Origin of the sequence: Microbulbifer flavimaris, from assembly GCF_001641755.2 — a bacterium.
GTDB classification, from domain to species: Bacteria; Pseudomonadota; Gammaproteobacteria; order Pseudomonadales; family Cellvibrionaceae; genus Microbulbifer; species Microbulbifer flavimaris.
Window position 1 is genome coordinate 461,374 of record NZ_LRFG02000001.1, and the last position, 115,343, is coordinate 576,716.

A 115,343-nucleotide genomic window follows, 5' to 3' on the forward strand; every position below is an offset into this window, starting at 1 on the left:
TCGAAGATATTCAACGTGGATATTTCTCACATCGAAAGCGGAAATATCGCAGAAATAGCTCGATTTATAGCTGAGGCAAAAGATCGTTGAAGCCGGCAGAAATAGACAACTTATCAATGAATTGATCCAGGAAAAGATCATGCCAGTCAAAATGGTACTGAATGCGAAAGCATCCCCGGGCACTGTCCCGGTCAAAATTTACACGAAAGAAGTTGAACACGCTGCGCTAGAGCAGCTGAAGAATATTGCCCAGCTTCCGATTGTGCACTCCCATGTGGCGGCAATGCCGGATGTGCATCTGGGTAAAGGCGCCACGGTTGGTTCTGTCATTCCAACCGTTGGTGCAATCATTCCAGCGGCCGTTGGGGTCGATATCGGGTGCGGAATGAATGCGGTGCGGACATCACTACGTGCCAATCAGTTGCCCGATAGCCTCAAGTCAGTTCGGGCGGCCATCGAGGCCAGGGTGCCAGTGGGTTTTGCCCGGCACAAGATGGTCAATGCGAGGGAGTCAGCCTGCAAGGGCCTCGCTCCCGGAGCGGATCGATTATTCGAAAAGCACCCTGCGCTGCTAAAGATGTTGCGGGATCCCCAGCGCACCTGGGTTACCCAGGTGGGCACCCTTGGTGGAGGGAACCATTTCATCGAGATCTGTCTTGATGAGAGCGATCAGGTATGGGTCATGCTGCACTCTGGAAGTCGGGTATCGGCAATGCGATCGGGCAACATTTCATCAAGCTGGCCAGAAAGGATATGGCAGTACATATCCACAAGTTGCCGGACCGTGACCTGGCCTACTTCAGTGAGGGCAGTCAGCACTTCGATGACTACGTGGAGGCAGTTAACTGGGGGCAGGAATACGCCCGCGTAAACAGACAGGAGATGATGAAACTTGTCATCAGTTGTCTGCGTGAATACTTGCCGCCGTTTACGCTGACGTCCGAAGCCATCAACTGTCACCACAACTATGTGGTGCGGGAAGCACACTTTGGTCGCGATGTGTTTGTAACCCGCAAGGGCGCCATCAGTGCACAGCGAGACCAGCTGGGCATCATCCCCGGTTCGATGGGCACCCGGTCCTATATCGTACGGGGAAAGGGGAACCCGGAGTCGTTCTGCTCCTGTGCCCATGGCGCCGGACGGAAAATGAGCCGCAATGCAGCGCGCAAGCGTTTTACCCGGCGTGATCTTGAGGAACAGACAAAGGGGGTCGATTGTCGAAAGGACAGTGGGGTGCTCGATGAGATCCCGGCTGCCTATAAAGATATCGACCGTGCCATGGAAAATCAGTCAGACCTGGTGGACGTAGTTCACACGCTGCGACAGGTGATCTGTGTGAAGGGATGAGTGCCTGTTAGGGCACATAAAGCGGATATGGATATCGAGCTAGCAAAAGAGATCATGGCGTGCCTCCCCGAGGGGCGCACCCGGTTCTATTACTTCAAGGACAGGTACGCCCTGTTGCTGCTCCGTCAGGCCTGCAAGGAACAGCAGTCTATAAGGGCGCTGAGGCAGGGGCAGTATGCCAGGTTGCTGGATAAAGCGGCTGTGGGGGAGGTCATCCGTCGCTCTGGGAACGGCAGGCTCACCCCTGAGCAGCTGGTTAATTACTGGCCCGCTCAATTTCACTGCTACCGATTGAGTCTGGGGCTCTGGGGAAGTGATAGGAAGAGTCGTTATTACCAGACGTCGCGAACAGGCTACAACCTTGTGTTGCAGATGAACTTTTCTAATCAGCATGACCTGTGCTACCGGCGCTATAAAATTGCTGATGACGAGGGCTGCTTTGATTCCTACGAGCACCCAACAAGTGATACACGGAATACCATGGCATGGTCGCGGATTGATCTCGACCTGGAAACTGATACCGCGCTGATTGAAGAGGTCCAGACAGACTGGTTACGGTTTGCCAGGGAAGCTTATGATGATGCACAAAACATCCGTAAGGCAAAGTCGAAAGTAGACAGGGAAAAGCAAGAGCGCTATTGGTTTTACGATTTTACGCCTGAGCAGGCTACAGAATATTTTGAGATCGCGGTCAGGGAGCATCTTGCAATCTGGGATGAGGCTGTTCTCTCGGCCACTTTAGAGTTCCTCTTGCATGAGATCGGCATCCGGAAGGTCTATTTTCATAGCTGGGAAACTGGCCGGAGAGTAAAGCACTGTGCGCCGCCACGGTCGGTATACAGGAATTTGCCCAGAAGGTTCTGTTTCCAGTCCGTATCTGAAGGTCCAGGGTTTCTGATTGAGGACAAGTCCTCCAGGAGGAAAATGAAGAAGATCGACCGGCAATCCTGGTATCTATTGGATTTCTCTGGGGTTAGTGGTGGGGCAGGTATCAACCGTGACTGCCAGCTACTTACCGCCTGACAGTCGCTCTCTTGGCGGGGTTACCGGGTTATGCCCTGAGAGACCATTTTCCCAGGTATTTTCGGCTGAGCAATTTTCAGCGTGAGAGTATAGAAACCGGATTGTGTGGATTTTAAGTCAGGGATTTGTTGGAGAGTTTCATATGGATGTGGGAAACAACAAAAGTTCAATGCGGATGCGGGCGGACAGGATCAAGCCGTATCAGTGTAAGCAGCTGATCGCGGTCATCGAAGATCCGCACGATATCAAGAATATCGGCACGGTGATCCGTAATGTTAACGCCCTAGGGGTGGAGAAAGCGTATATCGTGGACCCGAAAAGGAGCCTTCCAGCGGACTGGCAAGCAATGCGGGAGCGCAAGTCCCTCTCAGGAACCTCAGTTTCAGCGATTAAATGGACATTCGTGAAGCGGTTTGACAGCACGGAACAATGTCTTGAGCACCTAGAGAGCAACAACTTCAGCTCAATCGTAACCTCACCCCATATAAAGGGGAGCCGCAACGTTGTCCTCCATGAGGGTGACTACACAATATTTCCCAAGCTGGCTGTGTGGTTTGGGAGTGAGTCCCGTGGCGTCACTGACCTGGCAGTGCGGCGCAGTGAGCTCTGCGTGAATATTCCGATGCTGGGCATGATCGAAAGCTTAAACCTGGGAACCACTTCCGGGATTGTGCTGTACGAGATTACGAAGCAAAGAAGAGCCTATCAAAGAATGTATAAGTACAAGAATAGGCGGGGAAGAAGGTTTCTAGCGTAGAGAAAATGTTCACTCCCTAGGGCTTGGCGCCGGGAGGTTCCGACAGGGCTTTCAGGTTTTCCAGTACTTTCTCGGCCCTGGCGATATTGGTCAGCAATTCGGCATTATCCGGATCCAGGGCTTTAGCTTCACGCCAGACTTCCACCGCTCGCTCGATTTTGCCTTCGCTGTAGAGATCATTGCCCCGCTTGATCGCGGCTTCGATTCGCGCATCCAGCTGGGATTGGAACTGTGATTGCAGGGGCGATAGCTGCGGATCTTGCGGCGACTGTTGCTGTAGCCTGTTCAGGTGTTGCCGTGCGCTGAGCAAGTCACCGGTATCCAGTGCTCGTTGTAATTCCTGGACAGGAGACTTTGGATCTTTCTTCGGGGCGCTGCTGGCCACCTGGCGCTTCGTCTTGGCAAGGTGGCGGTTGGCCACGGCCAGGTCCTGGTCGATCTGTTCGCGCTGATCAGGTTCTTGCAGCAGGTCGTTGCCATACAGGCGCCGTGCTACCCTCAGGCCGCGTGCGGCCAGGGTATAGTCCCCCCGTTGTAATGCCTCTTGCGCATGGTCCTGCAGTGCCTGTGCGGACCCACGGCATTTGCGGTGGAAGTTCTGAAGCTCCAGCCAGGTCAGCACGTCTGGGCCATTAAGCTGCCGCAGGCGCTGGTAGGCCTCCGCTTCCTTCAGCAATTGTTCGCCGCGCTGGATAGCCAGTTCCATACGCACGCGTTCTTCACGTAACTGGCGCCGCTCTGAAAACTTTTGCCGTGCAGTGTTCAGTTCCTGACTGTCTGGCAGTAGGTCTGTGCCAACCTGTAAAACCCGCTCGGCCTCGTGCCATTCGCTCTGTTTTTCCAGGCGGCTCGCGGTGCGGATTGCATCGCGTTCAAACTGCTGCAGCCTGTTCTTTAATTTCCGGATCTGTTGCTGCTGGGCCGCTGTGGCTGTGTCCAGTGCCTGCAGGCGTTCGAGTTCCTTGGACTGTTCGCGCAACTGTTGCAGCGTTTCGGACGGGAATCCCTCCAGCGCCTGCTGCTGGGTCGGCATCAGGCTGCAGGCCTGCAGCAGCGGTAATAGCAAAAAGCATAAAAGGACTAAATGGCGATTACACATGGGCGACTGCCTGCCGGCGCAGTTTGCGGGGCCGGTTGTCTAGTATTCTCTGCAGGTTAGCGCGCAGCTGTGCTTGATCGTTCTGATGGAGATCCCGCACAGAGTAGATTCCCACTGGCGTTGACTTGCCGCGAATTGTCAGGGTCCGCTCGGGCTGTGCGTTGATGCGCTGCTGCAGCATGGAGAACATTTTTCTCTGGATGATGATTTGATCCGCCTGGGCTTCGCTGCACAAACGAGATGCCAGGTTGACGGCATCGCCGACCACTGTGTATTCCATCCGCTCGTCGGAGCCCAGGTTGCCGGCCAGCATCGCGCCACAGTTGATGCCGATGCGAAAATGCACCTCGGGCCGGCCCTCGGCACGGCGCTGCTGGTTCAACTGCGTCGCCAGCTGCTGAATCAACACTGCGCAGCTGACCGCATTGAATGCGTGGTCGGTATCGTCTTCCAGCACACCAAACGCCAGCATGGCGCAGTCGCCGATAAACTTGTCGACCACGCCGCCGTACAAGGAGCAGGCTTGTGAAATATATGAGAAGTATTCGTTTAACAGCTCGGAAACCTGGCTCGGCTGCAGCTTCTCTGACATCGCGGTGAAGCCGGTAATATCGGCGAACAGTACTGTTGCCTCGATCGGTCGGTCGACCAACCGGACCTCGTCGAGGTTGGCCAGTACCTTGTCGGCAACGTTTTTTGACACATAGCGGGAGAAGACCTGCTCTACCTGCGACTTTCTCAGCAGCCCGGCCGCCATATTGTTGAACCCTTCGAAAAGGTAGCCGATTTCGTCATTGCGCTGCTGATCGATTCGGGTTGCAAAATCCCCGCGGTCGATGGCCTGGGTCGCTTTCATCAGATGGTGGATTGGCAGGGACAGGCGCCGGCTGAGCCAATAGGCCAGCAAGGACGCCAGCACAGTCATAGCCAGGGTGGCATAGACAATGGCATCGCGGGCGCTCGTTGCCGCCTGGTCCATCTGTGAAGCCGATAGGGTCACCACCACCGATCCAACCCGGACGTCCGAGTAGGTAGCCGGGGCGATAAAACTGATCAACCGTTCCTGTGACCCTTCAGCTGTATCCCGGAACCAGGGCCGTGATATGACCCCGGCAGCCTCGAAAGGAGAGTCGGTCAGGTCCGGCTGGATGCCGGTCGTGGACAAGGGTTCGCCGCTGCGCGCGTAGATCCCCGCACCGAGGATCTTCTCGTCCTGGCCGAGGTTGGTGGTCAGCATACGCAGGTTCAGGCTGTTCTCAGACAGGATCGGTTCACTGGCCAGTTTCGCCAGCTGCAACGCCATGGTGTTGCCGAAATCGTGCAGTTGCGTCTTGATCAGGCGATTCTGGTTATCGCTGATAAACAGCCCAAGGCTCGTCATACCCAGCACCAGCAGCAGGGTCATGACCAGCGCCAGTTTGAACGCAATCGGGATGCGGCGGGGTAACAGGTGGATCAGGCGCACCCGTAGACCGCGAGCGGTGCGCCGCAAAGTGCCTTTGGCCTTGGTGATCAACGGGTGGCTCTCCTTCTTATTGTCACCGGTACCCGGTTGGTGAGAGTGAGAACACTATACCAGTTCTTGGGCGGTTTTATGACCAGTGTTGACCCCTGACCGATTGGTCATGCTGGCGCAACGAGAAATGTAGTGGGCCATAAGCCGGGGGCTCGGGTCTGGAGCTCCTGCGGGGCAGGCAGAGCCACGGATCGTAGCGATTCAGGCCAATTAATGACCGCTTCCACGGTTGGGGGCATTTCTTGACCGGGTACTGATCTACAGATATCGAATTTGTTGAGTCATGACGGAGTAGGGCGGATCGACATAATTCGCGCCAGTGTATGCGCTACTCCCAGGGATGACTCATACCATCAATGGCGTCCGAAGTAGCTGGGGGTAATTTTTCATTCACCGCCGGAGCCGCAAATTAAAAAGGCCCCGTCCTTTCGGATGGGGCCTTCTTGATCTGGCGCGCTCGGGAGGATTCGAACCTCCGACCGCCTGGTTCGTAGCCAGGTACTCTATCCAGCTGAGCTACGAGCGCGTTGCGGAGCGCACAATAGTGATCTTCTCCCGTCCGGTCAAGCCAATGTTGGTGCTTTCTTTGCTGATCAGCGGGTATCAGGGTCAGATATTGGTTGCTCAAGGCCATGTTGGATTACATAGCAATATTTGATCGCTTTTTGAGCAATGCCGGTGGGGACGAGCTGCCCCGCTGTGCCGTAAGTACCGCTGTGTACGCTGCTGGCCTGGATTGATTGGTCATTGCTTGAGGGGAGCTGAGCCGGTTCAGGCGCGCAGGCCTGCATTGAGCTTTTGCTGCTGCCGCCTTAGCATCACGGCCCATCGAGAGAGCTGTGAGTGATTCAGGTATGGCGGTAACCGGCGGTGTGGCTTTAGTGAAGCTTTTACAGAATTACGGGATCGATACGGTATTCGGGATACCCGGTGTCCATACCCTGGAGCTGTATAGAGGCCTGCCGGAGACCGATATTCGGCATGTGCTCACTCGCCACGAGCAGGGTGCGGGATTTATGGCCGATGGCTATGCGCGGGTCAGCGGTAAACCGGGCGTCTGTTTTTTGATTACAGGGCCGGGCCTGACCAACGCTGCCACCGCCATTGGGCAGGCCTATGCCGATTCAATCCCAATGCTGGTGATCACCAGCGTCAACGAAAGCTGCACGCTGGGGAAGGGGCGGGGTCGTTTGCATGAGACCCAGGACCAGCGTGCCATCAGCGCTCCCCTGACGGCTTTCAGTGCCACCGCGCTCAGCCCGGAAGATATTCCCGATCTGTTAGCCCGGGCCTTCTCTGTATTCAACAGCCAGCGACCGCGACCGGTGCATATCGAGGTGCCGATGGATGTGCTCGCTGCACCGGTAGCCTATGACTGGACAAGCAACGTTGCAGTCTGCGCGAAGCGCCCGGCCCCCTGTGCCGCGGATGTCGAAGCGGCGGTGGAGTTACTGGAGGGTGCCAGAAAGCCGATGATTATTGCCGGTGGTGGTGCCATCAATGCTGCCACCGAACTGCAAGCACTGGCTGAGGCTGTGCAAGCGCCACTATTCACCACCGTTGCAGGCAAGGGCATCTTGCCTCCGGGACACCCGCTGGCCGGCGGCGCGACCCTGTGTACACCCGCTGTCTGGGAATTCGTGGCTGATGCGGACCTGGTTCTGGCGATCGGTACCGAGCTGGCGGACACCGATATGTGGAGGGATACGTTACCGATCAGGGGTTCTCTCATCCGTATCGATATCGATAGTGAGAAAATGAACGATCTCTATCCGCCGACTTTGCCCATAGTCGCTGACAGCCGCCAGTCGGCCAGCGCGATGCTGGCTGCCTGGGGGCAGCGCCAGTCTCAAACGGACAGTGCATGGCTGGAGCGGCTGCGACAGTTACCAGCTCTGGTAAAGCAGGGGCATGCCCCACTGCAGGAGCAGCATCAGCAGGTGCTGGATTGCATCGCGGGAGCCTTGCCGGAGGACGCTCTGGTGGCCACTGATATGACGCAAATTGCCTACACCGGTAATTACGTTTTTGAAAGCGCCGAGCCGCGCAAGTGGCTGCACCCCACTGGTTACGGAACTCTCGGGTATGGATTGCCGGCAGGCATCGGCGCGAAGATTGCGCGTCCCGATCAGCCGGCGCTGGTGATCGCAGGCGATGGTGGGTTTCTTTATACCCTGCAGGAACTGGCCACGGCGGTGGAGGAGATCGGTAGTGCCCTGGTGGTGTTGGTCTACAACAACTCGAGTCTCGGGCAGATTCGTGACGACATGCTGGAGCGCAAAATAAAGCCTGTGGGTGTGCTGCCCCGAAATCCGGATTTCGCGGGTCTGGCGCGGGCCTTCGGTTGTCAGGTTTACAAACCGGCCACACTGGACGGGCTGAGTGCGGATTTGCAGCGGGCTTTCGATTTCGCCGGAGTCAGTTTTATCGATGTCTATGCCGAGAAAATCAGTGCCTGAATACTGGCGACCAGTGTTGGTGCCGTCAGAGAGTCAAATAAAAAAGATCAGACAGTAACTATGAAGTACTCAGATTTGACCCGACGTATTGCCGGGGAGGGTTCCAGCGCCTGGGATATTCATTTCCGGGCCCAGGAACGATTGGCCCGTGGCGAGGACGTGGTCATTCTCTCGGTGGGAGATCCGGACTTCGATACACCGGCTGCCATCGTGGACACTGCCTGCACCGAGCTTAAAGCCGGTGCCACCCATTACGCGGATCATCGTGGAGAGCAGGAGCTGCAACAGGTTCTGGCAGCTCGTCATACTGCCCAGACCGGTGTTTCGACGGACCCCGAACAGGTGGTTGTGGTGGCGGGGGCACAGTGCGGGCTTTATGTGGCTGCCCAGTGCCTGCTCGACTCGGGCGACGAAGTCATCGTTCCTGAACCCATGTATGTCACCTACGAGGCTTTCCTGCAGGCCACCGGAGCCCGGGTAGTCAACGTGCCTCTGCTGCCCGAGCGGCACTTCAACGTCGACCCTGAAGCCATTGCGGCGAAAGTGACGGAGCGCACCCGAGCCATTTTCATCAATAGCCCGCACAACCCAACCGGGGCGGCAGTGGATGAGGCCTCCTGGCGGGCACTGGCCGAGCTTTGCGTTGAACACGAGTTGTGGTTGATTACCGATGAGGTCTACGCAGATCTGATGTTCGAGGGCGAGCATTTTCATCCCGGGCAACTACCCGGAATGAGTGAGCGCACAGTGACTGTATCCAGCCTTTCGAAATCCCATGCCATGACTGGCTGGCGGCTTGGCTGGGTTATAGGTCCGCAGGAATTCGCCAGGCATGCGGGTAACCTCACCCTATGCATGCTTTACGGCAGCCCCGCTTTCGTGCAGAGAGCGGCTGTCACTGCCCTTACCGCAGAGATGCCCGAGCTTGAGGAGATGCGCCAGGCTTACCGCAGGCGCCGCGACCTGATGGTTGCAAGGATTAAATCTATCCCCGGTATCCACTGCCATACGCCGGCAGGCGGAATGTTTATGATGTTGGACGTGCGTGAGTTGGGTGTGAACGCAGAGACCTTCGCAGAGCGGCTGCTGGACGATTTCGGTGTTTCGGTACTGGTCGGCGAAGCCTTTGGCCCCAGTGCGCGGGGGCATGTGCGGGCCAGCTTTTGTGTAAGCGAGTCCGACCTCGACAAGGCCTGTTCTAGAATCGCGGCATGTGCGCAGGCACTCTTGTCGGGGGCATGCGGGTAGGGCCTGCCTGCTCAATTCCCGGGGGCGGCCGGTGTTGTCAGTGCTCAGCTGGCAATGGCTGGCTTGCCCTCGCTCGACTCTCTGGTATCCCCGCCGCTCTGGCCCTCGAGCTGATTCATTTCCTCGCCGCTGATGCGGACGATACGAATATTCAGGAAGCCATAGGCAAGCGCTACGATCGGATTGATCAGGTTGAAAAAGCAGAAAGGCAGGTAGGCCAGAGTGGTCACTTGCAGAGTGTTCGCCATATAAACACCGCAGGCGTTCCAGGGTATCAGGGGGGAGGTGATGGTGCCGCCATCCTCGAGGCTTCGCGAAAGGTTTACGCTGGCCAGGCCGCGCTTCTTGTACTCCGCTTTCCACATTTGACCGGGCAGTACGATCGAAAGGTACTGGTCGCCGGTCAAGACGTTCACTCCGAGGCTGGTTCCCATCGTAGTTGCGATCAGCGAGCCGGTAGAGGAAATCAGTCGTGACAGTGCGCGCATCAGAAGGTTGATGAAGCCGATGCGTTCCAGTACGCCTGTCATCATCATCGATGCGAGCACCAGCCAAACCATGTTGACCATCGATATCATGCCGCCACGGGACAGCAAGCTGTCGACCTGTTCGTTCCCGGTCTGGATTGCGAAACCGTCGTAAAGCGTGATCCAGATTGCCTGGCCCAGGGCGGTAGCCCCCTCAAGTTCACGCAATCCGATAAACTGCTTGACCACCGGCATTTGGGTCAGCAATGCCAGTACCATCGCCACGATGGTCGCGCCGGTGATGGCCAGGTAGGCCGGTGCCTTCTTGATGGCAAGAGCCAGCAGGAGGACAACTGGGATGAGGTTATACCACGCGATTGTGTAGGAACCCTCCAGCGCCTGAAGGAATGCTGTGACATGATTGTGCTGGCTGTCGTCAGTGGAGCTGGTTACGCTTATGAGGAAAAAAACTACCAGCGCAAGGCCGAAGCTTGGCACTGAAACCCAGCTCATATTGCGTATGTGGGAAAAAAGGTTGCTTCCGGCAATAGCAGGCGCCAGATTGGTTGTTTCCGACAACGGAGACATCTTGTCACCGAAATAGGCTCCACTCACCACTGCCCCCGCAGTGATGGCTGGCGACAGTGAGAAACCGTAGGCCACACCAACCATCGCGACACCGATCGTGGCAGCTGTGGTCCATGAGCTGCCAATACAGATGGAAACGATGGCGCAGATGAGACAGCAGGTGGGATAAAACCACTGTGGAGACAGCAGTTTCATGCCAACAAACAGCAGCGTCGGCACTGCGCCAGAGAGCATCATGGCTCCGATCAGGGCGCCAATGGAAAGGAAGATAAGATTGGGGCCGGCTGTGCGGGCGGTAGATTTGACGATGGCTGCTTCGATCTCCTCCCAGCCAATACCATTCTTCAGGCCGACCAGGGCGGCGAGGAACCCGGTCATCATCATCGCTACTTGCGTAGCACCGGCCAGCGAATTGCTGCCAAACAATCCGATGGCGCCGCCCAACACAAGAAGTAACACAGCGCCAAGTAATACGGCATCTAGTGCGCTGAGTGGGTGCTCCTTCGGTTGATCCATTCTCAATTCCAGGGATTATTGTGCTTCGTTGTTCCAGAAAGCACCGTTGCTAGCTGGAAAAGAGGCGTACCAGCCTACCATGCCTCTGTGCCCTGATGTACCCGGGCGATCGAAGGGGAAGTCATCATCTCGCCGAACGGCAGACAGCGGCAGTGGGTAGGTGATGGGAGGCGGATGGGAAGGGGAATGGATTCCCCGGCCAGCGTGGGGTAAGCCAATGGCCGGGGGCTCGTGCTGAGAGCTCAGTACTCGATCAGCACCGGATATTTCAAGTAGGCCCCGTCGTAATACGGGCTGCGCTGGTAGAAAAACTCCAACCTGGCCCTGGGGTCGTTGGCAAACTCCTTGTCCTGAAGTTTTTTCTCAAATTCTCTCTTTAGTACGGAGTCTGCTTCGAGCATTTTTTCCGCCAGCGGTACCAGGGCGTAGGGCTCATAGTATTCCGTGCGCTGCAATATGCCGTTGAAGAACCCCCACTGGAAAAAGGAATCGGGGCCGCGCGGGTCCAGCAGCGCGACCGCGAGCTTGCCCAGGGACTGGTCGGTGCTGACTTTGACATAGTCCTCCAGGTCGCGGTCGACCTGATTTTCCGAAAATTTTGCGGAGACGCGGAAGTGGCCCTCGAAGGGTTTGGTCGCGAAGTTATGGTCGTCTACATTCAGTTGCGTCAGCGTCGCAGTTGCCCGTTCGGGCTCGGCACCTTCAATGCCATGCGCTTTCAGGCGCTCCAGCACCAGTGTTTCTGATTTGGGAATAAAAAATGCCTGCGGCACCCGTACTTCCACACTCTTCACGTTATCGATAAAAACGGGCAGGGCCGGGTAGTCTTTGGCCTTGCCGAGCCATACCACCTGCTCGTCGCCAGTGATGGGGTTCTTTTCTTTCTTATAAGCAATGCCTTTGAAGGGCGCCTTGGTATAGATGGAAGTGTCTGGTGTTTTGTTAGTGCTCCATGCCAGCACCTGGTTCTCGGGGCGGCGCTGCTGGTCGGCGGAGATGGCTTGCTGTAGCTGCTTGCCGTCTTCTGCCAATGCCTGGAGCGCAGCCTCGATCAAGATATAAGTACCGAGCACCCGCTGGCGGTAGGGTTTCAGCGAGTGGTTCTCCACCAGTACGGTAGGCAGGTGGCGGAGGTCACCCAGGCCATTGGAGAAGCGCGGGCTTGCGGTCCAGTGATTGATGCCGTCGGCAAAGTTCTTTGAATTCACGCTGAAGATCAGCGGCCCGGGAATATGGCCGGCTTTCTCCAGGTTGGTATCCAGCGTGTTCTGCAGTCGGGTTTCCAGCCACCTGGCAATGGCGGGGGAATCGCTGGCAAAGGAGCCATTGTAGCCGTAGGTGATATCGTACTGGTAATCCTCACCGTCGGTGACATGCAAATCCAGGTACAGTGTCGGCTCGTACTTGTTGATGACCTCCATCACCGCCCGCAATTCCGGTGTATCCAGCTTCGTGTAGTCGCGATTCAGGTTCAGGTTGTTGCTGTTGGTCCGCCAGCCGGCGTTATCGGGGCCACGCTGGTTCATGCGGGTGAAAGGGCCGGAGCGCTCATGACCATCCACGTTGAGGATGGGGATCAGCAGCAGGTTGACCTGCCGGATCAGTTGGCGCAACTCTTTGTCGCCACCGATATAGTCTCGCAACAGCATAAAGCTGGCATCTTTGCCGTCGATCTCGCCAGAGTGGATCCCGGCCTGTACCAGCAGGGTGGGCTTGCCGTTGGACTTCGGGTCGCTACCCCCCTCCGTGAGTGTCACCAGCTGGACTTTGCGGCCATTTGCGGAGGTGCCGATATCCGTGGCTTTGACATTGGGGCTCGCCGCGGTGAGGCGCTGGACAAAATCTCGCGTCTGCTGGTAATTCGGTGTGGAGGCAAAGCCGCTGGTCTCTGCCGGCGTCATCCACTCTCCTTTTTGCTTGACCAGCTTCTCGGAAGCGCCCTTCCAGGGTAATAGGTCGGGCAGGGGGGCTTCCAGTTCCTGACTTTGTACTGCCTGAGCCCATAGGGAGGCAGTGGCGAGCAGACAGCCTGCGAAAAGCATTGCGCGCTTACGAGAGATCGCTTTGTGCATGGGGATGAATTCCAACGGTCAGTGATGAAGTGAACTTGTATCTTCTTATGCGCAAGATGATAGAGCATGCCGGCGTTTGTCGCATGCTGAGATGGGCGCGAAAGCGAATTCAGTGGCGTCGGTGCATGACGGCGAGGGGATACCCCGTATCGCCACCCATCGATCTCTGGCAATGGCGTTTAACAACTGCTGTGTTCCTGGCTGTCGCCAGCCAAAGACACCGAACAGTGGCTAATTGAAGATTTTTCATCTGTGAAAAGTTTGAGTCGTGTAGCTTTCCTGATTCAGATCCTCGTGGTGTGCGTAAAATCAGGCTGAATGTTGGCACTGGATCGCGCAGATTTTGCCTCGACATTGCCGATAGCTAAGGCGGCGTCGATATCTGGCAAGGCAGGGAAATGACTAGTACGTCGTAACTAATTAGCGCGGCGCGTGAAATCATTCAGTGTATTTTTAATGGTTGAAAGCGCAGCCATTGGCTTCTCAATTTGCCTTGGCCGGGCAGTTCCTGCCGGGGAATGATCACCCAATGGGGTATCAGGTCAGTGATGTGTGTTTTTTTGTGATCTATTTCTCGATGGATGTATGGTCACGAACAGGTGTTTACAGGTTTTAATTTTGCTGCATACAATCCGCGGGCCTGTCTCGGTAATGAAACTGTAACTACCGGGCTGCGCATAAATAATCGTATAAAAATGAAATTTTCCGATAACAATAAAAGACAACACGCCAGTCACGAGAATTCCCGGAGCCGAAGCCGGGGTCCGAATCCAGCGATGAAGTAAAGTCAGTTTCCGGATACCGGGCTTGCCTGTACAGGTGCTTAGCCTCCCTCCTGCTGTCCGTTGACGTGTTGCCAAATCAAATTCCCGATGAGAATGAGGTTGGCGCATGATGAAGAGAAGTTCACTGATTTTTTCTGTAGTCACTTCACTGGCATTACTCCAGTTTTCTACCAATACCAACGCAGAGAATTTGCCACCTGACAGGTACACCCTGAAGCTCGCGCACAGCGGCAAGTGTGTCAATGTCCCCGGTGGCAGCACCTCCAGCAATGTCCAGTTGGATCAACTCGGCTGTTCAGGTTCAGCCGCCCAATACTTCGATATGAGTCCCGCTAGCGATGGTTACTATAAAATCATCAACGTGAACAGCGGCAAGGCGATGCGGGTGGCGTCTGGCTCGAAGTCGAATGGTGCGGCCATCGTACAGTACACATGGTACAACTACGGTTCGCAGCATTTCCTGCCACAGAAGAACGGCAGCGGTTATTTGCTTCGAAACCGACACTCTGGCAAGTGTGTGCAGCTTGCGGGAGGTTCTCAGGGTGACGGTGGCCGGCTGGAACAGATGCCCTGCACGGGGTCTGCCGAACAGACCTTTGCCATCGATCCCACGGTCGACGGCGAGCGCACCCTGGCGTCGGGAAGGTATACCGCCAGGGCTGTACACTCGGGCCTGTGCCTCGATGTGCCGTATTCCAGTACGTCCAATGGCAAGCAGCTACAGCAGTGGAGCTGCAACGGCACTGCCGCGCAGCAGTTCGACTTTATTTATGCCGGTGGTGGTGAATACGAAATCATCAATGCCAACAGCGGTAAGTGCGTGGATATTTACCGGAGTTACACCAGCAACGGTACCGATGTGCAGCAGTACAGCTGTAATCAGGGCACCAACCAGCGCTTCCTGATCGAGGGTACTGGAGAGGGGGATTTCTTGATCAAGACAGCCCTCTCCGGCAACAAGCCAGTCGATGTGTCAAATGTTTCCATGGACGAGGGGGCGAAGATCCACCTCTGGGACGAGCACGGTGGCGAGAACCAGCGCTGGGCGCTCGACCCGGTGATTCATGATGCGGTCGTTCCGAGTGGTATCTACAAACTGGTGGCAAAGCACAGTGGCAAGTGCCTGGATGTGCCGGGGTCAAGCACCTCGCCGGGTACCCAGATCCAGCAGTACTCCTGTAACGGTACCAGCGCCCAGACTTTTGAGGTGCTTCACCAGGCTGACGGTTACTATCGTATATCCAACACCAACAGCGGCCTTTCTCTGTCGGTGCGGCATTTTTCCGGTTCCTCCGGGGCGGCTATCGAGCAGCAGGAGAATTTCGGTGGCGACAATCAGCTGTTCCGGTTCGTACCCTTCTCTTCGGGCTATGTCATTCGACCGAAGTCCAGCTATCAATGCCTGGATGTGAACAACAGTCTGTTCAGCTCGGGCTACGAGGAGCTCGAACAGTACAGCTGTAATTACGACAGCAACCAGGTCTTCGAGCTGGAGCTTTTATCCACCCCCGCCAGTTTCAGCGCTGCCCAAGCCGTCAACAATGGCACCGTGGTGTTGTTGCATGGTTTCACGGGTTGGGGCCGCAACGAGCTGTTCGGCTTCAAGTACTGGGGTGGCGGCTGGAAGGGCAAGAAGGACCTGCAGGAGTACCTTAAATCCCAGGGACACGAAACCGTCACCCTGGCAGTGGGGCCGCTCAGTTCCAACTGGGACCGCGCGGTGGAGGCTTTTTACCAGCTGAAAGGGGGCTGCGTTAACTATGGCGCAATCCATGCCGCCACTCATGGTCATGAGCAGTACGGCCGCTGTTTCGAAGGCCTGTTGCCGGACTGGGATGAGACCAGCAAAATCCACATCATTGCCCACAGCCAGGGCGGCCAGACGGCGCGCGTGTTGCTGAAGCTGTTGCGCGACGGTTCTCCCGAGGAGAATTATGAGGCCGGGACGGTGTTCGAGGGGGGCAAGAACTGGATCAAAAGTGTCACCACGGTTTCCACACCCCACAATGGCACCACGCTGACCGAGCTTTTCAATCCGCTGGACATCACCGAGCAACTGGTAACTTCGATCTATCGGGTGGCCGGTCTGGCCAGTGGTGAGAACGTGGTCTACGACCTGAAACTGGACCAGTGGGCCCTGACCCGGCAGGCGGGCGAGAGCTGGGGTGACTACTATCAGCGTGTGAAGGACCACCAGCTGTGGGACGAGTCCCTGGATACGTCGCTCTACGACCTGAGCCCGGAAGGCGCACCCTATATCTACGGCGGCGCAATCACCTACCCGGACGTCTACTACTTCTCCTATTCGAACCAGTCGACGTTCGAGGGGCTGTTTACGGGCAAGCACTATCCCATCGCCTCCACCTTCCTGCCATTCATGCCGCAGTCCCTGTTCATGGGGCAGTACCAGAACAGTGACCTGGGGGTGGACCAGGACTGGTTCGCCAATGACAGTGTGGTCAACACCAACAGCATGGTGGCCCCGGGCGATGCGCCAGTCCAGCCCTACAATGGACTGCCAGTGCCCGGGGTCTGGCAGCATATGGGCAGCAAGTCCGGCTGGGACCATTTGGATGTAACGGGCATGTTTACCCTGAAGGACATCAACCCGATGTACCTGAATCACGTAGAAACCCTGAAATCCCTGGATTGACCTGCCCCGTTCTGCAGAGTGGGATCATGGAAAGTGAACCCCTGAAGTAATGAAGGGGGTCATCGAGGCCAGCTCGTATGTCGGGCTGGCCTTTTTTTGGTCCTCCGGTATCTGCAGCCGCGCCAACCAGCGGGCTCGCCTCTGGTTCCGGTCGCTTAATAACCGGAAATTCCGCTGCCGGCTGGACCGAATTTTCTTCAATTGAGGCGGCGACAAGCAGTTGGCACCTAATAATATTCGGAATAATATAGTTTTTGCCTAATCATAATCTGCAATAGGAATCAAATGGTAAGCTCTATTTCGTCTCTGGATCGTACGGATATCGCCATCCTGCGGGTGCTGCAGGCCGAGGGGCGTATCAGCAATGTGGAGCTGTCCGACCGGGTGCATCTGTCACCACCGGCCACCCTGGCACGGGTCAGGCGGCTGGAGGAAGAGGGCTATATCAGCGGCTATGCCGCAATGCTCAATCGGGAGAAGCTGGGGCACGACAACCTGGCCCTGATCGAGATCGCCCTGGAGCTGCATCAGTACGAGCGTATCACCGAAGTGCTTGATCAACTGGTGGCGATGCCAGAGGTGCTCGAGTGCTATCACGTGACCGGTGAATACGACTACATGATCAAGGTTTCCACCGTGAACAACCGGGCCCTCGACCACTTCATTGCCAAGAGACTGATCCCGCTCCCCGGGATAGCACGGATTCATACCAGCATCGTTTTGAAGGCCCTCAAGCAGACAACGGAGCTGGACTTACCGGAGCCCTAGGCGCGGTCGCATGTGTGGCCGCCGGATGAATAACGATAAGAGAGGCACACATGTGGGAATCAAAGAATATCGAGACCAACGTCATTCACGGCGGCAAGAAGTCACAGGGCGAGCACGGTCCGCTCTCCACACCGATTTACCAGACCTCGACGTTTGTTTTCGACAATGTGCAGCAGGGCGCCGACCGCTTTGCCGGTGAGGACCAGGGGCACATCTACTCCAGGCTGGGCAACCCCACGGTGGACGAGCTGGAAGCGCGCATGGCGGTGCTGGAAGAGACCGAAGCTGCAGCCGCTTTTGGCTCCGGCATGGGCGCCGTTTCTGCGGCCATTTTTGCGCTGCTCAAGGCCGGTGACCACCTGATTACCTCCCATCGCCTCTATGGCTGCACCTTCGCGCTGTTCAATCATCAATTGCCGGCGCTGGGTATCGAGGTGAGCTTTGTAGATCTGGCGGATGCGCAGGCGGTACGGGCGGCGATCAAGCCGAATACCAAAGTCATCTATGGCGAGACCCCGATTAATCCATGCCTGACGGTCATTGACCTGGACACGATCGGGAGTATCGGACGCGAGAGCGATATCACCACCGTAATCGACAATACCTTCATGTCCCCGGTTCTGCAGCGCCCAGCAAACCACGGTATTGACCTGGTACTGCATTCCGCCACCAAGTACCTCAATGGCCATGGCGATGTTGTGGCGGGGATCCTGTGCGGCGCAGCGGAGCTGATCAATCACATCAAGATGACCACCCGTAAGGATATGGGGGCGATTATGAGTCCCCACGATGCGTGGCTGGTGATGCGGGGTCTGAAAACCCTGCACTTGCGTGTTGAGCGCCACAGCGAGAATGCGCAGGTCGTTGCCGAATATCTGCAGAGCCACAGCAGCATCGAAAAAGTCTATTACCCCGGCCTGCCGGATCATCCGGGTTACCCACTACTGGGCAAGCAGATGAAGGGAGCCGGCGGTGTGATGGCGTTCGAGCTCAAATGCAGCTTTGAGCAGGCCGTGTCCTTTATCAACGGACTCAAGATGTGCAAGCGCGCAGTGAGCCTCGGTGATGCCGAAACACTGATTCAGCACCCGGCATCCATGACCCACTCCACTTACGAGCCGGAAGAACTGGCCGAGGCGGGCATTTCTCGTACGCTGATCCGTCTGGCGGTGGGCCTGGAAAATGCCGAGGATATCCTGGCGGACCTCCAGCAGGCCCTGGACAGCATACGCTAAACGCGGTTACTGAAGCCAGACGAGCCAAGAGAGCTTCACTGGAGAAGCTTCGATCCCGTGCTGATTTACCGGTTTGGGGCGCAGTTTCTCTGTGGAGGAAAGGTTTTTGCAGTCATCAGCCGGGACGTGCGCACCGTGAATATGCAGATCAATGCTCGGGAGTTATTTGAGGAAAAGGATCTGGAGCTCCAGGAGTGGTTGGAGTCACTGGAGGATATCCTTCGTCATCAAGGTGCCGCGCGGGCCAGGGAGATATTGCAGGCGCTGCAGGAGCGCCTTATCGGGCATGGTCTGCAACTGGATCAGGCTCCGCTGAATACCCCCTATCGAAATACGATTCCTTTATCGAAGCAGCCGGTATATCCGGGTGATCTGGTCATGGAGCAGCGGATAGAAAACCTGATCCGCTGGAATGCTATGGCCATGGTCTTGCAGGCTGCGGATAGCGGGGCTGGAGTCGGCGGCCACATTGCCACTTATGCTTCAGCCGCATCCATGCTCGAAGTGGGTTTCAATCATTTCTTCCGTTGCCGTGATGAACAATACGGTGGCGACCTGGTAAACGTGCAGGCCCATGCGGCACCTGGCGTATATGCCCGCGCCTACCTGGAAGGGCGCTTGACAGAGCAACAGCTCAGTAATTTTCGTCGGCAGTTGCAGCGGGGTGGCGGGCTCTCCTCCTATCCCCATCCTCGGCAGATGCCGGATTTCTGGCAGGCGCCTACCGCGTCTATGGGCCTTTCCACTCCCTCCGCTATCTATCAGGCCCGTTTCGCCAAGTATCTCGAAGCTCGGGGATTGAAACCGGAAAATGGCGGCAAGGTCTGGAATTTCATCGGTGACGGTGAGGCCGATGAACCGGAAGTGCTGGGCACGATCAATCTTGCCTCCCGGGAAAATCTCGACAACCTGGTGCTGGTTATCAACTGTAACCTGCAGCGCCTCGACGGCCCTGTGCGGGGCAATGGCAAGGTCATTCAGGAGCTGGAGCGCAGCTTCCGCGGTGCGGACTGGCAGGTGATCAAGGTGGTCTGGGGCAGTGGCTGGGACACCCTGTTGCAGAATGATCGCGACGGTGTGTTGCAGCGCAGAATGGACGAGACCCTGGATGGCGATTACCAGTTGTACTCGACCCGTCCAGGCGGCGCGCAGCGCGAGCAGTGGGTGGAAAATTCTCCGGAGCTGCGGGCGCTGATGAGCAGCCTGACGGATGATGAAGTCCGCCAGATCAAGCGTGGTGGCCAGGATCCAAAGAAAATCTATGCCGCCTTTGCCAGAGCTGCCGAAAGCCGCGGCAAGCCGACGGTAATTCTGGTCAAGACCGTGAAGGGTGACGGGCTCGGTGAGTCGACCCAGGGCAAGAACACGGCGCATCAGAAAAAGCAGTTTTCCGACGAAGAGCGAATCAGCATTGGCAGGAAGCTCGGTATTCCACTGGGCGATCAGGAGCTTGCCAGTGCCAGCTTTTACCGACCACCGGAAAACTCCGAGGAACTGCAGTATCTCTTGAGGAGGCGCGGTGCTCTCGGCGGCGGAATGCCCTCTCGTCGCGTTGATTGCCAGCGATTGCCGGCGCCTGATAGAGCCCGGTTCGAAGAATTCTTCCGTGGCAGCGGAGCGCGCCCGATCTCGACGACGATGGCAGTGGTCAAGATGATGGCCAAGCTGATCAAAGATCCCCAGATCGGCAAGTACATCGTGCCAATCGTTCCGGATGAGGCGCGAACCTTCGGTATGGAAGCCCTGTTCCGCGAAGCAGGTATTTATGCACCGGAAGGGCAAAAGTATCTGCCGGTCGATGCGGACAGCCTGCTGCCGTATCGCGAAGCCGCAGATGGGCAGATCCTGCAGGAGGGGATCTGTGAAACCGGCGCCATGGCTTCCTTTGTTGCAGCCGGTACTGCCTATGCCAACCACGGCGTGCCCACGATTCCTCTCTACATTTTCTACAGCATGTTCGGCTTTCAGCGTGTGGGCGACATGATCTGGGCGGCGGCAGACAGCATGTGCCGCGGTTTTCTGATTGGTGGAACCGCGGGGCGTACCACGCTGAATGGCGAGGGGCTGCAGCACCAGGATGGACACTCCCACATCCTCGCGTCCACTGTGCCGAATATGCGCAGCTATGATCCGGCCTTCGCCTTTGAGCTGGCAATACTGTTACGCGAGGGGATCGAGGCCATGTACGGGCGCGGGGAGGAGATCTTCTATTACCTGACCGTGTACAACGAGAACTACCCCATGCCGGCAATGCCCGAGGGAGACGGTGAGCGAATTGAAGAGGGCATCCGCAGGGGCCTGTATTTATTCAAGGCTGGCGAGGCTGTAGCTGCCGGCCAGCCCGTTGTGCAGCTGTTCGGGAGCGGCAGCATCATGCAGGAGGTACTGAGGGCCCAGGAGTTGCTGGCGGAGCGTGGAATTCGCGCGGATGTCTGGAGTGTCACCAGTTACACCGAGCTTGCGCGAGATGCTGAACGGGCAGAGCATCAAAACCGGAAGGAGCCCGGTGAAAGATGTCAGTCCTATCTCGAGAGGGTGCTCTCCGATATAAAAGGTCCGGTGGTCGCATGTACAGACTATATGCGCGCACTGCCCGCCAGCATCGCCCGCTGGGTGCCCGCGCCCTACATTACCCTCGGCACCGACGGCTTCGGGCTGAGTGAATCCCGCGAGTGTCTGCGCAGGTACTTCGAAGTGGACGCCGCAAGTATTGTCCACGCAGCCATGACTGCTCTGTGTGATGAGGGCGAGCTCCATGCGGATGACGTGGCCGCTCACCGCGAGTCTCTGGGCCTCGAAGGCAAGTTCCCGCGGGCGATGGATGGCCAGTTTCAGTAAGGAGCCGGTCCGGGAGCCAGGTTTGAAGGGCTTGGGGCAGGGGGCGTGGAGCGCCTCCCTCTGTCCCGGAGCTGTCCCCGGGCTAAGGGCATCCCGCTGCTGTTGCCTGGGATGCTTGTGCTGTCTTGTGGCTAATCGTTAGCCGCGTTTTTGTCCCTTCCCAGTTCATCGTCTCGCTGGTCATGAGAGCGCGCTCTCTCACGTCTCTCCGTCCGAAGTTAAAGTCACCGCATTATCCCTCCCGCCCACAGTCCTGTTGACCCACCTGAATGCGCTGCTATCATACCGTCCAGTTGGTTGGTTTTGACCGGTATCTCCTGGAGGGTCACATGTCCAAGGTCGACAAAGACACCATCATCCGTGCCGCCGAAGAGGTGGTGCGGGAGCGTGGCGCGCGCAAGTTAACGCTGGACGCGGTGGCCGCCCAGTGCGGGTTGAGCAAGGGTGGCTTGCTGCATCACTTCCGCACCAAGCAGGCCCTGTTGCAGGCCATGCTGGAGTCGTCCATCGGCTGTGAGGCTGAGCTGACCGCGGAGTATGCGGCCAGCGGTGGCGATACCAGTGGCCCGCTGGCGTCCCGAATCTGTTCCGCCTTCGCCATGATGGAAGACGACAAGGGGCTGCCCCGGGCTCTGATCGCAGCAGTGGCTGAAGACCCGGCATTGCTGGAGCCGATCAAGGCAAAGGAGGCCAGAGCCCGCGAAGACCTGGCGGCTAGCTGTAGCGACCCGGACCTCGCGCTGTTGTTGCTGCTGGCGACGCGCGGGCTCTTCCTCGGACGTGTGCTCGGTGTCCTGGAGCCTGATGACCCCATTTTCGAGCGCCTGCGCAAGCGGCTGCTCGCCCTGGCGGCTGACCTCGATTGACCCTCTGGTTGATCTCTCTGATTTCCCCATTCGAGTTTCTGGATACTGAATATGAAACTTCCCGGTAGTGCCCATTTGCCACTGGTCTTTCTGCTTGCGCTGACTGCGTTGATCACGGCTTGCTCCGATTCATCAGGCGGTGATGAGCCGGTGGAGCGCGTTTGGCCGGTAAAAATTGCCTCCGTGGCGAGCGCCGATGGCATGTCAGCACGTCAGTTTGCCGGGCGGGTGAAAGCGGTTCAGACCGTGGACCTGTCTTTCCAGGTGGGCGGCAAGCTGCAGGAGATGAAGTTCAGTGAAGGGGAGATCGTCCCCAAGGGCAGGCTGATTGCCGCATTGGATGATCGGGATTTTCGCCGTCGTGTCAAAGAAGCCACGGTCAACCTTCAGCTGCTGGAGAAGACGGTCGAGCGGCAACGTGCCTTGAAAGAGCGCAATGTTATTTCGGCACAACAGCTGGACGAGACAGAGACCAACTACGACCTGGCAAAAGTGGCGCTGGAAAATGCCGAGCAAGACCTCGCCTATACCCGCCTGATGGTGCCTTTCGATGCGCTGGTCACCCGCCAGTTGGTGGAGAATTACACCAATGTGCAGAGAGGGCAGGGCGTCGTGCGATTGCAAAACGTATCGGAAGTTCGCGTGCAGGTATCTGTTCCTGAAAAGCTGCTGGCGACAATCGATGCCGAGCGCGTGGAATCTATCACCGCAAGCTTTGAATTCCTGCCGGGTCAGGAATTTCCCCTGGAATACCGTGAGCACCAGGCTGAAGCCGACAGCGTGACCCAGACCTATATCGTTGAGCTGGGAATGCCCCGTCCGGAGAAGGTGCAGATACTGCCGGGAATGACTGCACGGGTGAAGTTGCGGCTCAAGCAGGACCAGGGCGAGCTGCGGGTGCCGCTCTCCGCGGTACAGACCAATGCCGACGGCACACCCTACGTCTGGCAAATCAACAGCGACCAGAGCGTTTCCCGTGTGGATGTTGAGCTTGGTGGCACCGATGGCGACTCTGTCCAGGTGACCGAGGGGCTGCAGCCCGGGAGCATGCTGGTGGCAGCTGGCGGCCAGCATCTCTATGAGGGGGCAAAGGTGCGGAACTATGCCGCAAAAGCCGCGGGTCAACCTGCTGCCGAGCCCGGGCAGTAAAGTGGTTTTGTTGGGGGAAATGCGGTGAAGATTTCAGAGGTGTTTATCCGGCAGCCCGTCTACAGCTGGCTGCTAATGCTCATATGTCTGTTCGGTGGTCTATGGGGAATAGCCGATATTGGACGCCTGGAAGATCCGGCATTCACGATCAAGGAAGCGCGGATATTTACCGCCTATCCGGGTGCCAGCGCCTTGCAGGTCGAGGAAGAGGTGACGGAGAAGCTCGAAGTCGCTATCCAGCAACTGGCACAGCTTAAGGACATTACTTCAACCTCGCGGCCTGGAATGTCTGAGATCCGCGTGGAGATCAAGGATCATTATGACTCGAGCCAGTTGACCCAGATCTGGGACGAGCTGCGCCGCAAGGTGCGAGACGTCCAGGGGCTGCTGCCCCGAGGTGCTCTGCCGCCGGTTGTGAACGACGATTTCGGGGAAGTCTTCGGGATTTATTACGCGGTTACCGGGGAGGGGTTCTCCCACAGTGAAATGCGTGAGATCAGCAAGGGCATTCGCCGGGAATTGCTTACCGTGGACGGTGTGACGAAGGTGTCCCGCTCCGGTGCAATCGATGAAGTTGCCTACCTGGATATCGACGAGTCACGCCTGGCCCAGCTGGGATTTTCCCTGGATGACCTCTCACAGGTGTTACAGGCAGAGAGCGCGATTCAGCAGGTGGGTGAGATCGAAGGAAAAGATCTGCGCACCCGTATTGTGGTGGATAACCAGGCCAATGACCTGGAAAGCATTCGCAATATCCTGATTGGCGTTCCCGGTTCCACGGCCATGCTGGCGGTTCGGGATATCGCCGATGTGTCTATCGGCTATGAACAGAGTCCGGACTTTATTGCGCGCCATGATGGCAAGCCAGCCATCCTCCTTGGCGTTGCCGGTGGGCAGGATACCAACATCGTTGACGTGGGCGCGGCCGTCGAGGAGAAGCTGGCGCAGCTGGCACAGGGCTTACCGCTGGGTGTGGAAATCTTCCCGATCTATGAGCAGCACCGGGTTGTCGAAGAGAGTGTAAACGGCTTTCTGTTCAACCTGGTTTCCTCGGTGGTCATCGTCATTCTGGTGCTGTGCCTGTTTATGGGCTGGCGCTCGGGTGTCGTGGTGGGCACGGTACTGGCACTCACGGTGCTGGGCACTGTGTTCATCATGAATCTGATGGGCCTCAACCTGCAGCGGATCTCGCTCGGCGCACTGATTATCGCCATGGGTATGCTGGTGGATAACGCCATCGTGGTGGCCGAGGGGATGCTGATGGGGGTGGAGAAAAAAGAGAAACCCCGCAACGCTGCCGCCCGGGTCGTACGCCAAACATTCTGGCCCCTTCTCGGTGCCACGATTATCGGCATCATGGCTTTCTCGGGTATCGGTTTGTCAGATGACGCCACCGGAGAGTTTCTGTTCTCGCTGTTCGCCGTTATCGGTATCTCCCTGCTGTTGAGCTGGATACTGGCCATTACCATCACCCCTTACCTGGGTTATCACCTGTTCAAACCGGCCAAAGACAGCGATTCCGATGACCCCTACCAGGGCCGGTTTTATCGGATGTATGCCAATGCGTTGTCGGGTGCCCTCCGCCGTCGCGGTACAACGATTGCCGCTTTGCTGGCGGTGACCGTCGTCAGTTATGCGGCCTTCGGCTTCGTCAAGCAGGGCTTTTTCCCCAACTCCAATTCGCCCCTGTTTTACGTCAACTATTTCATGCCGCAGGGTAGTGATATCAAACGGACGGATCGAGCCCTGAAGGAGGCGACGGATTTTTTCCAGTCTAAGGAGGGGGTGGTTTCTGTCACCGCAGTGGCTGGTCGTGGCGCCGATCGCTTTATGCTGACCTATGCGCCGGAACCGCCCAACCCGTCTTACGGCCAGTTGATTGTTCGCACTGAGACTCGCGAGCAGATCTCGCCCCTGATAGAGCAGGCGAAACAAGCGCTGCGCAATCAACAGCCGGATGCACTGATTACCTTCAAGCGCATTGTGTTCGGCCCCGGTGGCGGTGCGGACGTGGAAGTGCGTATCTCCGGGCCTGACTTCAATACGCTGCGAGCGTTGGCAGGCAATGTGGAAACGGTTTTCCGCAAAGAGGAGCTGGCGGATATTCGCCACAACTGGCGGGGACGTGAGCCGGTTATTCGCGCACACCTTGATGATGAGCGGGCGAGATTGGCGGGCGTCACCAATGCGGATATCAGTCGTACAGTGCAGTTCGCCACCCAGGGTTATCGGGTGGGGGACTTTGAGAGTGGCGATCGCATTATCCCCATTGTCGCGCGGCTGCCGCGGGATGATCGCAATCAGGTGGGGTCATTGACAGACCGGTTGGTGTGGAGCCCCAACGAGCGCGGATATATCCCCGCGGGGCAGCTGGTGGAAAAATTCGAAACCACCGCTGAAGAGGGCCTGATACAGCGTCGTAATCGTGTACCCACAATTACCATCAGCGGTGATGCCCCCGGGGGCGTTACGGCGATGGCGGCTTTCGGCAAGGTTCGCGAAAATGTTGATAGCATTCCACTGCCAGCAGGGTACACCCTGGAATACGGGGGTGAATACGAACGATCCAGCGACGCACAGAAATCACTGGGCAAGGGACTGCCAATCGGATTCCTGATCATGATTCTGGTGTCGGTGCTGCTGTTCGGCACCGTGCGCGAACCGGTGATCATCTGGCTGGTGGTGCCAATGTCGCTGGTAGGGGTTGTGATTGGACTGCTGTTGTCTGGCCTGCCTTTCGGCTTTATGTCCCTTCTGGGTGTGTTGAGCCTCTCGGGGATGCTTATCAAAAATGCTGTGGTACTGGTGGATGAAATCCAGGCCCAGAGCCATGCCGGCCTGCCGCGCCTGAGTGCTATTCAGCAGGCCAGCGTGAGCCGTTTGCGGCCCGTGTTCCTTGCCGCGGTCACCACCATCCTGGGCATGTCTCCACTGCTGTTTGATGCCTTCTTTGCCGACATGGCGGTCACCATTATGGGTGGCCTGGGCTTCGCCACGGTATTGACGCTGATTGCTGTGCCGGTGCTTTATGCGGTATTCCATCGGGTCAGGGCCGATGAGGTGGTCGAGCGGTAAGCCGGTAACTTCGTTGCCGAGGTGGTGCTTTTCTATAGCTGCCAGCCGAAGGTTTCCAGCAGCGTCAGAAACTCTCCGCGGGGCGCTTCACGCAGCACCAGTGTTTCACCGGTGACAGGGTGAGGCAGCTGTAGCTCGATGGCGTGGAGTAATAAGCGACTGCAGCCCAGGTGTTCCGCAAAAAAACGGTTGTGTGTTGATTTGCCGTATTTGGGGCAGCCGATAAGCGGGTGTGAAATATGCTTGAAGTGACGCCGGATCTGATGGCGGCGTCCTGTCTTCAACTGTACTTCGACCAGGGAATATCGGCTGGTGGGATAGCGGTCAACTTCGCACGGGAGCTCGATGGTTTCAAGCCGCCGGAACAGGGTGACGGCCTCCTGTCGCGGTTGATCGGCCCTCGGTCGTTTCCTCTGGTGCTTGAAATCATTCACCGGTGGCAACGGGTGATCGATGATCCCTTTTTCCGGACAGTAGCCCCGGCATACGGCGACATATTTCTTCACCGCCCTCTCACTTTCCAGTAGCGACTGCGCCTTTGCTGCCACTTCACCGCTCTTGGCAAACAGAATGACGCCGGACGTGGGTTTGTCCAGGCGATGGATGGGGTACAGGTAGGTGCCCGTTTGGTCGCGCAGGTACTGGAGCAGGAACCGGGTCTCGTGCCGATCGATGCTCGATCGGTGCACGAGCCAACCCTCTGGCTTGTAGGCCGCCACGAGATCTGCATCTTCATAAATCACTTCCGGGGGCCCGACAGCTTTCTTATCGGCTTGTGTCATGGGTAGTCACTGTTCCGGATCAGGGCCACTCTGAGAGCGGCTCGACGTAGACCCAACGTTTTTTGTGGAGCTTGAACAGGGAGATTTCATGCAGAGCCCGCTCACTGTCACCGTCACGGAACCAGGCCCGGAACTCCACCACTGAGCGTTTCAGGCCCTGCTTGCTGCGCACCACCTCAAGGCGGGTCCACTCGGTATTCAGATCCTCCGCGCTGAGTTCAGGGCGTGTGTCTGGGTGCCAGGTCTGCCGCAGGTAGGGCAGGTTGCCCATCACATAAGCCGTGTAGCGACTGCGCATCAGGGCTTCCGCCGACTGCGGGTAAGCCTTGCCGGAGAGGTAGAGGCCACAGCAGCGATCAAATGGCTTTCCGGTCCCGCAGGGGCAGGGGGAATCGGTCATGTGGTTACTCTCCATACTTGCTGCAAACGGCGATTGCAGGCTTGCCGTTGGGGCTCGGCCTGCGGGGCGCCATTTTGCGGCAGGGTGGTGGAAATCTCCAGATGCGGTACTGCCAGATCGGTTTGCCTGCAGCGGCCCATGGGATATCCTCCAGAGTGTTTGAATGACTCGTAGAGAAGAATAATCATGCCCAGAGCCATATACCGAACAGTTTTATCACTCGTTGCATTACCGTTGGCGATGCTCTGCTCCCCTGCCAGTGCCGATATCCCGGCGGACTCCGAACAGCTGATCATCACCCTGACACGTGACTGGGATGCGCCAACGGGCCACGCTTTCCGCTTCGAGCGCCGCGGCGACCGCTGGCATCAGGTGGGCATGGAGACACCGGTGAATGTGGGGCGCGCTGGCCTGGCCTGGGGCATCGGCCTGCATCCGCAGCAGCCCGGTCAGCAGAAGGTGGAGGGCGATGGTCGTGCGCCGGCGGGCATATTTCGCCTGGGTGACGCGTTTGGTTATGGTGCGGAGCTGGCCACTGGCCTGAACTATCAACCCATGTCCGCGGAACACTACTGCATCGACGTGAAGGGTTCCCCCTACTACAACCAGACTGTGGACGCCGGGGAAGTTGGTGCCGAGGCTGTTCGAGGCTCCAGTGAGGGAATGCGCCGGGATCTCCATTACGGCGACGACCAGTATAAAAAGGGGATTTTTGTCGCGCACAACCCCAAGAACGTGGATGGGGCGGGGAGCTGTATTTTTATTCATCTCTGGAGCGGACCGGGTGAGCCCACTGCCGGCTGCACGGCTTATGCAGAACCGGCACTGGACGACGTCCTGCTGTGGCTGCAGCGGGATGCAAACCCGCTCTATATCGCCTTGCCAAAAGCATCCTACAGGGCGTTGCAGGAAGACTGGCAGCTGCCCCAGGTACGATGGTCACAGTGATCCGATCAAGCCGCACTTTCAGGTTGTTGCCGGTACTGCTCGCTTTTCTCTCGGGAACTGTCGCCGCGGCCAGCAACCTCGAATGGCAAATTCAGAACTCCCTTTGGTCTCGTGCGAGCGCAGATACGCAGGTCACAGGGCATGATGGGACTCTCCTGGTATTGTTCCCGGGTTACTCCGTACAGCGGCGCTGGGCCGAGCAATGGGCTGAGGCTTTAGCGGTAAGCGCCGAGGCCAGGGACGTGGCGGAGATCTGGGTCTTTGCCGGGCCGGAGTCGGTATTTTATGAATCGCGGGCGTTGCCGGTTGCGGCCAGCCTCGATCGACTGCAGCGGGGAAGGAAGTTCGAGCGGGTTGTAGTGGTTGCGCATTCCAGTGGCAGCTTTCCTGCGCATCTATGGCTGAATCAATTGTCTCTCAGGGCGGCGCTGACGCAGCGTTACCGTGACCGTGTCGATTATGTCAATCTCGATGGCGGCAGCGGGGAAGGGCTTCCCGGTGGCGACCTCTCGCTCAGCAATGGCGCTCTCGCGATGGCTGGGCAATGGCTCGCTGTATCGGTGCGGGACAGTGCCACTGGCAGTTTTTCCGCCAATCATGAGGATATGGTTGCTTTGGCCTCAAGGCACCCTGAACAATTTACCCATCGCCTCCTCGAAGCTGAGCCCGGTTGCTCAGCTGGGGCTGGTTGGTGTCTGCACGATGTGCCGATCAATCGCCGGCCACACAATAGCGAGACTTTTGATCTCCAGCGCGACTACACGACATTCAACTCCGGGCATCCCGTCAACACGGACTGGTGGCCGACGGGTTCAGAAAAGTGATTGCGCATCGCCCGGCCCGATGGATCCCATCGGTGAAGCATTTTGCCCTCCGGGAAGTTCCCCTCTGAAGTCACCACGCATGACCAGAAAGTGGTGGCTCGCCGTTCACTGGCCGCTGTAAAAGGATCGAACAGCTCTCAACTCTCTTTTCTTTCTTTTCTTTTTTTCCTTTCTTTCCATTTACTCATTGCATCCCCTTCATGAGTTATGGAATATTTTATTCAGACAGTCTTTTGAAAAATCAATAACGAGAAGAGTGTGAAACATGGCCAGACGATTTTCCCTGTTGCTGGGTGTACTCCTGACCCTGTGCAGCGCCCAGCTGCTGGCAGCGGCTGGAGGCAAGACCTACCTGGACTACAAGGTTCCCGGCCTCGACAAGGCGGTAATCCGGCAGGGGGATATCTTGCCGCTGGTGCAGGAGCTGCGAAAATCACCGTTGCTGCGGGTTGAGGAAATCGCACATTCCTACGAAGGGCGTCCCATTGTCAGCATTGCTATCGGGCAGGGGGATACACGGGTAATGATGTGGTCCCAGATGCACGGTGATGAACCCACGGCTACGCCGGCGCTGTTCGATTTCCTCGCTTATATCACCGCACCAGAGCAGGCCAAATGGCGCGAGGGTTGGATGGATGATCTGACCCTGGTGATGGTTCCCATGCTCAACCCGGACGGTGCCGAGCGGAATACTCGCCACAATGCACAGAGCTTTGATGTAAATCGCGATGCCAAGGCGCTGCAGTCTCCTGAGGGGCGTGCGTTGATGAGCCTGGCCAAGTCCTTCGATCCGGACTTCGGTTTCAACCTGCACGATCAGAGCCGTCACTACGGCGTGGGGCAGACCGACAAAATGGCGACCATCTCTGTTCTGGCGCCCGCCTACAATGAGGCCCGCGAGGTAAACGCGAGCCGCGAGCGGGCGATGAAGCTGATCGGCCAGCTGGTGCAGGAGATTGAGCCATTTATCGGTGAGCACGTCGCCAAGTACGATGACACCTATGCCTGGCGGGCCTTCGGTGACACTTTTTCGGAAATGGGGATCAGCACTATCCTGATTGAGTCCGGTGCGCATCCGAATGACCCCAACCGCCAGGTTGCCCGCCATATGAACTTTGAAATGCTGGTGGCCGCCATCGACAGTATTGCCAGCGGCAGTTACGAGTCCGTCTCTGTCGATGTCTATGAAGCGATCCCCTTCAATGAGGAGGATGCTTTTGTGGATGTGAAAATTGACAATATCCGCGCTGGCGATGGGAGCGAGGCCTACCGTACCGATATCGCCATCAATCGCCGCTACGGGTCAGTGAGAGTGGTCGATGCGGGTGACCTGTCCAATCTGCACGGTGCCCTGAGTTTCGATGCCGAGGGTGCCCGTTATCAGGCACCCAAAGCCTACTCCCTCCAGGAGACATTGGAATTGACTGATCAGCGCTACCTGGAATTCCTGCGCCGCGGCTACGGTTACTTCGTCGGTGATAGCGAATTATTGGTCAAGGAAACACAGCTCCCGGTGGTTGTGAATCCGCCAAACCCTCAGGGTGAGCGCCCGGCTCGCCGCCACAGTGCCACTTTCCTGCTCAGCGATGAGTCCGGTGTGCGGCTGGCGGTGCTCAATGGCGAGTTGGTGGATGTGCGTGGCGGTAATCGCCTGCAGCTGGCTCTCGACTGATAGTCTTTTCCCGTTGCCGGAGCCCATGGGCTCCGGCTCTTCCCTGTCCCGTCTTCCTCCTCCACCCACGTCACTCACTGCCCTTTGATGCTCCCGGGACGGCATCTGTCAATGGGATTTGCAGCCATCGGCCGCGTCGATGGGTTCAAACTGTCCAACTCAGTCCCCCGCCATAAACTATCGGAATTCAATGATTTTGCCGTGGCGCGAGCTATGGCAGCACGGGAATGGTCGACACATGAATGACAGCAAACTCTGGCAAGCCGATAAGCGACACTGGATGCACCCCTGGACCCACTTCGATTCATTTCAGGAGGAAGGTTCCCTGATCCTGTCCAGGGCCAGGGGCAATCGGCTCTGGGATAGCAGTAGCAAGAGCTACTTCGATGCGGTGGGAGGGCTCTGGTGTACCAATATCGGCCTGGGGCGGGAAGAGATGGCGGAAACCATCGCCGAGCAGGTGCGACAACTGGCCTATGCAAACCCTTTCGTGGATATGGCCAACGAGCCGGCGATCACACTGGCTGCCAAGCTGGCTAAGCTGGCGCCCGGTGATATCAATCGCGTGTTTTTCAGTTGCGGGGGTTCCACCGCGGTGGATACGGCATTCCGGCTGGTGCATTTCTACCAGAACTGTCGGGGCAAGCGGGACAAGAAACATATTATCGCCCGTCGCGGTGGCTATCACGGCAGTACTTACGCGGCTATGTCGATCACCGGCAAATCCGGGGACAAGATTCCGGAGTTCGATTACATCAGCGATACCATTCACCACCTTTCGTGCCCGAATTTTTATCGCGCTCCGCAGGGGATGGATGAGCAGCAGTTCTGTGACTTCCTGGTGGAGGAATTCCAGCAGAAAGTCGATGAGCTGGGTGCGGACAAAATCGCCGCATTCTTCGCTGAGCCAATCCTGGGCTCCGGTGGCGTCATCGTGCCACCGGCGGATTATAACCGGCGCATCTGGGAGCTCTGCCGGGCCAATGACATTCTCTACGTCGCTGACGAGGTGGTTACCGCATTTGGCAGGGTGGGGCACTGGTTTGCGTCAGAGGACATGTTCGGTGTGCAGCCGGATATCATCACCTGTGCCAAGGGGCTGACTTCCGGCTATCTGCCATTGGGGGCAACGCTTTTCTCGGATCGTATTTATGAGGTCATTTCCACTGGCGATTCCGATCGCTATTTTGCCAGCGGGTACACCTATTCCGGGCACCCGGTTGCCTGTGCCGCGGCCCTGAAGAATATCGAGATCATCGAGCGTGAAAACCTCCTGCAGCGGGTTGTCGAGGTGGGTGCCTATTTTGAAGAACGCCTGCAGACCCTGCGGGACCTGCCCCTGGTCGGTGATGTGCGCGGCAAGCGTTTTATGATGTGCGTCGAGAATGTGCGTAACAAGGCAACGCGGGAAGTCTTTCCGGATAGTCTCAATATTGGCAAGTGGATTTCAGACCGGGCCGAGGAGAGGGGCCTGATCGTGCGACCCATTGTGCACCTGAATGTCATGTCCCCACCTCTCACCATGGATCACGAGGAGGTGGACTTCGTGGTGGAGAAACTCGGCCAGGCCATCGAGCAGACCCATCGGGACCTGGTTGCCGCCGGCCACCTGCCATCCTCGACCAGCGCGGTGGCAGGATAAAGTCTTCCCAGGATCAGGCGGGTTCGGCCTCGGCTGCAGCCAGCACGCAGGAGATCTCATCGATCAGGCTCTGTCCGGCCGGCCCCAGTGCCTTGCGGCGGGACCAGATCAGGTCCGTGCCGTAGGGGTAAGGGGTCAGCTGGAAGTCAGTGGGCAAAACCTTGATAGTGCCGGCGTCCAGATAGGGGCGCGCGATATGCAGTGGCACAAAAGCCCAGCCCAGCCCCGCGGTGAGCAACTTCATGAACAGGGAATAGCTCTCCAGGTACCAGATTCGGTCACTGAGGTCGTTCTCCGGCAGGGAGCCCTGGTCACCGGCGGCGCTGATTCGCAAGTGCAGGTGGTCGTGCAGGTCCTGGCTTGAGACCGATTCCTGCTCGGCTATGGCATGTTGAACCCCTGCGACCAGTACGAAGCTGCAGCTACCCACTCCGCGGAAGTCGAAGTCCTCCGGATAGTCGCCCTGGCTGAGGATAATTCCGATATCGGCCGCTCCCTCCCGCACCAGTTTTGCGGCGGAGTCGCCGGAGGCGTGCAGAAGATTGAGAGAGACGGTGGAGTAGCGCTGGTAGAATGGCGACAAGCCCCGCACCAGCCGATTCAGGTCGATAGCGGATTCATCAATTGCCACCGTGATGGACTCTTCCAGCCCGGCGCTCAGGCTGTGGCTCTTGGCTTCAAAGCGGGAGTAGGAGTTCAGCAGGGCGCGTACATCCTGCAGCAGGGCGCGGCCCTGGGCAGTCAGCTTCGGTTCCCGGCCGGATCGATCAAACAGCTGCAGTCCCGTGTCGATTTCCAGGTTGCTGATCAGTCCGGAGATCGTTGACTGGGCCTTGCCCAGGCTCCGGGCAGCGGCAGAAAACGAGCCACTGCGCGCGGCAGCCTCAAAGGCCTCGAGCTGCTCCGGGGCAATAAAGAAACGGGAATCCATCGGGTACTCCAGCGTATTGTTATTCTGCTCTCTACCATCCAGCTGAGTCTATAGCTGACATCGGCATTGCCGATAGTTGGGACTCTATCAGGCCCGGTTTCCGGTGAAAAGCCCGCATTTGAAGTGGATTGTAGAGCGAAAATTGAGCAGCGAGGGGTTGTCCTGTTGCGTTGTGCACTGGGATTTATGGAAAAGTGCCTTCGGCTCATTTTATTGAAATAACACTATTTTGATGTTCAAAACAGGTGCCCACGAGGTCTTTTCGGTTGATATGCGCACTGAGGCGGTGCACCCGTGTCTCCCCTGTTCACTTGTCAAACATCTATCGGTGGGGGCGATGGTTGATATTTTTTTATTGGAGGTTTTGTGAGTGATGCTCTGGGCATGGGTGGAGGAGTTCGAGCGCCCGGTCAAAACTCCAAGATATGAAAGGAATAGGGTATGTTGCCATATAATAAAAAACCGCTTGCGTTGTTTATCTCATCTCTTGCGCTTGCGTTGGCACCGGTCGCTTATGGCCAGGCAGACGCAGCGTCTCAGGAAACCAGTCCCTCCACGAGCTCAGCTCAGGCAGAAGAGCAGAGAGCGGCAAAGAAGAAAGCTGCTGAAGGATCTAAACTGGGTGATGCGGCCGTTGAGGAACTCGTCGTCACCGCAACCAAGCGTGCAGAAGCGGCTTCAGATGTGCCGATGAATATCACCGCCATATCCGGTGAAGCATTGCGCGAGCAGAACATTACCGATGTGAAGCGGCTGATCCAGGACAGTGTTGAACTCAGTGCGCCAGATAGTGGGGCGCGCTTTGCCGACTCGGTTACGGTACGCGGCCTGAATGTATCTCCGGTGAGTGCCAACAATCTGGAGCAGTTCGTCAAGAGTACGCTTGCTTACTACATTGACGATACGCCGCTGCCCAAACTGGGTTTTCGTATCAAGGACATCAATCGCGTCGAGAAGCTGCTCGGGCCTCAAGGGACGCTGTATGGTGCCGGAAGCCTCGGCGGCACTATTCGCTACATCACCAATGAGCCCAAGCTCGATGAATTCGAATTTACTGCCAATACAGCGGCTTATCAGGTAGATGGTGGTGGCATCAGCAGCGATACCGACTTTGTGGTGAACCTGCCGGTCTCTGATACCTTTGCGGTCCGTGCCTCTGCTGCCTACCTGGATGAAGCGGGCTACATTGACCGTGCGGCAAATCCGCCGTGGCGCACTGGTGATGATGCCTATCTCAGTGACCCGAACCCAAGTCAGGCTATTTACGAAGACGATAACTGGCAGGAAGTAACCACTGCTAAGATCGCCGCACTCTGGGCGCCGACGGACAACATTGACATCAAGCTGACGCACATGGAGCAGGATCAGCTGGCGCATGGCACTCGTGGCGCGAACCGCTTGCCGCTGTCAGAGGCGGACCCGCGATATGCAGAGGTGGACTTTGGCGATTTTAAGACTCCCTATGCGATCAACGACCGAACTATTATCTCGCCACACGAAGAGTATGCCGATAAGGATTTCTCTCTTGATGTGCTGGATGTGACCGTTGATCTAGGCTTTGCGACCCTGACTTCCAGCACTTCAAACTTTGAAGACACCAGTCAGGGAGAGGCCGATTATACTAGCCAGGGTTACGCATACTATGGATGGGCTGGTTTTGGGCCGGCCGACACCAACATCACGGCTTACATGACGTTTGACAATTCTTATGAAGGATTTAGTCACGAAACCCGTTTGGTCTCGGCTCCCAATGACAGCTATGAGTGGATTCTTGGTTTCTACACCACCGAGCAGGAAAGCTCGATTGCGTTCAGGGAAATCATCCCTACCATTGATCAGGAGCTCTCCTGGAAGCGTGTCGCGAGTGTAACGGACGTGGGCTATGAGGAAGATTATCGTGGCACCTATTCTGAGGATGCCGTGTTTGGTGAATTTTCTTACAACGTCACTGAAAAGTTGACGTTGACAGCGGGGGCGCGGCTTTTTAGCTACGAAGACAAGCGTCACACCATTCTGCTTGACCATACATTTGCCCTTCCAGACCAGGACCTCAGAACAGAGGGCGGCGATGACAACAAGAGCTTCTTCAAGCTGAATGCCTCTTATGATCTCAACGAGGATATCCTGGCCTACGCAACCTTATCCCAGGGATTCCGCCGGGGTGGGCGCAACAGCTTCCGTGATTTCGGTGGTTACGAGGTGGCGGACGACTCCAAGTTCTATGAGCCGGACTCCATTGACAACTTCGAGCTGGGCCTGAAGGGTTACTTTTTTGACCAGCAGTTGTACCTCCAGACCAATGTTTACCAGATGGTTTGGAATGATCCGCAGACCTACCGCTCGCAAGCAGTTGAGTTTGGTTTTCCGATCAATGGCACCGAAAATGGTCCTGATGCAGAGACCAAGGGTTGGGAATTTTCTTCACGCTACAGGCTGAATGATAATTGGTCCCTGACTTACTCTACTGCAACCACTGAAGGTCGCTTCACGGATACTCTGACTCACTGTATGTACAAGAACACCGGCGGTGATACCGGTGATGACTACGCTTGTCGGACTTGGGTCGAAGGGGATCTGCTCGGCGGCTCTCCGAAGTGGAAGCACAACGTGGGTGTGAATTTCAGTGGTGAGCTGGTCGGCTTCCCCGTATGGGCATCCCTGCGAGGCCGTTATGTCAGTGAGACAAACACCGATCGTGAGGACAGTGTCCTGATTACCGACCCTGTGACTGGTGAAGAGAGCAAATCCACCTGGACTCCATGGGTGCGTCCCGCCTACACCCTGGTCCACGCTAATGCTGGCATGCAATTCGACAAAGTGGCGGCAGGTCTATGGGTGAGCAACCTGCTGAATGACGATCCCATCGTTTCAAGCCAGTCCGGTGGCGTGCTCGGTCGTCGGATCTTCAATGCCACGCCGCGTACCATAGGTCTCAATCTCTCCTATGACTTCTAAACACGCCTGATATCCGTCCGGTGTGAAGTGGGCTCGATCCTTCCTGGGTAGGAGGTTTCTACTCAGGGAGGGTGCCCGGAAGTCTTGGCAGTTGAGCGGAACTCTCCTTGCAATGGGGCCGGTATGTCCGGCCCTTTTTTATATGGCCGGTGACTCACGACAAGTGTGAACCAGGTGCTTGCCCAGCGCTTGTGCGGACTTTACTTCTCCGGCAGAATAAAATATTCCTAGTTTTCCAAGAATGAATAATGGATTATCCGCAATGATGCCCACACGTATTCTCCGCTTTGTGCGCCGATCCGCAGCGCTTGTTTCGACTGCCGCACTGCTGACTTCCCTCAGTGCCTGCGGCACCGATGCAACCGAACAGCGCACCCAGGTCCTGCGGGACAAGATTGCCCAGAAGATCATGCTGGACCTCCGCTACTTCTGCCCTGACCAGCAACGCAATGAGGAGAACCGGGGCCGCTGTGGGGAGCCGGTGACCGAGCTGCCCGAAACGCTTGGGCAGATGATCAGTGACACCGGCATCGGCGGCATTATCCTGTTTGCGGATAACCTGGAATCTACGGAGCAGATCATTGCCCTGAATAGCGACCTGCAGTCTGCCGCCGCGGGATCCCACCACGGCAGTCCGCTCCTGATCGGTATCGACCAGGAGGGGGGCAGGGTGCACCGCCTGCCGCGGGCTGAGGCCACGGCCTTTGCCGGCAATATGGCCATCGGCGCCACTTATCCGCTGCACGGTGACCGCTTTGCCGGTGAAACCGCCGCGGCCATGGCGGAGCAACTGCGGGTGCTGGGCTTCAATGTGAATTTCGCCCCGACCCTCGATGTAAACAGCAACCCGGAAAACCCGGTGATCAACGTGCGCTCCTACTCTGAAAACCCGGAAGTGGTGGCGGAGCTGGGCGTTGCGGCAATCCGGGCTTTCCAGGAAAAGCAGGTAGCGGCCACGGTCAAGCACTTTCCCGGTCACGGTGATACTTCGGTCGACAGCCACACGGGCCTTCCGCGGGTAGACCGTTCCATCGAGCAGGCCCGGGCCATGGACCTGCTGCCGTTTACCCGTGCATTCGAGCAGGCTCAGCCGGCACTGACCATGACGGCACATATCCAGTACCCGGCCCTGGATGACACCACTCTGCCGGCGCAAGACGGTGAGGAGATCGTGGTGCCGGCGACGCTGTCGCGCCGCATCCTCACCGACCTGTTGCGCGGCGAGATGGGCTATGAAGGGGTGATTGTCACAGATTCCCTCGGCATGGCGGGCATCAGTGACTATTTCTCGGTGGAAGATGCGGTGGTGAAAACCTTTGCCGCCGGTGCCGATATTGCGCTGATGCCGCTGAAGATCCGCTTCCCCGGGGATATTGCACAGCTTGATGAAATTATTGATCGGGCGGTGCAGGCGGTGCAGCACGGGGAGCTGTCAGAAGCGGAAATTGACGCTTCTATCGCTCGCATCGATGCCCTGAAGCAGCGCTATATCGATACCAGCTGGATCGCCGCCAGCGCGGCCGAGAAGCTAGAAGCAGCAGCTGCCGTGCTTGCCGAACCCAAACACGCGCAACTGGCGGAAGAGCTTGCCAGCGCTGCTGTCAGCGCCATCTATCCGCCTGCTGACGGCGTTCTGCCGGTGCTGGATGCCGATGCCAAGCGAATTCAGGTCATCGCCCCGAGTCCTGCCGTGGGAGAGGCTTTCCGGCTGGCGCTGGCGGGAGTAACGGGAGCCACCGTCGAAGTGCTTGAGACCCACACCGCGCTGGATAAGCTGCAGGAGGCGACCGGGGATGTCCTGATTGTCGCCAGCATCGTGCCCGGTGAAAGTGCCGTGGAACTGGGGGGCATGGAGGACCTGGGTAGACTGCGGCGCCCGCCGCTGCCTCTGGACGAACTCTACGGCGTCTACGAGCGCAGTCTTGCGGTTGCCCGCGAGCGAGGCCAGAAGACTGTATTCGTGAGCATGCGTTCGCCCTATGAGGCGGCCCAGTTCCAGCGGCTGGCCGACTTGCATCTGGCCAGCTTCGACTACAAGGCCTACATCGGCGGCGACGATGTTTTCGAGGGTCCCATTTACCGTGCGCTGGCGCTGGCACTGGTCAGCGAAATGGTTCCCGCTGGCAGCTTGCCCGTGACAGTGCAACCGGCCGAGGGCACTGCCGTAATTGAGGCAACAAGCGAGGGCTGAGTCATTTTGGTAGCGCCAATATCGGGGAAGGTTGCGATGTTGGCGCGCGCCTATCGGTCGCGCCATTAGTTCGTCACTTAATCCGAACAAGTAGTTTGCGCAAACTGGACTGAACCTTAAAAGAAAAAACAGCAGGGTGCCCAATGTCCGAGGATTTGTGTTATCTCGAGGCCTGTGAAGCCATTCAGCTTTTCAGGAAAGGCGAAGTGTCGCCAGTGGATATCCTGCGGGCACAGGCAGAGCGCATCGAGTCCTGCGGGACTGAGATCAACGCTTTTACCGCGCTGCATTTTGAGCGGGCCCTGGAGCAGGCACGTAAGGCTGAAACTGCCTATTTGAGTGGCACGGCCCGGCCTCTTGAAGGGGTCAACAGTGTCATCAAGGATGAGACTTTCCTCGCCGGGGAAATCACTACCAACGGCTCCCGCTTGATGCGTGACCATCGCGCCGATGTCACCGACCCGGTACCCGAGCGCTTGATCGGTGGCGGTGCAGTCGTCAGTGGGCGTACGACGACGCCAGAGTTTTCGGTGGCGGCCTACACCTGGTCTGATTTGTGGGGCGTAACCCGCAACCCCTGGAACCAGGCGGTTACTCCCGGTGGTTCTTCCGGGGGCTCCGCGGCGGCGGTTGCGGCGGGCTTTTGCACAATCGCCAACGGAACCGACATGGGCGGCTCCGTGCGTATTCCCGCATCAATGTGTGGGCTGGTGGGCCTCAAGGCCTCATACGGACGTGTGCCGGAAATTCCCCCCTACAATATCGACCCGTATGTGCACCACAGCGTCCTGACACGCAGCGTCCGCGACACACTGCTACTCTACAACCTGATTGCAGGGCCTCACCCGGTGGACCTGATGTCACAACTGCCGAAGGAAGTCGTGGCTTCGGAGCCCCTGGACCTGCGCGGCATGCGCGTGGGCCTGTCCCTGGATCTGGGCTTCTACCCCGTGGAAGACGATGTGCGCGAGAACACCCTGCGGTTTACAGAACAGCTGCGGCATCTCGGGGCAGAAGTGGATACCGTCTCCCTGGATTGGGACGAGCGCTGTATCCGCACGGCGCAGATTCACCAGGGGGCGCAGATGGGGCATATGCTCCGGCAAAAATTCGACCGGCCGGAGTACCACGACCAGCTGACGTCCTATGCGCGCCATTACTTTTCCCTCTCCGAACAGGCGACGCCGGAAGAAATTCTCTGGGCTCACAGCTATGCCCAGAGCATGTGGGAGTCGCTGGAACGGGTTTTCAGGGATTGTGATTTCCTGCTGTGCCCGACGGTGTGTACGACAAAAGTACCCGCGGACTTTGACTACAGTCGCGATCTGATCAGCGTAAACGGCCAGGCGGTCGATCCGGTCAAGGGCTGGTTCATGACCTATCCCTTCAATACGCTCAGCCGCTGCCCGGTATTGTCATTGCCCAGTGGTATGGCGTCGAACGGTGTGCCCACAGGCGCACAGCTGGTTGGCAGGCCTTACACCGATGCTGCCGTGCTGCGCGCCGGTCTGGCGCTGGAGCAGGCGGGCGGGCCATTTATCAACAAAAAGCATTACCCGCAGCTCCATACTGACCAGCAGCTGGCGGAAAAGATTGTGCAGCGAGTGGAAGCATGAACCAGCGCAGTGCCAGCGAAATAAGATCAGCAATCCGGGCCGGGAAGTTTCAGGGGCCGACTTCCGGGCTCGCCCCGGGCCATGTGCAGGTCAATATCGCGATCGTGCCTGCGTCCGAGGCGGACGATTTTGAGGCTTTTTGTGATGCCAATGCCCGTGCATGTGCGCTGCTCTATCGCTCCCGCCCCGGCGAGTGCCTTCTACCGGCACTCGGTGCGGATATCGATATTCGCACTGATGTGCCGCGCTACCAGTTGCATTCCCCCGGTGGCGTGATCGAGGAAGTGACAGATATCCGCAAGCACTGGCGGGATGATTTTGTGACTTTTGCGCTCGGTTGTTCTTTCTCTTTTGAGGAGGCGCTGATCAGCCACGGACTTGAAGTGCGCAATGTGAGTGACGGCTGTAATGTGCCGATGTACAGAACCGTACGCCGCTGCCAGTCTGTGGGCCGCTTCGCCGCGCGCCTGGTCGTCAGCATGCGCCCGTTTCCCTCCGAAACCCTTGATCAGGCTTACAGTGTCTGTGCGCGATATCCACTGGTCCATGGCGCGCCGGTTTTTGCGGGAGATCCGGCGGAGCTGGGCATTGCGAATATCCGTCGGCCGGATTTCGGCGATGCGGTGCAGATTGGCAGGGGCGAGGAGCCTGCTTTCTGGGCCTGCGGGGTCACGGCCATCGAGGCGGTGCGCAACGCGGGGCTCGATTTCTGCATCACCCACAGTCCCGGCCATATGCTGATCACGGACAGACTCAATGAGTCCCTGGCTGGTATCACAGCTCGGGAGCAGCTGGGCTGGTAGGGAACAGGGCTGAATCCATGTGGCGTTTACAGGACTCGGGGGACGAGTCAGTCACCATTTATCTTGCGGCGCATCCCAGTGAGCAGGTACTGCAGCGTATCAGTCAGCTGGTGGTATTGCTGCGGCGGTCGCTCGGCGACTGGCTGACGGATGTGGTGCCTTCCTATTGCAGTGTAACCATCTATTACGATTTGCTGCGATGTGATGGCCCGACAGTGGCCGCACGCCTGTCGTCGTTGATGGAAACTTTTGAGGCTGAACTTTCCGCTGACACAACAGGTACCGTCGCATCATCCGAGCGGGAGGTGGAGCTGCCGGTCTATTATGGCCGCGAAGTGGCGCCGGACCTGGAGCGCGTAGCGGATTTTGCGGGCCTGAAAGTCGAGGACGTCATCCGCTTGCATGCGGACACAGAGTTTCGGGTTTACGCGCTGGGCTTCCGGCCGGGTTTTGCCTACATGGGTGAAACGCCGGAGCCGTTGCAAGTGCCGCGCCTGGAAACCCCCAGGCGGAGTGTCCCCAGGGGCGCCGTCGCCATAGCCGGGCCGCAGGCCGCGGTCTATCCCTGCGTTTCCCCCGGTGGCTGGAACCTGATCGGGCGCTGCCCGATCGCGCTGTTCGATCGTTCGGAAAACCCGCCGCGTGTCATTTTGCAGGTGGGGGACCGGGTGCGTTTCAAGCCCGTGGATAAGAAGACTTTCCTGAAACTCGGCGGGGTGATGGATGAGTGACATTGCCACGGTCGAAAAGGCTGGCCCGATGACGTTGATTCAGGATGTCGGCCGGCACGGGCAGCAGCATCTCGGTGTCAGTGTCGGTGGGGCCCTCGATCGACACGCCGCCGGTTGGGCCAACCACCTTTTAGGCAACGACCCCGCCGCGGCCGTGCTCGAGATTGTTCTCGGTCCTTTTGCGCTGCGCTTTGCGAGCGCTACCTGTATCGCCCTGAGTGGCGCGGACTGCGGCTGGCGACTCGATGGCGAACCGTTGCAGCTGTGGTCGTCGCACCGGGTGCCGGCGGGTGCTCTCCTGCAGGGAGGCATGGCCCGTAGTGGTCTGCGGGGATATCTGGCCGTCGCAGGTGGATTCCAGAGCACTCCGGTCTGGGGCAGTCGTGCCACGACCGTTGGCGAGGGGCTGGGGGGACTTTGTGGTGAGCCACTGCGGGTCGGCGATCAGTTGCCATATGTGGCGGATGACGACGGTTTGCTTCGGCAAACACCGTGTGAATTTCAGCGTGAATATGGCGAGCAGACCGAGCCGCTCAATCTCCGGTTGGTGCCATCGAATCAGTTTGAAAAATTCTCCCCATCTGCCCGGCAAAAACTGTTTTCGCAGAGTTACCAGATTGCACCGGATTCCGATCGTATGGGAGTCCGGTTGACGGGGGCTACCCTGGGGCAGGTGCCGGGCAATCTGGTATCGGAAGCGGTTTGTCCCGGGGCGGTTCAGGTACCCAGTAATGGTCAGCCCATCGTCTTGATGCGGGACTGCCAGACGATCGGTGGTTATCCGAAAATTGGCCATGTTTACAGCGTCGATCTGGATTGGCTGGCGCAGGCGCGACCGGGCTCCCGGGTACGCTTTGAGCTTGGTTCACTGGCTGAGTCGCAGGCGCTGCTCAGGGAGCAACGCCAGTTTTTCCTCGGGGCGCGCCATGCCGACTGAGTTTTTCCCAAGCGCGTCAACGCTCGTGCCTGCACTTGCCGTCGAAATTGAGGAGCGACTGGTTCGCCTGGATCAGCGCGGCATGGAGCGCGTGCGCAAAGAGTGGCGCGCAGGCTATCTCCTTGAGGCCGTGGATGCACTGTTACAGGAGCGGGCCCGGGTGTTGATTGTCAGTGGTTTTCCGATTGGCGAGACCTTCGAGACCGATGGTCCCGCAGGGGCGCTGGTACTGGCCTCGGCACTGCGAGAGCTCGGCTCCGAAGTGGCGCTGGCTGGCCTGCCGGCCTACCTTGCGCAATTGCGCGAGGGAGCGGCGTTACTGGGGTTGGAGAACAATTTGCTCTACCAGTCTTCCAGCCTGGAATCAGGTGCGGACGTGAGCGCCCCGCTGCACCGGGCAGTTGAGCAATTCCGTCCCACCCTGCTGGTGTTTGTGGAAGTACCGGGGTCGGCCTCCGATGGTAATTATTACAACATGCGCCGGCAAAATATCAGCGCGCGGACTTTCGACTGGGAGCCACTGTTGTCTGTTTGCAACTGCCCGAGCATTGCCTTTGCCGACGGCGGCAATGAGTTGGGGATGGGACGTGTCGGGTCTGCGTTGCGGCAACTGGATATCGAGCCGGCGGTGTCGGTCACCGATCATCTGGTGATTTCCGACGTGTCCAACTGGGGTGTTTATGGCGCGGTCGCCCTGGCCTCCGCTCGCGTACACCGAGACCTGTTCCCGAGCCTTCCCCTCGAGACGTTGCTGCAGGCACTGAACCTGTCGGGCATTGTGGATGGCGTCACCGGCAGCACCACGCCCACGGAAGATGGCCTGCCGGCGGCGCGAGGGCAGAGCCTGATCAGGGAGTTGCGCCAGTTGGCGGCGTCCGCCATCGCGGGTTCGGACTTCCCGGAGCATTCTATACCGGAGCATTCCTCGTCCACTGTGGCTGAGGGCCTTGCGGAGTCAATTTCATGAGCCGTCCACTTCAGGCGAGAGTCAATCTGGCTGCCATTCGCCACAACTACCGTTTTGCCCGCTCCCTGACGGAGGGCCGCACCGTCGCCGTGATCAAGGCCAATGCCTACGGGCACGGGCTGGCCGTGGTCGGTGAGACGCTGGCGGGTGCCGATGCGCTGGGCGTGGCCACCATTGAAGAGGCGCTGGTTTTGAGAAGCGCCGGCGTGCGCGACCGCCTGCTGGTGCTAGAGGGGGTCTTTGACCGGGATGCCCTGCGAGTGGCGATCGTGCAGCGGTTGGATATCGTCATTCACAGTGGCTATCAATTGGAGATGCTGGCGCAGGAGCCCGATGCCGCTGGACTTTCCCTCTGGCTGAAAATTGATACCGGTATGGGGCGTCTCGGATTCTCCTGGCGCGAGGCCCGGGCGGTTTACGAAAAGCTGCGGTCTCTGGCCCCGCACAGCGAAATCACCCTGATGACTCACATGGCCTGTGCCGATGAGCCGCAGCAGGAGTTCAATCGCACTCAGCTGGAGCGCTTTGATGCCGCCCTGGACGGGGAATCGCTGCCACACAGTATCGCCAATTCAGCCGCCCTGCTGGCGCTGCCTGCCGCCCGTCGCGACTGGAGCCGCGTCGGCATTATGCTGTGGGGAGTGAATCCGCGGCTCGATGGTGTTGCACATCCGCAGCTCCGAAGCAGTATGGAATTTGAGTCACGGTTGATTGCAGAGCGGCGTGTGGAGGCGGGGGAGAGTGTCGGCTACGGTTGCGATTACCATTTCCCAGGGGAAGGGCGCTTCGGTATCGTGGCCTGTGGCTACGGTGACGGATACCCGCGCCATGCGCCTACCGGTACCCCGGTTCTGGTGGGCGGGCGCAGAACCCGCCTGGTGGGGCGGGTGTCCATGGACATGCTGGCGGTGGACCTGACGGCACTGCCGGATGCCCGGGTAGGTACGCCGGTAACCCTCTGGGGTAGTGCGCTACCTGTCGCAGAGGTTGCCACGCACGCGGGTACCATCGCCTACGAATTGTTGACCGGGCTTACCGGGCGGGTACCGCGGATTTATGAGAACGATTAGGACGCACGGAGTAAAGGTGTGATAAAGCTCAACTGTGATCTCGGCGAGGGCTACGGCAACTGGCAGCTGGTGGACGAAGCGGAGGTCATGCCGCATATCGACATGGCCAATGTGGCCTGTGGCTTTCATGCCGGCGATCCGTTGACCGTGCACCGAACCGTGCAGCTGGCGAAGGCCCATGGTGTCGCCATCGGTGCTCACCCGTCCTACCCGGACCTGGTGGGTTTCGGTCGGCGCTCGATGGCCTGCCCGCCGGAAGAGGTGACCGCCATGGTGCTCTATCAGGCCGGTGCGCTACAGGGACTCTGCGCAGCGGAGGAAACCCGGCTTACCTACATCAAGCCTCACGGCGCCCTGTATCACGACATGATGGGTAAGGAGGAGGTTTACCGGGCCATTCTGGAAGCCGTCAGGCGGATGGAGCAGGATATTCCGCTGATGCTGATGGCCACACCGGAGCGGGGCAGGTTCGAGGAGGTTGCCGCGGAATACGCGGTGCCGTTGCTGTTTGAAGCCTTCGCCGACCGTCGCTACCGCCCTGATGGCTCCCTCACGCCCCGCACTGAGGCAGGAGCGGTATTGCAGAATGCGGAGGCCGTGGTGGCGCAGGTGAAAGATATCGCTGCCGGCCATATAGTGGCCAGTGATGGCAAGCGTTACCCGCTAGAAGCGGATACCATCTGCGTGCACGGGGACAATCCCCATGGGGTGGCAGTGATTCGGGAGATTCGCAAAGCGCTGAATAGTTGAAGGTCCCCGGCTCAGCCAGGTTTTGAGTGCGTCCTGGCTACCGAAAAATATGCAGCCACAAATCATCCCCAGTGCCGTTGTCATTAATGGCCAGCTCGAACGCGTCCTTCGGGTAGCGCAATTTTTCCCCTGAAACCGAAGTATCGTAGCCACCCCGTTTCTTCAGGTTCCAGCGACCGTTGGGATCGTTGACTGTGTAATGCTCGCCATCGAAGCCGGTCACCACAACGATGTGTCCGGACGGGGTAAACCAGCCGTGGACAATGGCCGGGTGACCCGCGGCCAGCGCCTGTTGCAGTTCTTGGATGGTGCCATCGGTTTTGCTGTAGGCGCGAAGTTCACTGCTGGCATGCTCTGCGATGGTATTGAAGCCTTCCTGCAGTGCCGGGACTGTCTGGCGCACACCGTCCAGTTGCTCGAACAAATAGTCCGGCGTGCGGCCGTGTTGGGCAGGATCTGTCAGCTGTAAATAATCGGTCACCATGGCCAGGGAGGTGAGGGAGCAGGTGCGTTCCGGTTCGTAGCGGTTTTCAGTCTGCTTCCAGTAGGGAAGCTCGAGGTGCGAGGCGCCTTCTGAGTCCGCCACTGACGCGCTGCTGAAGCTGAAGGCCGGCAGTAGCACAGTAGCAAAGGCGGAGGCCCGAAGGGCTGACAGAAAGGGCTTCATGTTTTGATTCCTTCAGGGAAGTGGACCGGCATGCAGCGCGCAGAGGCCGGTCCCGATATTCGGTTAACGTGAAAGATTCAGTCCTGCTCCTCCAGTTCTGCAATCAACGTGCCCTTGAGCTCCGGATAGCCACTCAACTTGTTCGGGAAATACTTCTCCAGCAGGGCCAGCATGATCGCGCGGGAGTGGTTGTCCACTTCACCGTCCACTTTCCAGGGGCGGAAGTGATACTGGAAGGCGCGTGTGTAAAGGGTGATGTCATCGTCGGTCGCCGTTTCCGGATTGATCCCGTAGCCGTAGTCGGCCAGCCACTGGGCGAAGCGCTGGCGAATACTCTCGCGGTCGCTGGTGGTATTGCCCTTCAGGTAGTCCATATGGCGTTTGACCGCTTCTTCTTCATACCAGGCGCCAATGCCTGCCTCAGCGAGCTTCTGCCAGGGGAAGCGGGGGCCCGGGTCGATTTTGTACTGGGGCACCACATCACCGTGACCGACCACGCGCGTGGGAGAGATGTCCGGGTAGCGCGCGAGAATATCCTTGGAGAGGGCGATGACCAGCTCGATCTGCTCCGGGTCGAACTCCGGGAAGAAGCAGATTTCCTCGCCGATTTCCCCGGTAGAGGTTTCCACCGGCGGGTGACAGTGGGCCTTGTTGACGATTTCGATACCGATTGACTGGTCGTTGATCTGGTAGCGGTCCTCCCAGCGCGCCGGGCCGGCGTGCCAGGCGCGCCGGGTTTCATCCACCAGCTGGTACACCCTCAGATCGTCGTGAGGGTAGGTGGGGTCGTTGTTTTCGGGTACCAGATAATGGGAGCTAACCGGCGACGAACTCGGCTGCGTCAGCACACGCAGGGAGTGATCGAAGTCGATAGTGGTGAAGTGCATGACGAGAAAGCGCACGCGCTCGCTGGCATTCTGTGATTCCACCCACTCGAGTTTGTAATCACCGCGTTGGGCTTTTGTGGCACTGGAGGTACATCCGGCGAGCGTGAGCACGCAGGAAGCAGCCAGCAGGGCCAGCTTGGCGAGCGAAGGGGTTATTCGGAATGACATAGTGACTCCTTCAGTCGGATGCCTGAATCAAAATCTGCGCTGGGTATTGGATCAACTTTCACGATGCCATCGTTGGAGGTCATGCGATGGATATAGGTGCCCTCACCGAGCGCTATACCCACGTGTGTCAGCACGCCATCCGCCCAGTTGCCATAGGTGTTTTTCAGGAATACCAGGTCACCGGGGCGCAAATCCTCGATCCTGGTAATTTTTTCACCAAACTCATCTGCTGCCAGAGAGTCCACGTGCTCCGGCAGTAACTTGTCGTCTGCTCCCAGCAGGTGGCCGTCCCAGGGGTTTTGGGTTTCGAGTGTTGCAAAATGCGATCCACAGGCAGCCACGAGTATTTCGCGTGTCCAGTTCATGCACTGCTCCGCCTTGCCTACGCGATATTCTCTGTCATCCCATTGCAGCGCTTTAGAGACTACTTTGCTGGCCATGCTCTGCATGGGCACTGGCGACTCCGCGCTGGCGCCGAGAGGCAGCAGCAGGGCGGTCAGGACGCCCAGGATTGGCCGCTTGAAATTTTTTTTGTCTTTCATGACTGCTTGATCTCAATACAATTGTTGCTTCGGTCGGTATCCGGTGTCAGCCAGAGTGGGTCGATACAGAGCCCGCTCAGGGCGTCCTCCTCCGGCAGGGGCAGTTGCAGCTCCAGTGTCCCCCGCTGTGCGCGCATCCAGGTCTGCGGCGGTATACGCAATTGATAGCTGAGGCCCTTTTCGGTGGTTACTTGCAGGGGCAGTGGTAACACACCGCTACCAAGATTTTTCAGGGTGATGCTATACCAGCTTGTTCGCTCTGACGGTACCGGTAGCGTGCCAGTGCTTTCTGTCGGTGTGGTCCCGGCCTGAAGGGGCTGTGTATAGGCGTCCGCCATCGCAGGCTGCCGGTCCACCACAAACTCCTGTATGCCGCCGGCGGTGTAGGCGATCGCCGGCGGTTCACGCTGTTCCGTCATGTGCAGTGTGTGGGAAATTCCTTTGTGCTTGATTGCAGCAACGGCGAAATCCACCGAGTGCGCCTCGAAAAACCAGCTGCGCCAGAACCAGCTCAGGTCTTCGCCCGCCGCTGCCTCCATGGCCCGGAAAAAGTCGCCAGGCATCGGGCGCTTGCCCTGCCAGTTGATGGCAAAACGCCTCAGTGCCAGGTCGAAGTCTTCAGGGGTAAGCACCAGGTGCCGCAGCATATTCAGTACACTGGCGGTCTTGTTGTAGGCGTTGCCGATCTTGCGGTGCAGGCTGTCGGCAGAGGTCATGATCGGTTGGTGCACCTCCGAAGCCGTGTAGTCGGCAACGGAGCGAGGCTCACCATAGATCACATCGAAATTCGCTTCCCAGGCATGCTCTGCGTGATACTCGATAAAACTGACCAGCCCCTCGTCCAGCCAGGCCCATTCCCTTTCATCAGTATTGATCGCCATCGGCAGGTAGTTGTGACCTACCTCGTGAATGATACTGCCGATGAAATCGTACTTGGTCAGGGCATCCCAGGGTGGTTGATTGGTTCCTGTCTCTTCGGCCATTGTCTCATCGCGCTCGGGTCGGGTTGCGATGGTGGCCAGCCCGGGATATTCCATGCCGATACCGGCGGCATTAACGACGCTGATGGTTTCAAGGGGCAGGGTAAAAGTGGCCTCGTCAAAGCTCTTCAGGGTGTGATCGATGGCCTCCAGGCCAAAGGTACGCCAGAGAGAGGCCGCTTCCTCAGGGAAGAAGAGCTGCAGTCGCCGGCCGGCGCTATCCCGTTTGACTTGCCACTGAAAACTTGGAGAAGCGGCAAAAGCAAAGTCCCTCAGGCTTTCTCCGGAAAATAACCACTGCTTCTGTTTCCGGGTGGTGCGACTCCTGTTGCGGTCTGCCTGCGATTCGTCGACGACCCAGCGGGGCCCGGGGGAGTCGCTCTGCCAGGCGCGCAGCTGTTGCCGATCCAGCACTTGCCGCGGGTTCTGCAGGTCACCGCTGGCCGCTACCACATAGTTTTCCGGGGCCGAGATCCGCACCCGGTAGCGACCGAATTCGGTGGAAAACTCCCCCTGTTGCAGGAAGGGTTTCAGTTGCCAGCCGGCATAATCTGTATAGGCGACCGCCCGGGGGAACCACTGAGCGGCGACAAAAATACGCTTGCCGTCGTCGAGCATTTCGTAGCCGCTGCGCACGGCGGTGGCACGCTTGTCGGTCAGCGGCAGTTGCCACTGCAGGGAGAGGTTGAGCTGTTCGCCGCTTTTCAGCGGATTTGACAGGCGGATTTGCAGCAGGGTGTCTTTGGTGCGCCATTCCAGCGCTTCACCGTTGGCCCGTTTCACGCTTTGAATGTTGAACCCGCTGGATGTGCCATTTCTGGCCGTTGCGATCTGTCGCGCTGTCTCGTCGCCGGTCAGTAAGCGGAACTCTGCGGCACTGCCATTTTTCAGGGCATCGTGATCGAGTGCGAAGTAGAGCGTGTCGAGGGTATCGGGGGAGCGGTTGTAGTAGCGCACAAGCGCGCTGGCTTCGAGTCGCTGTTCCCCGGGCTGCAGTGCCACTTCAATATCGTAATCCACCCGCTGTTGCCAGTAGTTTTCGGCTGGGGCGCCATTGGCGCTGCGAAACGCACCCAGTCCCAGCTCTGTCTGGGTCAGGCGTGCAAACGGGTCTCCCCCGGCAATGGTTTGCGCGCTGGCAGTGCTGGCGGAAAAGAGGATGGCAGCTGCGAAACCGAAGACTTTTCGTATCCGGCAAGAATCAATCACAGGCTCCCCGCTGCCGGCACTCCTGCCGGCTCTTCGGCGCGTGTCTCGGTCACCAGCGCCATGCCAAGGGCCAGAATCACACTGCCGATGCCCAGTGAAAGCACCCCGGCATAGCCGAAGGGCTGTATCAGGCTGGCGGCCAGTGGAGGACCGATGATCTCTCCCACCTTGAAGGCACTGGCGCAGAGCACGATAAAGCGGCCGGTGTCATCGACGCGATTGAACTGGTCCATCAACAGTGGAATTGTGAAGCTCCAGAAGAACTGGAAGACGATCGAAGTGACTGCGTACAGCAGGTAGGCATCTCCACTGTGCTGGCCGATGAGCAGGGACATGGTGCCGACCTGTATGGCAATGGAGATCACGAGGGAAAGTGCTCGCCCGAGATGGCGGGCAACCAGGGGCGTGGCCAGGGAGCCGAGACCACTGATGGCGAAGCCGATCCCCAGCAGATCGCCTACCTCGGCACCGGAGAGGCCCATGTCCACACCGATTCTCTCCAGGTAAGCCCAGACCGCGGAGACGCCGCAGTAGTACACAACGGTAGTGGCGAAAACCAGCAGTGACCTCCCGCCAAGCAGGCTGAGAATGCCGACGGCATCTGCTGCCTCACTGCCGCGCTGGGAGCGGGGGAAGGTGAGGGCGCAGAGTAGCAGTGTGACAGCCAGCCAACCGTTCAGATAGTGAAAGAAGCCGTTGACCTGCCACAACTCCATGATTCGGGGTACAGCAAAAAAACCGATCGTGCCGAAGGTTACCTGGGCGGTGACCATCATACCGAAAGCCAGCGGCGGTCGACGGTGGTCGCCGAGACCGGCGAGGGCGACGGCATAGGCGGCGCCACACCCCAACCCTGCCAGAATGCGCAGGCTCATTAATTGGATAAAGTCACTGGTGCCGAGGCTCAGCAGGTTGCCGATCAGGAAAACGGCCAGACCGGCGAGAGTGACCTGCTTCCAGGCAACGCGACGTACCCAGAAAATCGCCGAGGCGGAGCTGGCGAAAATCCCGATCACATCCGCTGCCGCCAGCCACCCGATCTGAGTTTCGGAGAAATTCCCCTGGTCGCTGAGACCGCCCACCCACAGAGGAAGGAGGGTAAGAACGGCGGCGCCCATCATGGAAACCATCAGTAGGCTGGCGAGGTTGGTCCAGCGATCGGGAGTCGGCTGCATGGTAATTTTCTTCATTATTGTCTGGTTCGGGCCAGTTTAAGCCTTTGCCGCGGGCATTCTAGATACCGCCAATCGGCCCTGGCGATAGATCCCAAAAGATGAACTGTGCGCCCCGTGGCGTGCGAGATCAACCGTCTTCTGGAATATTAAAACTAAAAAATTCTTGACGGTCTACGGATCCAGAAATAGTTTATTCCATGCGGTTGGCTGAAGAGTTCGCTGGCGAGGTTCGCCGATAGGTGTCCCGCGACTGAGATCGTGTGGCACCGGGTCCGTGCCGCAACAGGCCGAGTGGCCTGCTGTCAGGGCAAATCCAGTGTTGATCGAGTTCCCACCGAGCAGGCTGGGGTAGCGGTATACCCCGTCGTCTTCTCACCATTGTTGATGCCGGCACTTTGTGCCGGCTTTTTTTATGGCTTACAGTTTTATTCTTGGTTGTTAGGCGCTTGTGAATAATGTATTCTCGGAGACATAACCCTACCGGACCTATGGTTTCGGGGAGTTGCAGGGGCTGGCCGTGCGGCGGTCGCACCTTCCGGGAGGGCAATGGAGTAATTGCATGAGAATAACAACGATGTTGCGGGGGCTGCTGTTTGTCCTGTCGCTGCCCGTGCTTGCAAATGGGGTTGACCTGTCGGCGCCCGTTGGTGAGTCCACATTCATATCGGATGTGCCTGCTGTCCGGGAAGAAATGCTCTCTGCGGGCTTCTGGATCTCCCGACTGGAACAGGACTCCGTCCGGCTCAGCGCGGAAGAGATTCAGCAATTCAACGCGGCAAACCTGGCCCGAGACAAGCACCTGCACCGGCTGAGCCAGTTTCCTCAGACTCTCTCCAGATCGCGCGTTCTCGAGCTGATCGATGGCGTCAGTCGTCCGTCGTCATCACCGCGCTATCACGTCGATGGCCGCCTGGTTTCGGAGGCCGACTACGCTGAATGGCAGGCTGCCGTGCAGCGCCAGAAGTTGCCCGCCCAGGTTGACGTGCAGTGGGCCCTGGTGGTTCAGCGGGCCAGCATGCGCAGTTACCCGACCCATACCCGAATCTACAAGCACCCTGACGATACTGACCTCGACCGCCTGCAGGAAACCGGGGTTTTCCCCGGGCAGCGCCTGGCTCTGCTGCACGAGAGTGCTGACGGTAACTGGTGGTTTGCGGTCAATTACCACTACGCAGCCTGGTTGCCAAAATCTGCTGTTGCCCTGGGGGATCGGGAGGCGATCGAACGCTGGCATGGCAGTGGCCCGCGCCTGACAGTGACCGGTGCCCAGGTGCGCACCAACTACAACCCGGTGGATCCGCGCACATCTGAAGTGACTCTGGATATGGGGGTTTCACTTCCGCTGATGACGGCGCGGGAAGTGGGGCATAACGTCAACGGCCAGAACCCCTACGCCAGCTACGTGGTCAAGCTGCCGGTGCGCGATGCCGGTGGGGCGCTTGAGTTTGTCCCGACCCTGATCGCCCGCAGCCGGGACGTTACCGTCGGTCTGCTTGAATACCGCCCGGCCCTGGTGCTGGAGCAGGCCTTCAAGTTCCTTGGTGAGCGCTACGGCTGGGGCCACGATTACAACGGCCGCGACTGCACAGGCTTTGTCGGTGAGGTTTACAAATCTTTCGGCATCCTGATGCCGCGCAATTCCGGCCAGCAGGGGCGCAGCGCCTTTGCGCCGACGCGGAAACTCGATGATGCCAGTCGCGAGCAAAAGCTGCAGGCTCTGGAAGAGTTGAATGTGGGTGATCTCGTTTATATTCCCGGCCACGTGATGATGTTTATCGGCCACGTGGATGGTGAGCCTTACGTGATTCACGATGTGACCGGCCTGAGCTACGAGGATGGCGAGGGCGATTTCTATAAAGGGACACTGTCTGGGGTTTCCGTGACGCCACTGACGCCGCTCTGGCTCGGACGGAGCAAAGACTTCGTCGACAGTATCTACGCAATAAAAACCATTATCTGATCGGTACCGCCATGAAAATTGTTGATGTGAAGCTGGGCATGCTGAGAGTGCCGTTGATCACTCCATTCAAGACGGCGCTGCGCACTGTGGAGTGCGTGGAGGACGTAGTGGTGATGTTGGAGACGGATACCGGCCATATCGGTTACGGTAACGCGCCGGCCACGGCGGTTATTACCGGGGATACCCACGGCTCCGTGATCGAGGCGGTGCGCACCGTGTTCACCCCGTTGCTGTTGAACCGGCAAGTGGCAGACCTCAACCGCCTGACGCGGGAGATCAGTGGGGCGATGATCAATAACACCAGCGCCAAGGCGGCGGTGGAGATTGCCCTCTACGATCTTTTTGCCCAGAGCTATAAAACCCCTCTGTATCGCATCCTTGGTGGTGGCGAAAATTGCCTGACCACGGATATCACGATCAGTGTCGACTATATCGACAAGATGGTGGCCGACGCAGAGAGTGCTGTGGAGCGGGGTTTTGAAATCCTGAAGCTTAAGGTTGGTAAGGATATCCGTCTCGATATCGAGCGTATCAAGGCGGTTTACTCGGCGGTGAAGGGGCGGGCCCTGCTGCGACTGGATGCAAACCAGGGCTGGAGCCCCAAGCAGGCAGTCATGGCAATTCGCAGCCTGGAGGAGGCCGGTGTCATCCTCGAGCTGGTAGAGCAGCCGGTCAAGGCCAATAATCTGGAAGGGATGCGCTATATTTCCGAGCGCGTGAAGACGCCGATCATGGCCGATGAAAGTATCTTTGGCCCGCTGGAGGTGATGGATGTGATCCAGCGACACGCGGCCGAGATCATCAATATCAAACTGATGAAGACCGGTGGTATCTCCAGCGCACTCAAGATCGCTGATCTTGCGGGTCTCTATGATCTGGAGTGCATGGTGGGATGCATGCTGGAGACCAGTATCGGAGTTTCCGCCGCCGCACACATGGCTGCAGCCAAGTCCCCGGTAGTCTCCAAGCTGGATCTCGATGTGCCATCTCTGTGCCAGCATGATCCAGTGATCGGTGGCGCAACCTATACAGATGCGGATATCATTCTGAACGAAACCCCGGGACTGGGTATTGAAAAAATTGAAGGCCTGGAGCTGCTGGTTTAATAACTGCCAGTACAGCTTCAGGCGGAGCCCCAGAACATGACATGTTTGTTAAAGATGCGCGCAATGCGCGACCAGATGTCGGTCAACGAGCGCAAGCTCGCTGATTTCATTCTGGAAAACACCAAGCTCTTGCGTGACTACTCCTCGCAACAGCTGGCAGATGTTGTGGGTGTGAGCCAGTCGAGCGTGGTGAAATTCTCACAGAAACTCGGTTACAAGGGTTATCCGAGCCTCAAGCTGGCGGTTTACGAGACCTATGCCGAGGCTGCTCGCGCCCAGTCCGGGCAGAGCGAGGGTGAAGGGCATTTTTTCCGGCCGGATAACCCGCTGAGCCAGCTCGGGCAGAAAAAGTTGGAAGTTCTGGAGAATACTGCCGGAATCAACGAGGCAGAGCACATCGCCGCGGCGATTGCTGCCATCCGCGGGGCGCGCTGTATCCAGGTGTCCGCCTGCCCCGGCTCCATCGCCGTGGCCAAATACCTGACGTATCAGCTGCTGGAGCTTGGCTGCTGGGCTGTGTTTGTTGAGAGCGGGCAAGTGCAGCACCGCATGGCGAACTCGCTCCGGGAAGAAGACCTGCTCTGTATCATCTGCGACTTTGGTGGCGAAGAGACGCTGCTGGACGTGGCCAACAGTGCCCGGGAGCAGGGCGTGAAGGTGTTGAGCCTGACGCGCTACAACTACAATGCGGCCAGCATCCACTCGGATATTCGTCTTTTCGTCGTACCTGCCGACGAGGATGAGGGGATGCAGAAGCTGCTCTTCCGTTCTGGCCAGTTGCACCTGGTTGAAGGTCTGGTTAGCGGCCTGCTCGCGCAGGACTCATGATACGCTCGAGTTTTTCCATGGGTTAAGCCCACAAAAAAGGCCGAACACCAGCTGGCGTTCGGCCTTTTTCATTTGTAAGCTCAGGGCGCTCAGCCCTGATCCACCACTTCCCACTCGAGGCTGTAGTCCCACTGATCGAAATACAGGTTGCCCCCGCGCCACTCAACTTCGCCCCGTTGGGAGTCAACGGTTTCAGAGCGAAAATATTCCTTGGCGGGATGGAAGGGTTGGCTGAAATCGCTGTTGAAGATCAGGCGGTAGGCATCGATCCCGCCCAGGTAAAACCAGGTCTCGCTCTCGCTGGAGCCCGCCAGCTTTCCGTGGGTGACGTCCATGGGCATCCAGCCGTAGGGTGCCAGGTAAAGCTGTCCCCAGTCGTGCATGGTGTCGAAGGTGGACGGGGAAAATTCCCAGCCGGATTCCCAGCGAGCGGGAATACCGTTCATCCGCAGCAGGGTAATCAGCAGCAATGTCTGCTGCCCGCAGTCAGCATGGCCCGCTTCCGCTGCGTACTGGCTGATATTGCGAATGGTGGAGTACTCCCGCGCGCCTGCCCAGGGAATGCTGTCCACGTAGGCAAACAGCTTCCGTGCGATGCGGTAGGGGTTGGTCTCATCGCCGACAATGCGCTCCGACAACGCGCGCAGTGAAGGTGTGAACTGAATGTGAGGGGCGCGCTCCTGTAGATACGGTGCGAGCTTTTTGGTCGCTTTGACCGGGCTAACACGCTCGGGGTCAATGGGGATGTGCCGGGCAATGCTGTCGAATTCATAGCGCACCGCAAATTCTACCGGTTTGCCGGCCTCGGCCTGTTTCTCAAAGTAAATGGTGCGCTGTGGCTGTGCTTCAGGTGCCAGAACATGCCGGGCAGGTGAAGAGGCGAGCAGGGCTATATTCTCCTGGCGTCCCTGCACCGGCTTGGGGAACGGCAGCCATGCACGCACGGTTTCGCCGGCGGGCACCGCGTCCGGGTCGACGCTGAGGGAGTAACTGATGCGAATGCGGCGCCGCACCGGTTCTTCCGCGCTGATGATCTCCTGATGGTGTGGATGCAGCTCATACAGCGGTGCCCTGTCGGTAAAGCGGCGATAGTCCGGGGTTCGCGCCGCAGCCGCATCGGAGGTGTGAACCAGGTTATAGGCCGTTTTGCCAAAAAAGCGGCGTTCACCGTCGATCACCTTGGATTCCAGCAGTCCGGCCTTGTCCCAGCGCTCCACATCGGCCTCAGTGGCGTCGGGGATGTAGCGTTGGATCGAGGCCAGCAGCTCCCCCCTGCGCAGGGTAAATTCCATCTCGATACGGCGCATTCTTTCGACTTCAAACAGCAATTGCTGGCGCTCCGGCTTCTGCAGTGACTTCTCGAGCAGCTTGTCGATGTGCTGGCGTGCATCGCTGTAATGGCCGTTGTCGATCATTTTTTGTGCGTCCTGCAGTGTGTCAGCGGCACTGGCCCCCAACGACGAAAAGGTGAGCACGGCAGAAAACAGCAGGGGCAGTCTGCGGGATAGGTAGGGTGGGGACACTGTGCGCTCCATTATTATTGGCCTTCCTGGCTGCGAGCCGGAATAAATTATATTTACACGGTTTTTGTGAGTTGATAAATTATTCTACCGCAAGGGGGGCGTCAAGGATGGCTTTGGCCGGGCGTGAATCCCGCTGGCGGGCTCTCCGGCCCTGAACCTGGGTCGCGGCTCGCCCGCATGTTGCTTCAATGCTCTGGCCCTGTGGGGCTTTTCTGTAGGGGTACCATAATGACAACAAAAGCCTTCGGCCTGCTGACGGCTACAAGCTGTAGAAAGGCCATCACCGCCACCTTTGCCGCCGCACTTTTTTTAGGTGGGTGCTCTGACTCTCCCCTCTCTTCTGGTGATGTTGAAAAACTGGTCGAGCGAGTGCTCGAAGAAGAGCAGGTGCCTGGCGCTGCCGTTGGGGTCTGGCACCAAGGCGAGCCGGTACTGCTTCGCGGTTTCGGAGTCACCAATGTGGAAGATCCGCGGCCGGTGGACAGTGAAACCCTGTTCAAGCTCGCATCGACCACCAAGGCATTTACCACAGCAGGCCTGGCGCTTCTGGTAGAGGAGGGCAAGCTGGAATGGGATAGCCGGGTCGTCGACTATTTGCCCCAGTTCAAGCTCGCTGACCCCTGGATTACCTCTGAATTTCAGGTCGTGGATCTTTTGACACACCGCTCGGGTCTGGGCCCCGGTGCGGGTGATCTGATGCTCTGGCCGCAACCCAATTCTTTTGATCGTGCCGACGTCTTGTCCGGACTCGAATACCTGCCGATCAGTCGCAGTTTTCGTGCCGATTATGCCTATGACAACTTGCTCTACATCATTGCCGGAGAGCTGATCGCTGCAGTTTCCGGTCAGACCTATGAAGATTTTGTTCAAGAGCGCTTGCTGAAAAGCCTTGGGCTGGAACACTGTTACGCGGGGCCTGTGCCCGGCTCGGCGCGGGACAACCTGGCGGACCCCCATCGCCTGGAAGAGGCCGGGTTGGTGGTGGATACCCCCAACCTGGCCGGAGATGAACCCATTGTTCTCGCAGCCGCCGGGGGCATGCACTGTAGTGCCGGTGACATGATTACCTGGCTGCGCACTTTGCTGGACGGAGGTCTTTCCCCCGCTGGCGTTCGCCTGTTCAGTGAGCAAACCCGCGATCGCCTGTGGCGGCCAGTGACGCTGATGCCGCTCTCCAAATCGCGCTCTGAGCGGGATGCCGGGCACTTTTATGCTTACGCACTGGGCTGGCGGGTGCAGGATATGCACGGCAAGCGGGTGATCCACCACACCGGCTCACTCTCGGGTATGTATGCCTGGACGGCGCTGGTTCCAGAGGAAGAGCTGGCCATCGTCGTGCTGATGAACCGCAGCGCGGGTGTTGCCCGCCAGTCGCTGATTTATGGCCTCCTCAAGCCGTATCTGGGGGCGGAGGATCGGGACTGGCTGCAATATTTCCAGGAATTGTACGGGGGGGCGTCAGAGCCCTATGAGCCTGAACTTTTACCCGCGCCGGAAAGTTTGGTGGACATTTCCGATACCGATGTGATCGGCAGTTATCGCGATCCCTGGTTTGGTGCTGTCGAGATCCTTCAGGGTGATGACGGATTGCGCTGGCGGTCACTGAAGTCACCCCGCCTGACCGGTAGTATGCATACCGCAGCGCCGGGAGTCTGGAGTGTGAAGTGGGATGACCGCAGTCTCGATGCGGATGCGTGGATGCGCGCAGAGCGCGATCAGGCCGGCACTCTGGTACTGACCATGCAGCCGCAATCCCGTGGCGTGGATTTTAGTTACGATTTTCAGGACCTGCGCTTTGAACGCGTGAGTGAAGACGGTTGAGGACAGGTGTAAGGAGCGCCCAATGGAAAGAAGAACACTAATCAAATCCCTGGTGGCAGCACCGTTGATCGGGGGGCTCGCCGCTGCCGGCAGCGCCGGCGTCAGCGCGGCACCGTCCACGGGCGAATTATTGCGGCCGGCGCGGTTGCGCCGCGGCATGACCATCGGTCTGGTCACGCCGGCCAGTAATGCCTGGGAGGACGAGGATATCCGCTTTGCCATCGACGTGGTAAAGTCCCTCGGCTTCGAGGTGAAGGAGGGTGCAAACCTCTACCAGCGCACACAATACCTGGCGGGGCCTGACGCGGCCCGGGCCGAGGATTTCAACCGGATGTTCGCCGATCCTGAGGTGGACGCGGTTTTCTGTCTGCGCGGTGGATACGGCACCCCGCGCATTCTGCCAATGCTCGATTACGAGACCATTCGTCAGAACCCCAAAGTCCTGCTCGGTTACAGTGACATCACAGCACTGCTGAATGCGATTCATGAGCGTTGCGGGTTGATCACCTTCCACGGCCCTATTGCCGCGCAGAATTTTACTGATTACACCCTGGAGGAATTCTCCAAGGTGCTGGTGCGGGGGGAGTACCCGGCGCGTTTGGGTGAGGCACCGCCCTTCGAGAGCAGTCCGGGCCGGGTGGAGCGACGCAACCGGGTGACCCGCTTCCGTGGGGGGCGCGCACGCGGGCGACTGATCGGCGGCAACCTGACGTTGATGTGCAGTCTTCTGGGTACACCCTTCGAGCCCGACTTCCGCGACAAGATCCTGTTCCTGGAAGATATCGGGGAGGCGCCGTACCGGATTGATCGCATGCTGACTCAGCTTTGGCTGGCCGGGAAGCTGGATGAAGTGAACGGCATTGTGTTCGGAAAGTTCACCGACGCGGAAACCAGCGGCAACACCTTCAGTGTGGAGCATGTATTGCGGGAGCGCAGCGCGGGCCTGGAAGTGCCGGTAGTGCGCGGCTTGATGATCGGCCATGTAGACGACCAGACGGTAGTGCCGGTGGGAGCCATGGCAGAGCTTGACGGTGACACTGGCGCCCTGATTCTGCAGGAGCCGGTAGTGAGCTGAGGTTCACCCCGCGCTCGCCACGTTGGCCGAGAGCCGGAGTGAAGTTATCGGTCCCGGCGATAAAAGCTGTTTAGGCAGGCCCCCTGGGGCCTGTCAGCATATATAAAACAATAATGAAATGATGCTGTATGACTGAATTATCCTGGATTACCCTGCTGCCACCTTTTCTCGCCATCGGTCTGGCACTTCTCACCCGACAGGTTTACCTGGCACTGTTTGCCGGTATCTGGCTCGGTTATTTTCTGCTCAACCAGTCCGGTTTTCTCCCGTCGCTGGCCGAGGCCATCGATGCGGTTATCGCTGTACTGGGCAACCCGGGCGACGCGCGGGTGGTGGTGTTCACGCTGATTATCGGTGCTTTCATCATTACCCTGGAACGTTCCGGTGCCGTCAGCGGTTTTGTGCGCTTTCTGGAGCGTAGCCGCTGGGTCACCAACGGCAAGCGCGCCCAGTGGATGGCCTGGCTGATCGGTATCGTGATTTTTATCGAGTCGAATATCACTGTATTGGTGGCCGGTACGGTTTCCCGCCCGCTGTTTGATCGCTTTCGCGTGGCCCGGGAAAAGCTCGCCTATATCATTGACTCCACATCAGCGCCGATCTGCATGCTGATTCCGCTCAATGCGTGGGGCGCGTTCAACCTCGGCCTGCTGGATGGCCTTGGTGTCCAGGACCCGCTCAAGGTGCTGCTCGCCAGCATTCCCCTGAATCTCTATGCCATTACCGCTGTCGCGCTGACCGCGTACACCATTTCCCGCAACTACAACCCGGGACCGATGGCCAGTGCGCAGGTGCGCACCCACAGCGGTGATGTGGACGGTATCGATATCGCCGCCTCAACCGGGGAACGCAAGCATGTCAAACCGCGGCTGATCAACATGCTGCTGCCGGTATTCACCCTGATCCTGGCGATGCCGCTGGGCCTCTGGATCACCGGTGACGGTGAGATCTTTGCCGGCTCCGGGTCCACCTCTGTTCTGTGGGCCTCCTTTGCGGCTTTGACCGTCATCTCTTTGCTGGTCATCTTTCAGCGCAGCATGACCCTGGAGGAATTGAGCCATACCTGGATGGAAGGGGCAGGGCGTATGTTGCCGCTGGCGGTCATCCTGGTGCTGGCGCTGGCCCTGGGGGCGATTTCCAAGACGCTGGGCACCGGTGATTACGTGGCCGGAATGGTGGGGGATGCCATTCCCATGGCCTTTTTGCCCCTGGTTATTTTCCTGGTTGCCGGCGTGATCGCTTTCTCAGTGGGGTCGAGTTGGGGTACCTTCTCCATTATGCTGCCCATCGCCATCCCTGTGGCGTCGGCATTGGGCGCCGAACCGGCGCTGTTTGTGGCGGCAGTGCTCTCCGGGGGGATTTTCGGGGACCACGCTTCGCCGATCTCAGATACAACCATTGTCTCGTCGCTGGCGGCGGGGACAGAACATATTGATCACGTGCGAACCCAGTTGCCGTACGCGCTGATAGCTGGTGCCATCAGTGCAGTCGGGTTTGTCGGCCTGGGTCTGCTCTTGCTGTAGTTTGTGAGTGCGTTGATGACGGAATGTAAGATTGTACTGGTCACTGCTGAACCCAAGTTTGGTGCCCGCTGGGTGTCGGAATTGGGCCTGGTGGCAGAGAGTGACCACGACTCCCCGGTACGGCTGTCTTTTTCCCATACCGGGTTGGGGGAGCTGGAGGATTTTCTCGGTCGCGGTGAGACACAGATTGTCGCCCTGGACGATGGCAGCCTCGGGGCCGAGACCCTGACAGAGGCCTACGCCACCCTGCGTCGCTGGCGTGCGGAGATCGACTGTGTTTTGTTGACTGCTGATGGCAGTTCGGCCAGCGAAAGGGAATACGAAAGCGTTATTTCCCGCAGCGAATCCAACTACGGTGTGGTGTACCGCACCCTGCGGCGCATCTTGCTCGAGCGCGTCGCTACACCGTTTGCCGACGCCCTGCGGGAGTATGTCTACGCGGCGCGGGACTCCTGGCACACGCCGGGTCATTCCAGCGGTGACAGCCTCAGCTCCAGCCCCTGGGTGGTGGATTTTTACCGTTTTATGGGCGAGCACATTTTCAACACGGATCTGTCTGTGAGCGTGAAAATGCTTGACTCCCTGATGGACCCCATCAGTGTGATTCGGCAGTCCCAGCAACTGACAGCCAAAACCTTTGGTGCCGCACACAGTTATTTCGTCACCAACGGCACGTCTACCTCCAACAAGATCGTCCTGCAACACCTGCTGCGCAGTGGTGACCGGGTGATCGTGGATCGGAACTGCCACAAATCCGTTCACCATGCGATGATCATGAGCGGTGCGCTGCCGGTGTACCTGGAGTCCTCGGTCAACCAGCATTACGGCATCTACGGGCCTGTTTCCAAGGCGAAAATTTTCGATGCCATTGATCGCAATCCGTCGGCGCGCCTGCTGGTCCTCACTTCGTGCACATACGACGGCCTGCGCTACGACTTGAAGCCGATTATCGACTACGCCCACGACCACGGTGTCTACGTGCTGATCGATGAGGCCTGGTATGCCCACGGACGATTCCACCCGGAGCTACGCCCCACCGCCGTGGAATGCGGTGCTGACTTTGTTACCCAGTCCACCCACAAGATGCTGTCTGCTTTCTCCCAGGCGAGCATGATCCACGTGGGTGACAGCGTAAAAGATTTTGATGCGGCGGGTTTCCGCGAAGACATCAATATGCATACCTCCACCAGCCCGCAATACGGGATGATCGCGAGCCTCGATGTGGCCCGCAAGCAGATGAGTATCGAGGGCTTTGAGGTGATGAGCCGGACCCTTGCGTTTGCCGAGGACATCCGCCAGTTCGTGCGTGAATCCACCCGCTTTGGCAGTCTCGCTGTTGAGGATCTCTGCAGCGAGGAGGTTGCCGGCGATGGCATCCTGCTGGATCCCACCAAGGTAACCATCGACGTGGGTTGCGCCGGGGTTTCAGCTCCCCACGCCCAGCAGGTGCTGTTCAGCAAGTACGGGATTCAGGTGGAGAAGAACACCCACAATACCCTGTCTTTCCTGGTCACCATCGGTACCACCGAGAGCAAGGTACTGCGCCTCAAGGAAGCGCTGCGGCGGCTGTCGGAGGATTGCCTGGAGTCGGCGACGGCTGACAGCGGCCAGTCCCTGCCGGCGCTGAGCGCCATCCGCGTTCTGCCGCGGGCCGCCTATTACGCCCGGGGCGAAAAACTGGCTCTGGCTGGTGAAGACGCGGCCGCGCTACAAGGCCGTATCGCCTGTGACGAGATCGTGCCCTATCCTCCGGGCATTCCGCTGCTGGTGCCGGGGCAGGAGATCACCGGGGAGATCCTCGATGCGATTCGTTCCTACGTGGAGGATCGGGATGATCTGGAGATGCACGGCCTGCGTTCAGTGAATGGCGTCCCTGCGATTCGTGTGATGTGCACTGATGAGGTAGAAGCCGGGATTCGCGAACTGGAAGCCCTGTAAAGATTTTCTGACACCAGAATAAAAAAGCCCGGCGTTCAGTCGGGCGAACGAGCCGGGAGACATCGCAATGGATGCAAGACGAAGCTGGCTGGTGGCGCTGCTGATGCTCACTGCCTGTACCGCTGAAAACTCAGAGCCACCGGTGCGGATGGAAGCGGTAGCGGACCCGGCGATCCGTGTCGATATGAAGTATTTCAGCGGGGAAAACCTGGTCGGCGAGCCTCTTGACGGGTATGAATCCAATCGCTGCCTGTTGGCGCCGGAAGCTGCCAGCGCCCTGGAACTGGTGGCGAAAGATCTCTCTTCTCTAGGCCTCGGGCTGGTGGTGTTCGACTGCTACCGTCCACAGCGGGCCGTCAATCATTTCGTGCGCTGGGCGGGCGAACCCGAGGACTTTTCCACCAAAGCGGCATTTTATCCGCGGGAGGAGAAGTCGCAGATGTTCGAGCGTGGTTATATCGCCGAGCGCTCCGGGCATAGCCGCGGCGCCACTGTGGACCTGGGGCTCTACCGGCTCGACGACGGTGAGCTTCTCGATATGGGTACCGGCTTCGATTTCATGGACGAGCGTTCGGCTACCGAATTTCCGCTGGAAGATCACCGTGCGGTGCAAAACCGCCTCCTCCTTCGCGATGCAATGTCAGCTCATGGTTTCGTCAACTACGCCCAGGAGTGGTGGCATTACACCTTCAAGCCGGAACCCTGGCCCGAGCAATATTTCGATTTTCCTGTTCGCTAGGCGTTAGGCGTCGCGATCCAACCCATCAATTACACTAAAAAGACAGCGCTATCATGAACACTTTTACTCTTCGCGCCCTTTTTTCCCCCATCGTGGCGTTGCTATGCCTGCTGCCGCTGTCCGGCTGCAGTGAAGACCAACCCGCGGAGATTCTGAACGGCGCAGAGCAGTCGCAGCGCTATCTGCCCCTGCTCGACCAGCAGAAGGTAGGTCTGGTGGTCAATCAGACCTCGCGGGTGAAGCAACAGCATCTGGTGGATTTTCTCGGTGATGCCGGAGTGGATATCGTCAGGATTTTTGCCCTGGAACACGGTATTCGCGGGGATGTGGAGAATGGGGGAAAGGTGGCGGATGGGGTAGACGCGCCCACCGGCCTGCCGATCGTATCTCTTTACGGCGGGCAGTACGCGCCCTCACAGGAAAGTGTCGCCGATCTGGACTGGCTGCTGTTTGATATCCAGGACGTGGGTGTGCGCTTTTACACCTATATCAGTTCGCTCCATTACCTGATGCAGGCCTGCGCCGATTACGATGTACCACTGATGGTGTTGGATCGCCCCAATCCTAATGGCGACTACATCGATGGCCCGGTGCTGGAACCGGAATTTCGCAGTTTCGTTGGCATGCATCCAATTCCCCTGGTGCACGGCATGACGGTGGGCGAGCTGGCCCAGATGATCAATGGTGAGGGCTGGCTGGAAGAGGGTGCCCAGTGTGAGCTGACCGTGGTGCCAGTGGCCAATTACCGCAAGAGCGACCCCTACTCGCTGCCGGTGAAGCCGTCGCCAAACCTGCCCAATGACCTGTCCATTCGACTGTATCCGTCCCTGGCCCTGTTCGAGGGAACGACCGTGAGTATCGGCCGGGGAACGGCTTTCCCTTTCCAGGTGGTGGGACATCCGGCCGATGAAAAGGGCAGTTTTCAATTTACTCCGCAGCCCATTCCCGGTGCCAGCGAAAACCCGAAGCATCGCGGAACGCTGGTCAAAGGTGACGACCTGCGGGCGCTGGAAGCCCAGCCGCGCTTTTCCCTGCAGTACCTGCTGGATTGGTCTGAGCGGACTGGTGAACCGACAGAGGAGTTTTTCTCCCGTGCGGCATTCTTCGACAAGCTGGCCGGCACTGATCGCCTGCGCGAGGCAATAATGGCCGGGCAGGGCGAAGAGGAGATCCGCCGCGGTTGGCAGGCAGAGCACCAGGCGTTTTTGGAGCAGCGCCAACCCTACCTGCTCTATCCGGAGGGTTGAGTATGTTGCAGGGCCACAACGAGCATATCCTGTCTTTGAGCCCGCAGGGACGGTTGATGTCCGTCGACCTGCTGCGCGGCCTCGCCATCGCCGCCATGGTGCTGGTCAATAACCCCGGTAGCTGGTCTTATGTCTATGCGCCCATGGCGCACGCCGAGTGGCATGGCTGGACGCCCACGGACGTGATCTTCCCGCTGTTTTTGTTTGTCGTGGGTGTTTCGATGGTCCTGGCGAACGGTCGCCGTGAGCAGTTTCCCGCAGTGGGCTGGCAGCAGTGGTCCCGCGCCCTGAAATTATTTGGTCTGGGGTTGTTCCTTGCGATCTTTTTCTACAACTTTAGCGATCCTGCCTACGACTGGTTTGAAGACCGGCTCGCGGGCATCCGCTGGCTGGGCGTACTGCAGCGTATCGCACTGGTCTATATCTTCTGCTGCTATCTGGTTTCCTGGTTGTCCACCCGCGGTTTGATCGTGGCGGCGGTGCTCTGCACGCTGGTCCCGTGGTTGATGATGCTCTGGGTTCCCTACAGTGGTGACAGCGGCGAAGTTTTCCGCGGACAGTTGCTTTTTGGTAACCACTTTTCCGCCTGGCTGGATCACTGGCTGTTGGGCAGGGAGCACCTCTACTATCGCAGTGCCGAGCCTTTCCCGTTCGACCCGGAGGGTGTACTGACCACGCTGCTGGCGGTCTCTACCTGTTTGCTGGGTGTATTGGCGGGGCTGGCCTGGAAGGCCTGCGATGGCTCGACAGCCAGCAGGGTAAAGCTGTGCCAGGGTTGGCTTGCCGCCGGTGTCCTGCTGTTGGTGGTGGGGCAGCTCCTGCACCCCTGGGTACCGATCAACAAGGCACTGTGGTCGCCAAGCTTCGTCATGGTCACCGGTGGGGTTTCCCTGATCCTGCTGGCTACACTGTTCTATCTGGTGGATATTCGCGAGTTTCGCGGTCCGCTTGCGCCGCTGCTGGTCTTCGGCGTCAATGCCATTGCCTTGTTTATGCTGGCCGGTGTCGTTGGCCGGCTGCTGATCATGATTCCCGTCGGCGACACGACGTTGAAGGGATGGCTGTTCAGCAGTGTGTTCCAGCCGTTATTCGGCAGCTATGGGGGCTCGCTGGCATTCTCGATCAGCTGCCTGGCATTGTTCTATCTGGTGATGTGGCAGATGTACCGCCGCAGGATAATCTGGAAGGTGTGATCCGGTGTCTGCAGAAGCACTCTTGAGGGAGCTCCGCTCCCAACTTCCGTCGGAGCGCCTGCTGACCGAGCGGGAGCAGATCGCCCCTTTCGAGTGTGACGCCTTGCCGGTTTACTGCGCCCGCCCGGTGGCGGTGGTGCTGGCCCAGAGCGAGGCGGATGTGGTTGCTGTTGCTGGCGCCTGCCACCGTCACCGAGTGCCCCTGGTTACCCGTGGTGCCGGCACTGGACTCTCTGCCGGTGCCAAGCCGATTGAGGCCGGGGTGCTTCTGGTGACCGCCGCCATGAACCGGATTCTCGAGCTGAACCAACACGCCATGACTGCGAGAGTGGAGCCGGGGGCTGTGAACCTGCAGGTTTCACGGGCTGCCGCGCCGCTGGGGCTCTATTACGCCCCGGATCCCTCGTCCCAGATTGCCTGCTCCATCGGAGGCAACGTGGCGGAGAACGCCGGCGGCGTGCACTGTCTCAAATACGGAGTGACCGTGCAGAATGTCGCTGCGTTGAGAGTCGTGACCAGCGAGGGGGAGGTGCTCAGTATCGGTAGCCAGTGCCTCGCCCAGCCCGGCTACGACTTGCTGGCTCTGTTGCACGGCTCCGAAGGTTGCCTCGGCATCATTACCGAGGTGACCGTCAAGCTCACCCCCCTGCCGGCAACCACGCGAACCCTAATGGCTGACTTTGCCTGCGTGCGCGCGGCCTCCGACGCTGTGTCGGCCATCGTTCGTGCGGGGGTAATTCCCGCCGCTCTTGAAATGATGGACGCGCTGGCGATTTCGGCAACAGAGGCGTTTTGCCACGCGGGCTATGCGCTGGATGCGGCGGCGATACTGATCATCGACCTGGATGGTGATCCCCGCGAGGTGGAGGCGGAGCTCAAGCTGGTGGAGGGGGTTCTCGGAAGCTCAGGCGCAACCCGCGTGCAGCTTGCCGAGGATGATGCCCAGCGGGCACTCTGGTGGAAGGGGCGCAAGAGTGCCTTTCCCGCCATCGGTCGCCTGTCCCCGGACTATTACTGCATCGATGGTACTGTGCCGCGACACCGTATCGGCGATGTGCTTGAGGCGATCCAGTCCTTTGCTGTTGATTACCAGTTGCGGGTCGCCAATGTCTTTCATGCCGGCGACGGCAACCTGCATCCCATTATCATGTTCGATGGCCGCGAACCGGATGCTCTGGAGAGAGTGGAGGGGCTTGCGGCAGAGATTCTCGAGTACTGCATTGCCGTGGGCGGCAGTATTACCGGGGAGCACGGCGTCGGACTGGAAAAGATCAACCAGATGGCGGTGCAGTTCAGCGATGCAGAGATTGCCCAGTTTATTGCCGTCAAGGAGGCGCTGGATCCGGTCGGCCTGCTGAACCCCGATAAACAGATTCCCGAGTTGGCTCGCTGTCAGGAATACCGCGCATTGAGGCACGCCCATGAGTGATATCCCCGCTGAGCATGATCGCAGCGCCCGGCTGCAGGCGCAGGTGCAGGCAGCGCTGGCGGATCAAAGGCCGCTGGAGATTGTCGGCAGCGACAGCCGGTCTCTTCTCGGGCTGGCCCCTGACTCCGATGCAATCAGCGTTGGCGATCACCGCGGTGTCATCGACTACCAGTCGGACGAACTGGTGATTCGTGCCCGGGCCGGCACGCGGCTGGTCGACCTGGAGCATTTGCTCGCCAGTCACGGCCAGCGCTTCGCTGCCGAGATTCCTGCACCCAGCGCAGAAAGCACGCTGGGTGGGGCAATCGCCTGTGGCTGGGATGCGCCATCACGCTCGCTGGGCGTCTCTATACGCGACACCGTGCTCGGATGCCGGTTGATTAATGGTCGCGGTGAAATCGTCAATTTCGGCGGCCAGGTGATGAAGAATGTGGCCGGTTACGATCTCTCCAGGCTCCAGGTTGGCGCACTGGGGACGCTTGGTGTCATTCTCGATGTGGCACTGCGGCTGGCACCTTTGCCAGAAAGGCAGGTAAGCCGATCGTTTGCCGTTCCCGCCGATGCACTGGAAGACTGGTGGCTGCGTTGCAGGGAGCTGCGACCGTTGCTCAGTGCCAGCTGCTACCAGCAAGGCTACCTGCACTTACACCTGAGCGGTCGCGCCGCTGCACTGGACGAGCTTCTGCCGACGCTGGGGGGCGAGGCGCTGGATTTCGACTGGGCAGCACTCAGGGATCTTCGCAGTGATTTTTTCTGCGCGGATCAACTGGCCTGCCTGTATCTGCCTGCGCAAACACCCGTTGAGATCACGCAGGGAGAGGCCCTGCTGGAATGGGAGGGCGCCCGGGTCTGGGTGCGGGATGGCAATCACGACGCGCTGCAGCGCGAGGCACAAGCGGCGGGAGGCTTTCTCCGGGTCCTGCGTGGCGACCCGGTTGCGCCGGCCGTCGCTGCACCACAGTGGCACCAGCGGCTTAAAGACGCCTTTGATCCCGAGGGCATTTTCAATTCCGCCATTTTCGGCAGCCACTTTGAAGGTGGGGGAGGGCGCTGATGCAGGTCAGGATTATTGACGACTTGTTGCATCCGGGAGAGGCGAAGCGGGCCGAGGAAGTACTGAACGCCTGCGTTCACTGCGGCTTCTGTACCGCCACCTGTCCGACGTATTTACAGGCGGGCAATGAGCTCGATAGTCCCCGGGGGCGGATATACCTGATCAAGGAAATGCTGGAAACCGGCGAGGCCTCGCCGGTGACCCGCACCCACCTGGACCGCTGCCTGACGTGCCTCAGTTGTGAAACGACCTGTCCGTCCGGAGTGGAGTATCACAAGCTGGTTTCAGTGGGGCGTGCAACCAGCGAAAAGCTGGCACCGCGTGGCCCGCTGCAAAAAGGCCTGCGCTTTATCCTGCGCAGCCTGATGGTGACACCGGGGTTATTCCGGGGGCTGATTGCCATGGGACGGCCGTTTGCCCCATTACTTCCCGACGCGCTGCGGCGAGTGTACTTTCCACCCCGGGCCAAGCTTAACCCGTCGGCGAAGACGATACCGCTCGCGGCAATATCCTCGGAAGCTGGTTCCGGCCGGGGCAAGGTATTACTGGTGCGGGGCTGCGTGCAGCCGGTGCTGCGACCGGAAACGGATGCGGCATTCGTGAGAATTCTGAATGCCCTGGGGGTGCCGGTGGAGGAGTCCACGGCGGCGCAATGTTGCGGGGCGGCCAGTTTCCATACCAGCGGCGAAGACCAGGCCAGGTCACTGGCCCGGAAACAGGTGGATTTCTGGTGGAAACGCCTCAGTGATGAACCGATTCGAGCAATCGTATCCACGGCCAGCGGTTGTGGTGTGCACCTCAAAGACTACGCCACAGTGCTGGCGGATGATCCGGATTATTGCCACAAGGCTGAGCAGATCGCATCCCTGATCAGGGACCCGGTTGAAATACTCGAGGAGGCGTTTGCGGAGCAATCGCTCCATATCCCCGGCAAAGCGCGCCAGAGTGACTTCGTATTTCACTGCCCCTGTACCCTTCAGCACGGTCAGGGGCTGACCGGGCGCGTGGAGAGGCTCCTGACGAAGCTGGGGTTTGCCCTGCCCGCGATAGAAGACGCCCACCTCTGTTGCGGTTCCGCCGGCACCTATTCGGTACTGCAGCCCGCCATGTCCCGGGATCTGCGTGCCGAGAAACTCCAGCGGCTGGAAGCTTCGAGCCCCGCAACCATTCTGACCGCCAATATCGGCTGCCAGCTGCATTTGCAGGGGGGCACAGAGACGCCCGTCCGCCACTGGCTGGAAGTGGTCGCGGACCTGGTAGAAGAGGGTAGTGAGAACAAAAGCGGCCGCTAAGAGCTCAGGAGGTATGCGCCCAGGCAGGCGCTGTTGCTTCAGGGGGATGGTACGTCAAGACTGCATACGGTGAAGAGCAGAAACTGAAACGGGGGCCTGGGCCCCCGCAAAATGGATTCCTTTCCGGATCAGGCAAGCGCCTCCTCAGCTTGCCTTTCTGGCTTTACCTCTTGTAACGCCAGCCTCAGGAAACCGTTGGAGTGATCGATGGCCTGCTCGGCTGCAGCGCGGTCAAGCCCGCTCAAGATCATCATGATGGCGAGCTTGGCATTGTGGTCGCATTGCCCAAGAACCCGATCGGCCTCATCGAGGTCAACCCCGGTGGCTTCCATCACGATTCGCCGGGTGCGCCCGATCAGTTTCGCGTTGGTGGCTTTCACGTCCACCATCAGGTTATAGAAGCTCTTGCCCAGTCGGATCATGCTGGCCGTGGTCAGCATGTTGAGTACCAGCTTCTGTGCAGTACCCGCTTTCATGCGGGTGGAGCCAGTAAGAATTTCCGGACCGACTTCCGGCAGAAGTGCGATATCCGCTTCGTTGGCAATGGCTGCTGCGCGATTGCAGGACAGGGCCACTGTGACACAGCCGAGCTCTCGCGCATATCTCAGGCCACCGATCACATAGGGGGTGCGGCCACTGGCTGCAATGCCAACCACCACGTCCTTGTTGCACAGTTTGATTTTCTCCAGATCGGCGCGACCGAGGTCGGGGTTGTCCTCGGCACCTTCCTGGGCCCGGTACACTGCTTCGTCGCCACCGGCGATCAGGGCCACGACCATGTCTTCATCAACTCCATAAGTCGGAGGGCACTCCACGGCGTCGAGGATTCCCAGCCGGCCACTGGTGCCGGCACCCATGTAAATGAGCCTGCCTCCGGACTTGAAAGCTTCGACAATTTTATCGACCGCTTCGGCGATCTGCGGCAGGACGCGGTGCACTGCCACGGGCACCTCGCGGTCTGCAGTGTTGATTTTTTCCAGAATCGCCTCGGTGGGCAGCAGGTCAATGTCCTGCGTATCCGGATTACGTGCCTCGCTGGTGAGGCGACTCAGCTCCTGAATCAGGTCTTGGTTCATCTTTGAATTCCAGAGTTTGGCGAGTGCGGGGTTTACGCCTGTTATAACGCCGGCGGCATCAAACCCAAATTCGCCCGTTTGCCACGTTTTTCCTGGAAAATTGGGCTCCAGGATCCTTCCTAATAAGACTAATTGACTAAGGTTAGAGCACACTCACCACATTGGACTCGCCCCTCGACAGAATGCAGGCGCCATCGAGCGCGGTACCCAGTGGCGGTATCAGGCGCTCCTGCAGGTCCGCAGACAGATAGGGCACCAGTTTGTCCGCGAGTCCGCCCAGCAGTGCCAGCGGCAGTGCTTCTGCGGCGGACGCAGCGCGAATCAGGCGCTCGACTTCCGCGGTGGTATTAGTGACGATTTCCCGCGCCAGGTCGCAGCCTGGCAGGTGGGAAAAAACCACTGGGGCCAGGGATCCGTACTCCAGCGAGCCCGCGCTCTGCAGCCAGCCCAGTATCGGTCCGCGATGCTGGCCAACCTCCGCCATAATCTGCTGGCAGAGCCGGGTGCGGGGGCTGCCGTAGATGTCCAGCTCCCAGAGCAGGGCGCGCACAGCGCTCTTGCCGATTGCCGCGCCGCTGCCCTCGTCACCGACGGCGAGTCCCCAACCACCAAACTGGCGGATTTCACCGGTGCTGGCGAGCCTCATGACCACCGATCCAGTGCCAATGGCGGCCATTACCAGCGGGCTACCGGCACCCGCGCCGATCAGGGAGGTTCGTGCGTCAGAGGTGACCGTTACCTCTGCAAACCCCAGGGACACCAGTCTCGCTGTCAGCTTAGCCGCGGCGGAGGGGTTGCCCGCGCCTGCGACACCGCAGACCAGGTGAACCTTTTCCGCTGGCAAGCCGCTGCGGCTCAGTAAATCGCGACAAAGCCCCATGGCATTGCCAATCGCGCCCTCGATGTCCTGGGTGAGGGAGCAGGGTCCGGCGCGCAGCTCCAGAGGTTCGACGCCCGGGCCGCCAATGCGCCCCAGGGTTTTCGTCCCTCCGCCATCAATGCCGAGAAAGTACTGGCTCATGCCCGGGCTTCCTCGGAGACCCCACCCGCGACCTGTTCTGCGGGTTTACCGAGGCAACAGATGGAGAAGGCGATGGCGGTACCCAGACACAGCTGCCAGGTAAACGCCAGGTTGAGGGGTTCTTCATTGCCCGTCAGCAGGGTAATCATCCATGGCTGCAGCAGCAGGGTGACGATAAAGCCTCCCGCGAGTGCCAGGGTGACACTCAGGCCGTTGCCCCGGTTGGTAAACAGCACGGTAAAGAAAACACCGAGCAGGCCGGAGTAGGCAAAGACCATCACCGACAGGGCAAAGGTAATCAGCGGCAAATCACTGATTTGCTGCCAGTAGAAGCACAGTATTGCCATGCCGCTCAACGCCACACCGATGAGGGCCATCGCGCTGCGCCCGGCGACCACGAAGTGATGGGCTGGCTTGCTGATATTCCGTTTCTCCAGCCAGTTGCGATACAGGTCCTCGGTGAGCACACTGGCCATGGAGTTCAAGCTCGAGTTCAGGGTCGACAGTGCTGCGGCGATAACGCCGATGGTCACCAGCCCGCGCAGGCCTGCTGGCATTTCGTTGAGCACGTAGTGCATGAACACGGTGATGTCGCCGCCGGCGGGTGTCGAGACGGCGGTTGCACCCATCAGCTCTGGTGCCTGGTAGAAGATATAGAGCAGCAGGCCAATCCCCATAAATACCGCCATCACCGGAGCCACCATCACAACGGACAGCAGCATGGCGCGGGCGCCATCGCGGGGGGTCTTGCAGGTGAGCAGTCTCTGGGTGACATCCTGGTCGAGGCCGAAGGCGGCAATATTCAGCAGTACAAATCCGGTAAATGTGGCCCAGATGTTGAAAGGGTCCTGCAGGTTCCAGCTGGTGTCTACCAGGGCAAGCTTCGAGCCGCTGCCATCGACGGGATTTTGCAGCGCCGAGACAATCGAAGCCAGGTCGGCGGGTATCTGCCACAGCAGGACTCCAACCACCGCAATGGCGGCGCTGACATAGACAACGCACTGCAGTACGTCGCTCTGGATGACGGAGCGCACGCCGCCGATCAGGGTCTGCAGAAGGCCCGCAGCGGTCAACACCAGCACTGCCAGCACCACGTGGTCTGCATCGATGTCCTGGAACAGGATCATCGAGACGGCGATCGCCGCCATATAAAGACGCGCGCCGCTGGCAAAGACCCGCCCGAGGAGATACATCGCCCCGGCCTTCTGCTTGGCACCCTCGCCAAACCGGGTCTGGAGCAGCTCGTAAACGGTGGTGACGCGCTGGGCATAAAAGCGGGGAATCAGGTGTCTGGCAACCAGGAAAGCTGCCAGAATGGCCCCCAGGTTGGTGAACAGGTAAGTCAGGTCGCCCCGGTAGCCGAGATCCGGGCCGCCGAGAAAAGTGGCTGCGGATTGGGTGGTGGCCAGGGTGGATATGGCCACCATCCACATGGGCATACTGTTGTGCGCCAGGAAGTAGTCGCGGCTATCTGCGGAGCGGCTCCGACTGAAATACCATCCGCTGGCCAGGAGAATGGCCCCGTAAATTGCAAAGATTGCCCAGTCGAGTCCCGTGAACTGCAATTCCATCAGTGCCCACCCATTGTTATTCTTCTGTGCGCCGTAAGCGACAGTACTCAATTATTCCTAATATTATTGCATATTGGTATCATTTATTCTTTCGCGGGGCAAAAGGTTTGCCATCGGCAGAACCGATTGCCGCATCCAGCCTTGCCCTCGCGAGCTAAATGGCGTGTTAGTAGAGAGCGAGAGGTCTGCGCTCTGAACGAGTGAAAGCTATGGGATCGATCGCAAAAATCCGCGCCATGCGCGACTCAATGTCCAATCACGAGCAGCGTATCGCGGATTTTCTCCTTGATAATGTGGAAGAGGTGCGCGAGCAATCCTCCAAGGCTCTGGCTGAACGGATTGGTGTTTCCCAGTCCAGCGTGGTCAAGTTCAGCCAGAAGCTCGGCTATAAAGGCTACTCAGACCTCAAGCTATCGCTCACTGAATCCCTCGCCCGCACCGCGCTGCTGCCAAAAGCAATCCACGGTGACATCGCAATCGGCGATGACGTCACCACGGTGGCGCAGAAGCTCATTGCTCGTAAGACGGTATCCCTGAACGAGACTCTGGCGGTGAACCCCGAAGCCCGGCTGCTTGAGGCAGTGGGCCTGCTGGCCGGCGCCGGGCGGATTCTGATGGCTGGTGTGGGTGCGTCTTCGCTGGTGGGCAAGGACCTGGCATTCAAGCTGATGAAGCTGGGCAAGCCGGTGCTGGTAGAGAGTGATACCCATGTGCAGATGGCCAATGCGGCCACCCTCGGAGAGGGGGACGTTGTATTTGCCATCTCCGAGTCGGGCCAGACGCAGGAAATCGTTCGAGTGGCAGAGGCGGGGCTGGCACAGGGTGCGGTGGTGATTTCCCTGACCAGTTTTTCCCGCAACCCCCTGGTTGAGGTTGCCGGCGTGAATCTGTTCTGTGTAGCCGATGAGGCCGGCACCCGCAGTTCCTCGATACTTGCCCGCACCGCACAGCTAATGGTGACCGATCTTTTATTCCTGCTGATGTCCCAGCGAGATGAAAAGGCCAAGGATCTCTTCGAGCGCAGTCGCGAAGCGGTGGCGGTTTTTCGAGAGCAAAGCCAGCAAAAAAAGCCCCGCGCCAACTGACTTAAATGCCAATTAAGCCCTAACTGACGTCATCTGCATGAATTTTTGGCTGAATGGATGACGGTACTTGCTTCAATCGAGAAGGAATAATATATTCTTAATCGCTCCCTGCTTTGCAATAAACGGTTTTAGCATCGAGTCGTTCTGGAAAGTCGGGAGTGGCGGGCTCATCCAGTCCATCGGTATTTGACGGGCTGAGTCGGCATTTTCACCTTGAACTTCCAATTCCGGATTTCCCTTCCGCAAGAATTGGCTTTCAGGGGGTGGGTTCTCCCACCCCCTTTTTTCTACCCCAAAAAAAGATTTACGCGCCAACTTCCTGTGCAAGAGGAAACTCGCGCAAGCCGTTGCTATGCTGCTTTTATCAGATTGATGAAGTGCGAGTGTAGTTATGCGGTGGTTACTCGCGTCGATGCTGGCTTTGCCATTGAGCGTTTTTGCCCTCCCGAATAGCGAGGAGGAGGGTGCCGAGCAGGCCGGCGGTGGTGCCAGCCCCTATCTTTCCTTCTGCCAGCAGCGCTTTTATGAGGAGGAGGACGGGCGACTGCTCTGCAACTGGGCGGTGAATTTCAATTTCGCCTGTTTCGTTTCCTATCCATCAAAAAAAATCATTCAGGCAGGGGCGAAAATATCTGAGCCGGAAGTGGTTGGCGAGTGTGATAACGGCGAGCCGATCATCAAGCTTTTCCATTACTGAGCTTTGCTCGCAGCCAGGGCGGGCCCTGCGCATGCAGGCTCTCCTCACTACCCCTCCGGTTCCGATCGTAACAGGTGTTCGGGCAGGCGCCCCTCCGCAGCGAGGTTTTGCAGTCGCTCTTCCAGCTGACTGTAGGTAAACGGCTTCTGGATACAGTCGACGATGCCGTCCTCGAGAATCCCCTCAATCTTGCTCTCCAGGCTGTAGCCGGTCGACAGGATAGCGTTGATACCCGGGTTGATGGCCTTCAGATGTGAGAACAATTCCTGGCCGTCCATGCCGGGCATGATCATATCCAGCAGCACCAGGTCAATAGAAGCATGACCGCTGCGGTAAAATTCAATCGCGCTTTCTGCTGACTCGAATGTCACGACACGGTGGCCATACATCTCAAACAGGGTCTTTGAGTAATTGCGTACCATTGCTTCATCATCCACCACCATGATACCGATGCCATTTCGATGCCGGCGCTGCTGAGACTGCTTGCGCTCCTGCCTGGCAGATGTCCGGCTGATTGGCAGAAACAGTTCAAAACTGCTGCCCCGGCCCTCCTGGCTGCGGCAGCGGATTGCTCCCTGGTGCATGTGGGTTGTGCCATAGACTGCCGCAAGGCCGAGGCCGGCCCCGCGGCCACTGTCCTTGGTGGTGAAAAACGGCTCAAAAATCCGGCTGCGGACGGCTTCCGTCATGCCGGTACCGTTGTCGCTGATGGTGATCAGAAGATACTGGCCTGCCTGCAGGTCAAATTCTGAAATGGAGGTAGTGCTATCCACTGATAAATTGCGGGTCGAAAAGTGCAGGTCACCGCCGCCGGGCATCGCATCCTTGGCGTTGATCCCCAGGTTGAGAAGGGCGCTCTTCAATTGTGTGGGGTCCCCCAGCACATGGGGGCGAGCGGCCTGCAGGTTCTGTTCGATAGTGATGCGTCGGTCAATGGTTCGCGCGAGCATGGCGCAGACATCGCGGATGATTTCATGGGTGTTGCACTCTTTCAGCTGGTACTTTCCCTTGCGCGCGAAGGTGAGCAGCTGCTGGGTGAGTTCTGCGGCGTGCTGTGCGGTGGTGAGGATGTGTGTGGCGTAATCGTCGATCCGCGGGTGGTCGCTTAATTCGCGGATGACCTCGGCATAACCACTGATCCCGTGGATCATATTGTTGAAGTCATGGGCGATCCCCCCAGCGAGCTCACCGATTGCCTGCATTTTCTGGGCCTGGCGAAGCTCTTCCTCGAGTCTTCTCTGCTTGGTGATGTCGGAGCCGATACTGAGGACCCCCACAGGGGTGCCATCCTCTCCCCTGAGCACCTTGTTGGTCCAGGCAATCCAGACGCGCCTTCCGGAGCGGGTAATGTTTTCGTTGACGTTGTAGCGGTGTGCTTCGGGATCCCTGCAGATCTCATCCATCAGAGGCCGTAGATCGCGACCGGTGCTTTCACTCTGTGGGACGATGGTGCCTACTACATGCCTGCCAATAATCTCTTCTTCGGTGAAACCAAAGAAATGCTGGGCGTACTCGTTGAAGAAGGTGATAACGCCGTGGCGATCCCAGCGGAGGATAATGGAATTGGCATGCTCTACCAGCTCCCGGTAACGCTCCTCACTTTTACGCAGTGCTTCGTAAATGACCCGGGTTTCTCCATCCACCGCCAGCGGTGAATCCTGATCCTCATCACTGTCATTCATGGGTCTTCCCTGTTAGCGTACCGGTGCCTGATTCTTCGACCACTTCCCATCCCTGTCGCGCGGGAAATTGCAGCATGCGGGCAGGGCAAAGTCCAGTTGCGGTGCAATCCGGTAAGCTTGGGGGTAGATTGCGAACGTTATAATTCATCCACCTTCATTGGTGGGCATTGAGGAGGGGGATAATGCAGGAGACAGGGGAGTCCGGAGAGGCCCGGCGGGAGGCAGAGCGGCTGATGCGCGTGCTGGGAGACCAGTTGCGTCGACTGCGTTTGGCTGGCAATCGCTCTCAGGAGGAAGTTGCCGCTGCGAGTGGGATCGGGATGAGTACGCTGAAACGACTGGAGAGCGGGCGGGGCTGCCATCTTTCTGCCCTGGCTGAGGTGCTCTTGCAACTGGATGTTGCAGAGCCGCTCGAGGAATTTATCGAGGAATTCGTGCAAAGCGCACAAGCCGACGATGCGGCGCGGCGCCGGGCAACCGGATCCAGAAAGCAACCCCCTGCGTAGAAAGGCAGAGATTACCGCGGGTGAATAAAAAATAACCGCAGGTGCGCTTACATTTTTCTTTATCCCGGCGAGTACGCTTCAGGCACTGCTGAATTCCCGCAGTGCTGGTAGCATAGATGCCGAATCCAATAAACAATCAGTCAACAGAAACCGGGAAATAACAATGCAGCATCACTTTCGCTGTTTGGCAGCCCTGCTGGGCGCCGCAATTCTGGTGACCGCCTGTGGCGGGGATGATAGTGGGGATGACAAAAAGCAGGCGAAAAGCTTTGCGCAGCTGGATGCATTCCCTTCCACCTATTCCATCGAGCAGAGTAAACCCGTCATTATCCGCAATGCGATCGTACTGACTGGGACAGGTGAGCGCCTCGACAATACCGATCTGGTGTTGGAGGAGGGGAGGATCGCCAAGATCGGTGAGAAACTGCGCGCACCCCGTGATGCGCTGGAGATCGATGCGAAGGGCAAGTGGGTCACCCCGGGCCTTGTGGATGTTCATTCCCATCTCGGCAATTACCCGGCGCCGGCTATTGAGTCCTCCCAGGACGGCAATGAAATGACCTCGCCCAATACCGCAGAAGTATGGACCGAGCACTCGGTCTGGACCCAGGACCCGCAATTTGCCCTGGCCCTTGCCGGCGGGGTGACCACCCTGCAGATATTGCCCGGTTCCGCAAACCTGTTCGGTGGCCGCAGTGTGACCTTGAAAAACGTGCCTGGCCGCAGTGTCCAGGATATGAAGTTTCCCGGCGCCCCTTATGGGCTGAAAATGGCCTGCGGCGAAAACCCGAAACGGGTCTATGGCGGCAAGGGCACAGCCCCATCCACGCGGATGGGCAACGTTGCCGGGTACCGCAGCGCCTGGATCGCGGCCAGTCAATACAAGGAAAAGTGGGAAAGCTACTGGGAAAACGGCGGCGAAGCCCCGGAGCGCAACCTGCAGCTGGAAACCCTCGCCGGTGTGCTCAATGACGAGATCCTCGTGCACAACCACTGCTATCGCGGTGAGGAAATGGCCATCATGATGGACATTGCCGAGGAGTTCGACTTCGAGATCACGGCGTTTCACCACGCCGTAGAGGCCTACAAGGTCGCTGACCTGCTGGCCGAGCAAGGGGTCTGCGCAGCCATGTGGGCGGACTGGTGGGGCTTCAAGCACGAGGCTTTCGACATGACTGAGGCCAATATCGCCATCGTCGACCAGGCCGGTGCCTGCGCCATGATTCACTCGGATTCCGCCATTGGAATCCAGCACCTGAACGAGGAAGTGGCCAAGGCCATGACTGCCGGGCAGCGCGCCGGCTTCGATATCACGCCGGAGTACGCGGTAACCTGGATGACCCTGAATCCCGCCAGGGCTCTGGGTGTTGAAGAAGAGACCGGCAGTATCGAGAAGGGCAAGATGGCAGATGTGGTGCTCTGGTCCGGCAACCCATTCAGTGTCTACAGCAAGGCAGAGAAGGTCTTTATCGACGGTGAGCTGATGTTCGATTTGCACGATCCGGCACGCCAGCCACGTAGTGATTTTGAACTGGGTATCCTGAATCCGGAAGGAGAGCGCTCGTGAATACGTTGAACAAACTGATTTGCCCGGCGCTCGCACTGGTATTGAGTGCCGCGGTGCCGAATGTCGTTGCCGAAACCCTGCTGATCAAGGGGGGGCGTGTGCACACCCTCGCCGAGGCCGGCACACTGCCAACCGGCGACGTGCTGATTCGTGATGGTCGGGTGGAAAAGGTTGCTCCCTCCATTGCCGTGAAGGCAGACCGGGAGATCGATGCCCGCGGTAAAATTGTAACGCCGGGTGTGATCGCACCGGTGTCTGAAATCGGCCTGGTGGAAATCGGGGCTGCCAGCAGTACCAATGACTACGCCGTTAGTGGTGACAGCATCGGAGCGGCCTTCGATCCGCTGCCGGCGTACAACCCCAAGTCCACATTGATCCCTTTCAACCGGGCAGGCGGTGTCACCCGTGCACTGGTGTTTCCCGGGATCAAAATGTGGGGTGAGGGGGTCGGCGACCCGCAGCGGGTTTTCGCCGGCCGCAGCTTCGCCATCACCCTGAACGGCGAGTTTGACAGTGTCGTGGCAACGGACCTGGCTCAAAAGGCGTACACCGGTGAAGCGGGCAGCCTGCTGGCCGGCGGAAGTCGCGCCAATGCCATTGCCAAGGTCCGCAATGCCTTGGAGGAGGCCCGCGAATACCGCCAGAACCGCGATGCAATCCGCAGCGGCCAGTGGCGAGAGCTCAATCACTCTATCGATGACCTGGAGGCTCTTCAGCCGCTGATCGACGGTAAGCAGCCCTTGCTGCTCACGGCCAACCGTGCCAGCGATATTATCGCCGCGCTCGATCTCGCCCGGCAGTTCCAGTTGCAACTGGTGATCCTCGGGGCCGCCGAAGGCTGGATGGTGGCGGATCGCATTGCCGCTGCGAAAGTGCCGGTGATTATCGATGCTATCAACAATCTGCCGACTGCGTTCGAATCCCTGGGGGCCCGACTGGACAATGCGGCGCTGCTGCAGCGGGCCGGAGTCAAGGTGGTGATCAGCGGTCCCGGTTATGCTTCCACCCATAATGTGTATCTCGCACGCCAGTCTGCCGGCAATGCGGTCGCTGCCGGCCTGCCGTATGAGGAGGCGCTGAAAAGCATTAGCCGCAACGTGGCAGAGGTTTTCCGGATCGGTGGTGGCAGTGTAGAGCCCGGCCGGGTGGCGGACCTGGTGATATGGAGTGGCGATCCGCTGGAGGTGACCAGTTATGCGGAGGCGGTGTTGATCAATGGTGAACCACAATCACTGGTCAACCGGTCCACGCGACTGCGCGATCGCTACCTGAAACCTCAGGCAGGCCATGAATTTGGCTTCAAGCGCTGAGGTCGCCGCCCCAGTTCGGGCACATTGATAGGGATTTGAGTATGGCAACTGTTACGGCTTTTTATGCGGCACTCTGTGCCCTGTTGATCATAGCCCTGGCATTTCGTGTGGTCAGGTTTCGTCGGAGTCAGAAGGTGGGTCTGGGCAGCGGGGGTAAACACGCTGCGGAAATTCTGATCCGGACCCACGCCAATGCGGTGGAATATGTACCGCTCGCGCTGCTTCTTTTACTCCTGTCGGAGCTGAACGGCCTGGCTGCAACCTGGCTTCACGTGCTGGGCAGCACCCTGGTGATTGCACGACTGTTGCATGCGATTGGTCTGACTGCAGGCAAGGGCGGTTACCACCCGGGGCGCTTCTGGGGCACCGCGCTGACCTGGATCGTAATTCTCGTGCTGGCGCTTGTCCTTTTAGCGGGGGCTCTCGGCTCGCTGAACCTCTAGCCGTTTACTCAGTCCGTCTGCCATAGCCATTTGCCTTGGGTGGCCTTTTTCGCGACTTGCAGCCAGTGCTGTAGAGGGCGGGAGGTGTTGGAAGCTTTCGCGGAATAGGTTTGCGCCCGAATGGCAGCTATAAAAAAGCCCGGCCAGGCCGGGCGGAGTACAGGGATGGTAATCGTACAGGGAGTGCTACTGATTGGCTGCCAGCGGCGTTACGGTGTCATCGGCTGAGGGCTCTTCAGCGGCCTGGGCCGGTGCTTCATCCTCTTCCAGCAGCATTTCAGGCTTGCCCTTACAGGCTTTGGCCAGTACTTCGCGTCGCTTCGCCAGCAGCAGGCCGATCTCCTCGCCGACTTCCTCGCTGATGCCATCTACGTGGCGCTCGATCAGGGAAGTGATGTTGGCGGCGAGCTCCAGCATCTTGTCGTGTTCTTCTGCGTCTTTTTTGTTGTCGAACATTGCTCCGTCTCTATCGCATTTCCATACAGCTACAACGGCCATGGTTGCCTCCGGTTTTTCTTGAAGCGAGTTGGTTATCTGTATGCCTGTACAGTAAGTGTATATCTGTACAGTGTCAAGACCTTTGGATGCGGCGAGTTGAGCTGATATTGCGTCTTGCTGTAGCAGCGGCGAGGCAAAAGGAAGCGATAATAAAAACAGGCAACGCATCCTGCTCCCCCCATAGGGTGCGTTGTCTCAACCCCGCAGTAGAGTTTGAGAGCCCGCAATGCGGGCTTTTTTTATGCGCTGGGTGTAGCAGGGCCGGTGGTTTGCAATCGCTGGTTACAGGCTCAGGACCAGGCGTGCAGCCAGCCCCAGTAACAGAACGCCAAATAACTGCTGGAGGCGGTGCGCAGCCTTGGCTCCGAGCCAACCGCGACCGCTCCCCAGGGTCACGACAAGCGAGATCAGGGCGTACCAGGCCGCGTCGATTCCCGCGGCAAGTCCCGCCATGCCCAGTTTGGTCCCGAGAGCCTGTTCTGCTGACACGAACTGACTGAACAGGGCGGTGAAGAAGATCGCTACCTTGGGGTTAAAGAATGCAATACCAAACCCCTGTAAGGCTGCCCGCTGAACTGAGATTGGTTCTGAGGCAGGACGGTTATTCACTGCGCTGCCCGGTGCCGGGGCCCGCAGTGCTTTCCAGCCCAGGTAGACCAGCATCGCGGCACCACCCCACTGCAGCAGGGAAAAGAGCAGTGGCGTATGGGTAACCAGTACCGCCAGCCCGAAAGCGGTCAGGCCAGCGTAGAGGGCGATGGCCACGCCATGGGCGATGGCACTGGCCAACCCCTGTCGCGGGCCGGAGGCGGCACAGCGCAGGACGATCAGCAGGCTCGGGCCCGGACTCATGGCGCCCAGGGCGCAGATTCCCGCGAGTGAGAGCCAGGACAGCAGATCCATCAGAAACCGCCCCCTTGTTCCAGCCAGGCTTCTTCCGCAGCAGTGGATTCGCGGCCGAGGGGTGCATTGCGATGGGGATAGCGACCAAACTCGTCGATGACCCTCTGGTGGGCCAGGGCGTACTGGTAGAAACTCTCGGCCTGGGCCGCCCCGATGGCGCCATCGAGGTAGTCCATACGCAGGCGGTTGAAGTGTTCTACGGAGCGACGCTGCATTTCCTCGCTCTCGGCATGCTCCAGGGGGATACCCAGGAAGGCCCGCTGGAACAGTCCCAGCTTGCTGTCGTCACCGCGGCCGATCACCGCCAGCGCCACTTCCAGGGCCAGGTTGTCACCGGCAAATGCCCGCCCGGTACCCCGGTAAATGTTGCGGGTGAACTGGTCACACAGGAGCACCAGGGCCAGCTCTCCAGCCAGTGAGTCCCGCCACGGGTGGAGTTCCCCGGCCAAAGCGGATTCAACCAGGTGGCCAAAGCGCTCCTCGATCTCGCCATCGAAGGCCGTGCTGCGGGTAAACCAGAGTTGCTGGTGGAGTTCGTCGGATGGGGCGTCCAGTTGGTCGGTGCCAAACCAGAACTTGAGGACATCTGCAGGGTGAGCCATGGATTCTCCCGATTTTTTTATCACCGGTGCATCCAATCGGTGATTTCGCCTCATCTTACTGGTGTACAAGGAAATCAGCCAGGAGGCGAAATCATGAAAAGCACTGAAACAGGACGTTCCAACAGGGTACAATTTTACGCCGCGCTTGCCTTATTGCTGGGCGCGCTGCCGGCCACAGCCAGTGAGCTCTCCCTCCCCATGGAGCAGGTAGAGCGCGAGCTTGCACAGAAGACCGAGGAGGTCTTCTCCCGCAAACTCAATGAATGTCGCCGGGCGGGAGAGGAAGAAAAGGCCAGCAAGCCCGCATTTCCCGTGCGAATCGCCGACCGCCCCGATGTGAAGGGAGGTGGCTTGGGCCATCTGGAAGGCCTGCCCCTGACGGCGCTGTAAAGAGTTCGACAACACGTAACACAGGTTGAGAGCACCATAATGAGAGCGAGAAACAATAACACTAGCGCGGTCGGCTCCCGGCTGCTGTTTGGCCTGCTGGCGACCCTGTCGCTGTCCGGCTGGGCCCAGCAGGCACCGGAGCCGCCACCTTCGCCAGCCTCGGCGCCGGTCGAGGCACCACAGGCTGCTGAGAAGCAGGACCACCAGCAGGAGATGGAGCGCCTGCAACAGGAAATGGAAATCCAGGCGCGGGAGATGGAGAGTCGTGCCCGTGAGATGGAGAGCCATGCCCGGCAACTCCAGCAGGTCGAGGACCAGGTCGAAAAGCAGGTACGGATCCTCCGTGGCGATGACGGCACCCTGCGTATCACCACTCGTGATGAGACCGGCGAGCGCAGCGAAGTCCAGGTGGACCTGGGTGAGGAGTTCGGTGGCGCCGTTACCCGGCGGATCTACGAGAAGCTGGAGAAGCAGGGCATCCTCGATGAGAAGGGCCTGATTGTAGAAGAGTCCCTGGATGGTGTGCCCAAGAATATCCAGATTGGTATCTCGGGTGACCTGGATCGGCATGAACTTCGCGGAGTTAGGGTAAAGGATGAGATTGATATGGACTGGCTGATCGCAATTGTCTCGGTACTCGCGGTGTTCGGCACCCCGGTACTCATCGTGTGGCTGGTGACACGTAATAGCTACCGCAAGAAGCAGCTGCTGATGGACAACATCAATCGCATGGTGGCAGAAGGTCGGGACATTCCGCCAGAGCTGCTGGATGCAATGGAAGGGGAATCACCGAGTAAGGCGCGTGACCGAGGCTTCACCCTGATCGCGGTCGGTCTGGCCCTCTTTATCTGGTTGACCATCGCTGTGGGCGCTGGTGTGGGTAGCCTGGGCCTGATCCCGCTCTTTATCGGTGTGGCCCGGTTTATCAACTGGAAGCTGGATCACCGTTCCGAAGGCCAGGTGGGTTAAGGGCAGGGACTTATGGACCTCAATGACGAGGAACTGATCCGCAGGATCGTCGAGGATGGGGACCAGCGGGCATACGCCCAGCTGGTCCGCCGCTATCAGTCACAGCTGCGTTTCTCGCTCCGTCAGCTGTGCGATGGCGACCAGGGCCTCGCTGACGATATGGCGCAGGAGGCTTTCATCAAGGCCTACAAAGCGCTGCCTGCGTTTCGCGGCGACGCGCGTTTCAGCACCTGGCTGTACCGCATCGCCTATAACCTTGTCATGAGCCACAAGCGCAAGAATGCCCCGGAGGTGAACCAGGAACTGGTGGACCGGGCGCAGGCGGAAGAATCCGTGGAGGAATCACAGCAGTTGGGCATGGCCCGTGACCTTCACTCCGCCATGGAGGAATTGAGCGAAGCCCAGCGGCAGGCAGTGCATCTGTGCATGCAGCGGGGCTTTTCCCACGAGGAGGCGGCCAGTATTATGAAGTTGCCGCTAGGTACGGTAAAATCCCACGTTAACCGCGCGCGGGCGAAGCTGCAGTCTCTACTGCAGGCGTGGCGCGAGGAGGTAGTCAGTGGATAGCTTTGATCAAAAACTCAGCAAGAACGATGGCATGACAGATTCGGCCCTTTTGGGGAGCGACCCGGAGTTCGATACCTGGCTCAGTCGCCAGCTGCAGTTCGACGAGCCCTATCTCGACGACGATGGCTTCTGTGAGCAGGTGATGGCGAAGCTTCCCGCTCCGTCCAAACGCTCCGAGAAACGGGCCACCCGGATGCAGTACGCCGCTGTGGTTGCCGCCTCTGCCATCGTGGCGTGGCAGTTCCCCTTCGGCGAGGTGCTGAATGAAGCGGTGCGCCAGTCCGTCAGCCTGTACTCCCTGGTGGGAGCGGGCCTGCTGGCATCCCTGGCGGCCATGACCGGCGGAATTCTCGCCGCCCGCCGCTAAGAGGCCCCTCGTTCCTTTCAGCCTCTCTCATTCATGACGTGGCCGCCGCCCGGCGGCCCGATTTCCCCACAATATTCCTTGTCTGTAACCGCTAAACCCGCCTGCTATCGTCTTCGCAGCCAGCGAGAGCTGTCCATTGGTCAGGGGCTGTGGCCCTCGGCTGCAGGGCGCGGTGCCCGGGCGTTACGCCGCCACGGATGTGCCCCTGGTGAACTGGGACGCCCTAGCGGGCGTCGTACTGGTTGAGGTTGATCTCGCCCCGCTTGGTGACGCGGAGAGCGGGCAGGATTGAGCGGCGCAGCCCCAGCTTGGCCTCCAGCTCGTAGGGTACGGTATTCCTTTGCCGCCCCAGCAGGTCCGCCGCTGCCATCAGTGAACCAACGAGGCTGGCAGTGGCATCGACCGTAATATCCTCCTGTCCATAAGCGGCCACCGGCTGGAGATCGCTGGCGGTGCCGGTGACCACCTTGTGCCCGGCAAGCCGCAGGGTGTAGTAGAGCCCGGAGAGTGCCAGCTCTGAGTTGTTGGGGTTGAATACCCGCAAGCGAATTCGAAAGCGCAATTCGTTACCGGATGAGGGGAGCGGTTCCAGGCCCACCACTTCTACTTCGGGCTCCTGGAATGATGGCGACAGCACCGCACAGCCCGTCATGCTCAATAGCATGCAGAAAGCGAATATCAGCGGAAAAGCTCTGGGCATCGATGATCTCCCCAATGGGTTGGCTTACAATTCCTGTCAGTAGTGGTAGACCGCGCCATCTCTGATTGGTTTACCGCAGGCAAGGGTTGTGTCCCTCAAACGGGCCACAGCACTGAGCGAATCAAAAATCATAATAATCCGGTGCACATCATCCATGAAGAAAATGCTCGCCTTGATATCCCTGCTAATGTTGACACTGTTTGCTTCCTGGCGCTGGCTGCTGTTGCCGGCGGTGGATGCGGGCCTCAATCAGTACCTGGGTGATGGTCAACCGCCGCTCTCCGCCAGGGCCGAGCAGCTGCATGGTTCCTTGTTGGTTGGGGATCTGCACGCAGACAGCTTCCTCTGGGCCCGGGATCTGGCTGATACATCTGATTATGGCCACCTGGACCTGCCCCGTGCCCGCGCCGGTAACCTTGGTATTCAGGTCTTCACCGCAGTCACCAAGTCGCCCCGGGGGCTCAACTATGAAGAGAATGCCGCGGATAGCGGGGACAATATTACCCTTCTCGCCGTGGCCCAGGGGTGGCCACCGCGAACCTGGGACAGCCTGCTGCAGCGGGCGCTTTTCCAGGCGCAGCGACTCCATCAGCTGGCGTCGCAGCACCCGTCGGCTATTGCGCCAGTGAGGACTGCCGGGGAGCTGCGCGACCTGCTCACATTGCGTGGGGAGGGCGCGGCGCCTCCAGCGGCCGTGCTGGGTATTGAGGGGGCTCATCCGCTGGAAGGAAAGCTGGAAAATATTGATGTGCTGTATGACGCCGGTTTCCGGGTGATGGGCCTGCAGCATTTCTTCGACAACGAATTGGGCGGCTCCCTGCATGGCGAGAGCGGTGCAGGGCTGACCGATTTCGGTCGCCGGGCGGTGGTGGAAATGGCGCGCCGTTCCATCATTATCGATGTGGCGCACTCCTCGGAGCAGGTGGTCCGGGATGTGTTGTCTCTCACCGAGCGCCCGCTGATGGTTTCCCACACCGGCCTCAAGGGACATTGCGATTCTGCGCGCAATATCAGTGATTCGCTGATGCAGGAAATCGCCGCCGCCGGCGGTCTGGTTGGTGTTGGCTTCTGGGATGGTGCCGTCTGTGACCCGAGCCCCCGGAGCGTGGTGGAGGCGATTCGCTATGCCATCGATCTGCTCGGTGTTGAGCACGTGGCACTGGGGTCGGATTACGACGGGACCGTTGCCGTTACTTTTGATGCCGGTGAGCTGGGGGTGCTGACCGAGGAAATGCTGCGCCAGGGTTTCACTGAGGCGGAGATTCGCCGGGTCATGGGGGAAAACCTGAGGGATTTCCTGCTCACCCAGTTGCCTGCGAGCTGATTGTCAGTCCAGAGCCGGGAGACGCGCCGTCGACTATACCTGATGTTGGTGTGCGTAATGGAGCCTCCCGGTGTTTCCCGATCTGGACAATTCACTGCATTTACTGCGTCGACTACTCGCCAGCAGCCAGTCCGAAGGCGAAGAAAAGGATACGTCGGCGCTGGAGGGGCTCGAAGAGATTGCCCCGGAGCCGGTATCAGAGGCGGCGCAGACAGTCGCTGAGTCCCTGGGTGAGGTATGGAAAGACTTCCTCGCCCACACACCATTTGTGATTGCCAGTTTTATGGTGCTGCTGGCGACCTGGCTGATCGTTGTGCTGGTCCGCCGCTTTGGCTGGCACCTCTTCCAGCGCACTACCTCACGCAAGTCCCTGAGAGACCTTTTTGTCCGCCTGCTTACTATCGTGATCTGGGTGCTCGGCCTGCTGTTTGCCGCCATGGTGCTCTTTCCGGGCCTCACCCCCGCCAAAGCGCTGGGTGCCGTCGGGCTGTTATCCGTGGCCATCGGTCTTGCCTTCAAGGATATGTTCGAGAATTTTTTCGCCGGTATCCTGATTCTGTGGCGCTTCCCCTTTGAGGAGGGGGATGTCATTGCCTGTGAGAATATCACCGGTCGTGTGGAGTCGGTGGAGGTGCGCAACACCACCATTCGCCGCATGACCGGCGAGCTTGTCGTCGTGCCCAACCTGTTTTTATTCAAGAATCCCTGTGAGGTTCTTACCAATCGGGTGAAACGCCGCGTCAGCATTACCGCGGGGGTGGCCTACGGCGAGGATGTGGAGGAGTCGGTCAAGGTCATCGAGACAGCGGTCAAGGCTTGCCGAACCGTCCGCGACGATGAACAGGTCCAGGTATACCCGGAGGGTTTCGGGGACAGCAGTATCGATATCGAGGTCACCTGGTGGACCGGCTCTACGCCGGGGCAGGTGCGAGAGTCCATCGGTGAGGTTGTCACCGTAATCAAGAAAGCGCTGGATGAAGCAGGTATTGAGATTCCGTTCCCTTACCGCACGCTCACATTCAAAGAGCCCTTGAAGCTGAGAGAAGAGAAGGGCTGACGCGATTTCCGTTTTGACGCTACGGAACGCCACAGGGCGGGCTGGAGTGCCGCTCGCCTGAGAGCACCGAATTAAGATCGTTACTGCAGACGTCGGATCATTGAGCCAAAAAGCCCCCCGGAGTGAGGGGGCGATCTTTTCGCTTCAGAGGGTGCTGTCCGGCTGATTCTCAGGCCGCGCCTCGATAAATGCCGGTATCTCGTTGCAGGCCTGCGTGATGCGCTGAATGGCAGGGTACTCGGCGATGTCCATCCCGAATCGCTCGGCACTGTAGACCTGTGGCATCAGGCAGCACTCGAACAGACCCGGCTTGTCGCCGGCCGCGAAGGGCGCCGGTTTCAGCTGGTTTTCCAGTGCGGCAAAGCCCTCGTGAATCCAGTGGCGAATCCAGCCTGCTTTCTGTTCATCATTCAGCCCGTATTCCGATTGCAGATAGCGCAGGATGCGCAGGTTCTGGATCGGCTGGATGTCACTGGCGATGCCGTAGGCCAGCGCTCTGATCCGGGCGCGCCCTGTGGGGGTGGCCGGTAGCAGCGCCGGCTCCGGGTGCGTTTCGTCGAGCCATTCCAGAATGGCCAGTGACTGAGTCAGAACCTGCCCATCGTCGACCAGCGCGGGGACCAGCCCCTGTGGGTTCAGGCGGGTGTACTCATCGGCCCGCTGCTCGTTTTTCAGCAGGTTGACCGCCTTGTAGTCGTATTCGAGTCCCTTCAGGTTGAGCCCGATACGGACCCGATAGCTGGCAGAGGAGCGAAAATAGCCGTGTAGTTCCATGGTGCTTCTTTTCCCGAATCCTGTTGAGCGTGCAGTCCGCGCAATTCGATCCCCACACGCCTGGCATCGCTTGTCGGGCTGCGGGCACTCAAGCCTGACTGATGCGCAAATAAAGTGCGCGAAGAGGGCTTTGACGTGTCAAAAATGGCGCGCAAGCCCGTATAATGCGCCACCGTTTATCTCCGGACAGAGCCCGGCCGGGCAGGGCCGATGGAATGTTCCGCGGGAATTCCACTCCGGGTGCCCTCTATAGTGGTTACAATTGAAACCAATGTTAGTTACATTTGTAACCTCAGACAACCCGGGTGCCTGCAGAGTTGGCGCCGGAGAGGCAAGCAGGAGAGGCAGAGCAACTGCGATGAACAGTGAAATAAACCGGTCCGAAGAAACCGGAACCCCGGACGACCTGCGTCTGGAAAAGTTTTTACCCTACCGGCTCTCGGTGCTCTCCAACCGTGTGAGCAATGCCATTGCGCAGGCCTATGGCCAGCGGTTTGAGCTGACAATACCGGCCTGGCGTGTGATGGCAATCCTGGGCCGCTTCCCGGATCTTTCCGCTGCCGAACTGGTAGAGCAGACAGCGATGGACAAGGTGGCCATCAGCCGGGCGGTATCCGTGTTGTTCAAGAATGACTACATCACCCGCAGTGAAGACCCCGCGGACCGTCGCCGCCAGGTGCTGAACCTGTCACCCCTGGGGCGTGAGGTATACGAACGCATCGTGCCGCTGGCCCAGCAGTATGAGAATGACCTGATGGCGTCACTCAGCTCCGATGAGCGCCAGCAGCTGGACAGCATTATTGAGAAACTGATGGATCGCGCGCAGGCCTGGGCTGAGCGCGGGCTGATCGATTGAAGCGAATGAAATTGAAGGAGAAGTCCCATGTTTGAGAAGTTCACCAGCCTGCCGCCAGATCCCATCCTCGGCCTTCTTGCCAGTTACAGGGCGGACGATAACCCGAACAAGATCGACCTGGGTGTTGGTGTCTACAAAGATGAAAGTGGCCACACGCCGGTTCTCCAGGCGGTGAAAGAGGCAGAGACGCGCCTCCTGCGCAGTGAAGAGACCAAGGCCTATATTGGTCCGGCTGGCACTCCGGGGTTTAACAGCACCATGCAGGAACTGGCATTGGGTGAAGGTCACCCGGCGCTGGTGGCAAACCGGGTGCGGTCCGTACAGACCCCGGGCGGCTGCGGCGCACTGCGGGTGCTGGCGGAAATGGTCAACCGGGCCCGCCCTGGAGCGCGGGTCTGGGTGAGCGATCCCACTTGGGCCAACCATGTTCCCCTGCTGGGCAACGCCGGACTCAAGATCGAAACTTACCCCTACTACGATCGTGCGAGCAGCAGTCTCCGTTTTGATGAGATGGTGGAGACTCTCAAAGGCGTTGGTGAAGGTGACCTGGTTCTCCTGCACGCCTGCTGTCACAACCCCTGTGGTGCCGACCTGAGTCGTGACCAGTGGAAAGTCATTGTCGAGATGGCGCAGAAGCAGGGCTTCACACCGTTTATTGATATGGCCTACCAGGGCTTCGGTGACAGCCTCAGCGATGATGCCTGGGGGCTGCGTTTGATGGCTGAATCTGTTCCGGAAATGCTGCTGGCGGTCTCCTGCTCGAAGAATTTCGGACTCTACCGGGAACGTGTCGGCATGGCGCTGGCGATCTACAACGATGCAGCGGCCGCCGATAATGGTCAGAGCCAGCTGCTGAATGTAGTGCGTGGCAACTACTCGATGCCACCGTCCCACGGTGCCGCGATTGTGGAATCCATCCTTACGGATGCCGGCCTGCGCGCAAACTGGGAGGCGGAGCTGACCGAGATGCGTGAGCGGATCAACAGCCTGCGCACCGGAGTGGTGGAAAACCTGGCTGCGGCCGGCGCACCGGGGGATTTCTCGTTTATCCAGCGTCAGAAGGGTATGTTCTCGTTCCTGGGTATTTCCGCTGAACAGGTCCAGCAGCTGCAGGATGAATACTCCATCTACATGGTGGACTCCAGCCGAATCAGTATTGCCGGCCTCAGTCAGGGCAATATGGAATACTTCTGTAAGGCGGTGGCTGCCGTTCTCTGATTGTTCCCATCGCGGGTTACAATCACCAGTGCGGGCAGATCAGCCCGCAGTCAAACACCTGGAAAAGTCCCGTGCAATTTGGCCGGGATTTTTCTTTTACTGGCAACCAAATGGAATTTTGAGGTACGCAACCCGTGTCAAATGCTGCGAAAAACTGGGCCCCCGCGAGCTGGCGGGAACTGGAAGCCCGTCAGCAGCCAGCTTACGAATCACCAGAGCGTGTTGAGCAGGTTCGCAACGAGCTGTCAGGCTATCCGCCGCTGGTATTTGCCCAGGAGGCGAGGGATCTGCGTCGCCAGCTGGCACAGGTAGCAGAGGGCAAGGCCTTCCTGTTGCAGGGAGGGGACTGCGCGGAATCTTTCGCGGATTTCAACGCAAACCGCATTCGCGACACCTTCAAGGTGCTTCTGCAGATGGCGGTTGTGCTGACCTTTGCCGGTAACCTGCCGGTAGTGAAGGTGGCGCGTATGGCGGGGCAGTATGCCAAGCCCCGCTCGGCAGATACGGAGACCGTCGGTGGCGTGGAGTTGCCCAGTTACCGCGGCGATATCATCAATGGCATCGATTTCACAGATGCAGCACGGCGCCCTGACCCACAGCGCATGCTCACTGCCTACAACCAGTCGGCCGCCACCCTGAACCTGCTTCGTGCGTTCGCGCAGGGCGGCCTCGCCGACCTCCACCAGGTGCATGGCTGGAACCTGAGCTTCCTGGAAAACAATCCCCAGCGGGAAAATTACGCCCAGCTGGCCGAGCGCCTTCAGGACGCTTTGGAGTTCATGGCCGTTTGTGGAGTGACTTCGGAGAATACCCCGGCGATCCGCGAGACGGTGCTCTACACCTCCCATGAAGCGCTGTTACTGGAATACGAACAGGCGCTCACCCGTACCGACAGCCAGACCGGCAAGTGGTACGACTGCTCTGCCCATATGCTGTGGATTGGTGAGCGGACCCGACAGCTCGACGGCGCCCATGTAGAGTTCCTGTCGGGTGTCTGGAATCCCATCGGTGTGAAGGTGGGCCCGGGCATGCAACCGGATGAGCTGCTGCGCCTGATCGACCGTCTCAACCCCGCTAATGAAGCCGGGCGACTCACCCTGATTACCCGCATGGGCGCCGATACCCTGGGTGATAAGCTGCCAGCCCTGGTACAGGCGGTGCAGAGAGAGGGGCGCAAGGTGGTCTGGAGTGCTGATCCCATGCACGGCAATACGGTGAAGGCCAGCAGTGGTTATAAGACCCGTGATTTCGACAAGATCCTGCGGGAGATTCGCGATTTCTTCGCCGTGCATCGCGCCGAGGGAAGCCACCCCGGCGGTATTCACCTGGAGATGACCGGTCAGCATGTCACCGAGTGTACTGGGGGTGCCTGGAAAATTTCCGAGGAGGATCTCGCCACCTGTTATGAAACGCAGTGCGACCCGCGCCTGAACGCCGACCAGGTACTGGAGTTGGCTTTCCGGGTATCGGACTGGTTGCGCAGCGGGCGGACTTCCTGAAACTGTAAAACGTGATCCTGGCGGGGGAGGGGATATGTACCGGCTTTTCATTGGCAACAAGAACTACTCGTCGTGGTCTTTGCGGCCGTGGATCCTGCTCCGCCAGCTGAGTATTCCTTTTGACGAGCAACTGGTGCCGTTCGACGAAGGAAACAGCTGGGAGAAGTTCCGTAACTTTGCCCCGAATGGCCTGGTGCCCTGCCTCGAGGATGGTGATGTCACGGTATGGGACTCTCTGGCAATCGTTGAATATATTGCCGAGCGCTATCCGCAGGTGTGGCCCCAGTCCGCCGTGGCCCGTGCCTGGGCTCGCTGTGCGACGGCAGAGATGCATTCCGGCTTTGCCGCCCTCCGCGAGCAGTGCCCGATGAACTGTGGTGCCACCGTCTCATTGGATGCGCAGACTCCCGCACTGCAGAAGGATCTGCATCGTATCGCTGAACTCTGGCAGCAGGGTCTGCAACGGTTTGGAGGTCCCTTCCTCGCGGGCGATCAGTTTACCGCGGTGGATGCTTTTTTCGCTCCGGTGGCTCTGCGGGTGAAGGGCTTTGGTCTCCCCCTACCCGAAGGCGCAGCGGCCTATGCCCAGCGTCTGCTCCAGTTGCCCGCGATGGACGAGTGGGTGGGCGAGGCTCTGCGCGAGCCCTGGCGTGAATCCGGCCACGAAGGGGAATTGCTGCAGTCCGGCACCCTGATCGAAGACCGCCGCGTCCCGCGCCTCTGAAGCCCATCGCTGCCATTACCCCAACGGCTGTGTTACAAGCGCAATTCGGGCAGTCAGGCGCTGGCTAGTGTCATCGCGGCAGCGTGCCCATGATTTCAACATTACCCTTTTTTTTAAATATCCTAATAAGTCGTTATCAAGCTGATTGATTTCTTTTCGTAGCTAACCCTTTGTGGTGTTAAGCGCCATTAGTTGGCTCTCGCCAGGTGGGGGAGGGTAAGCGCCGGGCGGCAGGTGGCATTTCGCGCAAGAATCCGGTTAAATCAGCCCAAGGATTGCACTTTCAGCCGTATAGGGATCACGGTTTATGCGCGTACTCCACATCGCGTACCAACAACTTCGCCGGTATGGCAAGACACGGATCAGTTGGGCCCAGAAGCTTACCAATGGCCTGATCAAGAACGATCATTTCGTCCACACTTTTAGTGACCGTGATGTGGCCGCTTTTGAGGCGCCGCTTGGGATTCGCGACCTGGGCAAGGCCAAAGCCAATCGTCGACTTCTGGAAACGGTGGAGGCGGTAGAGCCCGATCTGGTGATCGCCGGGCATTGCGACATGATCAGCAATGAAACGCTGGCTGAGATTCGCAAGCGCAATTCCTCCGTAACCATCGCTCACTGCAATAACGACCCCCTGTTTGTACCCAGCAATGTGGAGCGGATCAAGCACCGTGCCCGTGTTGCGGATGCTGTCTTTGTCTCAACTGGACGTCCGGAGCTGACTCAGTTTGAAGGTCTCGGGGCGAGGATCTACCACATGCCCAACCCGGTTGACCCGGCAAAGGAAGGCATGAACAACGCTGGTAGAACGGACCTTGAAACGGACCTCCTCTTCTGCAGTAACAGTACCAACCTGACCCAACGGCTTGAGCTGGTAAAGTGGCTTAAACAATCCCTGCAAGGTGAGCTCAACTTCAGAACGTATGGCAGTTTCGGGGAGCCGCCGGTCTGGGGGCGGGATTACGACCGGGCCCTGGCTAACACGCGTATGGGGCTCAACCTGAATCGCCAGGAGGGGCATTACTGGTACTCCTCAGCCCGCATGGCACAGTTGGCAGGTAACGGTATTCTCCAGTTCACGCACAGCAGCCCGCGTTTTGACGAATTGTTGCCTGCGGAATCCGTTGTCTATTTTGAGGATCAGGAAGACCTGTTGCGCAAGGTGCGCGAGTTCCACAATGACGATGCCAAACGTCGCTCCTGGGCTGCGCGGGCCCGGGATTTCTTCCACAAAGAAATCAATTCACGGCTGTATGCGCAATATATTGTCGAGGCCTCTCTACTGCAGCCATATTCGCACGAATATGTGTGGGCCCGCGACACGATACCGGCTGGAGCCAGCTAATGACCATCTACCTGGCCGCTGAAAAACCATTCGCTCGGGGCGGTAATCGACTTTGCTACGTGCACCCCGGGGATGATGGGCTTTGCATCAAGGTTCGGCGACCGGATTTCACCCTGGCGGATCGCCGTCGCAAGAAGGGGTTTCCCAAGAACCTGAAGCCGCTTTCCTCGTTCGACGACAATCTCGAGGAGGCAAGGGTGATGGCATCCCTGCAGGCGCGATACGGTGAGCTTGTATTCCTGCATGTCAGTCAGTGCTATGGCTTTGTCGACACCGACATGGGGCGGGGGCTTGTTTCACAGTTGGTCAGGGATGACAGCGGGGCTATCTCCCAGACACTGAAAAAAGTCATCTGGGACGAGGGCTTCACTGAAGAGTGCCGCCAGGCGGTAGGGGAGCTGGGTCAGTTCTGGATGAACAACCTTGTGCCCTCAAGGCATCTGCTGCTTCACAATATCGTGGTCCAGCGGGACAGTCAGGGCAGGATAAAACGGCTAGTGGTGATCGATGGGTTGGGCAGCCCCGGACTGCTGCCCATGCGGCTCCTACCACCTCTGGTACAGCGAAGAAAAATTGAAAAGAAAATTGCCGTTATGCACGAGCGCATCCAGACGTTGCTCGGTCAGAGGCACTTGGCCAGCTTTCCCGGATATCACGGGTTGCTGATGCATGATGGCTTGTCCTCCCAATGATACGGAAATCATTATGGCTACTGATACGGAATCACTGCGGGTCGCCCAGACCCTTGCCGGCGCCTACCAGGGCGGGGCTGAGAATTTCTTTGCGCGCCTGGCAACGGGTCTGCAGCAGACCGGTACCATTACCCAGAAAGCCTTTATCCGCGGCCATGAGCATCGTCTCCAGTCACTGAAAAGTGGCGGTGTTACGGCGGAAGGCTTCCGCTTTGGTGGCCCACTCAACCAGGTGGATCGTTTCCGATTCCGGCGAGCGTTGCGCGCCTTCCGGCCAGACATTGTTCTCAGCTGGATGAGTCGTGCCAGCAAGCTGACCCCGAAGGGGGATTACACCCTCGTCAGTCGCCTCGGGCACTACTACAACCTTAAATATTACCGGCATTGTGATTACTGGCTTGGTATTTCCCGTGGGATATGCGATTACCTGGTCCGTGGAGGGATGCCGGCTGATCGTGTTTTCCATATCCCCAATTTTGCGGATGAGGCGGAGGTGCAGCCTCTGCCGCGCGACAGTTTCAATACCCCTGCTGATCGTCCATTACTGCTCGCCGCTGGTCGCCTTCATCCAAACAAGGGGTTCGATACTTTGTTGCAGGCACTGGAAAAGGTGCCTGACGCCATTCTCTGGCTGGCCGGTGCCGGACCGGAGGAAGATTCGCTGAAGGAATTGTGCCGGCAGCTCGGGCTCCGCGAGCGTGTGCGCTTCCTCGGCTGGCGATCCGAAGTGACCGCATTGATGCGGACTGCTGATATGTTTATCTGTCCTTCGCGGCACGAGGGGCTGGGTTCTGTGATTATGGAATCCTGGGCCCACGGTTGCCCCGTGATTGCGACGGACTCGCAGGGCCCGGGGGAGTTAATCGAGCCGGGTGTCACCGGCATTATCACCCCAGTGGATCAACCGGGGCCCCTGGCGGAGACAATCAACGGCCTGATCGCCGATGACGCGGGGCGGAAGCAATTGTCAGAAGCGGCCCAGTCCCACTACCGCAAGCACTTCAGCCGCGCGGTGATTGTCGATCAGTATGTGAACCTCTTCGATTGGCTCAAGCGCAGGTCCTGACCCGGCCTCCGTTTATGCACGCGAGCGCCTTTTTGCGAGGAGGCACCTGCTATCCGGGTACGTCAGGCATATGCGGGTTTCGCCGGGAGCGAGCTTTGCCGGGGCCGAGTGGTGGACGCAGATCCTGGGACTTTTACGATCCTGCAGCGCAACGACCGGTCCTGGTCTCGCCGGACACTGGTGCTACACCGTCCCTGAACTGGTCATTACGCGACCAGTATTGCCAGGTGGTTTATTTAACCCCTTAATAAGTCGTTATCAAATGGCGCAATTACTAACAAAAGAACCCTCCCGCGCAATTGTTCACCAGCACAGGGGGAGTCATCCTGAAAAAGTGTCGTTTTGGACTGTAGAAAGGGGGAGCGGGTCCTGCTTAATGGCAGTTGGCGCAAAAATCCGGTTAAACTCGGGGGTTTACATGTGACGGTATTCTAACAAGAGAGAGGAATTAGCCGATGCGCCAATCACTGATCGCGCTTTCCGTAGCCGCAGCCATGGCCGCTGCCGCGGGTTGTAGCAAGGAGGCCGCGCAGGCCCCGTCTGCGGACGACAAGATGCAGGTCCAGGCGAGCGCTACCGCCGATGCCAAGGGCTCCGTGGTCGCCAGCAATCCGCTGTTGGCCGAGTGGACTGGCCCCTATGGCGGTGTGCCGGCGTTCGACAAGATGCGTGTTGAGGACCTGAAGCCGGCGATGGAATTCGCCATGGCAGAAAACCTGCGCGAGATCGACGCCATTGCAGCAAATCCGGAACCGGCCACCTTCGCCAACACCATCGCCGAGCTGGAGCGCAGCGGCGCCGAGCTGGACCGAGTGTTCTCGTACTACGGTATCTGGGCAGCCAATATGTCCTCCCCGGAGTTCCGCGAGGTGCAGGGCGAGCTGGCACCGAAGCTGGCCTCTTTCCAGTCCAAAATCATCCAGAACGACGCTCTGTTCCAGCGGGTCAAGGCCGTCTATGACGCCCGTGAAGCTTCCGATCTGGATGCCGAGCAGAAGCGTGTTGTCGAGCTGATCTACAACCAGTTCGCCAACAATGGTGCGACCCTGAAGGGTGAGGCCAAGGAGCGTTACGCCGAGATCAACAAGCGCCTGGCTGAACTGCACACCAAGTTTGCCAACAATGTGCTGGCGGATGAGGAGGGTTACACCCTGTTCCTGCGCAGCGATCAGCTGAGCGGCCTGCCGGAGTCCTTTGTCAATGCGGCTGCGGCACTGGCGGAAGAGAAGGGCCAGAAGGGCAATTACGCCATTACCAATACCCGCTCTTCCATGGACCCGTTCCTGACTTACTCCGACAACCGCGAGCTGCGCGAGAAAGTCTGGAACAACTACTACAGCCGTGGTGACAACGGCGGCGAGCATGACAACAACGCGATCATTGCCGAAATCCTGAAGCTCCGCGACGAGCGTGTTGAACTGCTGGGCTTCGACAACTACGCCCAGTGGCGTCTGCAGGACCGTATGGCCAAGACCCCCGAGCGCGCCATGGAACTGATGGAGGCCGTTTGGCCGGCAGCAGTGGCCCGTGTCGAGGAAGAAGTTGCGGATATGCAGGCCCTGGCGGACGAGGAAGGTGCGGATATCACCATCAAGCCGTGGGATTACCGTTACTACGCCGAGAAAGTGCGCAAGGCCAAGTACGACCTGAACTCCGACGAGGTGAAGCAGTACCTGCAGCTGGACAAGCTGCGTGAGGCGATGTTTTACGTTGCCGGTGAGCTGTTTAACTTTGAGTTCAGTCCGGTAGAGGAGGGCAGTGTGCCGGTCTTCCATGAAGACGTGAAAGTCTGGGAAGTGACCGACAAGACTTCCGGTGAGCATATCGGCCTCTGGTACCTGGATCCCTTTGCCCGTGCCGGTAAGCGTTCTGGTGCTTGGGCGACCATGTATCGCGATCACACCACTTTCGATGGCAAGACCAACGTACTGTCTTCCAACAACTCCAACTTCATCAAGGGTGCCCCGGGCGAGCCAGTGCTGGTGAGCTGGGACGATGCGTCCACCTTCTTCCATGAGTTCGGCCACGCGCTGCACTTCCTGGCATCCAACGTCACTTACCCGACCCTGAACGGCGGTGTGCGCGACTACACCGAGTTCCAGTCGCAGCTGCTGGAGCGCTGGCTGTCCACCGATGAGGTGATCGACAACTACCTGGTCCACTACAAGACCGGTGAGCCGATCCCCGAAGCGCTGGTGGCCAAGATCAAGAAGGCTTCCAAGTTCAACCAGGGCTTCGCCACTACCGAGTACCTGGCATCCGCACTGGTGGACATGAAGTTCCACACAGCGGATCCGGAAGGCATCGACCCGGACAAGTTTGAGCGCGAGACCCTGGAAAAGCTGGGTATGCCGGACGAGCTGGTTATGCGTCACCGCACCCCGCACTTCGGCCATATCTTCTCCGGTGAGGGTTACTCCGCTGGTTACTACGGCTACATGTGGGCAGACGTACTGACCTCCGATGCGGCAGAGGCTTTCGCCGAAGCCGAGGGTGGCTTCTACGATCCGGAAGTGGCGGACAAGCTGGTCAAGCACCTGTTTGCACCGCGTAACGCCGTCGACCCGGCCGACGCCTACCGCGCTTTCCGCGGCCGCGATGCGCAGATCGGTGCGCTGATGCGTGATCGTGGTTTCCCGGTGCCGGAGGAAAAGTCCGAAGCCAAAGAGACCACTATTGCCGTCAAGGACTGACAGTCGGCTTTTCCTGGCGACGATACTGCCCGGGAAAACGGCATAAAAAAGGGCCGCGATGTGAAAGCATCGCGGCCTTTTTAATTATGGTCCAGGCGGTTACTGCCCGCGCGTGTATATCCGATCCCCCTCAACCCAGGTTTCCTCTACTTTGACCTGCCAGATCTGTTGTGGATCGATGGAGAATATATTGCCGTCCAGCAGGATAAAATCAGCGTACTTTCCGGGCTCCAAATTGCCGATGATCTGTTCCTGATGGCTGGCATAGGCGGCGTCGAGGGTAAAGGCCCGCAGTGCTTCCTCAAGTGTCATGGCCTCCTTCGTGCGCCAGCCGTCCGCAGGTTGCCCACTGCGGTCACGGCGGGTCACCGCTGCGTGGATGCCGAACAGGGGATTGACCGGCTCCACCGGAAAATCCGAGCCAGCGGCGATACGGGTGCCCTGATCGAGGAACTTCCTCCAGGCGTAAGCGCCCTCAAGGCGTGCGTTGCCAAGTCGATCCCCGGCCATGTTTTTGTCGCTGGTGGCGTGGGTGGGTTGCATAGAGGCGATCAGGTTGAGCTCGGGGAAGCGGGTAATGTCCGCAACTCGCAATACCTGGGCGTGCTCGACCCGGTGACGGAAAGGCTTTTGATCCTTGTTGTCGTTGAGGGTTTCCAGGTGATCCAGGACGAGCTGGTTGGCGCGGTCACCGATCGCGTGGATATTGACCTGAAAGCCGTTGTCTGTGGCCAGCTTGAGCAGCGAGAGAATCTCGCTCTCGGGATAGAGCAGCAGACCGGTTTCTTTCGGTCTGTCGTGATAGGGCTCAAGCAGCGCCGCACCACGACTGCCGAGTGCGCCGTCGGTGTAGAGCTTGATGCTGCGTACGTAAAGGCGATCCTCTGGGCTGCCAATATGTCCAGCGTCCAGCAGCTGTGGCAGGTCTTTTTCTGCCGCCGAGATCATCGGGTAGAGCCGAAGCGGAATAGCTTCCTCCTCAGCCAGTTGCCGATAAGCTTTCAGTGTCCCGGAATCGATGCCCGCATCATGGATACCGGTCAGCCCGAGGGACAATGCCAGTTCGAAAGCCTGTGTCAGCGCCGCTTTTTTCTCCTGCAGGGAAGGTGCCGGAATGGCCTGTTCAACCAGCGCCATGGCGTTATCGATCAGCACCCCACTGGGTTCACCGCTGTCCAGTCGGTGAATTTCGCCGCCCTCCGGCGCCTTTGTCATGCGGTCAATCCCGGCCAGTTGCAGCGCCTTGCTATTCGCCCAGCCGGCGTGGCCATCGATGCGGCGCAACCAGATCGGGTGGTCGATCTCCAGCGCGTCCAGCTGCTCGCGGGTGGGGAAGTCTTTTCCTGGCCAGAGCACCTGGTTCCAGCCCCGCCCCTGGAGCCACTGCCCTGGCTGCAGTTGGCTTGAGTACTTCTTGATCGCTGCCAGTGTTTCTTCCAGGCCCAGGTCACGGAGCTCGATCTGGCTCTCCAGCTGGCCCTGCGCCAGCACATGTCCGTGGGCGTCAATCAGGCCGGGCAGCAGCGTGCGACCCTTGCCGTCGATCTTTTTGGCTTTCGGGTACCGCTTAACCAGTGCGCCATAGTCGCCGGTGGCCAGCACCTTGCCCTGATCAAAGGCGATCGCATCGAATTGCTCGAGAGCTTTTTCTGTTGTGTGATAGCCGTTGATGTTGTGCATCAGGGTGGCTGACAGGACGTCTGCGGAGGGGAGGATGAGTCCGACCGCGAGCGCGACAGTTCTCAATTGACGGGATAGATCCATAGTCATTAGCCTTTTTTTTGATCTGCGGGATACTGTACCCGATAGTTACTGGGGTGTCTTTTGGTCGGCAGATCAAGCTCAGCCTCTCTCATGCAGAGGTGGAAGGCTCTGGCGTCTATAGCGGAGGCTTGATTGAGGCGGAACTGGAGAGGAGGCAGGGAATTACGATGGCGCGTTGGTTCATCATCGCGGGGGCGTTATTACTGGCAGTTGGTGTGTTGCTGCACTATGCCCCCTGGCTATTCAACTGGTTCGGGCGTCTACCCGGAGATATCCGCATTGAGTCCGAGCGCAGTCGGGTATTTATCCCCATTACGTCCATGATCATACTCAGTGTGGTGCTGAGTCTGCTGCTCAGCTTTTTTCGTCGCTAATCACGACACCAGATGTGCAGGGCGCCGATCGGGGAATGAGGGAGTGAGTCTGGAGTACTTTTCGGGCCCGGCCAGAAAACTCGTCGGGCGGGCCTGCGTTCTCAGGGCTGTTCGAGCAGCTGCTCCAGCGGCAGCTCTGTACGGTAGCGCACCTGCTTGAGAGAGAAACTGCTCTTGATGTGGTCGATGCCCGGCAGCTCGGTAAGTTTCTTGTCCAGGAACTCCTGATAGGCCTGCAGGTTGGGCACCACCACCCGGAGCAGGTAATCAAAATCGCCGGTCATCAGGTAGCACTCCATCACCTCAGGCCACTGGCCGATGACGGACTCAAAATCCTGCAGTTCTTTCTTTACCTGGTGGTTGAGGGTCACCTGGATAAATACGCTTACCGGCAGTCCCACTTTCTGGGGTTCCAGCAGGGTGACTGCGCGCTTGATGAACCCCTGTTCGTGCAGGTTCTTTACCCGGCGGGAGCAGGGGGAGGGGGACAGGCACACCTTCTCAGCCAGCTCGATGTTGGGGATGGTGGCATCCTCCTGGAGGATCTCCAGGATCTTCTTGTCAATGGCGTCCAGTGTATAGGCCATACTAGAACTCGCTTTTCTCTCTGGCTCGTTTGTCGTTGTAATCGGTTTTCTCGTCATACCCATGCCGCCGGATGACTGGATTTGCAATCCAGTCCACGCTGATTCGGCCTCCTGTCCCTCGCTCCCGGTCGCAACTGTCAGGTGGCACGGCTGTCACCATCTGGCTGAACCATGGTGATTTGTTGCCGGATCAAGAATTTAATTGGTGACTTGTGCCTGAATTATGCCTCATGCCGCCCTAATTTGGTATGACCTGCCTCTCTCCCCGGTGGTACTTTTTTGCCCAGAGCAATAATCATAAGCAGGTGACTCCATGGCGATGGTAGAGAGCGATCAGGAGCTGGGTTTTGATCGTGAATACTCCCTGAAAGCGGCCTTTACCCGGGATTCCGGTCGTGTCTTCCTCACCGGAATTGATGCGCTGGTGCGGTTGCCGCTGATGCAGAAACGGCTGGATGAGCTGGCGGGCCTGAATACTGCAGGTTTTATTTCCGGCTACCGCGGCTCCCCCCTGGGCGGCTACGATCAATCCCTCTGGCGCCACAAGGCTCTGCTGGCCGAGCGTGACATTCATTTTGAGCCCGGCGTAAATGAAGATCTGGGTGCCACCAATATCTGGGGTACCCAGCTGCTGGATCATTATCGCCAGCAAGCGACCCGGGACGGTGTCTTCTCCATCTGGTACGGAAAGGGCCACGGGGTAGATCGCACAGCCGACGTTTTCCGCCAGGCCAATGTCCAGGGTACATCCCGCCACGGCGGTGTGCTTGCGCTGTGTGGTGACGACCATACTGCAGAGTCCTCCATGTTTTCCCACAACACCGACCAGATCTTCGAGTCGGTGATGATGCCGCTGCTGTTTCCTGCCTCTATTGAGGAGTACCTGACTCTCGGTCTGGCGGGTATCGCCCTGTCCCGCTTCAGCGGGCTCTGGGTAGGTTTCAAGACCATCACCGAGACGGTCGAGAGCGGCGCTTCCCTGCAGGTGCCGGGGCTGCCGAATTTCCAGGTCCCCGCGGATTTCCCCATCCCCGCGCATGGCCTCAACTACGACCCACACCTGAACTGGCCGGCGGAGCGGCTCGAGTACGAGCGTCGCATGCTGGAAGAGCGGCTGCCGGCAGCACAGGCGTTTGCCTATGCCAATCGCCTCGACAGGACCGTGTTGGATGCGCCGCGCAAGCGCTTCGGTATCGTCACTGTGGGCAAGGCACACGGCGACCTGCTGGAGGCCTTGCACCTGCTGAAACTGACGGAAGCGGACCTGCAGCGGGCCGGCATTTCCATCTACAAAGTTGCCATGAGCTGGCCGCTGGAGCCGCGTGGTATGCGCGAGTTCGCCGCCGGAATGGAGCGCCTGCTGGTGGTCGAAGAGAAGCGCCCACTGGTGGAAGACCAGCTGAAGAAGCTGATGTACGACTGGCCCGATGGCGAGCGGCCCAAAGTCGTGGGTAAAAAAGATCTGGCCGGTAACGACCTGTTGCCGGCGATCTGGGGCTTTGGCCCGGATCAGGTGGCTAAAGCCATCGCCCGCTGGCTGGGAAACACCGAGCTTGCGGCGAAGCTGCTGCCAGAGGCGCAGAAACTGGGCAGAGCGACTGCCGAAAAGGCCAGCGGATTGCTGGCCCGGGAGCCGGTGTTCTGTGCCGGTTGCCCCCACAACACCTCGACCAAACTGCCAGAGGGGAGTCTGGGCAGTGCTGGTATTGGTTGCCATATCATGGCGTTGGGTAAGGGACTGCGCACGGATACTTACTCCCATATGGGCGGCGAGGGTGCACAGTGGGTTGGCCTGCACCGTTTCTCCAGTGCGGAGCATATTTTCCAGAATATGGGTGACGGCACCTACAACCACTCCGGCATCCTCGCCATTCGCCAGGCTGTCGCCAGCAAGGTGAACATCACCTACAAGATTCTGCTGAATGATGCCGTGGCCATGACCGGCGGACAGCCTGCCGACGGTGAGGTGAGCGCACCAAGTGTCGCTGCTCAGTTGGTGGCCGAAGGTGTCGGCACCGTCGTCTTGCTGAGTGAACAACCGGAATACTGGTACCAGCACCGTGACGAGCTACCGTCCTCAGTGGAAATTCTGCCGCGCTCGGAGCTGGATGCCGTTCAGCTGCGCCTGCGGGAGACCCCCGGGGTAACCGCGATAATCTACGAACAGGTCTGTGCAGCGGAGAAGCGGCGCCGGCGCAAAAAGGGTTTGATGGAAAACCCGAACACCCGGCTGTTGATCAATCATCGGGTCTGCGAGGGATGTGGGGATTGCAGCGTTCAGTCCAGTTGCATTGCGGTGGAACCTCTGGAAACCCCTTATGGCCGCAAGCGCCAGATCAATCAGTCCAGCTGCAACAAGGACATGCGCTGTGCCGATGGCTTCTGCCCGAGCTTTGTCAGTGTCGAGGGTGGCGAGTTGCGCAAGCCGCCGGTGGATGCCCTTGCACAGTCCCTCGATGCGGAGATTGCCAATCTGCCACCAGCACCACAGACGGGCCTGGATGCGCCGCAGAGTATTCTCGTCGGTGGTATTGGCGGCAGTGGAGTGCTGACTGTTGCGGCACTGCTGGGAATGGCGGCGCACCTGGAGGAGAAAGGTTCAACCACCCTCTACTTCACTGGCCTGTCGCAGAAGAACGGAGCTGTGGTCGCCCACGTGAAGGTGGCAGACCGCCCCGAGAGTATCACCACTGCCCGTATTCGCGATGGTGCAGCAGATGTCCTGCTGGGCTGCGACATGGTGACTGCGGCTTCGCAGCGGGCGAAGTTCGCCGTCGGCAATCTGCGCGCGGTGGTCAATACCGCCGAGGTGCCGGTCGCGGCCTTTATTCGGGACAACGAACTGGCCTTCCCGGCAGATGCGACACAGGAAAGTATCGAGTCGCTCAGCCGCGACTATTTCGCATTCGATGCCAACCGCTATGCCCAGGCCCTGTTCGGCGATACCGTCGCTTCCAACCTGCTGCTGCTGGGCTACGCCTGCCAGCAGGGCCTGCTGCCTATCAGTGAGGCGGCGCTGGAGCGGGCGATCGAACTGAACGGTGTGGCGGTGGAGAGTAACCTGCGCGCTTTCCGGGCCGGGCGGCTCCTTGTCGCCAACCCCGACGCGGTGAAAGCCCTGCTCACGCCGGCGCAGCCAGTCCAGATTGTAGAGCCGGAGGAGTCGCCGTCGGCGCTGGTTGACCGCCTGGCTGGGGAGTTGGCGCAGTATCAGAACAGTGCCTATGCTGAGCGGTTTCGCCAAACCATTGGAAAGTTGCAGGGCGCGGAAAGTCTCGCCGGGCTTGCGCCCGGCACCCTGAGCCGGGAAGCGGCCAGAAGCCTGTTCAAGGCGATGGCCTACAAGGACGAGTACGAGGTGGCCCGTCTTTACAGTGGCGAGGATTTCCGTCGACAGCTTGCCGACACTTTCACTGGCAGTTACCGATTGAAATTCCATATGGCACCACCTTTGCTGGCGCGACCGGACAGCAGTGGCCGCATTCGCAAGCTGGTACTGGGTCCCTGGCTGACCCGGCTGCTGCCGGTACTCGCCAGGGGCAAGGTCTTGAGGGGAACGCCGTTTGATCTATTCGGCTACACCGCCGAGCGACGTGCTGAACGTGCCTGGGCCCGGGAGGTGGAAGGCGCGATAGAGTCCGTGGCGGCCGGGCTGAACCGCGAGAATCAGGAGTTGGCTCTGGAGCTTCTGTCCCTGCCGCAGCGGGTTCGTGGATATGGCCACGTTCGCCAGGGGAAAATGGAGGAGCTGCGGAGCCGCTGGAAGGAGCTGCTGGAAAGCTTCACCGGCTCGGGCGGCTCCCCCAGAATGGTGAGTGCATCGGCGAAGAGGCAGGTCGTCAGGCCACGAAAGCCCGAAACGCAAGAGGCGGCATTCGCGGCTCACAGCTGAGTTTACTGTCGTGCATAAAAAAGGGCCGGTTTGACCGGCCCTTTTTTATTCACCTTCGGGTTCACTCACCCTTGCGGTTGATCCGGCCTCAGGCGGGCCGGAAAGAGAGGAACGGGTTGACCAGCCAGCCGAGCAGGCCGGTAACCTTGACCGGTGCCTCTACCACCGACAGGCACAGGCATTCCTGGTCCTGGGTGGCGATGGGGCGATGAACGTCCCCGGGTTCGCGCACCAGGAAGTCACCGCGGCGGTAAACGCCGTCGGCATCGGAAAAACTGCCAACCAGAACCACAGTCACTTCCCGGCCACGGTGATCGTGCTCGGCTACCTGGCCGCCCCGACAAATGCGCTGGAAGGCTACCTCGTAGCGGTCCTGTCCGGTGGTCAGGCGGGAAGTGCGCAGGGCATTGGATACCCGCTTCCACTTCAGGGGCTCTCTGCGGCTGATGAGTTTGCGTATGACCTTCGGCAGGTCAGACAGGATAGGGTCCGTGTGACGCACGGGGCGCTGCGGACGCGCAGTGGGCTCGCCCATTTCCCCGGCCAGGCGCTCTTCTTCCCTGGTCTGTTGCTCTGCCGCATCAATGCGACCCATCAGCTTGGAAAATGCGTCTGTGTCGATGGTCTGCGGAGCAGACTCGCTCAGCAGCGCGCCGCCGATATCATTGAGGCTCTCACGTTGCTGGCGGCACTGGGGGCAGAGCTGCAAATGAGCTGACACGGCCAGGCTCATGGCCCAAGGCAGGGAGCCTGAACTGTATTCCAGCAGCATGTTATTGTCAGGATGATGACGAATCATATTCCACCTACTTGCTCATTCTTGCCTGCAACTTCTTGAGTGCCAGTCGCACCCGTGACTTTACGGTGCCGAGGGGTAAGCCCAGTTCGGCGGATATCTCACTGTGTGACTTTCCTTCCATATATGCCTTTTCAAGCACGTGACTCTGTTCCGGCGGCAGGCTCGCCAGACCTTCTGCGACAGCTTCTTCCCCTCGCTTTCGCTGTAGGAATAGCAGCGGCTGCGTGTCCGCAGTGTCATCCCAGATATCGTCTACATCGACGTCACTGCTATCGGAATCCTGTCGGCGATTGTTACGCCGGAGCATATCGATACGACAGTTACGCATGATCGTGTACACCCAGGTGTTGGCGGAGGCCCTGGAAGGATCGAAGCTCGGGGCTTTGCGCCAGACCCGGATCATCACCTCCTGAACCAGTTCGTCGGCTGCCTCGGGGCTGAACGCCTGGGTGTTGCGGCTGTAATGAAAGCCTTTGATCAGGGGCGCAAAGTGGCGAAAGAGGCTTTCAAACGCCTTTCGGTCCTGCTCCCTGCCGACCCGAACGAGTAATTGGCTCCAGTCGTCGTTGCGATTCTGGGGGACTTCCACGGAGTTCTCCGCCCTTGTTATCGATGTCACTTGCGCCATGGTAACTGTCTTTTGATACTTGTTCGAACACTCTGTACGGCGGTGGGCGGCAAGTAGATCTCTCAGGTACGACATTTATATGGCTTTTTTGTGCTCAGAGGCCATATGCTGAATCCGATGCCGCCCCTGTGAATCCGGCCCCGCCGAGAGGGCGTACAAGTCCCCAAATCAAGCACAATGGAAGTCAGGGAGAACATGAGCGGGCTTATCGCAGATTTACAGCACTATTACAGCGACTTTGCCGCCGTCGCCGGCGATCCGTCGCTACTCGACAACCTCTACGACAGTGATGTCATTTTCTGTGACCCCGTGCATCGAGTGGAGGGGTTGCCGGCATTGAAGCGCTACTTTGCCGGCATGAGTGGTGGCCTCACCAGCTGCCGGTTTGAGTTTGACCATTCGGTCATTTCTGACGGCTGCGCCTGCCTTCCCTGGTACATGCATTTTACCCATCGTCAGCTCAAGGGCGGTCAGGCGTTGAGCCTGCGTGGTTGCAGCCTGCTGCGCTTCGGGGATCGAGTTTACTATCACGAGGATTTCTACGATTTGGGTGCCATGGTCTACGAGCAGGTGCCCCTGCTCGGGTCTGTGGTGCGCGGTGTCAAGAAGCGCCTCGGCGGCGCGGGGAGCTGAGTAATGGGAGCGATTCGCGACAAGACTATCTGGATTACCGGGGCCAGCTCCGGCATCGGCCGGGCGCTCGCCCTGCGTCTAGCCAGAAACAACAACTTCGTCATTGTCAGCAGCCGCGGCAGGGACAGTTTGCTCGAGTTGCAGAAGGCCGCCCCCAAGCACATTCGTGTCCTCGATTGTGATGTGGGGGATGATGCCGCCATGGAGGAGGCGGCAGATCGTCTGGCCAGCCTGACAGACCACCTGGATATGGTGCTGGCATGTGCCGGAACCTGCGAATATGACGACGGCCTTACGCTGGATGTGGAAAGTTATCGCAGGGTCTTCGATGCTAATTTTTTCGGGGTGGTGAATACGCTGCGCAGCGCCTTGCCGCTGTTGGTACACAGCAAGAAGCCGGTGTTTGCCGCGGTGGGCAGTCTGTCCTCAGTGGTCGGCTTTCCCCGTGCGGAAGCCTACGGCGCATCAAAAGCGGCGCTGGGATATTTCCTCGACTCGGTTCGAGCCGACACATCCCGGGTCTGTCTGCACGTCGCGCACATCCGGCCGGGATTTATCGACACCCCCCTTACCGAGTCCAATGACTTTGACATGCCATTCCTGATGACCCCGGAAGCGGCAGCGGAATGCATTGAAGATGGCCTGTTGCGAGGCAAGCACATCATAGACTTTCCGCGCCGGCTCAGTTGGCCGTTGCGATTCCTCGGCTTTTTCCGCAGTCTCTGGTTCAGCATCTGTGCACCGAGAATGACAAGAATACGAACACTAAGGAAGACATAATGCGCATAGCGATTGTGGGCAGTGGTATTGCTGGACTGACGTCTGCCTACCTCCTGAATAAGAAATACGATATTACGCTTTTTGAATCGGCTGAAAGACTTGGGGGGCACACCGCTACCATCGATGTGCAGGAAGGGGGCAGAGAGCTTGCCATCGATACCGGGTTTATTGTCTACAACGACTGGACCTATCCCAATTTCATCAAGCTCATGGACCAGCTGGGTGTGGAGTCCCAGCCCACGGATATGGGCTTCAGTGTCTGTTCTGACAGAGAGTCGTTTGAATATGCCGGCAACAACCTCAATAGCCTGTTTGGGCAGCGCTCGAATCTGTTGAGTCCCGGGCACTGGCGCATGCTGCGTGACATTCTGCGCTTTAACCGCGAAGCAGTGCGGGACTGGCAGGAAGTGCGTCTCGCAGAGGGGATGACCCTCGGTCAGTATCTTGAACAAAATAGCTACTCAGCGGAGTTCTGTGATCGCTACCTGGTACCCATGGGCTCCGCAATCTGGTCTGCGAGTCTTTCGCAGATGCGGGATTTCTCCGTCGATTTCTTCGTGCGGTTCTTCTTCAATCATGGCTTGTTGAACATTTTCAATCGCCCGCAATGGCGGGTGATCAAGGGTGGATCCCGTGAGTATATCCAGCCGATGGTTGCCGGGTTCGAGGACCGGGTTCGACTTTCGACCCCCGTCAAATCCGTCATTCGCACAGCAGAAGGTGTTGAGCTGCATACGGATTCGGGTGAGCGGCTCCAGTTCGACGCCGTGGTATTTGCGTGTCACTCTGACCAGGCCCTCGCCTGCCTGTCCGATGCCAGTGAGCAGGAGCGTTCGATACTCGGTGCCATTCCCTACGCCGGCAACTCGGTCGTCCTGCATACGGATACCAGACTACTGCCCAGTCGCCAGCGTTGTTGGGCCAGCTGGAACTACCGTCTCCAGGAGAGCGGAGATCAGCTCCCGGTACTGACTTACAATATGAACATCCTGCAACGCCTTGAAAGTGAAAAAACTTATTGCGTGACCCTGAACGCAGATGATGCAATTGATCCGGAAAAAGTCATTGGACGCTATGAATACGCCCATCCGCAGTTTTCGGTCCCCGGCATGCGTGCCCAACAGGAGTGGGAGAAGGTGAACGGCGTGAATAATACTTGGTACTGTGGTGCTTATTGGGCCAATGGTTTTCATGAGGATGGGGTGAAAAGTGCCCTCCGGGTTTGCGAGGCACTGGGAGTCACGCTCTGATGCAGAGTGCTATTTACAGTGGTTGGGTGCAGCACCGTCGCTTCGGGCCGCGTGAGCACCAGTTTCGCTATCGGGTGTTCATGATGTACCTCGATCTGTCGGAACTGGATCGCGTGCTTGCGCAATCGGGACTCTGGTCTCGACGGCGATGGGCGCCAGCACGCTACTGCCGCGAGGATTTTTTTGGCGATCCGGGCACACCTCTGGACGAGGCGGTAAGGAACCGTATCGAGGAAGAAGCGGGCGAAAGGCCTGAGGGGCCTATCCGTTTATTGGCAAACTGGCGCTATTTCGGCTACAACATGAATCCGATCAGCACCTATTATTGTTTCGATAATAAAGGCGAGAAGGTGCGCTGGATCCTGCTTGATGTGCATAACACCCCCTGGAATGAGCGTCACAGCTATGTCCTCGACTGCCGGGAAATGGGGCCGGTCCAGAAAGCCGAATTCGCCAAGAATTTTCACGTTTCACCGTTCATGCCTCTGGAGCAGGGTTATCGCTGGCGCAGCGTCACCCCGGGGGAGCGGTTGACCGTGTACTTACAGAGCTTTGAAGAGAAAGGGCGTGTCTTTGACGCTACGCTGAGCCTGCGGCGCCAGGAAATCACCGGCGCGGCGCTCAATGGAATCCTGATCCGCTATCCCCTGATGACCGTAAAAGTCATCGTCGCAATATACTGGCAGGCATTCAGGTTGTGGCTTAAGCGCGTCCCCATATTTTCACATCCGGGGAGTGTCGCCCGGGCCGATGCAGGAGAAAATCGCCGATGAAATCCATTGAAGCAAGCTCGACCAATCCCACGCCGGCAGATGGCTTATCGGGGCTCTCTGAAAAGGAGGGCTGGCTTGTTGCCCTGGCCCGGCGCCTGGTGCTGGCAAAGCTGCAAACCATCGGCCATGGTCATCTCGTGGTGGAAGAGGCTGGCGAGCGGCACCAGTTTGGTGAAGCCGAAGAGACGGCCGACGTTTGTGCAACAATTCGGGTTCACGATCCCATTACCTACACCCATGTACTGTTGAACGGCACCGTCGGTTCCGGCGAGGCCTATATGCAGGGAGCGTGGAGTTCCCCCTCACTGGTGGACGTGATCCGCCTGATGGTAGGGAACATGGCCCTGCTGGAAAACATGGACTCGCGCTGGAGTTTCCTGCACAAGGCGTTTTTGAAAGTCCTGCACAGCCTCAACGCAAACACCCGGCGAGGCTCGAAAAAGAATATCGCTGCGCACTATGACCTGGGCAATGACTTTTTCCGGCTGTTTCTCGACGAGACCATGATGTACTCCTCGGCAATATTCCCCCGGGAGGATGCCTCCCTATCCGAAGCATCGGTGCACAAACTGGAGCGCATCTGCCAGAAGTTGCAGTTGAGTCCGTCTGATCACCTGCTGGAAATTGGTACTGGCTGGGGTGCCATGGCCATTCATGCGGCCAAGCGCTACGGCTGCCGCGTGACCACCACCACTATCTCCCGAGAGCAGTACGAGCACGCCAAGGCCTGGGTCGCAAGGGAGGGGCTGCAAGATCAGGTCACGCTTCTACTCAAGGATTATCGTGACCTGGAGGGGCAGTACGACAAGCTGGTGTCGATCGAGATGATTGAGGCCGTCGGCCACGATTATCATCGCAATTTCTTCGCTCAGTGTAATCACTTGCTGAAGGAAGATGGTCTGATGGTGATGCAGGCGATCACAATTCAGGATCAGCGCTATCATCGCTACCGCAAGCAGGTGGATTTCATCCAGCGTTACATCTTCCCGGGTGGCTGCCTGCCTTCAAACCAGGTGGTTGCAGACCATATTGCCGACAACACGGACATGCAGATTGTGGGCCTGGAAGACATCACGTTCCATTACGCCCGTACCCTCAGCGCCTGGCGTGAGGCGTTCTTTGACCGGATCGAGGAGGTCAAGCGGCAGGGTTTCGATAACCGCTTCATTCGTATGTGGGATTTTTATCTCTGTTACTGCGAGGGCGGCTTCCTTGAGCGTGTGATCAGCACGGCACAGTTTGTATTTGCCAAGCCGCGCTGCAAAGCGCTGCCAGCCTGAAGATTCGGGGCCGGGTGGGGCCGATGTGGCGCTTTGTCGTCAATGCTGTCCTGTTCGACATTGCCTGGCCCCTTTGCGTGCTGGTGGACAGCGTGGCGATCATTGCGACGTTTACACTGGCCAATCTGCTTATACACCTGTTCGTTGTTGCCGACAAACCGAGGGAATGGTTGTGGGTCGCGGCGATTTGGATCTCTGGTGTGACAATGGATACGGTGGTGTTTTCCACCGGTCTGCTGGTCAATGACAGTGGCTCTCCCTTTCCTCCACCCTGGCTTCTGCTGCTTTGGGTGAATTTCGCAACAGCCCTGCGCTATAGCATGTTTTTTCTGCAGAAAAGTGCCTGGCTTGCCGCGCTGCTCGGCGGAATATTTGGGCCCTTCAGTTACTGGACCGGTTCCTGGCTCAATGGCACTGTCGAGTTCAGCCAACCGGTGATCCTACCGGTGATCGTCCTCGTAATACTTTGGGTAATGTTTCTGCCATTCACCACCTGGCTGGCGCGCCGGAGGTTCTTCGGTGAAGATGGACATGCGTAAGTTTCTGGTGCTGCTCGCACTGGGCATTTCTGCTGCAAGTGCCGATAGCTTCGCGAGCTGTGGGTATGACGGCGAGGTGTTCGCAACAGGACAGGCACGGGATCCGAAGAGCGGACGGCTCGTTTACTGCGAGTACCACTTGCCGGCCAAGGGCGCTCAGCGCAGGGTTCTCTATTACTCACCGGCTGGCCACCGTATCGCTGAAAAACAACTGAGCGAGGTGAACTCCACCATACCCGGCGTGGCGCAGCAGGACTATCGCCACGGCGAGCAGCGGATCGTGGACCCTGGCAGTGGGCGGGTGGAACTGCGTTATCGGGAGAACGCCAGCAGTGACTGGGATGTTGCACAGCTATCCACCGCCGAGGTGGAAGTAGCGGATGCGGGCTTCGACACTTTTGTGCGCAGGAACTGGAACGCTCTTTCCGCAGGGCAGACTGTCACTTTTGGCTTTGCTTCGCCGGTGCATGGTCGTGCCATTCCGTTGCGCGCCCGCCAGGTGGCGTGTGACGGCGGATCCGGAAAACTCTGCCTGCGGGTGGATCTCGACCAGGCCTTTTTGAGGATGTTTGTCAGCAACCTGTATCTGGAATATGACCGGGACAGTCGACGGCTGCTTCTCTTCGACGGTGTGACCAACCTTCTTGATCCGCAGGGTGGCAGTCAGCGGTTGAGAATTGATTACAGTTATTGAACTTGCGTCCGGGGTACCGACCCTCTTGAGCTGACCTTTTGGTCAGCTTTTTTTTGTCCTCTTGCTGGCGCCAGATCCATCCGCCGTCTAAACCTAAGTGGAAAGAGGCGTCAAATTGTCGGCGCCTGCAGCTCCCAGTCAGGCAATGGAACATGCCGTTTGAGTTTGGTCAGGGCAGGGATAGGCCCTTGTCAGATAACGAGGTCGCACTATGAAATTTGCAATGCTTCCTGCCATGGGCCTCAGCGCCATATTGGCAGCAGGTTGTGTCACGCAAGAGCAGGTTCCGGGCGCTGGTGGCATCGTTATCGACACGCAGGGAGTTAACATCTCGCAATACCAGAGGGATCTGATGGACTGCCGCTCCAATGCCTACTATGCCCGCGCCGATGCTGGCCGCCGCGGCGTGACCCGGGCAGCTGGCGGCGCGCTGCTTGGTGGCGCGTTAGGGGCGATCGTTGGCGACACCAGTAGTGCTGCTGCCGCTGGTGCCGGCGCCGGTGCCCTGCTCGGTGGGGTTTCGGGTGTAGGCAGTTCCTACACCGAGGAAGGCCGTATCGTCAGAAACTGTCTGCGCGGTCGCGGATATCGAGTATTAAATTGATCTTTTTTTGACCTTTTCTGAAAAGGGGCGGTCAAAGAATGCAACTGACCTGTTGATATTCGGCAATCTCACAGGACTTCATTGCAGCCGGGCTTGTCCCGGCTATTTTTTTGCCGCCAGAATAGTAAAAGGCCCGACCACGCTCTGCGTGGTCGGGCCTTTTTGCAGGACTGAGAGCGCAGCCATCATGCTCCGCCCCCAGTGGCGTCCGGCCTACTGCTGCAGTGAGAACAGCTGGGTGTTGCCGCCTGTCGCCACCGTGTTGATGGTCTTGGTTTTCTCCTCGGCAAAGCGGAACAGGTAATGGGGGCCGCCCGCCTTCGGACCGGTACCGGAGAGGCCCTGGCCACCGAACGGGTTCACACCCACCACTGCGCCTACCATGTCCCGATTCACATAGCAGTTGCCCACATTCACGCGCTTGAATACCGCGTGAGCGCGGCCCTCGATACGCGAATGCAGGCCGAACGTGAGTCCATAGCCGGTAGCATTGATGCGGCGGATGGTGTCCTCCAGCTCGCCCGCCTTGAAACGGACCACGTGGAGGAAGGGGCCAAACACTTCGCGCTTGAGCAGGGAGAAATCCTCAATCTCCACCACCTGCGGGCCGAAGAAGGTGCCATTGGACGGCTTCTTGCCTTCGTCAAATGCGAACAGTGGCTTGGCCTCGTTGGCCATGCGCTCGCGGTGTTTTTCCAGCAAGCCGAGCGCCTTCTCGTCGATGACCGGACCGATATCGGTGGACAGCTGGGACGGATCTCCCAGGCTCAGCTCCTCGCAGGCACCTTTCAGCATGGTAAGCAGGTTATCCGCGATGACGTCCTGCACGCACAGGATGCGCAGTGCGGAACAGCGCTGGCCCGCACTGAGGAAGGCGGACTGGATTACGTCGTCCACCACCTGCTCGGGCAGGGCAGTGGAGTCCACGATCATTACATTCTGGCCACCGGTTTCGGCGATCAGTGGCGTGATGGGACCTTCCTTTTCCGCCAACTGCTTATTGATCAGGCGCGCGGTCTCGGTAGAGCCAGTAAATGCAACGCCACTCAGGCGCGGGTCCTCGATCAGTGGTGCACCTACGGCCGCACCGGTACCGGTGATCAGGTGCAGCACCTCTTTCGGCACGCCAGCCTCATGCATCAGCTCGATGGCGCGGGCGGCGATCAACGGGGTCTGTTCCGCCGGCTTTGCCAGCACCGCGTTGCCCGCCGCCAGGGCGGCGACAACCTGGCCGGTGAAGATTGCCAGCGGGAAGTTCCACGGGCTGATGGCCACAAAGACGCCGCGACCGGTCAGGTACAGCTGGTTGCTCTCGCCAGTGGGGCCCGGCAGGTCCCGGGGTTCGCCAAAGTGCAGGCGTGCACCGTTGCCGTAGTAGCGGCAGAAGTCGACCGCTTCGCGCACCTCGGAAATGCCGTCATTCAGTGTGCGGCCGGCCTCCAGGCAGACGAGCGCGGTGAGATCATTCAGGTGCTCCTCGTACAGGTCGGCAATGCGGTCGAGGATGC

Annotated in this window: 94 protein-coding genes, 1 tRNA gene and 1 pseudogene (1 of these 96 running past the window's edge); 68 read left to right on the plus strand and 28 right to left on the minus strand. The window is 58.8% G+C overall.

Annotated features, from left to right (window positions below; genetic code table 11):
• Positions 1-283 precede the first annotated feature (283 nt).
• The 3 genes and pseudogenes from AWR36_RS02180 (at position 284) to AWR36_RS02190 (ending at position 3,127) form a co-directional block, all read left to right on the plus strand.
• A pseudogene (locus AWR36_RS02180) lies at positions 284-1,347 on the plus strand (RtcB family protein).
• A 27-nt stretch (positions 1,348-1,374) separates the two neighbouring features.
• A complete protein-coding gene (locus AWR36_RS02185) occupies positions 1,375-2,370 on the plus strand; it encodes a hypothetical protein (RefSeq protein ID WP_067080250.1) in 996 nt (331 codons plus the stop codon).
• A gap of 142 nt (positions 2,371-2,512) precedes the next feature.
• A complete protein-coding gene (locus AWR36_RS02190; RefSeq protein WP_067080252.1) occupies positions 2,513-3,127 on the plus strand; it encodes a TrmH family RNA methyltransferase in 615 nt (204 codons plus the stop codon).
• Between the two features lie 16 nt (positions 3,128-3,143).
• On the opposite strand, the gene AWR36_RS02195 is transcribed toward AWR36_RS02190, so the two are convergent.
• The 3 genes from AWR36_RS02195 to AWR36_RS02205 form a co-directional block, all read right to left on the minus strand.
• On the minus strand, positions 3,144-4,160 hold the full coding sequence (locus AWR36_RS02195) for a tetratricopeptide repeat protein (protein WP_067080254.1): 1,017 nt from the start codon (positions 4,158-4,160) through the stop codon (positions 3,144-3,146).
• Positions 4,161-4,218: 58 nt separating this feature from the next.
• Positions 4,219-5,742, minus strand: coding sequence for an adenylate/guanylate cyclase domain-containing protein (locus AWR36_RS02200; protein ID WP_067080255.1), 1,524 nt, complete (start codon positions 5,740-5,742; stop codon positions 4,219-4,221).
• A 449-nt stretch (positions 5,743-6,191) separates the two neighbouring features.
• A tRNA-Arg gene (locus AWR36_RS02205) sits at positions 6,192-6,268 on the minus strand.
• A gap of 313 nt (positions 6,269-6,581) precedes the next feature.
• Between AWR36_RS02205 and AWR36_RS02210 the strand changes: the two genes are divergently transcribed.
• Positions 6,582-8,201, plus strand: coding sequence for a 5-guanidino-2-oxopentanoate decarboxylase (locus AWR36_RS02210; protein ID WP_231745212.1), 1,620 nt, complete (start codon positions 6,582-6,584; stop codon positions 8,199-8,201).
• Between the two features lie 60 nt (positions 8,202-8,261).
• Positions 8,262-9,449, plus strand: coding sequence for a pyridoxal phosphate-dependent aminotransferase (locus AWR36_RS02215; protein ID WP_067080261.1), 1,188 nt, complete (start codon positions 8,262-8,264; stop codon positions 9,447-9,449).
• A 44-nt stretch (positions 9,450-9,493) separates the two neighbouring features.
• Here the strand turns inward: AWR36_RS02215 and nhaC are convergent, their stop codons facing one another.
• Positions 9,494-11,020, minus strand: coding sequence for a Na+/H+ antiporter NhaC (gene nhaC / locus AWR36_RS02220; protein WP_067080264.1), 1,527 nt, complete (start codon positions 11,018-11,020; stop codon positions 9,494-9,496).
• A 242-nt stretch (positions 11,021-11,262) separates the two neighbouring features.
• Positions 11,263-13,092, minus strand: a complete 1,830-nt coding sequence (locus AWR36_RS02225) for a M14 family metallopeptidase (RefSeq protein WP_197409211.1) — start codon at positions 13,090-13,092, stop codon at positions 11,263-11,265.
• Positions 13,093-13,983: 891 nt separating this feature from the next.
• Here AWR36_RS02225 and AWR36_RS02230 point away from each other — a divergent pair.
• From AWR36_RS02230 to AWR36_RS02260, 7 genes are all read left to right on the plus strand, one after another.
• Positions 13,984-16,530, plus strand: coding sequence for a lipase-like domain-containing protein (locus AWR36_RS02230; RefSeq protein WP_067080268.1), 2,547 nt, complete (start codon positions 13,984-13,986; stop codon positions 16,528-16,530).
• A gap of 285 nt (positions 16,531-16,815) precedes the next feature.
• Positions 16,816-17,298 carry an Lrp/AsnC family transcriptional regulator gene (locus tag AWR36_RS02235; RefSeq protein WP_067080271.1) on the plus strand — a complete coding sequence of 161 codons (483 nt, stop codon included), beginning with the start codon at positions 16,816-16,818 and terminating at the stop codon, positions 17,296-17,298.
• A gap of 50 nt (positions 17,299-17,348) precedes the next feature.
• On the plus strand, positions 17,349-18,533 hold the full coding sequence (gene megL, locus AWR36_RS02240; protein ID WP_067080276.1) for a methionine gamma-lyase: 1,185 nt from the start codon (positions 17,349-17,351) through the stop codon (positions 18,531-18,533).
• A gap of 141 nt (positions 18,534-18,674) precedes the next feature.
• Positions 18,675-21,371, plus strand: a complete 2,697-nt coding sequence (aceE, locus tag AWR36_RS02245; RefSeq protein WP_067081785.1) for a pyruvate dehydrogenase (acetyl-transferring), homodimeric type — start codon at positions 18,675-18,677, stop codon at positions 21,369-21,371.
• 329 nt (positions 21,372-21,700) lie between these two features.
• A complete protein-coding gene (locus tag AWR36_RS02250) occupies positions 21,701-22,237 on the plus strand; it encodes a TetR/AcrR family transcriptional regulator (protein WP_176491083.1) in 537 nt (178 codons plus the stop codon).
• A gap of 51 nt (positions 22,238-22,288) precedes the next feature.
• Positions 22,289-23,386 (plus strand): efflux RND transporter periplasmic adaptor subunit, encoded by a 1,098-nt coding sequence (locus AWR36_RS02255; RefSeq protein WP_067104424.1) that lies wholly within the window; start codon positions 22,289-22,291, stop codon positions 23,384-23,386.
• Between the two features lie 24 nt (positions 23,387-23,410).
• Complete coding sequence (locus AWR36_RS02260; protein WP_067080286.1) at positions 23,411-26,461, plus strand: efflux RND transporter permease subunit; 3,051 nt, start codon at positions 23,411-23,413, stop codon at positions 26,459-26,461.
• 32 nt (positions 26,462-26,493) lie between these two features.
• Here the strand turns inward: AWR36_RS02260 and AWR36_RS02265 are convergent, their stop codons facing one another.
• Both AWR36_RS02265 and AWR36_RS02270 read right to left on the minus strand, forming a co-directional pair.
• On the minus strand, positions 26,494-27,243 hold the full coding sequence (locus tag AWR36_RS02265; RefSeq protein ID WP_067080289.1) for a pseudouridine synthase: 750 nt from the start codon (positions 27,241-27,243) through the stop codon (positions 26,494-26,496).
• Between the two features lie 19 nt (positions 27,244-27,262).
• A complete protein-coding gene (locus AWR36_RS02270) occupies positions 27,263-27,643 on the minus strand; it encodes a YchJ family protein (protein ID WP_067080292.1) in 381 nt (126 codons plus the stop codon).
• A 186-nt stretch (positions 27,644-27,829) separates the two neighbouring features.
• Between AWR36_RS02270 and AWR36_RS02275 the strand changes: the two genes are divergently transcribed.
• The 4 genes from AWR36_RS02275 (at position 27,830) to AWR36_RS02290 (ending at position 32,729) form a co-directional block, all read left to right on the plus strand.
• Entirely contained in the window at positions 27,830-28,591 is a 762-nt protein-coding gene (locus tag AWR36_RS02275) for a L,D-transpeptidase family protein (protein WP_067104428.1), read from the plus strand.
• A complete protein-coding gene (locus tag AWR36_RS02280; protein WP_067080298.1) occupies positions 28,579-29,415 on the plus strand; it encodes a hypothetical protein in 837 nt (278 codons plus the stop codon). Before AWR36_RS02275 ends, AWR36_RS02280 begins: the two co-directional genes overlap by 13 nt.
• A 265-nt stretch (positions 29,416-29,680) precedes the next feature.
• Entirely contained in the window at positions 29,681-31,087 is a 1,407-nt protein-coding gene (locus AWR36_RS02285) for a M14 family metallopeptidase (protein ID WP_067080302.1), read from the plus strand.
• Positions 31,088-31,325: 238 nt separating this feature from the next.
• Positions 31,326-32,729, plus strand: a complete 1,404-nt coding sequence (locus tag AWR36_RS02290) for an aminotransferase (RefSeq protein WP_067080305.1) — start codon at positions 31,326-31,328, stop codon at positions 32,727-32,729.
• A 13-nt stretch (positions 32,730-32,742) separates the two neighbouring features.
• Here AWR36_RS02290 and AWR36_RS02295 read toward each other — a convergent pair whose 3' ends face one another.
• The gene (locus AWR36_RS02295; protein ID WP_067080310.1) at positions 32,743-33,660 is read right to left on the minus strand and encodes a LysR family transcriptional regulator; all 918 of its coding nucleotides are present in this window, start codon (positions 33,658-33,660) and stop codon (positions 32,743-32,745) included.
• A 441-nt stretch (positions 33,661-34,101) separates the two neighbouring features.
• Between AWR36_RS02295 and AWR36_RS02300 the strand changes: the two genes are divergently transcribed.
• The 9 genes from AWR36_RS02300 to AWR36_RS02340 all read left to right on the plus strand — a co-directional run bounded on the left by AWR36_RS02300 (position 34,102) and on the right by AWR36_RS02340 (position 45,680).
• On the plus strand, positions 34,102-36,615 hold the full coding sequence (locus tag AWR36_RS02300; RefSeq protein WP_067080313.1) for a TonB-dependent receptor: 2,514 nt from the start codon (positions 34,102-34,104) through the stop codon (positions 36,613-36,615).
• 262 nt (positions 36,616-36,877) lie between these two features.
• Positions 36,878-38,806: a glycoside hydrolase family 3 protein gene (locus tag AWR36_RS02305; protein WP_067080317.1), complete on the plus strand. Its 1,929-nt coding sequence runs from the start codon at positions 36,878-36,880 to the stop codon at positions 38,804-38,806.
• 143 nt (positions 38,807-38,949) lie between these two features.
• Positions 38,950-40,422: an amidase gene (locus AWR36_RS02310; RefSeq protein WP_067080321.1), complete on the plus strand. Its 1,473-nt coding sequence runs from the start codon at positions 38,950-38,952 to the stop codon at positions 40,420-40,422.
• Positions 40,419-41,225, plus strand: a complete 807-nt coding sequence (locus tag AWR36_RS02315) for a putative hydro-lyase (protein ID WP_067080324.1) — start codon at positions 40,419-40,421, stop codon at positions 41,223-41,225. The genes AWR36_RS02310 and AWR36_RS02315 overlap by 4 nt, the downstream gene beginning before the upstream one ends.
• Before the next feature lie 17 nt (positions 41,226-41,242).
• The gene (gene pxpB, locus AWR36_RS02320; protein WP_067080327.1) at positions 41,243-41,956 is read left to right on the plus strand and encodes a 5-oxoprolinase subunit PxpB; all 714 of its coding nucleotides are present in this window, start codon (positions 41,243-41,245) and stop codon (positions 41,954-41,956) included.
• Positions 41,949-42,893, plus strand: a complete 945-nt coding sequence (locus AWR36_RS02325; protein ID WP_067080330.1) for a 5-oxoprolinase subunit C family protein — start codon at positions 41,949-41,951, stop codon at positions 42,891-42,893. The genes pxpB and AWR36_RS02325 overlap by 8 nt, the downstream gene beginning before the upstream one ends.
• Positions 42,883-43,860, plus strand: coding sequence for a glutamate cyclase domain-containing protein (locus tag AWR36_RS02330; RefSeq protein WP_082679341.1), 978 nt, complete (start codon positions 42,883-42,885; stop codon positions 43,858-43,860). Before AWR36_RS02325 ends, AWR36_RS02330 begins: the two co-directional genes overlap by 11 nt.
• Positions 43,857-44,930, plus strand: coding sequence for an alanine racemase (gene alr, locus AWR36_RS02335; RefSeq protein WP_067080339.1), 1,074 nt, complete (start codon positions 43,857-43,859; stop codon positions 44,928-44,930). Before AWR36_RS02330 ends, alr begins: the two co-directional genes overlap by 4 nt.
• Before the next feature lie 18 nt (positions 44,931-44,948).
• Positions 44,949-45,680, plus strand: coding sequence for a 5-oxoprolinase subunit PxpA (locus AWR36_RS02340; protein ID WP_082679342.1), 732 nt, complete (start codon positions 44,949-44,951; stop codon positions 45,678-45,680).
• A gap of 37 nt (positions 45,681-45,717) precedes the next feature.
• Here the strand turns inward: AWR36_RS02340 and AWR36_RS02345 are convergent, their stop codons facing one another.
• The 5 genes from AWR36_RS02345 to AWR36_RS02365 all read right to left on the minus strand — a co-directional run bounded on the left by AWR36_RS02345 (position 45,718) and on the right by AWR36_RS02365 (position 51,323).
• On the minus strand, positions 45,718-46,347 hold the full coding sequence (locus AWR36_RS02345) for a C39 family peptidase (RefSeq protein ID WP_067080341.1): 630 nt from the start codon (positions 46,345-46,347) through the stop codon (positions 45,718-45,720).
• 77 nt (positions 46,348-46,424) lie between these two features.
• Positions 46,425-47,402 (minus strand): N-acetylmuramoyl-L-alanine amidase, encoded by a 978-nt coding sequence (locus tag AWR36_RS02350; RefSeq protein ID WP_176491084.1) that lies wholly within the window; start codon positions 47,400-47,402, stop codon positions 46,425-46,427.
• Positions 47,387-47,944 (minus strand): NlpC/P60 family protein, encoded by a 558-nt coding sequence (locus AWR36_RS02355; RefSeq protein WP_231745213.1) that lies wholly within the window; start codon positions 47,942-47,944, stop codon positions 47,387-47,389. Before AWR36_RS02355 ends, AWR36_RS02350 begins: the two co-directional genes overlap by 16 nt.
• Entirely contained in the window at positions 47,941-50,133 is a 2,193-nt protein-coding gene (locus tag AWR36_RS02360; protein ID WP_067080342.1) for a M1 family metallopeptidase, read from the minus strand. Before AWR36_RS02360 ends, AWR36_RS02355 begins: the two co-directional genes overlap by 4 nt.
• Entirely contained in the window at positions 50,130-51,323 is a 1,194-nt protein-coding gene (locus tag AWR36_RS02365; protein ID WP_231745214.1) for an MFS transporter, read from the minus strand. The genes AWR36_RS02360 and AWR36_RS02365 overlap by 4 nt, the downstream gene beginning before the upstream one ends.
• A gap of 544 nt (positions 51,324-51,867) precedes the next feature.
• Here AWR36_RS02365 and AWR36_RS02370 point away from each other — a divergent pair.
• Genes AWR36_RS02370 through AWR36_RS02380 form a run of 3 tightly spaced genes read left to right on the plus strand, consistent with a single transcriptional unit; the run spans position 51,868 to position 55,202 of the window.
• On the plus strand, positions 51,868-53,268 hold the full coding sequence (locus AWR36_RS02370; RefSeq protein WP_067104432.1) for an NlpC/P60 family protein: 1,401 nt from the start codon (positions 51,868-51,870) through the stop codon (positions 53,266-53,268).
• An 11-nt stretch (positions 53,269-53,279) separates the two neighbouring features.
• Entirely contained in the window at positions 53,280-54,374 is a 1,095-nt protein-coding gene (locus tag AWR36_RS02375) for a dipeptide epimerase (RefSeq protein ID WP_067080345.1), read from the plus strand.
• 36 nt (positions 54,375-54,410) lie between these two features.
• Positions 54,411-55,202, plus strand: a complete 792-nt coding sequence (locus tag AWR36_RS02380; protein WP_067080348.1) for a MurR/RpiR family transcriptional regulator — start codon at positions 54,411-54,413, stop codon at positions 55,200-55,202.
• 89 nt (positions 55,203-55,291) lie between these two features.
• On the opposite strand, the gene AWR36_RS02385 is transcribed toward AWR36_RS02380, so the two are convergent.
• The gene (locus AWR36_RS02385) at positions 55,292-56,725 is read right to left on the minus strand and encodes a transglutaminase-like domain-containing protein (RefSeq protein ID WP_231745215.1); all 1,434 of its coding nucleotides are present in this window, start codon (positions 56,723-56,725) and stop codon (positions 55,292-55,294) included.
• 228 nt (positions 56,726-56,953) lie between these two features.
• Here AWR36_RS02385 and AWR36_RS02390 point away from each other — a divergent pair, with 228 nt between their 5' ends.
• The 10 genes from AWR36_RS02390 (at position 56,954) to glcF (ending at position 70,036) form a co-directional block, all read left to right on the plus strand.
• On the plus strand, positions 56,954-58,546 hold the full coding sequence (locus tag AWR36_RS02390) for a serine hydrolase (protein WP_067104439.1): 1,593 nt from the start codon (positions 56,954-56,956) through the stop codon (positions 58,544-58,546).
• Positions 58,547-58,568: 22 nt separating this feature from the next.
• The gene (locus AWR36_RS02395) at positions 58,569-59,621 is read left to right on the plus strand and encodes a S66 peptidase family protein (RefSeq protein ID WP_067080357.1); all 1,053 of its coding nucleotides are present in this window, start codon (positions 58,569-58,571) and stop codon (positions 59,619-59,621) included.
• Between the two features lie 128 nt (positions 59,622-59,749).
• Positions 59,750-61,144 carry a Na+/H+ antiporter NhaC family protein gene (locus tag AWR36_RS02400; RefSeq protein WP_067080360.1) on the plus strand — a complete coding sequence of 465 codons (1,395 nt, stop codon included), beginning with the start codon at positions 59,750-59,752 and terminating at the stop codon, positions 61,142-61,144.
• Positions 61,145-61,159: 15 nt separating this feature from the next.
• Complete coding sequence (locus AWR36_RS02405; RefSeq protein WP_067080363.1) at positions 61,160-63,082, plus strand: aminotransferase class I/II-fold pyridoxal phosphate-dependent enzyme; 1,923 nt, start codon at positions 61,160-61,162, stop codon at positions 63,080-63,082.
• A gap of 148 nt (positions 63,083-63,230) precedes the next feature.
• Positions 63,231-63,821, plus strand: a complete 591-nt coding sequence (locus AWR36_RS02410; RefSeq protein ID WP_067104500.1) for a M15 family metallopeptidase — start codon at positions 63,231-63,233, stop codon at positions 63,819-63,821.
• Positions 63,822-63,874: 53 nt separating this feature from the next.
• Positions 63,875-65,068 carry an exo-beta-N-acetylmuramidase NamZ family protein gene (locus AWR36_RS02415; RefSeq protein ID WP_067080370.1) on the plus strand — a complete coding sequence of 398 codons (1,194 nt, stop codon included), beginning with the start codon at positions 63,875-63,877 and terminating at the stop codon, positions 65,066-65,068.
• A 2-nt stretch (positions 65,069-65,070) separates the two neighbouring features.
• A complete protein-coding gene (locus tag AWR36_RS02420; protein WP_067080373.1) occupies positions 65,071-66,261 on the plus strand; it encodes an acyltransferase family protein in 1,191 nt (396 codons plus the stop codon).
• A 4-nt stretch (positions 66,262-66,265) separates the two neighbouring features.
• Positions 66,266-67,690, plus strand: a complete 1,425-nt coding sequence (locus tag AWR36_RS02425; protein WP_067080376.1) for an FAD-linked oxidase C-terminal domain-containing protein — start codon at positions 66,266-66,268, stop codon at positions 67,688-67,690.
• Positions 67,683-68,744 (plus strand): glycolate oxidase subunit GlcE, encoded by a 1,062-nt coding sequence (glcE, locus tag AWR36_RS02430; protein WP_067080379.1) that lies wholly within the window; start codon positions 67,683-67,685, stop codon positions 68,742-68,744. Before AWR36_RS02425 ends, glcE begins: the two co-directional genes overlap by 8 nt.
• Positions 68,744-70,036 (plus strand): glycolate oxidase subunit GlcF, encoded by a 1,293-nt coding sequence (gene glcF, locus AWR36_RS02435; RefSeq protein ID WP_067080382.1) that lies wholly within the window; start codon positions 68,744-68,746, stop codon positions 70,034-70,036. Before glcE ends, glcF begins: the two co-directional genes overlap by 1 nt.
• 128 nt (positions 70,037-70,164) lie before the next feature.
• Here glcF and murQ read toward each other — a convergent pair whose 3' ends face one another.
• From murQ to AWR36_RS02450, 3 genes are all read right to left on the minus strand, one after another.
• Entirely contained in the window at positions 70,165-71,112 is a 948-nt protein-coding gene (gene murQ, locus AWR36_RS02440) for an N-acetylmuramic acid 6-phosphate etherase (RefSeq protein ID WP_067080389.1), read from the minus strand.
• Between the two features lie 142 nt (positions 71,113-71,254).
• Complete coding sequence (locus AWR36_RS02445; RefSeq protein ID WP_067080393.1) at positions 71,255-72,133, minus strand: BadF/BadG/BcrA/BcrD ATPase family protein; 879 nt, start codon at positions 72,131-72,133, stop codon at positions 71,255-71,257.
• Positions 72,130-73,704, minus strand: a complete 1,575-nt coding sequence (locus tag AWR36_RS02450; protein WP_067081806.1) for a sodium:solute symporter — start codon at positions 73,702-73,704, stop codon at positions 72,130-72,132. Before AWR36_RS02450 ends, AWR36_RS02445 begins: the two co-directional genes overlap by 4 nt.
• A gap of 209 nt (positions 73,705-73,913) precedes the next feature.
• On the opposite strand from AWR36_RS02450, the gene AWR36_RS02455 reads away from it, so the two are divergent.
• The gene (locus tag AWR36_RS02455) at positions 73,914-74,789 is read left to right on the plus strand and encodes a MurR/RpiR family transcriptional regulator (RefSeq protein WP_067080396.1); all 876 of its coding nucleotides are present in this window, start codon (positions 73,914-73,916) and stop codon (positions 74,787-74,789) included.
• Between the two features lie 391 nt (positions 74,790-75,180).
• Positions 75,181-75,486: a hypothetical protein gene (locus AWR36_RS02460; protein ID WP_141398458.1), complete on the plus strand. Its 306-nt coding sequence runs from the start codon at positions 75,181-75,183 to the stop codon at positions 75,484-75,486.
• Between the two features lie 47 nt (positions 75,487-75,533).
• On the opposite strand, the gene AWR36_RS02465 is transcribed toward AWR36_RS02460, so the two are convergent.
• Complete coding sequence (locus AWR36_RS02465; RefSeq protein ID WP_067104440.1) at positions 75,534-77,168, minus strand: hybrid sensor histidine kinase/response regulator; 1,635 nt, start codon at positions 77,166-77,168, stop codon at positions 75,534-75,536.
• A gap of 182 nt (positions 77,169-77,350) precedes the next feature.
• Between AWR36_RS02465 and AWR36_RS02470 the strand changes: the two genes are divergently transcribed.
• The 4 genes from AWR36_RS02470 to AWR36_RS02485 all read left to right on the plus strand — a co-directional run bounded on the left by AWR36_RS02470 (position 77,351) and on the right by AWR36_RS02485 (position 80,994).
• Positions 77,351-77,674, plus strand: a complete 324-nt coding sequence (locus tag AWR36_RS02470) for a helix-turn-helix domain-containing protein (RefSeq protein WP_067080402.1) — start codon at positions 77,351-77,353, stop codon at positions 77,672-77,674.
• A 163-nt stretch (positions 77,675-77,837) separates the two neighbouring features.
• Positions 77,838-79,241, plus strand: coding sequence for an amidohydrolase (locus AWR36_RS02475; RefSeq protein ID WP_067080404.1), 1,404 nt, complete (start codon positions 77,838-77,840; stop codon positions 79,239-79,241).
• Positions 79,238-80,551 (plus strand): amidohydrolase family protein, encoded by a 1,314-nt coding sequence (locus tag AWR36_RS02480; RefSeq protein WP_231745216.1) that lies wholly within the window; start codon positions 79,238-79,240, stop codon positions 80,549-80,551. The genes AWR36_RS02475 and AWR36_RS02480 overlap by 4 nt, the downstream gene beginning before the upstream one ends.
• A 41-nt stretch (positions 80,552-80,592) precedes the next feature.
• A complete protein-coding gene (locus AWR36_RS02485; RefSeq protein WP_067080408.1) occupies positions 80,593-80,994 on the plus strand; it encodes an MAPEG family protein in 402 nt (133 codons plus the stop codon).
• Positions 80,995-81,180: 186 nt separating this feature from the next.
• Here the strand turns inward: AWR36_RS02485 and AWR36_RS02490 are convergent, their stop codons facing one another.
• The 3 genes from AWR36_RS02490 to AWR36_RS02500 form a co-directional block, all read right to left on the minus strand.
• Complete coding sequence (locus tag AWR36_RS02490; protein ID WP_067080412.1) at positions 81,181-81,492, minus strand: YebG family protein; 312 nt, start codon at positions 81,490-81,492, stop codon at positions 81,181-81,183.
• A gap of 282 nt (positions 81,493-81,774) precedes the next feature.
• Positions 81,775-82,395: a LysE family translocator gene (locus AWR36_RS02495; RefSeq protein ID WP_067080415.1), complete on the minus strand. Its 621-nt coding sequence runs from the start codon at positions 82,393-82,395 to the stop codon at positions 81,775-81,777.
• Entirely contained in the window at positions 82,395-82,997 is a 603-nt protein-coding gene (locus AWR36_RS02500; protein ID WP_067080418.1) for a DUF924 family protein, read from the minus strand. Before AWR36_RS02500 ends, AWR36_RS02495 begins: the two co-directional genes overlap by 1 nt.
• Before the next feature lie 93 nt (positions 82,998-83,090).
• Here AWR36_RS02500 and AWR36_RS02505 point away from each other — a divergent pair, with 93 nt between their 5' ends.
• The 4 genes from AWR36_RS02505 to AWR36_RS02520 are packed head-to-tail and all read left to right on the plus strand — an operon-like array spanning position 83,091 to position 85,290.
• On the plus strand, positions 83,091-83,387 hold the full coding sequence (locus AWR36_RS02505) for a hypothetical protein (protein ID WP_067080421.1): 297 nt from the start codon (positions 83,091-83,093) through the stop codon (positions 83,385-83,387).
• Between the two features lie 39 nt (positions 83,388-83,426).
• A complete protein-coding gene (locus AWR36_RS02510) occupies positions 83,427-84,356 on the plus strand; it encodes a DUF6249 domain-containing protein (RefSeq protein ID WP_067080424.1) in 930 nt (309 codons plus the stop codon).
• 12 nt (positions 84,357-84,368) lie between these two features.
• Entirely contained in the window at positions 84,369-84,923 is a 555-nt protein-coding gene (locus tag AWR36_RS02515) for a sigma-70 family RNA polymerase sigma factor (RefSeq protein WP_067080426.1), read from the plus strand.
• A complete protein-coding gene (locus AWR36_RS02520; protein WP_067080428.1) occupies positions 84,916-85,290 on the plus strand; it encodes a hypothetical protein in 375 nt (124 codons plus the stop codon). The genes AWR36_RS02515 and AWR36_RS02520 overlap by 8 nt, the downstream gene beginning before the upstream one ends.
• 223 nt (positions 85,291-85,513) lie before the next feature.
• Here AWR36_RS02520 and AWR36_RS02525 read toward each other — a convergent pair whose 3' ends face one another.
• Entirely contained in the window at positions 85,514-85,990 is a 477-nt protein-coding gene (locus AWR36_RS02525) for an LEA type 2 family protein (RefSeq protein WP_067080432.1), read from the minus strand.
• 154 nt (positions 85,991-86,144) lie between these two features.
• Between AWR36_RS02525 and AWR36_RS02530 the strand changes: the two genes are divergently transcribed.
• Positions 86,145-87,314 carry a dipeptidase gene (locus tag AWR36_RS02530; RefSeq protein WP_067080436.1) on the plus strand — a complete coding sequence of 390 codons (1,170 nt, stop codon included), beginning with the start codon at positions 86,145-86,147 and terminating at the stop codon, positions 87,312-87,314.
• A 70-nt stretch (positions 87,315-87,384) separates the two neighbouring features.
• Positions 87,385-88,371, plus strand: coding sequence for a mechanosensitive ion channel family protein (locus AWR36_RS02535; protein ID WP_197409212.1), 987 nt, complete (start codon positions 87,385-87,387; stop codon positions 88,369-88,371).
• A gap of 144 nt (positions 88,372-88,515) precedes the next feature.
• Here the strand turns inward: AWR36_RS02535 and maiA are convergent, their stop codons facing one another.
• Positions 88,516-89,145 carry a maleylacetoacetate isomerase gene (gene maiA / locus AWR36_RS02540; protein WP_067080438.1) on the minus strand — a complete coding sequence of 210 codons (630 nt, stop codon included), beginning with the start codon at positions 89,143-89,145 and terminating at the stop codon, positions 88,516-88,518.
• Positions 89,146-89,503: 358 nt separating this feature from the next.
• Between maiA and AWR36_RS02545 the strand changes: the two genes are divergently transcribed.
• The 8 genes from AWR36_RS02545 to AWR36_RS02580 all read left to right on the plus strand — a co-directional run bounded on the left by AWR36_RS02545 (position 89,504) and on the right by AWR36_RS02580 (position 99,238).
• A complete protein-coding gene (locus tag AWR36_RS02545) occupies positions 89,504-90,001 on the plus strand; it encodes a MarR family winged helix-turn-helix transcriptional regulator (RefSeq protein ID WP_067080439.1) in 498 nt (165 codons plus the stop codon).
• A gap of 27 nt (positions 90,002-90,028) precedes the next feature.
• Positions 90,029-91,219, plus strand: coding sequence for an amino acid aminotransferase (locus AWR36_RS02550; protein WP_067080440.1), 1,191 nt, complete (start codon positions 90,029-90,031; stop codon positions 91,217-91,219).
• Positions 91,220-91,353: 134 nt separating this feature from the next.
• Complete coding sequence (locus AWR36_RS02555; RefSeq protein WP_067080443.1) at positions 91,354-92,718, plus strand: class II 3-deoxy-7-phosphoheptulonate synthase; 1,365 nt, start codon at positions 91,354-91,356, stop codon at positions 92,716-92,718.
• A gap of 34 nt (positions 92,719-92,752) precedes the next feature.
• Complete coding sequence (locus AWR36_RS02560) at positions 92,753-93,442, plus strand: glutathione S-transferase family protein (RefSeq protein WP_067080450.1); 690 nt, start codon at positions 92,753-92,755, stop codon at positions 93,440-93,442.
• Positions 93,443-93,749: 307 nt separating this feature from the next.
• Positions 93,750-94,787, plus strand: a complete 1,038-nt coding sequence (locus AWR36_RS02565) for a glycosyltransferase family protein (protein WP_067080453.1) — start codon at positions 93,750-93,752, stop codon at positions 94,785-94,787.
• On the plus strand, positions 94,787-95,479 hold the full coding sequence (locus tag AWR36_RS02570) for a YrbL family protein (RefSeq protein ID WP_067080456.1): 693 nt from the start codon (positions 94,787-94,789) through the stop codon (positions 95,477-95,479). Before AWR36_RS02565 ends, AWR36_RS02570 begins: the two co-directional genes overlap by 1 nt.
• A gap of 13 nt (positions 95,480-95,492) precedes the next feature.
• Positions 95,493-96,545 (plus strand): glycosyltransferase, encoded by a 1,053-nt coding sequence (locus AWR36_RS02575; RefSeq protein WP_067080466.1) that lies wholly within the window; start codon positions 95,493-95,495, stop codon positions 96,543-96,545.
• A 455-nt stretch (positions 96,546-97,000) separates the two neighbouring features.
• Positions 97,001-99,238 (plus strand): M3 family metallopeptidase, encoded by a 2,238-nt coding sequence (locus tag AWR36_RS02580; RefSeq protein ID WP_067080469.1) that lies wholly within the window; start codon positions 97,001-97,003, stop codon positions 99,236-99,238.
• Between the two features lie 99 nt (positions 99,239-99,337).
• On the opposite strand, the gene AWR36_RS02585 is transcribed toward AWR36_RS02580, so the two are convergent.
• Complete coding sequence (locus tag AWR36_RS02585; protein ID WP_231745217.1) at positions 99,338-100,984, minus strand: amidohydrolase; 1,647 nt, start codon at positions 100,982-100,984, stop codon at positions 99,338-99,340.
• Between the two features lie 185 nt (positions 100,985-101,169).
• Between AWR36_RS02585 and AWR36_RS02590 the strand changes: the two genes are divergently transcribed.
• The gene (locus AWR36_RS02590; RefSeq protein ID WP_067081816.1) at positions 101,170-101,376 is read left to right on the plus strand and encodes a DUF2905 domain-containing protein; all 207 of its coding nucleotides are present in this window, start codon (positions 101,170-101,172) and stop codon (positions 101,374-101,376) included.
• Between the two features lie 101 nt (positions 101,377-101,477).
• On the opposite strand, the gene AWR36_RS02595 is transcribed toward AWR36_RS02590, so the two are convergent.
• The gene (locus AWR36_RS02595; protein ID WP_067080476.1) at positions 101,478-101,963 is read right to left on the minus strand and encodes an Lrp/AsnC family transcriptional regulator; all 486 of its coding nucleotides are present in this window, start codon (positions 101,961-101,963) and stop codon (positions 101,478-101,480) included.
• Positions 101,964-102,276: 313 nt separating this feature from the next.
• On the opposite strand from AWR36_RS02595, the gene AWR36_RS02600 reads away from it, so the two are divergent.
• Positions 102,277-105,855, plus strand: coding sequence for an indolepyruvate ferredoxin oxidoreductase family protein (locus tag AWR36_RS02600; protein WP_082679344.1), 3,579 nt, complete (start codon positions 102,277-102,279; stop codon positions 105,853-105,855).
• A gap of 88 nt (positions 105,856-105,943) precedes the next feature.
• Here the strand turns inward: AWR36_RS02600 and AWR36_RS02605 are convergent, their stop codons facing one another.
• Together AWR36_RS02605 and AWR36_RS02610 are read right to left on the minus strand one after the other, a co-directional pair.
• Complete coding sequence (locus AWR36_RS02605; RefSeq protein WP_067104441.1) at positions 105,944-106,654, minus strand: ChrR family anti-sigma-E factor; 711 nt, start codon at positions 106,652-106,654, stop codon at positions 105,944-105,946.
• A gap of 7 nt (positions 106,655-106,661) precedes the next feature.
• Positions 106,662-107,243: a sigma-70 family RNA polymerase sigma factor gene (locus AWR36_RS02610; RefSeq protein ID WP_231745218.1), complete on the minus strand. Its 582-nt coding sequence runs from the start codon at positions 107,241-107,243 to the stop codon at positions 106,662-106,664.
• 234 nt (positions 107,244-107,477) lie between these two features.
• On the opposite strand from AWR36_RS02610, the gene AWR36_RS02615 reads away from it, so the two are divergent.
• The 8 genes from AWR36_RS02615 (at position 107,478) to AWR36_RS02650 (ending at position 113,835) form a co-directional block, all read left to right on the plus strand.
• A complete protein-coding gene (locus tag AWR36_RS02615; RefSeq protein WP_067104502.1) occupies positions 107,478-107,915 on the plus strand; it encodes a nuclear transport factor 2 family protein in 438 nt (145 codons plus the stop codon).
• A gap of 3 nt (positions 107,916-107,918) precedes the next feature.
• Entirely contained in the window at positions 107,919-108,695 is a 777-nt protein-coding gene (locus AWR36_RS02620) for an SDR family NAD(P)-dependent oxidoreductase (RefSeq protein WP_067080487.1), read from the plus strand.
• Positions 108,695-109,945, plus strand: coding sequence for an NAD(P)/FAD-dependent oxidoreductase (locus AWR36_RS02625; RefSeq protein ID WP_067080490.1), 1,251 nt, complete (start codon positions 108,695-108,697; stop codon positions 109,943-109,945). The genes AWR36_RS02620 and AWR36_RS02625 overlap by 1 nt, the downstream gene beginning before the upstream one ends.
• On the plus strand, positions 109,945-110,718 hold the full coding sequence (locus AWR36_RS02630) for a DUF1365 domain-containing protein (RefSeq protein ID WP_067080493.1): 774 nt from the start codon (positions 109,945-109,947) through the stop codon (positions 110,716-110,718). Before AWR36_RS02625 ends, AWR36_RS02630 begins: the two co-directional genes overlap by 1 nt.
• Positions 110,715-111,998, plus strand: coding sequence for an SAM-dependent methyltransferase (locus tag AWR36_RS02635; protein ID WP_067080496.1), 1,284 nt, complete (start codon positions 110,715-110,717; stop codon positions 111,996-111,998). The genes AWR36_RS02630 and AWR36_RS02635 overlap by 4 nt, the downstream gene beginning before the upstream one ends.
• A gap of 23 nt (positions 111,999-112,021) precedes the next feature.
• Complete coding sequence (locus AWR36_RS02640; RefSeq protein WP_067080499.1) at positions 112,022-112,537, plus strand: DUF2878 domain-containing protein; 516 nt, start codon at positions 112,022-112,024, stop codon at positions 112,535-112,537.
• Positions 112,530-113,231: a hypothetical protein gene (locus AWR36_RS02645; protein WP_067080505.1), complete on the plus strand. Its 702-nt coding sequence runs from the start codon at positions 112,530-112,532 to the stop codon at positions 113,229-113,231. The genes AWR36_RS02640 and AWR36_RS02645 overlap by 8 nt, the downstream gene beginning before the upstream one ends.
• 211 nt (positions 113,232-113,442) lie before the next feature.
• Positions 113,443-113,835 (plus strand): hypothetical protein, encoded by a 393-nt coding sequence (locus AWR36_RS02650; RefSeq protein WP_067080507.1) that lies wholly within the window; start codon positions 113,443-113,445, stop codon positions 113,833-113,835.
• Between the two features lie 213 nt (positions 113,836-114,048).
• Here AWR36_RS02650 and putA read toward each other — a convergent pair whose 3' ends face one another.
• Positions 114,049-115,343 carry the end of a bifunctional proline dehydrogenase/L-glutamate gamma-semialdehyde dehydrogenase PutA gene (gene putA / locus AWR36_RS02655; protein WP_067080510.1) on the minus strand. The gene runs 1,852 nt beyond the window's last position, so the window shows 1,295 of its 3,147 coding nt (coding positions 1,853-3,147); its start codon lies beyond the right edge, outside the window; it ends in the stop codon at positions 114,049-114,051.

Coding starts and splice junctions, on each gene's coding strand:
- AWR36_RS02600 (WP_082679344.1), top strand. CDS start 102,277: ATGGCGATGGTAGAGAGCGATCAGGAGCTGGGTTTTGATCGTGAATAC.
- AWR36_RS02405 (WP_067080363.1), top strand. CDS start 61,160: ATGACGGAATGTAAGATTGTACTGGTCACTGCTGAACCCAAGTTTGGT.
- AWR36_RS02580 (WP_067080469.1), top strand. CDS start 97,001: ATGCGCCAATCACTGATCGCGCTTTCCGTAGCCGCAGCCATGGCCGCT.
- AWR36_RS02490 (WP_067080412.1), bottom strand. CDS start 81,492: ATGGCCGTTGTAGCTGTATGGAAATGCGATAGAGACGGAGCAATGTTC.
- glcF (WP_067080382.1), top strand. CDS start 68,744: ATGCAGGTCAGGATTATTGACGACTTGTTGCATCCGGGAGAGGCGAAG.
- AWR36_RS02190 (WP_067080252.1), top strand. CDS start 2,513: ATGGATGTGGGAAACAACAAAAGTTCAATGCGGATGCGGGCGGACAGG.
- AWR36_RS02465 (WP_067104440.1), bottom strand. CDS start 77,168: ATGAATGACAGTGATGAGGATCAGGATTCACCGCTGGCGGTGGATGGA.
- AWR36_RS02620 (WP_067080487.1), top strand. CDS start 107,919: ATGGGAGCGATTCGCGACAAGACTATCTGGATTACCGGGGCCAGCTCC.
- AWR36_RS02645 (WP_067080505.1), top strand. CDS start 112,530: ATGCGTAAGTTTCTGGTGCTGCTCGCACTGGGCATTTCTGCTGCAAGT.
- AWR36_RS02410 (WP_067104500.1), top strand. CDS start 63,231: ATGGAAGCGGTAGCGGACCCGGCGATCCGTGTCGATATGAAGTATTTC.
- AWR36_RS02230 (WP_067080268.1), top strand. CDS start 13,984: ATGATGAAGAGAAGTTCACTGATTTTTTCTGTAGTCACTTCACTGGCA.
- AWR36_RS02225 (WP_197409211.1), bottom strand. CDS start 13,092: ATGCACAAAGCGATCTCTCGTAAGCGCGCAATGCTTTTCGCAGGCTGT.
- AWR36_RS02305 (WP_067080317.1), top strand. CDS start 36,878: ATGATGCCCACACGTATTCTCCGCTTTGTGCGCCGATCCGCAGCGCTT.
- AWR36_RS02575 (WP_067080466.1), top strand. CDS start 95,493: ATGGCTACTGATACGGAATCACTGCGGGTCGCCCAGACCCTTGCCGGC.
- AWR36_RS02515 (WP_067080426.1), top strand. CDS start 84,369: ATGGACCTCAATGACGAGGAACTGATCCGCAGGATCGTCGAGGATGGG.
- pxpB (WP_067080327.1), top strand. CDS start 41,243: ATGTGGCGTTTACAGGACTCGGGGGACGAGTCAGTCACCATTTATCTT.
- AWR36_RS02455 (WP_067080396.1), top strand. CDS start 73,914: ATGGGATCGATCGCAAAAATCCGCGCCATGCGCGACTCAATGTCCAAT.
- megL (WP_067080276.1), top strand. CDS start 17,349: ATGTGGGAATCAAAGAATATCGAGACCAACGTCATTCACGGCGGCAAG.
- maiA (WP_067080438.1), bottom strand. CDS start 89,145: ATGGAACTACACGGCTATTTTCGCTCCTCTGCCAGCTATCGGGTCCGT.
- AWR36_RS02235 (WP_067080271.1), top strand. CDS start 16,816: ATGGTAAGCTCTATTTCGTCTCTGGATCGTACGGATATCGCCATCCTG.
- AWR36_RS02380 (WP_067080348.1), top strand. CDS start 54,411: ATGACATGTTTGTTAAAGATGCGCGCAATGCGCGACCAGATGTCGGTC.
- AWR36_RS02275 (WP_067104428.1), top strand. CDS start 27,830: ATGCCCAGAGCCATATACCGAACAGTTTTATCACTCGTTGCATTACCG.
- AWR36_RS02395 (WP_067080357.1), top strand. CDS start 58,569: ATGGAAAGAAGAACACTAATCAAATCCCTGGTGGCAGCACCGTTGATC.
- AWR36_RS02270 (WP_067080292.1), bottom strand. CDS start 27,643: ATGACCGATTCCCCCTGCCCCTGCGGGACCGGAAAGCCATTTGATCGC.
- AWR36_RS02375 (WP_067080345.1), top strand. CDS start 53,280: ATGAAAATTGTTGATGTGAAGCTGGGCATGCTGAGAGTGCCGTTGATC.
- murQ (WP_067080389.1), bottom strand. CDS start 71,112: ATGAACCAAGACCTGATTCAGGAGCTGAGTCGCCTCACCAGCGAGGCA.
- AWR36_RS02185 (WP_067080250.1), top strand. CDS start 1,375: ATGGATATCGAGCTAGCAAAAGAGATCATGGCGTGCCTCCCCGAGGGG.
- AWR36_RS02390 (WP_067104439.1), top strand. CDS start 56,954: ATGACAACAAAAGCCTTCGGCCTGCTGACGGCTACAAGCTGTAGAAAG.
- AWR36_RS02470 (WP_067080402.1), top strand. CDS start 77,351: ATGCAGGAGACAGGGGAGTCCGGAGAGGCCCGGCGGGAGGCAGAGCGG.
- AWR36_RS02350 (WP_176491084.1), bottom strand. CDS start 47,402: ATGTCATTCCGAATAACCCCTTCGCTCGCCAAGCTGGCCCTGCTGGCT.
- AWR36_RS02355 (WP_231745213.1), bottom strand. CDS start 47,944: ATGAAAGACAAAAAAAATTTCAAGCGGCCAATCCTGGGCGTCCTGACC.
- AWR36_RS02640 (WP_067080499.1), top strand. CDS start 112,022: ATGTGGCGCTTTGTCGTCAATGCTGTCCTGTTCGACATTGCCTGGCCC.
- AWR36_RS02370 (WP_067104432.1), top strand. CDS start 51,868: ATGAGAATAACAACGATGTTGCGGGGGCTGCTGTTTGTCCTGTCGCTG.
- AWR36_RS02625 (WP_067080490.1), top strand. CDS start 108,695: ATGCGCATAGCGATTGTGGGCAGTGGTATTGCTGGACTGACGTCTGCC.
- AWR36_RS02415 (WP_067080370.1), top strand. CDS start 63,875: ATGAACACTTTTACTCTTCGCGCCCTTTTTTCCCCCATCGTGGCGTTG.
- AWR36_RS02195 (WP_067080254.1), bottom strand. CDS start 4,160: ATGCCGACCCAGCAGCAGGCGCTGGAGGGATTCCCGTCCGAAACGCTG.
- AWR36_RS02400 (WP_067080360.1), top strand. CDS start 59,750: ATGACTGAATTATCCTGGATTACCCTGCTGCCACCTTTTCTCGCCATC.
- AWR36_RS02265 (WP_067080289.1), bottom strand. CDS start 27,243: ATGACACAAGCCGATAAGAAAGCTGTCGGGCCCCCGGAAGTGATTTAT.
- AWR36_RS02460 (WP_141398458.1), top strand. CDS start 75,181: ATGCGGTGGTTACTCGCGTCGATGCTGGCTTTGCCATTGAGCGTTTTT.
- AWR36_RS02300 (WP_067080313.1), top strand. CDS start 34,102: ATGTTGCCATATAATAAAAAACCGCTTGCGTTGTTTATCTCATCTCTT.
- AWR36_RS02325 (WP_067080330.1), top strand. CDS start 41,949: ATGAGTGACATTGCCACGGTCGAAAAGGCTGGCCCGATGACGTTGATT.
- glcE (WP_067080379.1), top strand. CDS start 67,683: ATGAGTGATATCCCCGCTGAGCATGATCGCAGCGCCCGGCTGCAGGCG.
- aceE (WP_067081785.1), top strand. CDS start 18,675: ATGCAGATCAATGCTCGGGAGTTATTTGAGGAAAAGGATCTGGAGCTC.
- AWR36_RS02450 (WP_067081806.1), bottom strand. CDS start 73,704: ATGGAATTGCAGTTCACGGGACTCGACTGGGCAATCTTTGCAATTTAC.
- AWR36_RS02630 (WP_067080493.1), top strand. CDS start 109,945: ATGCAGAGTGCTATTTACAGTGGTTGGGTGCAGCACCGTCGCTTCGGG.
- AWR36_RS02500 (WP_067080418.1), bottom strand. CDS start 82,997: ATGGCTCACCCTGCAGATGTCCTCAAGTTCTGGTTTGGCACCGACCAA.
- AWR36_RS02570 (WP_067080456.1), top strand. CDS start 94,787: ATGACCATCTACCTGGCCGCTGAAAAACCATTCGCTCGGGGCGGTAAT.
- AWR36_RS02485 (WP_067080408.1), top strand. CDS start 80,593: ATGGCAACTGTTACGGCTTTTTATGCGGCACTCTGTGCCCTGTTGATC.
- AWR36_RS02565 (WP_067080453.1), top strand. CDS start 93,750: ATGCGCGTACTCCACATCGCGTACCAACAACTTCGCCGGTATGGCAAG.
- AWR36_RS02315 (WP_067080324.1), top strand. CDS start 40,419: ATGAACCAGCGCAGTGCCAGCGAAATAAGATCAGCAATCCGGGCCGGG.
- alr (WP_067080339.1), top strand. CDS start 43,857: ATGAGCCGTCCACTTCAGGCGAGAGTCAATCTGGCTGCCATTCGCCAC.
- AWR36_RS02605 (WP_067104441.1), bottom strand. CDS start 106,654: ATGATTCGTCATCATCCTGACAATAACATGCTGCTGGAATACAGTTCA.
- AWR36_RS02530 (WP_067080436.1), top strand. CDS start 86,145: ATGAAGAAAATGCTCGCCTTGATATCCCTGCTAATGTTGACACTGTTT.
- AWR36_RS02595 (WP_067080476.1), bottom strand. CDS start 101,963: ATGGCCTATACACTGGACGCCATTGACAAGAAGATCCTGGAGATCCTC.
- AWR36_RS02310 (WP_067080321.1), top strand. CDS start 38,950: ATGTCCGAGGATTTGTGTTATCTCGAGGCCTGTGAAGCCATTCAGCTT.
- AWR36_RS02255 (WP_067104424.1), top strand. CDS start 22,289: ATGAAACTTCCCGGTAGTGCCCATTTGCCACTGGTCTTTCTGCTTGCG.
- AWR36_RS02445 (WP_067080393.1), bottom strand. CDS start 72,133: ATGAGCCAGTACTTTCTCGGCATTGATGGCGGAGGGACGAAAACCCTG.
- AWR36_RS02280 (WP_067080298.1), top strand. CDS start 28,579: ATGGTCACAGTGATCCGATCAAGCCGCACTTTCAGGTTGTTGCCGGTA.
- AWR36_RS02330 (WP_082679341.1), top strand. CDS start 42,883: ATGCCGACTGAGTTTTTCCCAAGCGCGTCAACGCTCGTGCCTGCACTT.
- AWR36_RS02295 (WP_067080310.1), bottom strand. CDS start 33,660: ATGGATTCCCGTTTCTTTATTGCCCCGGAGCAGCTCGAGGCCTTTGAG.
- AWR36_RS02290 (WP_067080305.1), top strand. CDS start 31,326: ATGAATGACAGCAAACTCTGGCAAGCCGATAAGCGACACTGGATGCAC.
- AWR36_RS02590 (WP_067081816.1), top strand. CDS start 101,170: ATGGCGCGTTGGTTCATCATCGCGGGGGCGTTATTACTGGCAGTTGGT.
- AWR36_RS02215 (WP_067080261.1), top strand. CDS start 8,262: ATGAAGTACTCAGATTTGACCCGACGTATTGCCGGGGAGGGTTCCAGC.
- AWR36_RS02560 (WP_067080450.1), top strand. CDS start 92,753: ATGTACCGGCTTTTCATTGGCAACAAGAACTACTCGTCGTGGTCTTTG.
- AWR36_RS02635 (WP_067080496.1), top strand. CDS start 110,715: ATGAAATCCATTGAAGCAAGCTCGACCAATCCCACGCCGGCAGATGGC.
- AWR36_RS02525 (WP_067080432.1), bottom strand. CDS start 85,990: ATGCCCAGAGCTTTTCCGCTGATATTCGCTTTCTGCATGCTATTGAGC.
- AWR36_RS02615 (WP_067104502.1), top strand. CDS start 107,478: ATGAGCGGGCTTATCGCAGATTTACAGCACTATTACAGCGACTTTGCC.
- AWR36_RS02545 (WP_067080439.1), top strand. CDS start 89,504: ATGAACAGTGAAATAAACCGGTCCGAAGAAACCGGAACCCCGGACGAC.
- AWR36_RS02250 (WP_176491083.1), top strand. CDS start 21,701: ATGTCCAAGGTCGACAAAGACACCATCATCCGTGCCGCCGAAGAGGTG.
- AWR36_RS02510 (WP_067080424.1), top strand. CDS start 83,427: ATGAGAGCGAGAAACAATAACACTAGCGCGGTCGGCTCCCGGCTGCTG.
- AWR36_RS02285 (WP_067080302.1), top strand. CDS start 29,681: ATGGCCAGACGATTTTCCCTGTTGCTGGGTGTACTCCTGACCCTGTGC.
- AWR36_RS02550 (WP_067080440.1), top strand. CDS start 90,029: ATGTTTGAGAAGTTCACCAGCCTGCCGCCAGATCCCATCCTCGGCCTT.
- AWR36_RS02495 (WP_067080415.1), bottom strand. CDS start 82,395: ATGGATCTGCTGTCCTGGCTCTCACTCGCGGGAATCTGCGCCCTGGGC.
- AWR36_RS02505 (WP_067080421.1), top strand. CDS start 83,091: ATGAAAAGCACTGAAACAGGACGTTCCAACAGGGTACAATTTTACGCC.
- AWR36_RS02475 (WP_067080404.1), top strand. CDS start 77,838: ATGCAGCATCACTTTCGCTGTTTGGCAGCCCTGCTGGGCGCCGCAATT.
- AWR36_RS02420 (WP_067080373.1), top strand. CDS start 65,071: ATGTTGCAGGGCCACAACGAGCATATCCTGTCTTTGAGCCCGCAGGGA.
- AWR36_RS02365 (WP_231745214.1), bottom strand. CDS start 51,323: ATGAAGAAAATTACCATGCAGCCGACTCCCGATCGCTGGACCAACCTC.
- AWR36_RS02345 (WP_067080341.1), bottom strand. CDS start 46,347: ATGAAGCCCTTTCTGTCAGCCCTTCGGGCCTCCGCCTTTGCTACTGTG.
- nhaC (WP_067080264.1), bottom strand. CDS start 11,020: ATGGATCAACCGAAGGAGCACCCACTCAGCGCACTAGATGCCGTATTA.
- AWR36_RS02650 (WP_067080507.1), top strand. CDS start 113,443: ATGAAATTTGCAATGCTTCCTGCCATGGGCCTCAGCGCCATATTGGCA.